Source organism: Microbacterium sp. LWH10-1.2, assembly GCF_038397765.1.
GTDB lineage: Bacteria > Actinomycetota > Actinomycetes > Actinomycetales > Microbacteriaceae > Microbacterium > Microbacterium natoriense.
In genome coordinates, this window is sequence record NZ_CP151638.1 from 1288490 (window position 1) to 1401829 (window position 113340).

105 protein-coding genes, 1 tRNA gene and 1 other RNA gene (2 of these 107 only partly in view) are annotated in these 113340 nt (G+C 69.2%); 54 read left to right on the forward strand and 53 right to left on the reverse strand.

What is annotated here, in order from left to right; all coding sequences use genetic code 11:
• Positions 1–549: the 3' portion of an ABC transporter ATP-binding protein gene (locus MRBLWH10_RS06120; RefSeq protein WP_341942011.1), read on the forward strand. It extends 144 nt beyond the left edge of the window; only the last 549 of its 693 coding nucleotides appear in the window; its start codon lies beyond the left edge, outside the window; it ends in the stop codon at positions 547–549.
• On the forward strand, positions 546–1139 hold the full coding sequence (locus tag MRBLWH10_RS06125) for an energy-coupling factor transporter transmembrane protein EcfT (protein ID WP_341942012.1): 594 nt from the start codon (positions 546–548) through the stop codon (positions 1137–1139). The genes MRBLWH10_RS06120 and MRBLWH10_RS06125 overlap by 4 nt, the downstream gene beginning before the upstream one ends.
• On the opposite strand, the gene MRBLWH10_RS06130 is transcribed toward MRBLWH10_RS06125, so the two are convergent.
• The 4 genes from MRBLWH10_RS06130 to MRBLWH10_RS06145 all read right to left on the reverse strand — a co-directional run bounded on the left by MRBLWH10_RS06130 (position 1025) and on the right by MRBLWH10_RS06145 (position 5013).
• Complete coding sequence (locus tag MRBLWH10_RS06130; RefSeq protein WP_341942013.1) at positions 1025–2404, reverse strand: acyltransferase; 1380 nt, start codon at positions 2402–2404, stop codon at positions 1025–1027. The genes MRBLWH10_RS06125 and MRBLWH10_RS06130 overlap by 115 nt on opposite strands.
• A 116-nt stretch (positions 2405–2520) precedes the next feature.
• Complete coding sequence (locus MRBLWH10_RS06135; protein ID WP_105672997.1) at positions 2521–3192, reverse strand: response regulator transcription factor; 672 nt, start codon at positions 3190–3192, stop codon at positions 2521–2523.
• Positions 3189–4388, reverse strand: coding sequence for a histidine kinase (locus tag MRBLWH10_RS06140; protein WP_341942014.1), 1200 nt, complete (start codon positions 4386–4388; stop codon positions 3189–3191). Before MRBLWH10_RS06140 ends, MRBLWH10_RS06135 begins: the two co-directional genes overlap by 4 nt.
• A gap of 4 nt (positions 4389–4392) precedes the next feature.
• Entirely contained in the window at positions 4393–5013 is a 621-nt protein-coding gene (locus MRBLWH10_RS06145) for a DedA family protein (RefSeq protein WP_341942015.1), read from the reverse strand.
• A 164-nt stretch (positions 5014–5177) separates the two neighbouring features.
• Between MRBLWH10_RS06145 and MRBLWH10_RS06150 the strand changes: the two genes are divergently transcribed.
• The 5 genes from MRBLWH10_RS06150 to MRBLWH10_RS06170 all read left to right on the forward strand — a co-directional run bounded on the left by MRBLWH10_RS06150 (position 5178) and on the right by MRBLWH10_RS06170 (position 9285).
• A complete protein-coding gene (locus MRBLWH10_RS06150) occupies positions 5178–6776 on the forward strand; it encodes an ABC-F family ATP-binding cassette domain-containing protein (RefSeq protein ID WP_105673000.1) in 1599 nt (532 codons plus the stop codon).
• Positions 6777–6835: 59 nt separating this feature from the next.
• Positions 6836–7420, forward strand: a complete 585-nt coding sequence (locus MRBLWH10_RS06155; RefSeq protein WP_341942017.1) for a pyridoxamine 5'-phosphate oxidase family protein — start codon at positions 6836–6838, stop codon at positions 7418–7420.
• Entirely contained in the window at positions 7417–7851 is a 435-nt protein-coding gene (locus MRBLWH10_RS06160; RefSeq protein WP_341942018.1) for a cupin domain-containing protein, read from the forward strand. The genes MRBLWH10_RS06155 and MRBLWH10_RS06160 overlap by 4 nt, the downstream gene beginning before the upstream one ends.
• Positions 7839–8477, forward strand: coding sequence for an HAD hydrolase-like protein (locus MRBLWH10_RS06165; RefSeq protein ID WP_341942019.1), 639 nt, complete (start codon positions 7839–7841; stop codon positions 8475–8477). The genes MRBLWH10_RS06160 and MRBLWH10_RS06165 overlap by 13 nt, the downstream gene beginning before the upstream one ends.
• Before the next feature lie 76 nt (positions 8478–8553).
• Positions 8554–9285 (forward strand): hypothetical protein, encoded by a 732-nt coding sequence (locus MRBLWH10_RS06170; RefSeq protein ID WP_341942020.1) that lies wholly within the window; start codon positions 8554–8556, stop codon positions 9283–9285.
• 4 nt (positions 9286–9289) lie between these two features.
• Here the strand turns inward: MRBLWH10_RS06170 and MRBLWH10_RS06175 are convergent, their stop codons facing one another.
• From MRBLWH10_RS06175 to MRBLWH10_RS06190, 4 genes are read right to left on the reverse strand one after another with little or no spacing between them, the layout of a single operon-like run.
• Positions 9290–10102, reverse strand: coding sequence for an SURF1 family protein (locus tag MRBLWH10_RS06175; RefSeq protein WP_341942021.1), 813 nt, complete (start codon positions 10100–10102; stop codon positions 9290–9292).
• Positions 10099–10293 (reverse strand): hypothetical protein, encoded by a 195-nt coding sequence (locus MRBLWH10_RS06180; RefSeq protein WP_105673006.1) that lies wholly within the window; start codon positions 10291–10293, stop codon positions 10099–10101. The genes MRBLWH10_RS06175 and MRBLWH10_RS06180 overlap by 4 nt, the downstream gene beginning before the upstream one ends.
• Positions 10290–10640 carry a DUF3099 domain-containing protein gene (locus MRBLWH10_RS06185; protein WP_341942022.1) on the reverse strand — a complete coding sequence of 117 codons (351 nt, stop codon included), beginning with the start codon at positions 10638–10640 and terminating at the stop codon, positions 10290–10292. The genes MRBLWH10_RS06180 and MRBLWH10_RS06185 overlap by 4 nt, the downstream gene beginning before the upstream one ends.
• A 51-nt stretch (positions 10641–10691) precedes the next feature.
• Positions 10692–11288: a DUF4190 domain-containing protein gene (locus tag MRBLWH10_RS06190; protein WP_341942023.1), complete on the reverse strand. Its 597-nt coding sequence runs from the start codon at positions 11286–11288 to the stop codon at positions 10692–10694.
• A gap of 135 nt (positions 11289–11423) precedes the next feature.
• Between MRBLWH10_RS06190 and MRBLWH10_RS06195 the strand changes: the two genes are divergently transcribed.
• A complete protein-coding gene (locus MRBLWH10_RS06195; RefSeq protein ID WP_341942024.1) occupies positions 11424–12134 on the forward strand; it encodes a beta-ketoacyl-ACP reductase in 711 nt (236 codons plus the stop codon).
• A 3-nt stretch (positions 12135–12137) separates the two neighbouring features.
• Here the strand turns inward: MRBLWH10_RS06195 and MRBLWH10_RS06200 are convergent, their stop codons facing one another.
• The 4 genes from MRBLWH10_RS06200 to glgC all read right to left on the reverse strand — a co-directional run bounded on the left by MRBLWH10_RS06200 (position 12138) and on the right by glgC (position 20473).
• A complete protein-coding gene (locus tag MRBLWH10_RS06200) occupies positions 12138–12833 on the reverse strand; it encodes an alpha/beta fold hydrolase (protein WP_341942025.1) in 696 nt (231 codons plus the stop codon).
• Between the two features lie 9 nt (positions 12834–12842).
• Entirely contained in the window at positions 12843–18350 is a 5508-nt protein-coding gene (locus MRBLWH10_RS06205; RefSeq protein WP_341942026.1) for a glycosyl hydrolase family 8, read from the reverse strand.
• Positions 18351–18549: 199 nt separating this feature from the next.
• Positions 18550–19185, reverse strand: coding sequence for a phosphoserine phosphatase SerB (gene serB / locus MRBLWH10_RS06210; protein ID WP_341942027.1), 636 nt, complete (start codon positions 19183–19185; stop codon positions 18550–18552).
• A gap of 46 nt (positions 19186–19231) precedes the next feature.
• Positions 19232–20473: a glucose-1-phosphate adenylyltransferase gene (glgC, locus tag MRBLWH10_RS06215; protein WP_105673013.1), complete on the reverse strand. Its 1242-nt coding sequence runs from the start codon at positions 20471–20473 to the stop codon at positions 19232–19234.
• Between the two features lie 47 nt (positions 20474–20520).
• On the opposite strand from glgC, the gene glgA reads away from it, so the two are divergent.
• From glgA to MRBLWH10_RS06230, 3 genes are all read left to right on the forward strand, one after another.
• Positions 20521–21705, forward strand: coding sequence for a glycogen synthase (gene glgA / locus MRBLWH10_RS06220; RefSeq protein WP_341942028.1), 1185 nt, complete (start codon positions 20521–20523; stop codon positions 21703–21705).
• A 17-nt stretch (positions 21706–21722) separates the two neighbouring features.
• The gene (locus tag MRBLWH10_RS06225) at positions 21723–22508 is read left to right on the forward strand and encodes an ABC transporter ATP-binding protein (protein WP_341942029.1); all 786 of its coding nucleotides are present in this window, start codon (positions 21723–21725) and stop codon (positions 22506–22508) included.
• Positions 22509–22599: 91 nt separating this feature from the next.
• Positions 22600–22857: a type B 50S ribosomal protein L31 gene (locus MRBLWH10_RS06230; RefSeq protein ID WP_017202258.1), complete on the forward strand. Its 258-nt coding sequence runs from the start codon at positions 22600–22602 to the stop codon at positions 22855–22857.
• 64 nt (positions 22858–22921) lie between these two features.
• Here the strand turns inward: MRBLWH10_RS06230 and MRBLWH10_RS06235 are convergent, their stop codons facing one another.
• Genes MRBLWH10_RS06235 through MRBLWH10_RS06245 form a run of 3 tightly spaced genes read right to left on the reverse strand, consistent with a single transcriptional unit; the run spans position 22922 to position 26554 of the window.
• Positions 22922–23206 carry a hypothetical protein gene (locus tag MRBLWH10_RS06235; RefSeq protein WP_341942030.1) on the reverse strand — a complete coding sequence of 95 codons (285 nt, stop codon included), beginning with the start codon at positions 23204–23206 and terminating at the stop codon, positions 22922–22924.
• A gap of 53 nt (positions 23207–23259) precedes the next feature.
• A complete protein-coding gene (locus tag MRBLWH10_RS06240) occupies positions 23260–24507 on the reverse strand; it encodes an alpha/beta fold hydrolase (protein WP_341942031.1) in 1248 nt (415 codons plus the stop codon).
• Positions 24508–24553: 46 nt separating this feature from the next.
• Positions 24554–26554 carry a DUF262 domain-containing HNH endonuclease family protein gene (locus MRBLWH10_RS06245; protein WP_341942032.1) on the reverse strand — a complete coding sequence of 667 codons (2001 nt, stop codon included), beginning with the start codon at positions 26552–26554 and terminating at the stop codon, positions 24554–24556.
• Between the two features lie 125 nt (positions 26555–26679).
• Here MRBLWH10_RS06245 and MRBLWH10_RS06250 point away from each other — a divergent pair, with 125 nt between their 5' ends.
• Entirely contained in the window at positions 26680–27453 is a 774-nt protein-coding gene (locus tag MRBLWH10_RS06250; RefSeq protein ID WP_105673018.1) for a hypothetical protein, read from the forward strand.
• A 176-nt stretch (positions 27454–27629) separates the two neighbouring features.
• Positions 27630–28133 (forward strand): DUF3145 domain-containing protein, encoded by a 504-nt coding sequence (locus tag MRBLWH10_RS06255; protein WP_341942033.1) that lies wholly within the window; start codon positions 27630–27632, stop codon positions 28131–28133.
• A 135-nt stretch (positions 28134–28268) separates the two neighbouring features.
• Here the strand turns inward: MRBLWH10_RS06255 and MRBLWH10_RS06260 are convergent, their stop codons facing one another.
• A complete protein-coding gene (locus tag MRBLWH10_RS06260; RefSeq protein ID WP_341942034.1) occupies positions 28269–29669 on the reverse strand; it encodes a PLP-dependent aminotransferase family protein in 1401 nt (466 codons plus the stop codon).
• A 95-nt stretch (positions 29670–29764) separates the two neighbouring features.
• On the opposite strand from MRBLWH10_RS06260, the gene MRBLWH10_RS06265 reads away from it, so the two are divergent.
• A complete protein-coding gene (locus tag MRBLWH10_RS06265; RefSeq protein WP_341942035.1) occupies positions 29765–30430 on the forward strand; it encodes a hypothetical protein in 666 nt (221 codons plus the stop codon).
• 63 nt (positions 30431–30493) lie between these two features.
• Here MRBLWH10_RS06265 and MRBLWH10_RS06270 read toward each other — a convergent pair whose 3' ends face one another.
• The 6 genes from MRBLWH10_RS06270 to aceE all read right to left on the reverse strand — a co-directional run bounded on the left by MRBLWH10_RS06270 (position 30494) and on the right by aceE (position 38103).
• Complete coding sequence (locus MRBLWH10_RS06270) at positions 30494–31732, reverse strand: beta-ketoacyl-ACP synthase II (protein ID WP_223586347.1); 1239 nt, start codon at positions 31730–31732, stop codon at positions 30494–30496.
• Positions 31733–31817: 85 nt separating this feature from the next.
• Positions 31818–32066 (reverse strand): acyl carrier protein, encoded by a 249-nt coding sequence (locus MRBLWH10_RS06275; protein ID WP_017830435.1) that lies wholly within the window; start codon positions 32064–32066, stop codon positions 31818–31820.
• A 68-nt stretch (positions 32067–32134) separates the two neighbouring features.
• A complete protein-coding gene (locus tag MRBLWH10_RS06280; protein ID WP_341942037.1) occupies positions 32135–33136 on the reverse strand; it encodes a beta-ketoacyl-ACP synthase III in 1002 nt (333 codons plus the stop codon).
• Positions 33133–34053 carry an ACP S-malonyltransferase gene (locus MRBLWH10_RS06285; RefSeq protein WP_223586349.1) on the reverse strand — a complete coding sequence of 307 codons (921 nt, stop codon included), beginning with the start codon at positions 34051–34053 and terminating at the stop codon, positions 33133–33135. Before MRBLWH10_RS06285 ends, MRBLWH10_RS06280 begins: the two co-directional genes overlap by 4 nt.
• Before the next feature lie 94 nt (positions 34054–34147).
• The gene (locus MRBLWH10_RS06290; RefSeq protein WP_105673024.1) at positions 34148–35344 is read right to left on the reverse strand and encodes a helix-turn-helix domain-containing protein; all 1197 of its coding nucleotides are present in this window, start codon (positions 35342–35344) and stop codon (positions 34148–34150) included.
• A gap of 32 nt (positions 35345–35376) precedes the next feature.
• On the reverse strand, positions 35377–38103 hold the full coding sequence (gene aceE / locus MRBLWH10_RS06295) for a pyruvate dehydrogenase (acetyl-transferring), homodimeric type (protein ID WP_223586350.1): 2727 nt from the start codon (positions 38101–38103) through the stop codon (positions 35377–35379).
• A 153-nt stretch (positions 38104–38256) separates the two neighbouring features.
• Here aceE and MRBLWH10_RS06300 point away from each other — a divergent pair.
• Positions 38257–38329, forward strand: a tRNA-Val gene (locus MRBLWH10_RS06300).
• A 60-nt stretch (positions 38330–38389) separates the two neighbouring features.
• On the opposite strand, the gene MRBLWH10_RS06305 is transcribed toward MRBLWH10_RS06300, so the two are convergent.
• Positions 38390–39226, reverse strand: a complete 837-nt coding sequence (locus tag MRBLWH10_RS06305) for a LysR family transcriptional regulator (RefSeq protein WP_341942038.1) — start codon at positions 39224–39226, stop codon at positions 38390–38392.
• 92 nt (positions 39227–39318) lie between these two features.
• On the opposite strand from MRBLWH10_RS06305, the gene MRBLWH10_RS06310 reads away from it, so the two are divergent.
• From MRBLWH10_RS06310 to MRBLWH10_RS06320, 3 genes are all read left to right on the forward strand, one after another.
• Positions 39319–40227 carry a DMT family transporter gene (locus tag MRBLWH10_RS06310; protein WP_341942039.1) on the forward strand — a complete coding sequence of 303 codons (909 nt, stop codon included), beginning with the start codon at positions 39319–39321 and terminating at the stop codon, positions 40225–40227.
• 73 nt (positions 40228–40300) lie between these two features.
• The gene (locus tag MRBLWH10_RS06315; RefSeq protein WP_341942040.1) at positions 40301–41254 is read left to right on the forward strand and encodes an L-lactate dehydrogenase; all 954 of its coding nucleotides are present in this window, start codon (positions 40301–40303) and stop codon (positions 41252–41254) included.
• A 106-nt stretch (positions 41255–41360) separates the two neighbouring features.
• Positions 41361–42248 carry a TIGR01777 family oxidoreductase gene (locus tag MRBLWH10_RS06320; RefSeq protein WP_341942041.1) on the forward strand — a complete coding sequence of 296 codons (888 nt, stop codon included), beginning with the start codon at positions 41361–41363 and terminating at the stop codon, positions 42246–42248.
• Between the two features lie 3 nt (positions 42249–42251).
• On the opposite strand, the gene MRBLWH10_RS06325 is transcribed toward MRBLWH10_RS06320, so the two are convergent.
• Positions 42252–43016, reverse strand: a complete 765-nt coding sequence (locus tag MRBLWH10_RS06325) for an SDR family NAD(P)-dependent oxidoreductase (RefSeq protein ID WP_341942042.1) — start codon at positions 43014–43016, stop codon at positions 42252–42254.
• Between the two features lie 102 nt (positions 43017–43118).
• Between MRBLWH10_RS06325 and MRBLWH10_RS06330 the strand changes: the two genes are divergently transcribed.
• On the forward strand, positions 43119–43964 hold the full coding sequence (locus MRBLWH10_RS06330; protein ID WP_341942043.1) for a helix-turn-helix transcriptional regulator: 846 nt from the start codon (positions 43119–43121) through the stop codon (positions 43962–43964).
• On the opposite strand, the gene MRBLWH10_RS06335 is transcribed toward MRBLWH10_RS06330, so the two are convergent.
• From MRBLWH10_RS06335 to MRBLWH10_RS06345, 3 genes are all read right to left on the reverse strand, one after another.
• On the reverse strand, positions 43927–44451 hold the full coding sequence (locus tag MRBLWH10_RS06335) for an isoprenylcysteine carboxylmethyltransferase family protein (protein ID WP_341942044.1): 525 nt from the start codon (positions 44449–44451) through the stop codon (positions 43927–43929). The genes MRBLWH10_RS06330 and MRBLWH10_RS06335 overlap by 38 nt on opposite strands.
• 19 nt (positions 44452–44470) lie before the next feature.
• Complete coding sequence (locus tag MRBLWH10_RS06340) at positions 44471–44746, reverse strand: hypothetical protein (RefSeq protein ID WP_341942045.1); 276 nt, start codon at positions 44744–44746, stop codon at positions 44471–44473.
• 154 nt (positions 44747–44900) lie between these two features.
• Positions 44901–45731 carry an aldo/keto reductase gene (locus MRBLWH10_RS06345; protein ID WP_341942046.1) on the reverse strand — a complete coding sequence of 277 codons (831 nt, stop codon included), beginning with the start codon at positions 45729–45731 and terminating at the stop codon, positions 44901–44903.
• A 22-nt stretch (positions 45732–45753) separates the two neighbouring features.
• Between MRBLWH10_RS06345 and MRBLWH10_RS06350 the strand changes: the two genes are divergently transcribed.
• The 5 genes from MRBLWH10_RS06350 to MRBLWH10_RS06370 all read left to right on the forward strand — a co-directional run bounded on the left by MRBLWH10_RS06350 (position 45754) and on the right by MRBLWH10_RS06370 (position 49745).
• Entirely contained in the window at positions 45754–46134 is a 381-nt protein-coding gene (locus MRBLWH10_RS06350; protein WP_341942047.1) for a YchJ family metal-binding protein, read from the forward strand.
• A gap of 33 nt (positions 46135–46167) precedes the next feature.
• Positions 46168–46899, forward strand: coding sequence for a C4-type zinc ribbon domain-containing protein (locus tag MRBLWH10_RS06355; protein ID WP_105673035.1), 732 nt, complete (start codon positions 46168–46170; stop codon positions 46897–46899).
• A 25-nt stretch (positions 46900–46924) separates the two neighbouring features.
• Positions 46925–48622: a bifunctional 3'-5' exonuclease/DNA polymerase gene (locus MRBLWH10_RS06360; protein ID WP_341942048.1), complete on the forward strand. Its 1698-nt coding sequence runs from the start codon at positions 46925–46927 to the stop codon at positions 48620–48622.
• Positions 48623–48645: 23 nt separating this feature from the next.
• An RNA gene (gene rnpB / locus MRBLWH10_RS06365) (RNase P RNA component class A) lies at positions 48646–49002 on the forward strand.
• Between the two features lie 179 nt (positions 49003–49181).
• Positions 49182–49745, forward strand: coding sequence for a LysM peptidoglycan-binding domain-containing protein (locus MRBLWH10_RS06370; RefSeq protein WP_341942049.1), 564 nt, complete (start codon positions 49182–49184; stop codon positions 49743–49745).
• 67 nt (positions 49746–49812) lie between these two features.
• Here MRBLWH10_RS06370 and MRBLWH10_RS06375 read toward each other — a convergent pair whose 3' ends face one another.
• Positions 49813–50559: an ROK family protein gene (locus MRBLWH10_RS06375; RefSeq protein WP_105673037.1), complete on the reverse strand. Its 747-nt coding sequence runs from the start codon at positions 50557–50559 to the stop codon at positions 49813–49815.
• 70 nt (positions 50560–50629) lie between these two features.
• Between MRBLWH10_RS06375 and MRBLWH10_RS06380 the strand changes: the two genes are divergently transcribed.
• From MRBLWH10_RS06380 to MRBLWH10_RS06395, 4 genes are read left to right on the forward strand one after another with little or no spacing between them, the layout of a single operon-like run.
• The gene (locus MRBLWH10_RS06380; protein WP_341942050.1) at positions 50630–50845 is read left to right on the forward strand and encodes an SPOR domain-containing protein; all 216 of its coding nucleotides are present in this window, start codon (positions 50630–50632) and stop codon (positions 50843–50845) included.
• A gap of 2 nt (positions 50846–50847) precedes the next feature.
• A complete protein-coding gene (gene glnA / locus MRBLWH10_RS06385) occupies positions 50848–52185 on the forward strand; it encodes a type I glutamate--ammonia ligase (RefSeq protein WP_341942051.1) in 1338 nt (445 codons plus the stop codon).
• A gap of 7 nt (positions 52186–52192) precedes the next feature.
• Positions 52193–55168, forward strand: coding sequence for a bifunctional [glutamine synthetase] adenylyltransferase/[glutamine synthetase]-adenylyl-L-tyrosine phosphorylase (locus MRBLWH10_RS06390; RefSeq protein WP_341942052.1), 2976 nt, complete (start codon positions 52193–52195; stop codon positions 55166–55168).
• A gap of 42 nt (positions 55169–55210) precedes the next feature.
• Positions 55211–56125, forward strand: coding sequence for a diacylglycerol kinase family protein (locus tag MRBLWH10_RS06395; RefSeq protein ID WP_341942053.1), 915 nt, complete (start codon positions 55211–55213; stop codon positions 56123–56125).
• Here the strand turns inward: MRBLWH10_RS06395 and MRBLWH10_RS06400 are convergent.
• Complete coding sequence (locus MRBLWH10_RS06400; RefSeq protein WP_341942054.1) at positions 56112–57284, reverse strand: AI-2E family transporter; 1173 nt, start codon at positions 57282–57284, stop codon at positions 56112–56114. The genes MRBLWH10_RS06395 and MRBLWH10_RS06400 overlap by 14 nt on opposite strands.
• 115 nt (positions 57285–57399) lie before the next feature.
• Between MRBLWH10_RS06400 and MRBLWH10_RS06405 the strand changes: the two genes are divergently transcribed.
• On the forward strand, positions 57400–57906 hold the full coding sequence (locus MRBLWH10_RS06405; protein ID WP_341942055.1) for a GNAT family N-acetyltransferase: 507 nt from the start codon (positions 57400–57402) through the stop codon (positions 57904–57906).
• Between the two features lie 34 nt (positions 57907–57940).
• Here the strand turns inward: MRBLWH10_RS06405 and MRBLWH10_RS06410 are convergent, their stop codons facing one another.
• Complete coding sequence (locus MRBLWH10_RS06410) at positions 57941–58783, reverse strand: transposase (RefSeq protein WP_341942056.1); 843 nt, start codon at positions 58781–58783, stop codon at positions 57941–57943.
• Positions 58784–58950: 167 nt separating this feature from the next.
• Positions 58951–60375, reverse strand: a complete 1425-nt coding sequence (gene glnA / locus MRBLWH10_RS06415; RefSeq protein WP_105673045.1) for a type I glutamate--ammonia ligase — start codon at positions 60373–60375, stop codon at positions 58951–58953.
• A gap of 136 nt (positions 60376–60511) precedes the next feature.
• Here glnA (MRBLWH10_RS06415) and MRBLWH10_RS06420 point away from each other — a divergent pair, with 136 nt between their 5' ends.
• A complete protein-coding gene (locus MRBLWH10_RS06420; RefSeq protein ID WP_223586358.1) occupies positions 60512–60943 on the forward strand; it encodes an RDD family protein in 432 nt (143 codons plus the stop codon).
• Between the two features lie 6 nt (positions 60944–60949).
• On the opposite strand, the gene MRBLWH10_RS06425 is transcribed toward MRBLWH10_RS06420, so the two are convergent.
• On the reverse strand, positions 60950–61438 hold the full coding sequence (locus MRBLWH10_RS06425) for an ATP-dependent zinc protease (RefSeq protein ID WP_105673047.1): 489 nt from the start codon (positions 61436–61438) through the stop codon (positions 60950–60952).
• A 17-nt stretch (positions 61439–61455) separates the two neighbouring features.
• On the opposite strand from MRBLWH10_RS06425, the gene MRBLWH10_RS06430 reads away from it, so the two are divergent.
• Positions 61456–62643, forward strand: a complete 1188-nt coding sequence (locus MRBLWH10_RS06430; protein WP_105673048.1) for a RimK family alpha-L-glutamate ligase — start codon at positions 61456–61458, stop codon at positions 62641–62643.
• Positions 62644–62708: 65 nt separating this feature from the next.
• On the opposite strand, the gene MRBLWH10_RS06435 is transcribed toward MRBLWH10_RS06430, so the two are convergent.
• A complete protein-coding gene (locus MRBLWH10_RS06435; protein WP_105673049.1) occupies positions 62709–63419 on the reverse strand; it encodes a DUF4191 family protein in 711 nt (236 codons plus the stop codon).
• A gap of 164 nt (positions 63420–63583) precedes the next feature.
• On the opposite strand from MRBLWH10_RS06435, the gene MRBLWH10_RS06440 reads away from it, so the two are divergent.
• Positions 63584–65059, forward strand: a complete 1476-nt coding sequence (locus MRBLWH10_RS06440; protein ID WP_341942057.1) for a hypothetical protein — start codon at positions 63584–63586, stop codon at positions 65057–65059.
• A gap of 8 nt (positions 65060–65067) precedes the next feature.
• On the opposite strand, the gene sucB is transcribed toward MRBLWH10_RS06440, so the two are convergent.
• From sucB to MRBLWH10_RS06455, 3 genes are all read right to left on the reverse strand, one after another.
• Positions 65068–66789, reverse strand: a complete 1722-nt coding sequence (gene sucB / locus MRBLWH10_RS06445; RefSeq protein WP_341942058.1) for a 2-oxoglutarate dehydrogenase, E2 component, dihydrolipoamide succinyltransferase — start codon at positions 66787–66789, stop codon at positions 65068–65070.
• 67 nt (positions 66790–66856) lie between these two features.
• On the reverse strand, positions 66857–68230 hold the full coding sequence (gene lpdA, locus MRBLWH10_RS06450) for a dihydrolipoyl dehydrogenase (RefSeq protein WP_341942059.1): 1374 nt from the start codon (positions 68228–68230) through the stop codon (positions 66857–66859).
• Entirely contained in the window at positions 68227–69705 is a 1479-nt protein-coding gene (locus MRBLWH10_RS06455) for a leucyl aminopeptidase (RefSeq protein ID WP_341942060.1), read from the reverse strand. The genes lpdA and MRBLWH10_RS06455 overlap by 4 nt, the downstream gene beginning before the upstream one ends.
• A gap of 113 nt (positions 69706–69818) precedes the next feature.
• Between MRBLWH10_RS06455 and MRBLWH10_RS06460 the strand changes: the two genes are divergently transcribed.
• From MRBLWH10_RS06460 to MRBLWH10_RS06485, 6 genes are all read left to right on the forward strand, one after another.
• A complete protein-coding gene (locus MRBLWH10_RS06460) occupies positions 69819–70760 on the forward strand; it encodes a PAC2 family protein (RefSeq protein ID WP_105673054.1) in 942 nt (313 codons plus the stop codon).
• 223 nt (positions 70761–70983) lie between these two features.
• Positions 70984–72168: an RNA polymerase sigma factor gene (locus tag MRBLWH10_RS06465; protein WP_258132477.1), complete on the forward strand. Its 1185-nt coding sequence runs from the start codon at positions 70984–70986 to the stop codon at positions 72166–72168.
• On the forward strand, positions 72168–73484 hold the full coding sequence (locus MRBLWH10_RS06470; protein WP_341942061.1) for a MurT ligase domain-containing protein: 1317 nt from the start codon (positions 72168–72170) through the stop codon (positions 73482–73484). The genes MRBLWH10_RS06465 and MRBLWH10_RS06470 overlap by 1 nt, the downstream gene beginning before the upstream one ends.
• Positions 73481–74239: a glutamine amidotransferase gene (locus tag MRBLWH10_RS06475; protein WP_341942062.1), complete on the forward strand. Its 759-nt coding sequence runs from the start codon at positions 73481–73483 to the stop codon at positions 74237–74239. Before MRBLWH10_RS06470 ends, MRBLWH10_RS06475 begins: the two co-directional genes overlap by 4 nt.
• A complete protein-coding gene (locus tag MRBLWH10_RS06480) occupies positions 74239–74934 on the forward strand; it encodes an alanine racemase C-terminal domain-containing protein (RefSeq protein WP_105673058.1) in 696 nt (231 codons plus the stop codon). The genes MRBLWH10_RS06475 and MRBLWH10_RS06480 overlap by 1 nt, the downstream gene beginning before the upstream one ends.
• Positions 74931–75971, forward strand: a complete 1041-nt coding sequence (locus MRBLWH10_RS06485; protein WP_341942063.1) for an alanine racemase — start codon at positions 74931–74933, stop codon at positions 75969–75971. Before MRBLWH10_RS06480 ends, MRBLWH10_RS06485 begins: the two co-directional genes overlap by 4 nt.
• Positions 75972–76000: 29 nt before the next feature.
• Here the strand turns inward: MRBLWH10_RS06485 and MRBLWH10_RS06490 are convergent, their stop codons facing one another.
• Positions 76001–76216, reverse strand: a complete 216-nt coding sequence (locus tag MRBLWH10_RS06490) for a hypothetical protein (protein WP_105673060.1) — start codon at positions 76214–76216, stop codon at positions 76001–76003.
• Between the two features lie 182 nt (positions 76217–76398).
• On the opposite strand from MRBLWH10_RS06490, the gene MRBLWH10_RS06495 reads away from it, so the two are divergent.
• The gene (locus MRBLWH10_RS06495) at positions 76399–78477 is read left to right on the forward strand and encodes a DNA topoisomerase IV subunit B (RefSeq protein ID WP_341942065.1); all 2079 of its coding nucleotides are present in this window, start codon (positions 76399–76401) and stop codon (positions 78475–78477) included.
• Between the two features lie 19 nt (positions 78478–78496).
• Complete coding sequence (locus MRBLWH10_RS06500) at positions 78497–79312, forward strand: alpha/beta hydrolase (protein ID WP_341942066.1); 816 nt, start codon at positions 78497–78499, stop codon at positions 79310–79312.
• A 111-nt stretch (positions 79313–79423) separates the two neighbouring features.
• On the opposite strand, the gene MRBLWH10_RS06505 is transcribed toward MRBLWH10_RS06500, so the two are convergent.
• Positions 79424–81865: a DNA topoisomerase IV subunit A gene (locus tag MRBLWH10_RS06505; RefSeq protein ID WP_341942067.1), complete on the reverse strand. Its 2442-nt coding sequence runs from the start codon at positions 81863–81865 to the stop codon at positions 79424–79426.
• Positions 81866–81910: 45 nt separating this feature from the next.
• Here MRBLWH10_RS06505 and MRBLWH10_RS06510 point away from each other — a divergent pair, with 45 nt between their 5' ends.
• Positions 81911–83032 (forward strand): nucleotide pyrophosphatase/phosphodiesterase family protein, encoded by a 1122-nt coding sequence (locus tag MRBLWH10_RS06510; RefSeq protein WP_341942068.1) that lies wholly within the window; start codon positions 81911–81913, stop codon positions 83030–83032.
• A 15-nt stretch (positions 83033–83047) separates the two neighbouring features.
• Here MRBLWH10_RS06510 and sepH read toward each other — a convergent pair whose 3' ends face one another.
• Entirely contained in the window at positions 83048–84085 is a 1038-nt protein-coding gene (gene sepH / locus MRBLWH10_RS06515) for a septation protein SepH (protein ID WP_341942069.1), read from the reverse strand.
• A 200-nt stretch (positions 84086–84285) separates the two neighbouring features.
• Between sepH and MRBLWH10_RS06520 the strand changes: the two genes are divergently transcribed.
• Positions 84286–84579, forward strand: a complete 294-nt coding sequence (locus tag MRBLWH10_RS06520) for a DUF4193 domain-containing protein (protein WP_105673065.1) — start codon at positions 84286–84288, stop codon at positions 84577–84579.
• A gap of 136 nt (positions 84580–84715) precedes the next feature.
• Here the strand turns inward: MRBLWH10_RS06520 and MRBLWH10_RS06525 are convergent, their stop codons facing one another.
• Positions 84716–85189 carry a DUF3093 family protein gene (locus tag MRBLWH10_RS06525; RefSeq protein WP_341942070.1) on the reverse strand — a complete coding sequence of 158 codons (474 nt, stop codon included), beginning with the start codon at positions 85187–85189 and terminating at the stop codon, positions 84716–84718.
• 12 nt (positions 85190–85201) lie between these two features.
• Between MRBLWH10_RS06525 and dut the strand changes: the two genes are divergently transcribed.
• The 4 genes from dut to acnA all read left to right on the forward strand — a co-directional run bounded on the left by dut (position 85202) and on the right by acnA (position 89994).
• On the forward strand, positions 85202–85687 hold the full coding sequence (gene dut, locus MRBLWH10_RS06530) for a dUTP diphosphatase (RefSeq protein WP_181155829.1): 486 nt from the start codon (positions 85202–85204) through the stop codon (positions 85685–85687).
• Positions 85687–86274, forward strand: coding sequence for a DUF3710 domain-containing protein (locus MRBLWH10_RS06535; protein WP_105673068.1), 588 nt, complete (start codon positions 85687–85689; stop codon positions 86272–86274). Before dut ends, MRBLWH10_RS06535 begins: the two co-directional genes overlap by 1 nt.
• Positions 86271–87005 (forward strand): DUF3159 domain-containing protein, encoded by a 735-nt coding sequence (locus MRBLWH10_RS06540; protein ID WP_341942072.1) that lies wholly within the window; start codon positions 86271–86273, stop codon positions 87003–87005. The genes MRBLWH10_RS06535 and MRBLWH10_RS06540 overlap by 4 nt, the downstream gene beginning before the upstream one ends.
• Positions 87006–87159: 154 nt before the next feature.
• The gene (gene acnA, locus MRBLWH10_RS06545) at positions 87160–89994 is read left to right on the forward strand and encodes an aconitate hydratase AcnA (RefSeq protein WP_105673070.1); all 2835 of its coding nucleotides are present in this window, start codon (positions 87160–87162) and stop codon (positions 89992–89994) included.
• Here the strand turns inward: acnA and MRBLWH10_RS06550 are convergent, their stop codons facing one another.
• Positions 89995–90696: a hypothetical protein gene (locus MRBLWH10_RS06550; protein WP_341942074.1), complete on the reverse strand. Its 702-nt coding sequence runs from the start codon at positions 90694–90696 to the stop codon at positions 89995–89997.
• A gap of 161 nt (positions 90697–90857) precedes the next feature.
• Here MRBLWH10_RS06550 and dxs point away from each other — a divergent pair, with 161 nt between their 5' ends.
• Positions 90858–92798 carry a 1-deoxy-D-xylulose-5-phosphate synthase gene (dxs, locus tag MRBLWH10_RS06555; protein ID WP_341942075.1) on the forward strand — a complete coding sequence of 647 codons (1941 nt, stop codon included), beginning with the start codon at positions 90858–90860 and terminating at the stop codon, positions 92796–92798.
• Positions 92799–93380: 582 nt separating this feature from the next.
• On the opposite strand, the gene MRBLWH10_RS06560 is transcribed toward dxs, so the two are convergent.
• The 5 genes from MRBLWH10_RS06560 to MRBLWH10_RS06580 all read right to left on the reverse strand — a co-directional run bounded on the left by MRBLWH10_RS06560 (position 93381) and on the right by MRBLWH10_RS06580 (position 97532).
• Positions 93381–93851, reverse strand: coding sequence for a hypothetical protein (locus MRBLWH10_RS06560; RefSeq protein ID WP_341942076.1), 471 nt, complete (start codon positions 93849–93851; stop codon positions 93381–93383).
• 101 nt (positions 93852–93952) lie between these two features.
• Entirely contained in the window at positions 93953–94627 is a 675-nt protein-coding gene (locus tag MRBLWH10_RS06565) for a TetR family transcriptional regulator (protein WP_341942077.1), read from the reverse strand.
• A gap of 45 nt (positions 94628–94672) precedes the next feature.
• Positions 94673–95368 carry an SPFH domain-containing protein gene (locus tag MRBLWH10_RS06570; protein WP_105673076.1) on the reverse strand — a complete coding sequence of 232 codons (696 nt, stop codon included), beginning with the start codon at positions 95366–95368 and terminating at the stop codon, positions 94673–94675.
• Between the two features lie 140 nt (positions 95369–95508).
• Entirely contained in the window at positions 95509–96957 is a 1449-nt protein-coding gene (locus tag MRBLWH10_RS06575; protein WP_341942078.1) for a glycerol-3-phosphate dehydrogenase/oxidase, read from the reverse strand.
• A complete protein-coding gene (locus tag MRBLWH10_RS06580) occupies positions 96954–97532 on the reverse strand; it encodes a helix-turn-helix domain-containing protein (protein ID WP_341942079.1) in 579 nt (192 codons plus the stop codon). The genes MRBLWH10_RS06575 and MRBLWH10_RS06580 overlap by 4 nt, the downstream gene beginning before the upstream one ends.
• A gap of 20 nt (positions 97533–97552) precedes the next feature.
• Between MRBLWH10_RS06580 and MRBLWH10_RS06585 the strand changes: the two genes are divergently transcribed.
• The 3 genes from MRBLWH10_RS06585 to MRBLWH10_RS06595 are packed head-to-tail and all read left to right on the forward strand — an operon-like array spanning position 97553 to position 101697.
• The gene (locus MRBLWH10_RS06585; RefSeq protein ID WP_341942080.1) at positions 97553–99175 is read left to right on the forward strand and encodes an FAD-binding oxidoreductase; all 1623 of its coding nucleotides are present in this window, start codon (positions 97553–97555) and stop codon (positions 99173–99175) included.
• A 1-nt stretch (position 99176) separates the two neighbouring features.
• Positions 99177–100082: a diacylglycerol kinase gene (locus tag MRBLWH10_RS06590; RefSeq protein WP_341942081.1), complete on the forward strand. Its 906-nt coding sequence runs from the start codon at positions 99177–99179 to the stop codon at positions 100080–100082.
• A complete protein-coding gene (locus MRBLWH10_RS06595) occupies positions 100075–101697 on the forward strand; it encodes a GMC family oxidoreductase (RefSeq protein ID WP_341942082.1) in 1623 nt (540 codons plus the stop codon). Before MRBLWH10_RS06590 ends, MRBLWH10_RS06595 begins: the two co-directional genes overlap by 8 nt.
• 142 nt (positions 101698–101839) lie before the next feature.
• Here MRBLWH10_RS06595 and MRBLWH10_RS06600 read toward each other — a convergent pair whose 3' ends face one another.
• From MRBLWH10_RS06600 to MRBLWH10_RS06615, 4 genes are all read right to left on the reverse strand, one after another.
• Positions 101840–103984, reverse strand: a complete 2145-nt coding sequence (locus MRBLWH10_RS06600; protein ID WP_341942083.1) for a 3-hydroxyacyl-CoA dehydrogenase NAD-binding domain-containing protein — start codon at positions 103982–103984, stop codon at positions 101840–101842.
• A gap of 6 nt (positions 103985–103990) precedes the next feature.
• Entirely contained in the window at positions 103991–105196 is a 1206-nt protein-coding gene (locus MRBLWH10_RS06605; protein WP_341942084.1) for a thiolase family protein, read from the reverse strand.
• Between the two features lie 73 nt (positions 105197–105269).
• Positions 105270–106463: a ribonuclease D gene (locus MRBLWH10_RS06610; protein ID WP_341942085.1), complete on the reverse strand. Its 1194-nt coding sequence runs from the start codon at positions 106461–106463 to the stop codon at positions 105270–105272.
• Positions 106456–107037 carry a DUF3000 domain-containing protein gene (locus MRBLWH10_RS06615; protein WP_223586378.1) on the reverse strand — a complete coding sequence of 194 codons (582 nt, stop codon included), beginning with the start codon at positions 107035–107037 and terminating at the stop codon, positions 106456–106458. Before MRBLWH10_RS06615 ends, MRBLWH10_RS06610 begins: the two co-directional genes overlap by 8 nt.
• A 25-nt stretch (positions 107038–107062) precedes the next feature.
• On the opposite strand from MRBLWH10_RS06615, the gene MRBLWH10_RS06620 reads away from it, so the two are divergent.
• A complete protein-coding gene (locus MRBLWH10_RS06620; RefSeq protein WP_341942086.1) occupies positions 107063–108217 on the forward strand; it encodes an alpha/beta fold hydrolase in 1155 nt (384 codons plus the stop codon).
• Here MRBLWH10_RS06620 and MRBLWH10_RS06625 read toward each other — a convergent pair.
• Positions 108201–108632, reverse strand: a complete 432-nt coding sequence (locus MRBLWH10_RS06625) for a SufE family protein (protein ID WP_341942087.1) — start codon at positions 108630–108632, stop codon at positions 108201–108203. The genes MRBLWH10_RS06620 and MRBLWH10_RS06625 overlap by 17 nt on opposite strands.
• A gap of 19 nt (positions 108633–108651) precedes the next feature.
• Complete coding sequence (locus tag MRBLWH10_RS06630) at positions 108652–109545, reverse strand: sulfurtransferase (protein WP_341942088.1); 894 nt, start codon at positions 109543–109545, stop codon at positions 108652–108654.
• Positions 109546–109675: 130 nt separating this feature from the next.
• Here MRBLWH10_RS06630 and zapE point away from each other — a divergent pair, with 130 nt between their 5' ends.
• The 3 genes from zapE to MRBLWH10_RS06645 all read left to right on the forward strand — a co-directional run bounded on the left by zapE (position 109676) and on the right by MRBLWH10_RS06645 (position 112781).
• On the forward strand, positions 109676–110716 hold the full coding sequence (zapE, locus tag MRBLWH10_RS06635) for a cell division protein ZapE (RefSeq protein WP_105673088.1): 1041 nt from the start codon (positions 109676–109678) through the stop codon (positions 110714–110716).
• Between the two features lie 124 nt (positions 110717–110840).
• Entirely contained in the window at positions 110841–112079 is a 1239-nt protein-coding gene (locus MRBLWH10_RS06640; RefSeq protein WP_341942089.1) for an ammonium transporter, read from the forward strand.
• Between the two features lie 108 nt (positions 112080–112187).
• A complete protein-coding gene (locus MRBLWH10_RS06645) occupies positions 112188–112781 on the forward strand; it encodes a type II toxin-antitoxin system PemK/MazF family toxin (protein ID WP_341942090.1) in 594 nt (197 codons plus the stop codon).
• On the opposite strand, the gene MRBLWH10_RS06650 is transcribed toward MRBLWH10_RS06645, so the two are convergent.
• On the reverse strand, positions 112747–113340 hold the 3' portion of the coding sequence (locus tag MRBLWH10_RS06650; RefSeq protein WP_105673091.1) for a DUF1611 domain-containing protein. 567 nt of this gene lie beyond the right edge of the window; 594 of the gene's 1161 nt are visible here — the last part of the coding sequence; the start codon falls outside the window, past its right edge; it ends in the stop codon at positions 112747–112749. The two genes, MRBLWH10_RS06645 and MRBLWH10_RS06650, sit on opposite strands and share 35 nt — an antisense overlap.

Consider the following 113340-nt stretch of genomic DNA (forward strand, 5'->3'; position numbering starts at 1 on the left):
ACCTTCGCCCGGCTGCTGAACGGACTCGTCTCCCCGTCGACGGGGCGGGTGTCGGTGCACGGCCTCGACTCCTCGCGCGACCGCGCGGCGCTCCGCCGCCGAGTCGGCTTCGTGTTCACCGATCCGCAGGCGCAGATCCTGATGCCGACACCCGCCGAGGATGTGGCGCTGTCGCTCCGCGGCCTTCCTCGGGCCGAGATCGACCGTCGGGTGGCGGAGGCGCTGGCCGAGCACGGGCTCGCCGGTCACGCCGACGTTCCCGCATCGGCGCTGTCGGGAGGGCAGAAGCAGCTGCTGGCCCTCGCTTCGGTGCTGATCACCGAGCCGTCGCTCGTGGTGGCCGATGAGCCGACGACCTTGCTCGATCTGCGCAACGCGCGCCGTGTCGGCGATCTGCTGCTGTCCCTGGAGGCTCAGGTGGTCGTCGTCACCCACGACCTCGAGCTCGCGGGGCGATGCGATGCGGCGGTGCTCTTCGCCGACGGCCGCCTGGTGGACGTGGGCGATCCTGACGAGCTCATCCCGACGTATCGGCGGATGTGCGGATGATCCAGCTCTATCGCCCTGGCACGAGTGCCGTGCACCGGCTCCCCGCAGCGGTGAAGCTCGCCGTGCTCGCTGTGACCGCCGTCGCGCTGTCCCTCGCCCCTCCGGACCCGTGGATCATCGGGGTCGCTCTGGCGGCGGTGTTCTCCCTGTACGGACTCGCGCGGTTCCCGCCGATCGTGCCTGCCGCCGAGCTCTGGCGCCTCCGGTGGATCGTGCTCGTGCTGGGCGCCGCGCTGTGGATCTTCGTCGGTCCGCTCACCGCCTGGATCAACACCGGACGTGTCGTCGCGCTGGTGCTGCTGGCCGGGCTGCTCACCCTGACGACGAGGATGGGGGAGCTGCTGGCGGTGCTCCATGCGGTGCTCCGGCCGCTCCGTCGCTGCGGAGTGGACGTCGAGGCCGTGGCGATGACGGTGTCGCTGGCGATCACCTTGGTCCCCGTCGTCGCGGGTTTCGCCGATCAGGTGCGCGAGGCTCAGCGCGCGCGGGGGGCGAGACTCGGCATCCGCTGGATCGTTCCGCTCATGGTGCGGACGCTGCGCCATGCCGACGATGTGGGCGATGCGCTGGCGGCGCGCGGGCTCGGCTGAGCAGCGCGGGCGAGACGCAGCGCGATCAGCAGCGCGCCCACCGCGATGGCCGCGGTCAGGACGGAGGTCCCCGCGACGAGCAGGAGCACGACCCCGCACAGACCGATCAGCGTCGCGGCGGCGACTCCGCGCCTCGAGATCGAGGGAGAGGGCGCCGCTGCGGTCTCGAACCGCGTGAGGGCGAGCGCGACCAGCGCCGTGAGCGCCAGAGCGGTGGCGAGCCAGAGCGGCCGTCCGAGCCACCAGAGGGTGCTGCTCGGTTCGGGGAGCGCCATTCCGGTGCCCAGGGCGACCATCGCCGAGGCCCCGGCCATCACGAGCAGCACGGGCATGTGCCACAGGTAGATCGTCATGGTGCGTCCGTTCACGAAGGAGCTGAACGCGGCCGCGCGCGCCCCACGGCTGAACGCCGAGATGCGATCGCGGAACAGGGAGACGAGGCTGAGGTGCACCGCGCCGACGAGCAGGAGGGCGCCCGTGGGCGGGTTGATGTTCGCGATGAGGTCGGGGGAATACACCCCGGTCGCGAAGGAGAGGACCAGGAGCGCGGCGGCGCCGACGGCGACGCCCTTCCGGACGCGACGGCTCAGGGCATCGATCGAGCCGTCGGCGAAGAAGAGCCCGAGCTGCTGCAGAGCCATCCACACGAAGGCGAGGTTCACGAATCCGATGCCGTCGATGCCGGTCGCCGCGCGGATGCCGTCCACGACGAGGGCCGCGGCGACGAGCGCGCCGAGGGTGCGCAGCGGAGCCCGGTCATGGGCGGCCGACAGCGCGGGCAGCAGCGCCTGGCAGAGCAGGAAGACGCCGAGGAACCACAGCGGCTGCCCGTAGCGGAATCCGGCGATCGCGATGAGATCGGCGGGCACGCCCGAGAGAGCGAGCACCGCGAGAGCCGCACCGACCAGGCCGATCGCGAACACGGCGGGGCGCAGGAGGCGGTGCACCCTGGCGGCGACGAAGGCCGTGGCGGTTCCTCCGCGCTCGCGCTGCCTGCGGTAGGCGATGACGCCGGCGAATCCGCCGATGATGAAGAAGAGCGGCATCACCTGCAGCATCCAGCTCACCGGGACGATCCACCAGGAGCCTTCCGCGGCGTTCGCGAATACGGGGTCCGTTCCGGAGACCGTCACACCCACCATGATCGAGTGGAGCAGCACGACCCCGGTCACGCACAGCGCGCGGAGCAGATCGATCCCCGTGTCGCGGGTGCTCCGCGATACGGCCGACGATGCGACGGCGGGCGGTGTCTGAACGGTGCTCATGGGTCCTCCTCGGGAGCGGTGTCCCAGGAGACTATGGAGCCGGCGAGTGGCGAGGCATCACCCCGCGGTGCCGTTCTCGCCCCCTACCGTGGGGTGAGACAGCGGAGTGACGGACGTCAGGACGCGGGCTCGACGAGGCCCGCGTCGTACGCGAGGATGACGGCGTGCACGCGGTCACGCAGCCCGAGCTTGGCGAGCACCTTGCCGACGTGGGTCTTGACGGTCTGCTCCGCGATGAAGAGGTCGGCCGCGATCTCGCTGTTGGAGCGCCCTCGACCGATCAGCACGAGCACCTCGCGCTCGCGGTCGGTCAGGTCGGAGAGAGCCGTGGCGGCGCGGGGAGCGCGCGGCCTGCGGCTGGAGAACTGCTCGATCAGCCGCCGGGTCACGCTCGGGGCCAGCAGCGCGTCGCCCCCTGCCACGACGCGTACGGCGTGCACGAGCTCCTCGGGCAGAGCGTCCTTCAACAGGAACCCGCTCGCCCCGGCCTCGAGGGCGTCGTACACGTAGTCGTCGATGTCGAACGTGGTCAGCATCAGGATGCGCGGAACGTGAGCTGCGGGATAGCCGGGACCGAGGATGCGACGGGTCGCCTCGATGCCGTCGAGCTCCGGCATCCGCACGTCCATCAGGATGACGTCGGGGTCGAGCCGGGCCGACATCGCGACCGCCTCCGCGCCGTTGGCGGCCTGCCCGGCGACCCGGATGCCATCGTGGGCGTCGAGGAGCGCGGCGAACCCCGCCCGGACCATGGCCTGGTCGTCGGCGATGAGGACGTTGATCGTCATGGGGTCTCCTGTGCGAGGTCGAGGGGCAGCTCGGCGATGACGGACCAGCTGCCGTCGTCCTGATGACCTGCGGTGAGGGAACCGCCGAGGAGCTCCGCGCGCTCGCGCATGCCGCGCAGACCGTGTCCGGTGCCGGCAGGGCCCTCGGCGCGTGCCGCCGGGTTGGAGACGCGGATGCGGAGCGCGCCGTGGTCTGTCTGCAACCGCACCGCGATGGGGGCGCCCGGGCTGTGCCTGACGGCGTTGCTCAGTCCCTCCTGCACGATGCGGTAGGCGGCGATCTGCACCGCCACCGGGGCCGTGGACGTCGCCCCGGTGATCTCCAGTCCCACGGTGACCCCGGCCCGACGGATGCTGTCGACCAGCCCGGGGATGTCCTCGATGTCGTGCTGCGGAGCGAGCTCGGCGCTCTGATCCTCGGTGCGCAGCACGCCGAGCATCCTTCTCATCTCCATCAGCGAGGTGCGGGCCGTCGCTGCGATGCTCTCGAACTCCGTGGTCGCCTCCGCGCCGATGCCCGGCAGGCGGTAGCGGGCCGTCGAGGCCTGCACCTGGATCACCGACATGCTGTGCGCGATGACGTCGTGCAGCTCCCTGGCGATGCGCGTGCGCTCCTCCATGAGCGCCCGGCGCGACTGCTCGAGGGCCGAGTGCTCCCTCTCGCGCGACAGCTCCTGAGCGACGTGCAGCCTGCCGGCCGCGAGCATCGCGATCAGGTAGCCGCCGCAGGCGACGGATGCCGTCACGATCAGATTCGCGGTCGCGGCATTGCCCGCGTGGACGTCGGGGCGGAGCAGGGGAACCGCGAGGGAACCGATCATGCCGATCACGAGCGGGTAGGCGCCGATGCGGGCGCCGTGACGGAAGGTCACGACGCCGACGAACAGCACGAAGGCGAGCATGGCGGGCACCGACCACGGCCAGGGAGCCGCGGGTCCGCCCGACGCGGAGACCAGCAGGGGGAGTGCGAACGCGCCGCCGCAGAACATCGCGATCGCGGTCAGGGGGCGGGTCAGCGAGAGAAGAGGGGCGGCGCAGATCGCGGCCCCGAGGATGAACACCAGCGGCAGCAGGGTGCCGTAGATCGTCGCGTGCAGGGAGACCAGGACGGCGAACAGCGCGACCGACGCCGCGGACACGCCGATCAGCGCGCCGGTGCGCGCACTGATGCGGGGGAGACGGAGGCGGCGGGCCATGCTGTCATCCTGCCAGCTGCAGAGCGCTTTCGCGGCGACGCCGTGACGAGGCGATCCTGTCGATCACGATCCCGATCGACAGCGCCACGGCGACTCCGATGACCGCGCTGAGGAGCGGCTGGTCCTTGATCCAGGCCCCCGCCAACAGCCCGATCGCGATGCTCAGGGCGCTCCAGCTGATGCCGGCGACGATGCTGAGCGGCACGAAGCGACGCCACGGGAACCCGAGCGCCCCCGCCGACATGTTGACCGCGACCCGGCCGACCGGGATGTAGCGCGCCCCGAGGATGAGCGCGGCGCTGCGTCGGTCCAGCGCGCGCTGGGCGTGGGTGAAGGCGGCCTGGATGCGCGGTCGTCTCATCCAGGCGAAGCGGGTGGTGCCGACGCGACGCCCGATCGCGAAGGCGATGTTGTCGCCGATCGCCGCTCCGACGGCCGCGATGACGCCGAGGGCGCACAGGGTCACGACCTGGCCGGAGGAGGCGGCGATCGCCGCCGCGGCGACGAGCACGGTCTCGCTGGGCACCGGTGGGAAGAAGCCGTCGATGATCGTCACGGCGAAGAGCACGACGTAGAGCCAGGGAGAGGCGACGGTCTGCATGATGATCTCGTTGATGACGTCCACCCCTCCACGCTAGGAAGCGGGCGCATCGGACGGCATCCACCCGCGGTATCGTCCTCGTCACCCTGTGGGGTGATCTTCCTGGGAATGCTCGATGAGCGTGCCGGTTTATACTGGGAGGCTGGCCCATCGGCCGCCTCCCACCCCGAACGAACGGACATCCCGCTGTGCTTGCCGTGCACGAACTCGAAATCCGCGTTGGCGCACGCCTGCTCATGGAGAATGTCTCGTTCCGCGTCTCCGATGGAGACAAGATCGGTCTGGTCGGGCGCAACGGCGCCGGCAAGACCACTCTGACGAAGGTGCTCGCCGGAGACGTGCTCCCGTCCGGCGGCAGCGTCACGCGCTCGGGCGAGCTCGGCTATCTGCCGCAGGACCCCCGCTCGGGCGACCCGGAGATGCTCGCCCGCACGCGCATCCTCGACGCTCGCGGCCTCGGGACGCTGGCGCTCGGCATGGCCGAGGCCACGGTCGCGATGGGCTCGGACGACCCGGCCGTCGCCGAGAAGGCGATGAAGCGCTACGCCAGGCTCACCGAGGAGTTCGAGGGGCAGGGCGGCTACGCGGCCGAGGCCGAGGCGGCGTCCATCGCGAACAACCTCTCGCTCCCCGACCGGATCCTCGATCAGCCCCTCAAGACCCTGTCCGGCGGTCAGCGCCGCCGCATCGAGCTCGCGCGGATCCTCTTCTCGGATGCTGAGACGATGATCCTCGACGAGCCCACCAACCACCTCGACGCCGACAGTGTCGTGTGGCTCCGCGAGTTCCTGAAGAACTACAAGGGCGGCCTGATCGTCATCAGCCACGACGTCGAGCTCGTCGGCGAGACCGTGAACCGCGTGTTCTACCTCGATGCCAACCGTCAGGTCATCGACGCGTACAACATGAACTGGAAGAACTACCTCCGTCAGCGCGCCGCCGACGAGGAGCGTCGCAAGAAGGAGCGCGCGAACGCGGAGAAGAAGGCGACGACCCTGCAGCAGCAGGCCGCGCGCTTCGGCGCCAAGGCCTCCAAGGCCGCCGCCGCTCACCAGATGATCGCACGCGCCGAGAAGCTGCTCGCCGGTCTGGACGAGGTGCGCCAGGAGGACCGCGTCGCCAAGCTCCGGTTCCCGAAGCCGGCGCCCTGCGGCAAGACGCCGATGATGGCGAGCGGTCTGTCGAAGTCGTACGGCTCGCTGGAGATCTTCACCGACGTCGACCTCGCGATCGACCGCGGATCCAAGGTCGTCGTCCTCGGCCTGAACGGCGCGGGCAAGACCACGCTGCTGCGGATGCTCGCGGGCGTGGACCAGCCCGACACCGGGCAGCTCGAACCAGGCCACGGGCTGAAGGTCGGCTACTACGCCCAGGAGCACGAGAACCTCGATGTGAGCCGTTCGGTGCTCGAGAACATGGTCTCGGCCGCTCCGCACATCACCGAGACCGAGGCGCGCAAGGTCCTCGGCTCGTTCCTCTTCACGGGCGATGACGTGCTGAAGCCGGCCGGCGTGCTCTCCGGTGGCGAGAAGACGCGACTGTCGCTCGCGACCCTGGTCGTGTCGTCGGCGAACCTGCTGCTGCTCGACGAGCCGACGAACAACCTCGACCCGGCCTCCCGCGAGGAGATCCTCGGTGCGCTCGCGCACTACGAGGGCGCCGTGGTGCTCGTCTCGCACGACCCCGGCGCCGTGCAGTCGCTGAACCCCGAGCGCGTGCTGATCCTGCCCGACGGCGTCGAGGACATCTGGAGCCAGGAGTACCAGGACCTCATCGAGCTCGCGTGACCTGACCCGTCGTCGACCGCGCGGGGTGCTCTGTCGGCGCTCGGTCGTAGTCTGGGGGCGTGCCGAAGGAATCTCCCGCCCCCGTCGTCGACCGTTTGCGTGCGCTGGCCTCGCTGACCGGACGTGCTCCGGTCCTCGCGCCGGATGCTCTCCCGACCGACCCGGTCGCGCTGTTCCTCGAGTGGCTCGAGCGCGCCGTGGCGGCAGGGGTTCCGGAGCCGCACGCGATGACGCTCGCGACCGTGGACGCCGAGGGGATGCCCGATGCGCGCACCCTCATCCTGAAGGACGTGTCCCCGCAGGGCTGGGCCTTCGCGGGTCCGCGCTCCTCGGCGAAGGGCGAGCAGCTGGCGGCGCGTCCGGTCGCGGCGTTGAACTTCTGGTGGCAGCCGCAGGTCCGTGCCGTCCGCGTCCGCGGACGCGTCGAGGAGGCGAGTCCCGAAGAGAGCGCCGCTGACCTCGCTGCGCGCTCCGCCGCCGCACGCGATGGGGTGGCCGCAGGCGACTGGGTGCTGTGGCGTCTCATCCCCGACCGTATCGAGTTCTGGCAGGGGTCAGGCGATCGGCGTCACGCGAGAATCGTGTACACGAGGGATGCCGCGGGCTGGAGCCGCAGCGGCGCAGGAACGGAGGACGGACGATGACCGGATATCAGGTGACGGAGATCGGCGCGCTCGACGAGTGGCGGGGGCACTTCGGCGGGTTCGACGAGGCGCGGTCCCGTGACGGTCGTCGCGTCGTCGATCACGAGCTCACGATGCAATTCATCGGGATGACGGCCAATGCGCTCCTGCCGGGCGAGGAGGCCGGGTACTGGCACGTGCACCGGAAGGTCGAGGAGGTCTACGTCTTCCTCGGCGGGCGAGGTCAGATGGGCCTGGACGACGAGGTCGTCGAGGTCGGACCAGGCACCGTCATCCGCGTCGGGCAGGGTGTCGCCCGCACCTGGCGTGCACGTCCAGACAGCCCAGTCGAACTGCGCTGGCTCTGTGTGCGTGCCGGAGGTGAGGAGCTGCCGCACCTTCCGGACGACAGCTCCCGTCTTCCCGAGCGTCCGATGCCGTGGACGGACTGACGCGCGTCCGCGCGGTCTGCTGGGACTGGAACGGCACGCTGCTCGACGACGCGGCCCTGTGCCGACAGGTGATGAACCGCGTGCTGTCGGAACACGGACTCGACGAGCTGGGGGATGCTTCGGCCTACCGCTCCGCGTTCCGCTTCCCGATCCGCGATTTCTACGCCGACCTGGGCATCCGCGGCGCGCAGTTCGAACCGGCTGCCCGGAGATACCTCGAGCTCCTCGCGCGGCGCACGGGGGAGGCCTCGCTGCACGCCGGTGCGCACCGCACGATCGCGGCCGTCGCCGGACTCGGACACCGGCAGGTTCTCGCCTCGGCGACCCTGACCGACGTCCTGAGCGCGCAGATGGCGCCGCACGGCATCGCCGATGAGTTCGAGGCCGTGCTGTCCATTGACGATCCGTTCCGCGCATCCAAGCACGATGCGATCCAGGTCTGGCTCGCCTCGTCGGGACTCGACGCCGACGAGGTGCTGATGGTCGGCGACACCAACCATGACCGGGAGATCGCCGACGCCCTCGGCGCATCCTTCGTCCATTTCGACGGCGGACACCAGGTCGCACCGGGAGAGCGGACGCGCATCGCCGCCTTGGAGGAGCTGATCCCGCTGCTCGCCGGCTGAATGTCTGCGGTCGATGAGACCATGTGCCGTGCGCACAACAGACGTCCGGTTGCCGGATCAGCCATCCTCGCCCCCGGTGTTCGATGACGATTTCTCCACGGGCGTCGATCCCGCCCGCTGGGTCGCGCACTATCTCCCGCAGTGGACCGTTCCTGAGCGGTCGGAGGCGAGGTACGCGAACAGCCGCGACGGTCTGGAGCTGCGCATCGAGGCGGATCAACTCGACTGGCGTGCTGAGGACGCGCCTCTTCGGGTATCGAATCTCCAGACGGGCGTGTTCTCGGGCCCTCCGGGGTCGGCGCGGGGGACCCACCGTCACCGCCCCGATGGTCTCGTCGTGCGCACCGAGACGCCGATGAAGCTGCTGTTCGCACCGGATCACGGCCGCATCGACATCACCGTGAGCGCCAGCAACGATCCCGGCTGCATGCTCGCGGCCTGGCTCGTGGGAACGGAGCATCTGTCCGCCGATGACTCGGGAGAGATCTGCGTCTTCGAGATCGATGCGGACGCGATCGGCGCGTCCACGGTCGCTCGCTCCGGCGTGAAGGCGCATCACGACCCGCGGATGACCACCGACATGGCCGAGGTGACGCTGCCCTTCGACGCGAGTCTTCCGCATACGTGGACCGTCATCTGGGGAGCGGGGGAGACGATCATCGGATGCGAGGGGGTCGTCCTCCGCAGAATCCACCAGGCGCCGGAGTACCCGCTGTTCCTGCTGATCGATCTGTTCGAGACGGCGTCGCCCTCCGGCGAGTACCCGAAGACGGCGATCGTCCGTCGGGTCCGTGCGTGGGACGGCTGACGGGTCAGCGGGCGTCGAGCAGTTCGTCCTCGATGTCGGCGTCACGGTCGCGGCTGCGCCTGCGCTTCTCCTTCGCCGGGATGCCCTCGACCTCTTCGCGGTGCTTCACGATCTCGGTGCGGATGATGTATCCGATGAAGATGAAGCCCATGATCGCGAACAGGATCCACTGGATCGCATAGGACAGGTGAGGGCCGGGGTCGTCGGTGGGGGAGTCGAAGGTGCCGAGGGGTGCGGCCGCCGGCTTCTCGCTGACGAGCTGGCCGTAAGCGCTGGTCACGACATCGTCGCCTCCGACGAGCGCGGCCACCGTCGGCAGGTGGATGGTCGCCACCTGGCCTTCGGCGGCTCCACGGCCGGACGCGGGGAGCCTCTCGCCCGGTCGAAGCCGCACGACGACCTCGACCTCTCCCTGCGGCGGTGCGGGAACGGCGTCCGGGGTGTCGCCCTCGCCGGGCGCGACCCACCCGCGATCGACGATGAAGACTCGGCCGTCGTCGGTCTGGAACGGCACCAGGATCTCGAAGGCGACCGTCCCTCCGTGCGGGCGGTTGCGGACGAGCAGCTGCTGGTCGGCGAGATACGAGCCGTTCAGCGTCACCGGATGCCATTCGTCGCCGGCGTGGAAGCGTCCGTCGGATCCGATCAGATCGTCCAGGGGCACGGGATCGGCCTCGTAGTTCTGCTCGACGAGGGCGATCTGCTCGGTGCGGGAGGCATTGCGATCGAACTGCCAGTGCGACAGGAAGACGCACGCGATCGCGAATCCGATCGCGATGAGCACGTACACCATCCAGCGCAGCATCCGCTGGCTCATGCGGGGACTCCGTCTCTGATCGTCACGGGGAAGTCCCTTGCCGCGAGATAGTCGTGCAGGAATCCCGCGTGGTCGTCGCAGGCGAGCCAGATCTTCTCGCGATCGGCCGCATGGATGCGCGGGTTCCGCCACACGACCTGCTTCGTCGCCGCGCTCCGGCAGCCGGCGCGCGAGCACTCCAGTGCCGTCACTCCTCGTCCTGCCGACGTTCGTGGATCGTGATGATGTGCGTCTCGGACGGCGTCTCGACGGTCTCCGATAGGCGAGTCGCCTCGATCTCCTGCACCGGCGATTCGGCGGTCGTCTCCGTGCTGTCGCTGCCCGCGTTCGCGAACACGACCGCGATGTAGGGGAGGACGGCAGCCGCGATCCCGAACACCCAGGTGTACCACCCGTAGGGCTGGACCAGCGCCATCAGTCCGAAGCACACCACGCGGATCGTCATCGTGAGCGCGTAGCGGCGCACGCGATGGTCGGCCTCGTCCCGCGGCGACTGCGGCAGGGAGGTGACGGCGGGCACCAGACGCTTGTTCTTCACGATGCATCCAGCCTACGCCGCCGGGGAGGCTGTGGAGCTCGCCGCAGCGGATCAGCTGTTGACGAGGAACGGCAGGGAGAAGGCGCCGAAGAACAAGAACGCGAACAGGACGATCGCGATCTGCGCGACGAGGAGCCCGATGCCGGCGTAACCCGTGATGAGTCCCGCGATGGCCATGCCTCGGCCGCCGAGGGCGGGGTTGCCCTTGATCTGCTTCAGAGCCATGTGGCCGGTGATGACGGCGATGATGGAGGCGACGACGGGGGCCCACAGCCAGAACAGCACGAGTCCGCCGATGCCGCAGATCAGCGACGTGAGCGCGAGTCCGCTGTTAGGACGGGGAGCCGCGTACCCCTGGGCGCCGTACGGATACCCGGGGGCCGGCTGGGTCGGGGGCACCGACGCGTAATACTGCTGCTGGGGTGCGGGTGCGCCGTACGCGGGCGGAGCTGCCGGAGCCGCGTACGGCTGCGGAGCGGCGGGGGCGCCGTACGGGGGCTGAGCCGGGGGATAGGCGGGAGCCGCGCCGGGGTATGCCTGGCCGGGAGCGCCCGCCGGGTAGGCCTGGGGCGGAGAAGCGGGCGGAGCTGCCGGAGGCTGGATCGGCTGCGGCTCGCCTGCAGGGCCGGGGATGCTGTTGTCGCTCACGTCGAAGCCTTTCGTCGCCTTCAGCGTTTCAGTCGCGTGTTGTTCTGTCAAACGTCATCCCGGTCGCACACGGCATCATCGATAGGATCGATGTCGACCAGGCCACGGACCCAGCCGGCCGGATCAGGAGTGGAAATGAGTTCTCAGCGCGTCGTCCTCGTCACCGGAGGCAACCGCGGCATCGGACGAGCGATCGCCGAGCGATTCGTCCGCGACGGCTACCGCGTCGCGGTCACCGTCCGCAGCGGCGAGGGGCCTGAGGGCACACTCACCGTCCGAGCCGACGTGACGGATGCCGCTGCGATCGACGCCGCCTTCACCGAGGTCGAGGAGAAGCTCGGTCCTGTCGAGGTCGTCGTCGCGAATGCCGGGATCACCAAGGACACGCTGCTGCTCCGCATGAGCGAGGACGACTTCGACAGCGTGGTCGCCACCAATCTCGGCGGCTCCTTCCGCGTCGTCAAGCGGGCTTCGAAGGGAATGCTGCGCGCCCGCTTCGGTCGCGTCATCCTCATCTCCAGCGTCGTCGGTCTCTACGGTTCGGCCGGCCAGATCAACTACTCGGCGTCCAAGAGCGCCCTGGTCGGGTTCGCCCGTTCACTCACCCGCGAGCTGGGCGGCCGCGGCATCACGGCGAACGTCGTCGCACCGGGCTTCATCGAGACCGACATGACGGCGGAGCTGCCCGAAGAGACGCAGAAGCAGTACAAGGCGAGCATCCCCGCCGGGCGCTTCGCGACGCCCGACGAGGTCGCCGGCGTCGTCACCTGGCTGGCGAGCGACGAGTCCGGCTACATCTCCGGCGCCGTCATCCCCGTCGATGGCGGTCTCGGGATGGGGCACTGACCCTCATCTCGACGCCGCGGCGTCGATAAGCGCCGCGAGACGTTCCGGCGCGGAGAACTGCGGCCAGTGCCCTGATCCGATGCGCACGACCTCGGCGTCTTCGATGGCGCGGTACTCCTCGGCGTACGGACCCCACTGCTCGAGCAGAGACTCCAGGGTCTCCTGGTCGAGCCCTCCCATGAGGAGCGTGGCGGGAACGCGGTAACGGGCGTCTGCGGAGAGCGCGATCGGATCGGTCGGAACCCGCGCCGGAACGCTCAGCGCCAGGGGAGCCGTGCGCGCCCTCGTCGCCTCGTCGAGATCGTCGACGTCTTCGGGAGGGAAGAAGTCCCACCCGGGGAAGGGGACGACGCCGTCGATCGTCTCGAACTCACTGATCCCCTGGCCAGGCGGCGGCGGTACCGTGTCGACGAAGACGACGCGAGACACCGCATCGGGCCGCGCATCGACGACGCCCCACGCGACGTTGCCGCCTCCGCTGTGTCCGACCACCACGACGGGGCCGTCCACGGCATCGACCGCTGCGACGCCCGCTGCCACCCAGTCCGCGATGCCGATGTCGGCGGACTCGGAGGCCGGTGCGCCGACACCGGGCATGGTGAGAGGATGCACGCGGTGCCCCGCCCTTTCCAGGGCGGGGACCACCTCGTTCCAACTGGACGCGTCGAGCCAGAGACCGGGGATGAGGATGATGTCCATGCGCAGACCCTACGCGTCGCCTCCGACATCCGTCGAGCGTCCGGATCGTCCACCGCGTCCGCGACGGATCAGCGCGATCCCTCCGACTGCGATGAGCGCCAGGCCACCGAGGAGCAGCCAGATCGGCACGCTCCCGCCCGTCGTCGCGAGTCCTCCGCCGTGCGGGGACCCGGGGGTTCCCGGGTCGACGGGCATTCCGCCGCCGGACTTCGGGGTCGTCACCGCGGCGACATCGCTGGGCGACGACTCCTGTCCGAGTGCGTCCACCGCGGTCACGTGATAGCGGTAGGTGGTGCCGCCGACGAGGCCGGAGTCGACGAAGGACGTGCCCTCCGCGACGCTCGCGACCGCCACGCCGTCGCGGAAGACGCGGTAGCCGATCACCTCGGCGCGGCCGGTGGCCGCGGTCTTGAGCATTCCCGCCGTGCTCTGCCACTCGAGTCGCACGGAGGTAGGCGCTGTCGCGGTGGCCGTCAGGCCCGTCGGTGCGACGGGCGCGACGGCCGTCTCCGGCAGACCGACCCCGGTGGGTGACCACCAGTTGCCCGACACGACGATCAGGGACAGCATCCGGATGCTGTCGCCGAAGTACGTCGTGACCGGCTCGGCGGTGTTCGCCTCCCAGAGCGCGTCGAGCCACTCCTGGTTCCCGCCCTCGACCATCGCGCTCACCGTGAACGGCGCCGAGAACGCCAGGTCGGTCCACTCGTCCAGCGGCTGCCCGTCGAGGGAGTACCCCTGGGCGATGGCCGAGGGATCGCCGTGGGTCGCGGTCTGCAGCCACGAGTTCATCGTCGACAGCTGCTCCTGAGCGCGATCGTCGCCGGTGAGGAGATAGTCGGTGCCGAGGCGCCACGGCACGCGGCTGGCGTTCCAGTTGTACGCGCCGTCGTTGTCGTCTTCCAGGAATCCGGGATCCACCGGTCGGTACCCGGCCCCGTCGCGGATCGCGAAGTCGGGCAGCAGACCCGTCGTCGGGCTGAAGCGCGAGAAGAGGTCGTGAGACGCCGACTGCGTCGCGTCCACCACGTCGGTCCAGCGCGGGTTCCCCGTCGCCTTCGCGAAGTCCTTGAAGTGCTGGAGCATGAAGTCGGAGGTGCGCGTCGACCTGCCGAAGACGATCTCGTCCCTGGTCCAGTCGCCGAGGAGGATCACGTCATCCGTCGGATGGACCTCGCTCCTCAGGATCGCCGCCATGAGACGACGCGCCTCGGAGAGGTAGTCGAACGCCCCTCCGCTGCCCCACTGCGCGTCGGCCATGAGCAGCGCGTAGGCCATGTCGAGGTCGCCGTCCGATGCCGCGTCGTCACCGTACTCCTCGCCCTCGTCGTCGACCTCCGTCGTGTTGACGATCGCCGTGCCGTCATCCCGCTGCTGCCAGGCCATCAGGTCGGGATCGACGCTGCTCGGGTGGGCCTTCGCGAAGCGCAGCAGCGCATCGAACAGGGTCTGCGCCTGCGGATCGTGCCCGGCCATGATCGCGGTGATGAGCATTCCGTAGCCGTTGGACTCCGACGTGGTCACCGCATCGGGGGCGTCTTCCCCCGCCTCGCCGTTGCCGTTGTAGTAGACGTAGTACTGGTCCGACTCGTAGGGGTTCTGCGTCAGATACGCGTCCTTCCACGCGTCGTAGAGGGAGGCGACCGTCGCATCCATCCGCTCCTGGCCCACGCCGGGACGCAGCGTCCCCGGTGCGTAGACCGTGTGCTGACCGAACGGGCGCTGCGGATCCGTCGTCGTGGGGTTCCGCGGGGTCGACACCGTCGCCGGGGTGCTCTTCGCCGACTCGTTGCCCGCGGCATCGTAGGCGCTGATCCGGTACTCGTGGGTCGTGCCCGGCTCGCGCCCCGCGTCCTGGAAGGTCGTCGTCGTGGTCCGCGCGACCAGTTCGCCGTCGCGGAAGACCTTGTACCCGGCCACCGCGACGTCGTCCACCGACGGCAGCCAGCTCACGTTCACCTGGAACGGCGACGCCGCTCTGAGGGTCACGCCGACCGGGGCCGACGGAGCCTTCTCGTCATCAGAGACCCGAGGCGGAGCGACGGCCACGGGCGCGGAGTTGTCCTTCGCGCCCACGGCGCGCACGACGAACTCGTAGCGCACCGTGGGGTCGTCGGAGATGGGCTGGACGAACGTGTACTGCTCCTTGCCGGTCTCGGCGGGGATGTACGCGCTCCAGTTCACGCCCACGCGGTCGTTCTTCTCGTAGATGCGATACCCGCGCACGGGCTCGACCGAAGCGGTCGGCGCCTTCCAGGAGAAGGACGCCGCGCCGTCGGCGATGCGCACGCTCGCGTCGCGTACCGGATCGGGGGTGCCGTCCGTGCGGGTGATCGAGTAGTGGTCGAACTCGCGCAGTCCGTCGGAGCCGGCGATCTCGTCCTCCTTGGCCGCCGTGTACGCGGTGAAGGACAGGGTGTCGCGCGACACGGAGAAGTCCACGAACATCTTCTTCTCCGGCTGGGCATTGATCGCCGCGAAAGAGGTGTCGCACCCTTCCGGCGTCTCGTAGAACTTGTTGCCGAGCGCGTTGGGCATCAGGTAGAGCACGCCGTTCGGATCCGTCACGTCGTACTGCACGACGATCTGACCGTTCTCATCCGTGATGGTGTCGACCGGGTGGCCGTCGCGCATCTGGTGGGAGCGCATGTACATGTGGTCGTGCGCCTCGAGCACCACGTCGACCGCCGTCTCCTGGAAGATCGGAACGAGCGTCTTCTCGTAGAACGCGACGCGGTCGGCCTCCCAGTTGCAGACGTTCTCTCCTGCGGAGTAGACGCCCTTGTGCAGGGACACGAACTTCCACCGCTTGTCGGTCTCGGCGACGGTGCGACGAAGCCAGTCGAGCTGCTTGCTGAACTGCGGATCGACCCAGGCGGTGTCACCGTTCTCGTCGAGTCCTCCGCCGTACTGAGAGTTGAACTGCATGAACAGGGCGTCGCCGTACTCGAACGAGTAGACCGAGCCCTCGTGGGCGCCGGTGCCCGCGGCATCCCGGGGCTCGTTGAAGTGGTTGAAGAAGTTGTTGTTCGGAAGGGTTCCCGAGTCCTCCACCTCGTGCCCACCGAGGACCGGTACGTAGGGCACGGTGGCGAACTGGTCGGCGGCGCTGTTGAGCATCCACTGCCACTGCTCCTCGAGGTCCCCGTTGTCGACGAGGTCGCCCGTGACGAGGAGGAACTTCGGGTCGTCCACCTTCGCCGACGCCTTCTCGAAGGTGTCCTGCCACTCCAGGAAGCTCCCGAGATCGGAGGCCTGGGAATCGGATCCGAAGAGGAAGTGGAACGGCTCCGCGATCGCCGAGTCCGTGGTGAAGCTGCCGATCCCGCCCCAGCCGTTCGGTGTGCCGTCGCCGACGCGGTACACGTAGGAGGTTCCGGGGGCGAGCCCGTCCGCCGTCGCCTTGTGGCTCGCGTACTTCGTGGTGCGGCGCGCCTCACGGTCGCTCTCCGTCACGAACGTGTCGATGATCTCGCTCTTCCCGTCGAACTCGATCACGCCGTCGTCGGGGAACTCCTCGCCGTCGCGGGCGCCTGCGGGAGCGATCTGGACGTGCGTCGCCGTGACCTCCGGTGGGGTGTACCAGGCGAAGCTCATCGAGGTGCGGGTGTCGCCGTTGAAGTTCATCGAGAACGCGGTGGGTGTCTTTGCCAAGGTGCTGAAGCTCCAGACGATGTCGCGGACGGGGGAGACGCCGTCGGCACCCGCGATCGACGCGGCCGGAACCGTGACCGTGTAGCGGTGTCCGAATCCGAAGTCCCGGTGGGCGATCGACACGAGGTCGTCCTTCGCGGTCGGGACGACTCCGGATGCCGCGGCTCCGGTCTCGTCGACGATCGAGATGGAGGAGGCGTCGACGATCGAGACGTCCTTGTTGACGCGAAGGGTCACGGGCGCGGCGAGGTCGACGGTCGCCGCGGCATCGACCGGGGCCGTCTGCACGTCGACGGTCGGGATCACGAGCGGGGCGCCGTCGATCCGGTCGCCCGTGATGCGGATGTTGCGGAGGAAGCTGTCGCCGTAGCCGCCGACGGTGGTGTTGTCGTCGGTGTTGGAGGGCGTGTCCGTGGCCTGCAGCCAGCGCAGGAACAGCGTCGAGGCCCCGGATGCGGCCGCGGGCAGCGGGACGTCCGTGAGGCGGCACGTGTCGTCAGGGCAGGTGAAGGTGTGCGTCGCGGTCTTGATCGTGGAGTCGGGGACATCGGTCCAGGTGACCCGGTCGGTGCTCATCTGGACGACGAAATCGCGGGGACCCGAGCCCGAGGCGCTGTGCTCCGACGAGAGGGCGAGGTTCTCGAAACCGACGGAGGACAGCGAGGCCAGCCAGTACTTGGTGCCGGCGCCTCCGCCCCAGCCCTGCACGGAGATCGCGTTGCCGCGGTCGGCGTGGAAGCCGTACTCGCCGCGGGTGCCGACGCTGGTGAGGGCGGAGTGGTCGGCATAGGCGCCGTCGGTGGCCCAGAAGACGCCGTCGTCGCCGTCGTCGGTGAACGCCCACTCCGCCACGGAGTCGCGAGGGGCGGCGGGGGTGCGGAAAGACCACACGATGTCGGATGCCGGGGCGATGCCGTCCGCCGCTCCGGCCACCGCGGCGCGGGGCACGGTGACGGTGTATCCGCGTCCGGGCTGGAGCGGAGCGTGGGTCAGCGAGAGCTGGGTGCCGTTCGCGGTCGCGGCGACGCCGGCGACGGGGGAGCCACCGTCATCGATGACCGATGCCGTGGCGCCCGATGCGAGCGCGATCGGCTTGTTGAACGTCACGGTGAGCGCAGCGTCCAGCGGCGCGTCGACGGCGCCGTTCAGTGGGGAGAGCGCGGTCGCGACGGTGGGCCGCTCGACCGGTGTGCCGGTGGATGTGCCGGAGACCGAGATGTCGCGGATGCGGCTGGAGCCGGTCGCGCCGACGGTCGATCCGCTCGCGCTGGTGGTGGAGGTCACCACCCAGCGGATCGCGACGTCGGCGCGGTCGGCGGCGGATGCCGGCAGCGGGAGCGACGCGACGGAACCGCCGCTCGCGAAATCGGTGCCCACGGTGACGGCGCCACCCGGCACGTCCTGCCAGGTGCTCTGGCCGTCGGTGCTGACCTGCACGGCGAAGTCGCGCGGCCCCGAACCGGACGAGCGCTGCTGCGAGGTGAGAGTGAGGTCGGCATAGCCACGGGTGTCCAGGGCGACCACCCACCCCTTGATGCCCACGCCGTCGTTCCAGCCCTGGTATCGCACCGAGCGCTCGGCCTCGTCATACGTGTAGGAGAGCAGCGGGTCGGTCGTGACGGGACGCAGGCTCGCGGCGGTGTCCGCGCCGCCCGTGGCAGTGAAGACGTTCGCGGCCGGACTGGCGTCGACGACGGAGGGCGCCGTCGCGAAACGCCATTCCGCCACCGATTCGGGTCCGGCGGCCTGCGCGGCCGGAGCGATGAGCGCCGAGAGCGTGAGAGCCGCGGTGATCGCGGCCAGGGTGCGCACGACTCCGGAGCGGGAGAGCCGGTGCGGGTGCGTGGTGTCCGAGGAGGTCATCGAGTGTCCTTCGTGGGGCGGTCGGCGGCAGCGACCTGTGAGGCGAGGGTGGATTTCGATAGTAAAGATCATTTACGATCTGTTACGGGAATGCTATCCACACGCGAAGGCACGGGTCAATGACGAGAGACCGAACGGGAGGAGAGTTCATCCGCCGGCACGAAAGGCGCATCGGCCGTTCATCGGCCGGTACGGGACGCTACGGAAGCAGAGCGATGACCTCGCCGAGGTCCTGTGGGCCGATGACCAGGCTGGCGGCGGCGCGGACGGCCGGCTTCGCATTGAACGCGAGTCCGAGGCCCGCGGCCGCCATCATCCTCAGGTCGTTGGCGCCGTCGCCGATCGCGATCGTCGCAGACGACGGCACGCCGAGATCCGCGGCCCATTCCCGCAGCGATGATGCCTTCGCTTCGGCGTCGACGATCTCGCCGTCCACGCGACCCGTCAGCGCTCCGTCGGAGACCTCGAGCCGATTGGCGCGCCAGCGGTCCACACCGAGACCCGGAGCCACGTGGTCCAGGATCTCGTGGAATCCGCCGGACACGACGCCCACGACCCCGCCGCGTTCGTGCACCGCCGCCGTGAGCTCTCGGACTCCGGTCGTGGGCTCGATGCGGGCCAGAACCCGTTCGAACGACGACACCTCGACGCCCTGGAGTGCCGCGACGCGTGAGCGCAGGCTCGTGGCGAAATCGACCTCGCCGCGCATGGCCGCCTCGGTCGCCGCCTGCACCTCCTCGCGCCGTCCGGCTTCGTCGGCGAGCAGCTCGATCACCTCATTGCGGATGAGGGTGGAATCGGCATCGAGGACGACGAGGAAGCGCGCGGAGGTCACGGATTCGAGCCTAGCGACAGCCGCCGAGCTCGAACGCCGCATGACGTCAGCGGTCGACGAAGACGCCCTTGCCGACCACGGTGATCCCCGAATCCGTGACGGTGAAGCCACGAGCCAGGTCGCGTTCGCGGTCGACGCCGACCGTCGCGCCGTCGGCCAGCACGACGTTCTTGTCGAGGATCGCCCTGTGCACGCGGGCGCCGGCGCCCACGCGGACGTGATCGAACAGGACAGAGTCGGTGATGGTCGAGCCGCCTCCCGCGAGGGTCCACGGGCCGACCACGCTGCGTTCGACGTGCGTTCCGGAGAGCACGCAGCCGAGGGACACGATCGAGTCGATCGCGTTGCCGATGCGTCCGACCGAGTCGCGCACGAACTTCGCCGGCGGGGAGTTCACCGCCTGCGAGTGGATCGGCCACTCCATGTTGTAGAGGTTGAACACGGGCAGCGTGGAGATCAGATCCATGTGCGCGTCGAAGAAGGAGTCGATCGTACCCACGTCCCGCCAGTACGAGCGGTCGCGCGGTGAGGAGCCCGGCACGTCGTTCTGCTTCATGTCGTAGTAGCCGGCCTCGCCCCGTTCGACGAAGTAGGGGACGATGTCGCCGCCCATGTCGTGGCCGGAGGTCGGGGACTCCCCGTCTGCCTCGACGGCGGCGATCAGCGCGTCGGCGTCGAAGATGTAGTTGCCCATCGACGCGAGGACCTCGTGCGGCGAATCGTCGAGCCCCTCGGCGTCCGTGGGCTTCTCCAGGAACTGCTTGATGCGTCCGGACTCGATGTCGGCGTCGATGACCCCGAACTGCGAGGCGAGGGCCAGGGGCTGTCGGATGCCGGCGACCGTGGCCTTCGCGCCCGACGCGATGTGCGCGTCGAGCATCTGCTGGAAGTCCATCCGGTAGACGTGGTCGGCGCCGATGACGATCACGATGTCGGGCTTCTCGTCGTTGATCAGGTTGAGGCTCTGCAGGATCGCGTCGGCGGAGCCGGAGAACCAGCGCTTGCCGAGCCGCTGCTGGGCGGGCACCGAGGTGACGTACGAGTCGAGGAGGGCGGACATCCGCCAGGTCTGCGAGATGTGACGGTCGAGGCTGTGGGACTTGTACTGGGTGAGGACGACGATCTGTCTCAAGCCTGAGTTTATGAGGTTCGAGATGGCGAAATCGATCAATCGGTACTGTCCGCCGAAGGGCACTGCAGGTTTTGCGCGGTCAGCCGTGAGGGGCATGAGACGCTTGCCCTCGCCGCCGGCGAGGATGATGCCGAAGATCTTCTTTGGAGCGGACATGGCTCCACCCTAGAGTGCCAATCCCTGCGTGTACTAGCGTTTCGCACATGCGAGTTGAAATGATCACGAAGGAGTATCCGCCGGAGATCTACGGCGGTGCTGGCGTGCACGTCGCGGAGCTCGTCACGGCTCTGCGAGAGAGCATCGAGGTGCGTGTCCGCGCCTTCGGCGCGCCCCGTGACGAACCGGGGACGTTCGCGTATCGGACCCCCTCGGAGCTCGCCGACGCGAACGCCGCGCTGCAGACGCTCGGCACCGATCTCGAGATCGTCTCGGCGATCGCCGACGCCGACCTCGTGCACAGTCACACCTGGTACGCGAACTTCGCCGGTCACATCGCCTCGCAGCTGCACGGCATCCCGCACGTGCTCACCGCGCACAGCCTCGAACCCCTCCGACCATGGAAGGCCGAGCAGCTCGGCGGTGGCTACGCGGTGTCGAGCGGGATCGAGAAGCTCGCGTACGAGAACGCCGCCGCGGTGATCGCGGTGAGCGCCGGCATGCGCAACGACATCCTGCGGAGCTACCCGAACGTCGACCCCGCGAAGGTCCGCGTCATCCACAACGGCATCGACGTCGAGCGCTGGCGTCCGGTCCAGAACCCGGAGTTCCTGGCGTCGATCGGCATGGACCCGTCGAGGCCGTCGGTGGTCTTCGTCGGACGCATCACGCGCCAGAAGGGGCTGCCGTACCTGCTGCAGGCTGCAGGGCGGCTGCCCGCCGATGTTCAGCTGATCCTGTGCGCCGGCGCTCCGGACACTCCCGAGATCATGGCGGAGGTGCAGGAGGGCGTGCGCCTGCTGCAGCAGACCAGAGAGGGCGTCATCTGGATCGAGCGGATGCTGCCGCGCGACGAGCTCTCCGCGATCCTCACGGCGGCGACCACGTTCGTCTGCCCCTCGGTCTACGAGCCCCTCGGCATCGTGAACCTCGAGGCGATGGCGTGCGGCGCCGCTGTGGTCGGCACTGCGACCGGCGGCATCCCCGAGGTCGTCGCCGATGGTCGCACCGGACGCCTGGTTCCGATCGAGCAGGTGCAGGACGGCACCGGCACCCCCGTCGATCCGGAGAAGTACGTCGCAGACCTCGCCGCGGTGCTCACCGAGGTGGCGTCGGATCCGGCGAAGGCGAGGGAGTACGGCGAGGCCGGTCGCGCTCGTGCACGCGACGAGTTCAGTTGGGGTGCGATCGCCGACACCACGCGCGCGCTCTACGCGGAGCTGACGGACTGAGCAGATAGGCTGGCAGCATGCCAAGCGCTCTGGAATTCACCGACGTCGTCGTGCGCCGCGAGGGGCGCAACATCATCGATCACGTGACCTGGCAGGTCCAGGACGATCAGCGCTGGGTCGTCCTCGGGCCCAACGGTGCGGGCAAGACCACGCTCCTCCAGCTGGCCGACACGCTCATGCACCCGACCTCGGGAACGGTGACGGTGCTGGGGGAGACCCTGGGTCGCACGGACGTCTTCGAGGTGCGCCCGCGCATCGGCTTCGCGTCGTCGGCGATGGCCAAGAGGGTGCCGAGGGACGAGACGGTGCTGAACACGGTCCTCACGGCCGCGTACTCGGTTCTCGGCCGCTGGAACGAGCTCTACGAGAGCATCGACGAGCGCCGTGCGCTGCGCGTCCTCGCCGAGTGGAAGCTGGACCACCTCGCCGACCGCACCTTCGGCACGTTGAGCGACGGCGAGCAGAAGCGCGTGCAGATCGCGCGCGCCGTGATGACCGATCCGGAGCTCCTGCTGCTGGACGAGCCGACCGCCTCTCTCGATCTCGGATCCCGCGAGGAGCTGCTGAGCCTGCTCAGCGGCTACGCCTCGTCGCCCACGACCCCGGCCATGCTCATGGTCACGCATCACGTCGAGGAGATCCCCGTCGGCTTCACCCACGTGATGCTGATCCGCGAGGGCAGGGTCGTCGCGGCAGGGCCGATCGCGGAGACCCTCACGGCCGAGTCCCTCACCGAGGCGTTCGGCATGCCGATCGTGCTCACCGAGGATGGCGGACGCTACGCCGCGCGCGCGGCATCCTGACCGCCCATCTGCTAAACTCGATCCTTGGTGCTCACCGCACCGCAGACTTCCCCGACTCTGGCACAATCCAGGGCATCAACTAAGGAATCCCATGAAGACTGACATCCACCCCGACTACAAGGCCGTCGTGTTCCGCGACCTCGGCTCGGGCGAGACCTTCCTCACCCGTTCGACCGTCACGAGCGACAAGACCATCGAGCTGGACGGCGTGGAGTACCCCGTCATCGACGTCGAGATCTCCTCGGCCTCGCACCCGTTCTACACGGGCAAGCAGCGCATCATGGACTCGGCCGGTCGCGTCGAGAAGTTCAACCAGCGCTTCAAGGGCTTCGGCGGCTCCTCCAAGTAAGGACCGCCGCGAAAGGCCCCGCTCTCCTCGGAGAGCGGGGCCTTCGTCATTTGCGCGCACACAGTCAGATATCGACCGTGATGCGTCCCTCGTCGATCGTCCAGGGCGGATCCCCCGGAGCCGGCGCTGGGGCGGTTCTCTTGGTCTGGCGATCCCGTTCGATGCCCGCCTCATGCGCGGTGGGAGACCAGACGCTGTCGAACACGCCGACCAGGCCCCCGTTCGCCATCTTCTCGTACTTCTTCTCGATCGGCCTGCGCGAGAAGGAGTGCACCATGCCCGACACGAGCATCACGGGACCGATGCCCAGCACGATGACGATCGTCGCCCATCCCAGCACGTCCTCCATGCGCCCAGGCTACGCGGGGCGCGCGACGTCGGCATCCGTCGTGCGGGGGATTCTCAGCGGAGGCGGCGGCCCTGCGCGAGATCGACGAGGTGCGACAGCACGGGGCCCGACCGCAGGCCGTTGTGCTCGTGCTCGCTGGTGACCCAGAGCTGCACGCCCGGCAGCAGCGCGGCCGTCTCGAGCGAGAACTCCAGGGGCACGTAGACGTCGTTCACATACACCGCGGCCGCTCCGGTGGCGCCGGACGACGCGATCGTGTCGGCGTCGTAGATCGACGGCCACTCGAACTCGGCGAGCTCCAGGACGACCTCACGCCACGGCTGGAACGCGGGGACGGTCTCCGTCCACTCGCGGCGGATGTGCTCGCCGGTGAACAGCGTGACGTCGTCGACGAAGTCGGCGGGCTCGACGCGCTCCGCCGACCACCGCGTCGCCTCACCGCTGGCGTAGCTCGACTCGTGGAATGCGAAGTAGAGCGGGTTGCGGCCGTCGAACGGCATGGCGTGCATCAGGTCGTAGCGGAAGGCGTTCGACGAGGGCTCCCGCTCCAGGAGCGACCAGAGGGTCTGCCAGCCGTCGTTCGTTCCCAGGGCGGAGCCCACGGAGCGCAGACGGGACGCGGAGACGACCTCGCCGTCCGGCAGGGTGATGCCACCCGCGCTCGCGAGGTCGACGAGGCGGCGCATCGCGTCGCGGTGCTCCGGGAAGCGGCGGTAGTACTTCTCGGATGCGGTCCGCATCTTGTCGTAGCAGAGGGCGTACACCTCGTCGGCGGAGCGCGTGACGGTGCTGAGGCCGCCGGTGATGAAGACGTTCTCGAGGGATGCGGCATCCGTCGTCAGGTATGCGAGGGTGGTGAACCCGCCGAAGGACTGCCCGAGCACGCTCCAGGTCGCAGCGCCCAGGTGCTCGCGCATCGCCTCGCAGTCGCGCACGATGGAGTCTGCACGCAGATGGGTGAGGTGCTCGGCGACGGCCGTCGAGCCCCGCTGCAGATCGGCGTCTCCCACCGGGGTCGACAGGCCCGTTCCGCGCTGGTCGATCATGACGACGCGGTGGTGGGCGAGTGCCTCGTCGAGCCACGCGGGGGCGGTCGACGAGTGGAACGGCCGCGGAGCCTCGTGGCCGGGGCCGCCCTGCAGGAAGACCAGGTAGGGGAGCGCCTCGCCGCCCTCGCGCGACACCACACGGGCGAACACGTCGATGGTGCGGGGATCGGACGGATCCGACCACACCAGGGGAACGGTGAGCGTGTGCTCTTCGACGGTCAGATCCAACAGGCGACGGACAATGGTGCTCACCCGTCGAGCCTATCGTCCGCGACGACGGGAATGCCGTCGAGAGCGACTACATCACGTTGCCGATGTAGGAGTACTTCACGAACACCTCGGAGGCGAGGCCCGATTCGTCGAGCACGCCCTGCACCGCGGTCATCATGTAGTTGCTGTCCCAGCCCATGTAGAGGAAGTGCGATTCGTCGAGCTGGTCCCAGTGGCCCTTCCACGCCATCTCCGCGTAGATCGGCCCGCCGTGCGTCGCGCAGTAGGAGAGGGCGGCCTCGCGCGTGTCGGTCCAGGCGCGTCGCATGACCCGGTTGAAGAGGTACTTGACGTCGGGCACCTCCCAGCGCTCTCCGCGGTACTCGACGTAGTCGAACTCCCGCTCCCAGCCGGCCGGCCAGCCACGTCGCCGCACGGCGTCGAGGATCGGGGTGAGGCCGTCGTCGTCGATCTCCGGCAGCGCAGGACGCGCCCAGATCCGCAGCAGATCGGAGGTGAGGAGGATCGTGCGCCGAGTGATGGCCGCGGTGCTCCAGGCCTCCGTGTGCTCGAGGTCGCGGGTCGCCGGCACGGAGCTGCGAGCGTAGGCCTCGGCTCGCTTCACCGGATAGGCCGCGCCGAAGACGCGCTCGGCGAGACGCGGCTCCAGGAGGGTGAGGTTGCCGAGCGTCGGGGCGAGCGCGCGGAGGCTGTTCTGCTCGTCGTCGCTGTAGTCGTTCCAGCTGCGGACGCCGTCGCCGGACCAGGTGTCGTGGGGGACCGCGGGCACGATCCGTTCGACGTCGTAGTCCTGGGGATTCTCGACGCCCTCCAGCCTGCCCAGCACGTACGCGGCGTGGGGGAGCTCGCTGTACTTGAGGACCGCGCTCACACGCTCGTCGGAGGGGGTGATGCGGGCGAACGCCCGGGCCAGCGCGTCGCGACCCTCCGCACGCGCGCGGCAGAGTCGGGCGACCAGACGCTCGTTCGGCAGGTTGACCAGGGTGCGGCGCAGATAGAGGGTCTGGATCCACTCCAGCGTCTCGATGAGCTCGTCGCGGTCGATGACCCCTCGGGAGTGATCGCTGTAGACGCTCAGGACCAGCGGATACGCGGCGCGCCCGAACGTGTTCACGTATCCGAGCTGCCGGGAGATCTCCGCATCGGGCTCCCGAGAGGGATCGAGCAGGATGCCGTAGATCTCCGCGTAGTGGCGCCAGACCTCGGCATCCGACTGGAGATGCTCGACGTCCACCCGCGGGAAGGACTGACGGAAGGCGCTGTACACGCCGTGCTCGCCGTTGGCCGCCACCTCGCGCCCCGTCGTCATCACGAGGTAGTGGCGCCAGAACGCGCCGATCGTCTCGCCGGTGTGCTGCTCGATCGGCAGCCAGAAGCGCGCCTCGACGTCGAGCTGCTCGGCGTGCGTGAGTCCCATCAGGATGTAGTTGTGGATGAGCTCGTGGTCGCGCAGCGGCTCCCCGGTGGAGTTCAGGCTCTCGAAGATCTGCTGCGCGTTCGCGTCGGCGCCGAGCGTGATCGAGACGTGCTCGAGGCGCTGCAGCCCGCGCCAGATGCGGGGCGCTTCGTCGACGTGCACCTGGCTGCGGAAGAAGGCGTAGTTGTCGTCGAACCGCGACTCCCGGTCGACGTCGTCGCGACGGTCGAGCACCACCGACTCGTACAGGTCGGCCCAGGCCTCGTGCGGGCGGAGCCGGGTGCGGGAGGAGTCCTCGTCGCGGACGAGGACCGCGCTGAGCTCCGCGGCCAGCTCAGGGTCGGTGTCTCCGACCGCGTGGTGCAGTGCGGCGACGAGCAGCATCAGCGTGGTGAGACGCTGCTGTCCGTCGATGAGGATGAGATCGCCGTCGGCAGCCGTGTCGTGCGCCGAGAGGATGGACCCGATGAAGTGCCGGTGGCCGTGCTCCTGATCGGCGACCGCGCGGATGTCGCTGAGGAGGCGTTCGCATCCGCCGATGTCCCAGCGGTACTGGCGCTGGTATACGGGAACGACGATCGTGGTGGATCCGGCGGAGAGCCACTCGATCGTGTTGACAGCTGTCGCCTCGACGTTGGTGGCAGAGCTCATGGGAAAAAGTCTATTCGGTTATGCACGGCGACCCTCCGGTGCGCGATCAGGGCGCCCTGTTAGGCTTGCCTTATCAGGGCCTGTTAAAACGTGCTGGCCCCCGATGAAAGGATCTGGTTCAGATCATGGGATACATCAAGTCCGCAGCACTCGAGGACAAGGGCTTCGTCGTCCTCGACAGCTACAACCAGGAGCTCGATCCCCAGGAGTGGCTCGACATCGAGTACAACGACTGGAAGTCCTCGGGCGACACCCGTTTCGCGCCTCTCGCGAGCGCCAAGGGCGAGATCGAGTGCAACGGCTTCTGGAACCACAAGCCGCCGCGCACCGACAAGGACGGCGTGTGGATCGACTCGCAGACCGCCAAGGCGCCGAACCTCACGCGCCGCGCGCAGGAGCCGGGAGCCAACGTCGGCCGCTGCCGCGTGATCGAGCTGCAGCCGACCCCGTACGGCGAGTGCCTCTACAACCTCCACCAGGACGACAACAACCGTCTGAACCCCGACGGCACCGGCTGGGTCGTGCGCGGCTTCTTCAACCTCACCGATGACAAGGACAGCTTCTTCGTCCTCCGTGAGAACCGGACCGACCCGAGCATCGAGTACCGCATCGCCCTTCCGGCCGGCGCGCAGCTGATCGTCGACACCCAGCGCCTGTGGCACGCCGCCACGCACGTGGGCACCGACCCCCGCTACTGCCTGATCACCTCGTGGACCTCCGGTCCCGAGCTCGACGCCTACATCGAGAAGTACAACGGCACGCAGGACGTCCCGAACGTCGAGGTCCCGCAGGATGTGCTCGAGGCGGGCTACGCCGAGCAGGCTCAGCGTGACGCCGCTCGCGCCGCCTACTACGCGGCCAAGGGCCAGCAGGTCAAGATGGCGATGAGCGAGGCCTGAGCCTCCGTCTCATCGAAAGGGCCCCGGTCGACATCGACCGGGGCCCTTTCTCTCTGTGAATCACATGCTTGTGATTTCTCCTGATCTGGGCGACAATAGGCGCACAACCGCATATTCTCGCCAGTTCTCGTGGTTCAGGTCGTTGGGGAAGACGCACCTGATGAAACGGAGAGATCATGGCGACGGCTTACGCACGCGGAGTGGTGTTCATCCACTCTGCGCCTCGCGCGCTCTGCCCGCACCTTGAGTGGGCAGTTGGACGCGCTATCGGGCGTGCGGTGAACTTCGACTGGACCGAGCAGCCGGTGCTCGACGGCGCCCGTCGCGCCGAGTTCTACTGGGACGGTCCGGTCGGAACGGGTGCAGCTCTGGCGACCGCGATCCGCGGGTGGGAGCACCTCCGTTTCGAGGTGAGCGAGGATCCGACTCCTCGCAGCGACGGCGGCCGGTGGATGCACACGCCCGATCTCGGCATCCACTATGCGCAGACGGACGCCGCGGGCAACGTGGTGATCGGCGAGGACCGCATCCGCTACGCGATGGAGATCGCGGCGGGAAACGTGGCCGAGCTGGAGCGTGAACTCGACATCGCGCTCGGCTCGGCCTGGGACGAGGAGCTGGAGCCCTTCCGGCACGCGAGCGATGACGCCCGCGTGGTCTGGCTCCACAAGGTGGGCTAGCCCCATGCTCCGGAGACCTGGGATGGGAAGGCGTGAGTATCGGATGCCGGTGATTCGCCCCGGACGCTGAGAAGACGTATCCCCATCCTGAATGACGAGGACCCCGCCCCCATCAAGGGACGGGGTCCTCGTCTGTCACACCACGGCCTCGTGCCGCAGCTCGCCGCGCTGAGGCGAGCCGTGCCGCACCTCGTCCCAGGCGAGGCGCAGCCGGTTCATCGCCTCCGCCATGCGCTCAGGCGGGAGGGTGATGGGGATCCTCAGGCGCCTCTCGAGGACGCCCCCGGTCGTGAAGCGAGGGCCGGGCGGCAGGACGAGTCCGTGGGAGCGCGCCGCCAGGGACAGCGACGTCGAGATCGGTGCGCCGAGGTCGACCCAGGCGGAGAGGCCGCCGGGAGTAGGTGGCATCGTGATGCCCTCGAGCCCGATCAATCCCTCGGCCACCGCCGCTCGTCCGGCGCGCAGCCGGGTGCGGACGTGATCGGTGAGCGAAGACATATCGGAGAGCAGCTCGACCGCGATGCACTGCTCGAGCAGCGCGGTTCCCAGCTCGAACGATGGACGGGTGGCGAGAAGCCTCGTGATCACCGCCCGATCGGCGCGGATCCACCCGACGCGCATGCCGCCCCAGGCGATCTTCGACATCGAGCCGACCGTGATCACCTCGGGGCTGAACGCCGCCATCGGGAGCGGGGACGAGCCGCGGTCGATGTCGAGCTCGGTCGTGGTCTCATCGACGATGAGCCGCGTGCCGGAGCTGCGCGCCGTGGTCGCGATGCGCGCCCGCTCCGGTTCCGGCAGCGTCGCACCGGTGGGGTTGTGGAAATCGGGGATCAGGTACGCGACGTGCGGACGGCTGCGCAGCAGCGTGTCGGTGAAGTGCCGGTGGTCCCAGCCGTCGGCATCGACCGGGGTCGGTACCAGCCGGTACCCGTGACGGTGCAGCGCCTCCAGGGCGTGCGGGAAGGTGGGCTGCTCGACGAGCGCCCGCTCTCCGCGTCGGCCCATCGCCGCGAGGATGAGGTTCACGGCGTTCAGCGCGCCGGAGGTGATGATGATCTCGTCGGCATCGGTGTCGACGCCGCGTCGGGTGAACCGCTGCGCGACGGCGTCCCTGAGTTCGGGGAGGCCCTGCAGCGAGTACCCGCTGGTGCCGCGCATGGCCGCGAGACGGGGGAGCGAGCGGACGGTCGCGTCGTACAGTCCGGGAGTCGAGTCCATCGACGCGATGGAGAGGTCGATGGCCGACTCGTCGTCGCCGCTCCTCGCCGACGGCGCGACGTTCGGAAGAGCCACCCTCGTGCTTCCGCCGTGCAGGCGTGTCACGAAGCCGTCGGTCTCCAGCAGCCCGTACACGCGGGTCGTGGTGGAACGCGAACGCCGCAGCTCGAGGGCGAGCGCGCGTTCGCTCGGCAGACGTTCGCCGATGGTCAGACGCCCGTCGAGGATCAGGGCGCGGATCCGCTCGGCGAGGGCCGCGGCGGTGGCGCCGGCGACGTGCTGCGCGCCGAGCTGATCGACCAGACGAGATCCCATGCACCCAGCATGCCGCAAAGTGGCCTCGTCTCGTCAGGCCACTTCTCGTCGAGTGGCCTCCCTTTCGGCCCTCAGGGGCAGGCCACCATGGAGGGATGCTCCTCCGATCCGTCTTCCTCCCGATCACCGCCACGAGCCGGCGCGACCTCGTCGAGCGCATCGTGCAGCTCGTCCTCGGCCTCTTCCTCTACGGTGTGGCGCTGGGACTGATGGTGCGCGGCGGCATCGGTGTCTCGCCCTGGGATGTTCTCGCGCTCGGAGTCTCCGGCCGCACCGGGATCGGATACGGCGTCGTCACGAACCTCGTCGCGCTCGTCGTGCTGCTCCTGTGGATCCCGCTGCGACAGCGGGTCGGGCTGGGAACGGTCCTCAACGCCCTGCTGATCGGCCCCAGCGCCGACCTGACCCTCGCGCTCGTGCCCGCGCCATCGTCGATCTGGGTGGGAGCGCCGATGTTCGTCGCCGGCCTCCTCCTGCTCGCGTTCGCCACAGGGCTGTACATCTCAGCCGACTTCGGTCCAGGACCGCGCGACGGCCTGATGACCGGGCTGGTGCGCAGGACCGGGTGGCGCGTGTGGATCGTCCGCACGCTCATCGAGGGCACCGTGCTCGTCGTCGGGTTCCTGCTCGGCGGACCGGTCGGAGTCGGCACCGTCCTCTTCGCCTTCGGAGTAGGGCCGCTCATCGGCTGGTTCCTGCCCTGGATGACGAGGGTGCGCACGGCGCGTTCTCGCCGGCTGTCCCCGGCTTCGAGCCGCTAGCCGCGGCGCCAACGACGAAGGCCCCCGGGAGATTCCCGAGGGCCTTCGTCGTTCGTCCTGTCGTCAGTCGGCGCTGGCGAAGACGGCGACGGCGTTGTGGCCGCCGAAGCCGAACGAGTTGCTGATGGCGATCTGAGGACCGTCGCCCAGCGGCTGCGGCTCGCCGGACAGCCGGAAGGGCACGGCCGGGTCGGGCTCGGTCATGTTGATCGTCGGAGGAGCGACGCGGTCGCGGAGCGCGAGCAGGGCGAAGATCGCCTCCAGCGCCCCGGTGCCGCCGAGCAGGTGCCCGGTCGAGGCCTTGGTCGCGGACACCGGGATCTCGTCGATCCGGTCGCCGAAGACCTTCTTGAGTGCCACGTACTCGTTGGGGTCGCCCACGGGGGTGGACGTGGCGTGCGCGTTGATGTGCGTCACCTGGTCGGCGGTGATGCCCGCCTCGCCGAGGGCGTGGGTGACAGCGCGGGCGGCGCCGTTGCCCTCGGGGTCGTTGCCGGTGATGTGGTACGCATCAGCCGTCACGCCGCCTCCGAGGACGTAGCCGTAGATCTTGGCGCCGCGGGCCTTCGCGTGCTCCTCGGTCTCGAGGATGAGCACAGCAGCGCCCTCTCCCATGACGAAGCCGTCACGGTCGATGGCGCCAGGGCGCGATGCGGTCGCGGGGTCGTCGTTGCGACGCGAGAGCGCCTGCGCGGACGCGAACGACGCCATCGTGATCGGGTGGATGGCCGACTCGGCACCGCCGGCGATCACGACGTCGGCGAGCCCCTCCTGCAGGTGATGGAAGGCGTGGATGATCGACTCGGTGCTGGAGGCGCAGGCGCTGACGACGGTCTGCGCGTAGGCGCGCGCCGAGAACTGCAGAGACAGGTTGCCCGCGGCCGCGTTCGGCATGAGCATCGGGACCGTGAGCGGCATGACGCGACGGGGCCCCTTCTCGCGCAGCGTGTCCCACGCGTCGAGGAGGGTCCAGAGGCCGCCGATACCGGTGGCGAAGTCGACGCCGAGGCGCTCGGGGGCGACCTCGGGCGATCCGGCATCCTCCCACGCCTCGCGTGCGGCGATCAGGGCGAACTGGGAGGAGGGGTCGAGACGCTTCGCCTCGTGGCGGGGGAGCACTTCCTCGGGGCGGACGATCGCCTCTGCGGCGAAGGTCACGGGCAGTTCGTACTGCGCGACCCAGTCGTGCTCGAGGGTCCGGGTGCCGGAGACGCCTGCGAGGAGGTTGCTCCAGTTCTCGGGGGCGGTCCCGCCGATGGCGGAAGTGGCGCCGATGCCGGTGACGACGATGCGCTTGGTCATGGTGTGGTTCCTTGTCGTACGGGTTGCGTGCGAGGTGAGGATGCCACGCCCCGCGGGTGGCGGGGGTGGCATCCGTGCCCCGGGATTACTCCTGGCCTGCGACGATGAAGCTGACGGCGTCGCCGACGGTCTTCAGGTTCTTGACCTCGTCGTCGGGGATGGTGACGCCGAACTTCTCCTCGGCGTTGACGACGATCGTCATCATCGAGATCGAGTCGATGTCGAGGTCGTCGGTGAACGACTTCTCGAGGGCGACCTCGGAAGCGTTGATGCCGGTCTCGTCGGTGATCAGCTCTGCGAGGCCGGCGAGGACCTCATCGTTGGTGAAAGCCATGTGGTCTTCCTCTTTCTTGCGGGTTGTATTCGGAACCGTGGAACAGTCTAGGGAAGGTCAGGACGTTCTCAGGGGAGGACGACGACCTGCGCGGCGAAGACGAGGCCCGCGCCGAAGCCGATCTGCAGGGCGAGACCGCCGGACAGCTCGGGGTGCTCGGCCATCAGCCGGTGGCTGGCGAGCGGGATGGATGCCGCGGACGTGTTGCCCGTGGTCTCGATGTCGCGGGCGATCACCGTGGTCTCCGGCAGCTTGAGCTGCTTGGCGAACTCGTCGATGATGCGCATGTTCGCCTGGTGAGGGATGAACGCGGCGATGTCGGACGGCTCGACGCCCGCCTTGTCCAGAGCCTCGCGGGCGACCTTGGCCATCTCCCACACGGCCCAGCGGAACACCGTCTGGCCCTCCTGGCGCAGCGTGGGCCAGGGGGACTCTCCGTCGCGGAACTCGGTGAGGGTGAAGTTCATGCCGACGGCATCCGCCTTCGAGCCGTCGGAGCCCCACACGGCGGGCGCGATCCCCGGGGTGTCGCTCGGGCCGATGAGCGCGGCGCCGGCGCCGTCGCCGAGGAGGAAGGAGATGCTCCGGTCGGTCGGGTCGACGATGTCGGAGAGCTTCTCGGTGCCGATCACCAGCGCGTAGCGTGCGGCGCCGGCGCGGATCAGCGCGTCGGCCTGTGCCACGGCGTAGGCGTATCCGGCGCATGCGGCGTTGATGTCGTACGCGGCAGCGGGGTTGGCCCCGACGCGGTCGGCGACGATGGCCGACACCGACGGCGTCTGCTTCGGGTTGCTGATGGTCGCGACGATCACGAGGTCGACCTGATCAGCGGGGACGCCGGCCTTCTCGATCGCCTCGATGCCCGCAGCCGTCGCCAGATCGATCGCGTCGGTGCCCTTGTCGGCGCGCACGCGCGTGACGATGCCCGTGCGCTGACGGATCCACTCGTCGCTGGAGTCGATCGGCCCGACCAGGTCGTCGTTGGGCACGGCGTTCTCGCCGCGCGCCGCTCCATAGGAGTAGATGCGGGTGTAGGCCGGCCCGGTGAGCTGGTTCAGGGTGACGCTCATGCGGCTTCTCCGTTCAGCAGCGCGACGGCTGCATCGAGGTCTTCGGGGGTCTTCACGGCGACGGTCGGCACGCCGCGCAGTCCGCGCTTGGCGAGGCCGGTGAGCGCTCCGGCGGGCGTGAGCTCGATGAGACCGGTGATCCCCGCGTCGGCGAAGGATGCCATGCACAGATCCCACCGCACGGGAGAGGACACCTGGTCGACGAGGTAGTCCAGCGCGGTCGCACCGTCGGTGACGACGGATCCGTCGCGGTTGGTCCACAGCGTGATGTTCGGGTCGGCGGCGTCGACGCCCTGGACGGCGTCGCGCAGCGCGGCCACGGCCGAGGCCATGTAGCTCGTGTGGAACGCGCCGGCGACCTGCAGGGCGATGACGCGGGTGCCGCGCAGAGGCTCCGCCGCGAGCGCGGCGAGGCTGTCGAGCGCACCCGCGGCCACGATCTGCCCTCCGCCGTTGTAGTTGGCCGGGGTGAGGCCGAGCTCCGCGAGACGGGCGAGGACCGCATCCTCGTCGCCGCCGAGCACGGCGCTCATGCCGGTGGCCTCCTGGGCCGCGGCATCCGCCATCGCCCGGCCGCGGATGCCGACGAGCCGCATCGCGTCCGCAGCGGAGATCACGCCGGAGCCGACGAGTGCGGCGAGCTCTCCGACCGAGTGGCCGGCGATGCCGTCGGGCTGACGTCCGGAGCGCTCGAGCAGGGCGCGACCCGCGACGAGGGAGGCCGCGACGATCAGCGGCTGCGCGATGCGCGTGTCGCGGATGGTGTCTGCATCCGATTCCGTGCCGTGGGCGATGAGGTCGACCTGTGCCGCCTCGGAGTAGGCGGCGAGCTGCTCGGCGACGCCGTCGAGCTCGAGCCAGGGGGAGAGGAAGCCGGGAGTCTGAGAACCCTGTCCAGGGCAGGCGTAGACGATCACCTCCCCAGTCTGCCAACGATCACGCAGGAACGGTGGATGATCCATCACAAGATTCCGAAGATCCCTTGTGTGTGGCGTACAGCCTTGGGGCGGGTCAGCGGGTCGGTCGACGCAGCGGCGCGCGACGGCGCACCTGCTCGGCCGCGCCGATCGAGCCGAGGATCAGCGCCGTCTGCAGGATCAGCGCCTCGCGCGGACCCGTCGCGTCCCAGCCGATGACCTCGCTGACCCGCTTGAGCCGGTAGCGCACGGTGTTCGGGTGCACGAAGAGCTCACGCGCCGTGGCCTCGAGAGAGCGACCGTTGTCGAGGTAGCTCCACAGGGTCGTGACGAGATCGGTCGAGTGCGCCTGCAGTGGTCGGTAGATCCGCTCGATCAGCGTCTGCTTCGCGAGCGGGTCGCCGGCGAGGGCGCGCTCCGGCAGCAGGTCGTCCGCCTCGACCGGACGGGGGGCGTTGCGCCATGCCCGCGCGACGGCGAAGCCGGCGAGGGCTGCCCGAGCGCTCTGGCTGGCGTCGACGAGAGCCGCGACGGCCGGACCGAGCACGACGTATCCGGGGCCGAACGACGGCTCCAGCCTGGTGGCGATCTCCTGGAAGCCGAGCTCCTCGTCCTCGCCCTCTTGACCCGCGATGCGGGCACGGCCGAGCACCAGCACGAGGCGGGAGCCCTGCACGCCGATGAGCACGTCGACCGCGAGCTTGCGGGCGGTGCGCCGGACGAGATCGACGTCGAACTGCGGGGGAGTCGTGCCGACCAGGACGGCGACCTCGCCGTGACCGTGCCACCCGAGAGCCGCGATGCGGCTCGGAAGCTCCTCGTCGGCCTCGCCGGTGAGGATCGAGTCGACGACGAGCGCCTCCAGACGCGCGTCCCATAGGCCGCGCGCCTCCGCGGCGCGCGCGTAGACGTCGGCGGCGGCGAACGCGACGTCGCGCGAGTACAGCAGGATCGCCTCGCGCAGCAGGTCGCCCTTGCCCGCGACGCGCTCCTCCGTGACCTCGACGGTGACGCGGATCAGCTGCAGCGTCTGCTGCAGGCTGACGCTGCGCAGCAGCTCACGAGGAGCCGCGGCGAAGATGTCGGCCGCGATCCACGGCGTCGAGGTCGGATCGTCGTACCACTGGATGAACGAGGTGATGCCGGCCTGAGCCACCAGCCCGACCGCAGAGCGGCGGGCCGGTGGCATGTCGGCGTACCAGGGGAGGGTGTCCTCCAGGCGCTTGATCGTCACCGAGGCGATGTCACCGGAGATCCGGCGCAGCCAGGTGAGCGTCGCGGCCTTGTCCATGCCGGTGGGAGACGAGTCTGTCACCGAAGGGCTCAGCTTTCGCCGCCCGCGTTGCCGCTGGTTCCGGCGTTCACGTTGTGCAGGTCGTACTTCTGGATCGCCTGCGCTGCGAGCGACCGGTCGACCTTGCCCTCCTCGGCCAGCGACTGCAGCGTGCGGACCACGATCGACGGACCGTCGATCTTGAAGTACCGGCGTGCGGCGGCGCGGGTGTCGGAGAAGCCGAAGTCGTCGGCGCCGAGCGTGGCGTAGCGGTTCGGGACCCACGGACGGATCTGGTCCTGCACGGCGTGCATGAAGTCGCTCACCGCGACGACCGGACCCTCGGCGCCCTGCAGCTTCTGGGTGAGGTAGGCCGTGCGGGGCTCCTCCTCCGGGTGCAGGAAGTTGTGCTCGTCGGCGGCGAGGCCGTCGCGGCGCAGCTCGGTCCACGAGGTGACCGACCACACGTCGGCGATCACGCCCCAGTCGTTCTTGAGCAGCTCCTGCGCCTCCAGCGCCCACGGCAGGCCGACGCCCGAGGCGAACAGCTGCGCGCGGGGGCCTTCGCCCTCGCCGGCGGACACGCGGTGGATGCCGCGCACGATGCCGTCGACGTCCACGTTCTCCGGCTCGGCCGGCTGCACGTAGGGCTCGTTGTACAGCGTGATGTAGTACATGACGTTCGGGTCGGGGTGCTTCCCGCCGTACATGCGCTCCAGGCCGTCGCGCACGATGTGGGCGATCTCGTAGCCGTACGCGGGGTCGTAGGACACCGTCGCCGGGTTGGTCGAGGCGAGCAGGTGCGAGTGGCCGTCCGCGTGCTGCAGGCCCTCGCCGGTCAGCGTGGTGCGGCCGGCCGTTGCGCCCATGATGAACCCGCGGGCCATCTGGTCGCCGGCTGCCCACTGGGCGTCGCCGGTGCGCTGGAAGCCGAACATCGAGTAGAAGATGTAGATCGGGATCAGCGGTTCGCCGTGCGTCGCGTAGGACGTGCCGATGCCGGTGAAGGCGGCCAGCGCTCCGGCCTCGTTGATGCCGACGTGCACGATCTGCCCCTGCGGGCTCTCCTTGTAGGCGAGGAGGAGCTCACGGTCGACCGATGTGTAGTGCTGGCCGTTCGGGTTGTAGATCTTCGCGGTCGGGAAGTATGCGTCCATGCCGAAGGTGCGCGCCTCGTCGGGGATGATCGGCACGATGCGGTTGCCGAAGTCCTTCGAGCGGAGCAGGTCCTTCAGCAGGCGGACGAAGGCCATGGTGGTGGCGATCTCCTGCGTGCCGGAGCCCTTCTTGGGCAGGGCGTACGCGGTGTCGTCGGGCAGGGACAGACCGACGTGCGTCGAACGGCGCTCCGGGAGGAAGCCTCCAAGGTTGCGACGGCGCTCCAGCATGTACTGGATCGTCTCGTCCTGCGCCCCGGGGTTGTAGTACGGGGGAAGGTACGGGTTCTCCTCGAGCTGCGCGTCCGTGATCGGGATGTGCATCGTGTCGCGGAACGTCTTGAGGTTGTCCAGCGTCATCTTCTTCATCTGGTGGGTCGCGTTGCGGCCCTCGAAGTGGGGGCCGAGGCCGTAGCCCTTGACCGTCTTCGCCAGGATGACCGTGGGCTGGCCCTTGTGCTCGGCCGCCGCCTTGAAGGCCGCGTAGACCTTGCGGTAGTCGTGACCGCCGCGCTTGAGGTGCCAGATCTGGTCGTCGGTGTAGTCCGAGACCAGGGCGGCCGCACGCTCGTCCTTGCCGAAGAAGTGCTCGCGGATGTACGCGCCGGACTCGGCCTTGTACGTCTGGTAGTCGCCGTCGGGCGTGGCGTTCATGATGTTCAGCAGGGCGCCCTCGGTGTCGCGGGCGAGCAGGTCGTCCCACTCGCGGCCCCAGACCACCTTGATGACGTTCCAGCCGGCGCCGCGGAAGTACGACTCCAGCTCCTGGATGATCTTGCCGTTGCCGCGGACGGGTCCGTCGAGGCGCTGCAGGTTGCAGTTGATCACGAAGTTGAGGTTGTCCAGGCCCTCGTTGGCTGCGACCTGGAGCTGACCGCGGCTCTCGATCTCGTCCATCTCGCCGTCGCCGAGGAACGCCCACACCTGCGAGGACGAGGTGTCCTTGATGCCGCGGTTCTCCAGGTAACGGTTCGACATGGCCTGGTAGATCGCGTTGATCGGGCCCAGACCCATCGACACCGTCGGGAACTGCCAGTAGTCCTGCATCTGGCGGGGGTGCGGGTACGAGGGGATGCCGAACGGCGCACGCGACTGCTCCTGGCGGAACCCGTCGAGGTGCTCCTCCGTGAGGCGGCCTTCGAGGAAGGAACGCGCGTAGATGCCGGGGGAGGCGTGACCCTGGATGAAGATCTGGTCGGCACCGCCGGGGTTGTCCGCACCGCGGAAGAAGTGGTTGAAGCCGACCTCGTACAGGGCGGCGGACGACGCGTAGGTCGAGATGTGACCGCCGACGCCGATGCCGGGGCGCTGCGCGCGGTGCACGGTCACGGCGGCGTTCCAGCGGATCCAGGCGCGGTAGCGGCGCTCGATCTCCTCGTCGCCGGGGAACTCGGGCTCGTTCTCCGAGGCGATGGTGTTGATGTAGTCCGTCGTCGGGACCATCGGCACGCCCAGGTGCAGCTCCTTGGAGCGCTTGAGCAGGCTGAGCATGATCTCGCGGCCGCGGCCGTGGCCCTTCGCGTCGACGAGCTCGTCGAGCGACTGCTGCCACTCGCCGGTCTCCTCCGGATCGCTGTCGAGGGGGCCCTGGGAGTACGGATCCTGGTCGTGCACGGTCACGGGGGAGCCTTTCGTCAAGCTGGCAGGTCATGCCAATGAAACGGGAAGCGACGCGGGCAGCCTTGTCGGCTGTGCACAACGCGCGCCTCCCTCACCTTATCCCTCTTCCACGACACGGGCGCGCACCCGCCACCGGATAGACTGGCAGCACCAGGGCCTTTAGCTCAGCTGGTAGAGCGCCACGTTTACACCGTGGATGTCGTCGGTTCGATCCCGGCAGGGCCCACCTTTCTCCTCGGCTCGTCGGGTCCTGCACTCCCGCGGAGCCCGCCGTGGGACGGCATCCTCAGGCGAAGGCGGCATCGACCGCGTTCTGCACGGAGCGGACGATCCGTGCTGGGATGCCGTGGCGTCCGCGCACGACCATGCGCAGCGGCGGAGGGACGGGGAGGCGCGGGACCGGGCGGAGTCCTTCCAGACCCCTGTCCACGACGGGGAGCAGGATCGCTCCGAGGCCGGAACGTGCTGCGGACAGGCCGCCGGCGAGGTCGCCGACCTCGACGGCAGTGCGGAAGGCCCTCCCGCTCGCCGCCATGAGATCGAGGACGGCGGGGCGCATCACGCAGGGGGGATCGAACTGGATGAGCGGCACGGGTTCGTTCAGCGGCGCGGTCCACTCCGGGGCGGCGAACCACCCGAGTCGGAGCCGTCTCTGCGCCGAGCTGGGCTCTCCGATCTCGAGCACCACCGCGAGATCGAGGCGACCGGCCTCGAGCGCCTCGCTGACGCGTGCGGTGCGGTCCAGGCGGATCCTCACCTCCGTGTCGGGCGCGTCGCGTTCGAGCGTCGAGATGATCTCGGGGAGCATCTGCTCGGCCCCGTGCTCGGTGGAGCCGAGCACGAGAGTGCCGGTCTCATCGGGAACCCGCACGGTTCGGAGCACCTCATCGTGGAGGTCGACGATCCGGCGCGCTTCGGCGAGCAGGGACTCTCCGCGAGGGGTGAAGGCCATGAGGCGTCCGCTGCGTTCGACGAGCGGCGCTCCGACGACCTGCTCCAGGCGCCGCACGTGCTGGCTCACGGCCGACTGGCTGAGGTGAAGGGCCGCCGCCGCTCTGTGGAACCCGCCGCATGATGCGATCGCCAGGAAGGAGCGCAGCGGGATGACGTCGAGGGTCTCCATGATCACACCCTAGTCCGATTGCCAAAGCTTATCGATCGCGATCAATAATCATTGTTGGACGGACGGGCCTCGCTGCGGAGAGCATCGGAACCATGAAGCTCCGAGCGACTCACATCATCCTCATCGTCGTGCTGTACGGACTCGGCTACCCCCTCGGCGCGATGGCGCTCGGCGAGCTGTCGGCGCCGTGGGTGCTGTCGATCCGATTCGTGCTGGCCGCCGCGCTCCTCGCCGGGGCGGCTGCATTCGGGCGTCGCCGGTGGCCACGCGGTCGGCAGTGGGGGCATGCGATCGTGGTCGGGCTGCTCACACAGGCCGTGCAGTTCGGATGCGCGTACGAGGGGATGCGCGAGGGGGTCTCGCCGACATTGACGGCGCTCGTCATCGCGATGAACCCGCTGGTGACGGCGGTGCTCACGGCGTCGTGGCTCGGGGAGCGGCCGACCAGACGGGGCGTCGTCGGGCTCGCTCTCGGACTCGTCGCCATCGGGGTCGCGTTCGCGGGGCGGGTCACGGCCACAGGGGTGGATGCGGCGCTGGTCCTGACGCTTCTGGCGCTCCTCGGCATGTCCGCAGGAGGGGTCCACCAGCAGCGTTTCCTCGCGGCCGCCGATCCGCTGCCTGCGAGCGCCATCGGCCAGTTCGTCTCCGCGATGCCCATGCTGATCTGGGCGGCGGTGACGCCGCCCGATCTGGGCGACCCCGGGCTCGCGCTGGCGAGCATGGGCGCGATGATCGTGCTCAGCGCCGCCGTGGGCACCACGGTCTACATGGCGGCGGTGCGGCGGAGCGGCGCCGCCCGGGTGTCGCTGCTCTTCGCGGTGATCCCGTCGGTCGCTGCGCTCTTCGGCTGGCTCCTCCTCGGTCAGGTTCCGGGCCAGGGAGTGATCCTGGGTCTCGCGATCGGCGCGATCGCCTGCGCGGTGGGCGGGTCAGGCGACTCACGACGACGGCCGACCGCGATGGAGCACCCCATCTCAGCGGAGTCGCGGGCGCAGTGACATCCGACCTGCTTCGCGATTCTCCGGTCCGATCCGCTGGAGTCCACGGCCCCGGCACTGCGAGACTGACCGCATGGCAATCATCGAGAACTCGAAGCTCACGGTCGTCGGCGCGGGCAGCGTCGGTTCGAGCGTCGCGTACGCGGCGCTGATCCGCGGTTCCGCGCGACACGTCGCTCTGTACGACATCGCGACCGAGAAGGTCGAGGCCGAGGTGCTCGATCTCGCTCACGGCACCCAGTTCACCGGGTCGAGCGACATCGTCGGCGGCAGCGACATCTCGGTGGCCGCCGGATCGCACGTCGTGGTGATCACGGCAGGGGCCAAGCAGAAGCCGGGGCAGACGCGGATGGAGCTCGCCGACGTGAACGCCGGCATCATCCGCGACATGCTTCCGAAGCTCATCGAGGTGGCGCCGAACGCCGTCTACGTCATCGTGACGAACCCCTGCGACGTGCTGACCGTGATCGCCCAGGAGGCGACGGGGCTTCCGCCGGAGCGGATCTTCTCGTCCGGCACCGTGCTGGACACCTCGCGTCTGCGGTGGAAGCTCGCCGAGCGCGCCGGCGTCTCCACCGGCAGCGTCCACGCGTACATCGTGGGCGAGCACGGCGACACGGAGTTCCCGCTCTGGTCGCACGCGACGATCGGCACCGTGCCCATCCTCGACTGGGAGACTCCGGAGCACCCGCGGCTCACTCTCGACGAGCTGCGCGGGATCGCGGTCGACGTCAGGGATGCCGCCTACAAGGTGATCCTGGGAAAGGGCGCCACGAACTACGCGATCGGGCTCTCCAGCGCGCGGATCGTCGAGGCGATCCTCCGCGACGAGCACGCCGTGATGCCGGTGAGCACGGTGCTCCGCGACTTCCACGGGATCGACGGCGTCGCTCTCTCCGTGCCGTCCATCGTGAGCGCGGCCGGAGCGGTTCCCGTCCGCAACACGACGTTCTCCCCGGAGGAGCTGGAGCTGCTGAGGCTCTCGGCTGGTGCTCTGGCCTCGGCCGTGGACGACCTCCGCGGTTAGGAGTCGCGAGCAGGGCGGACGCGGCGGGGTACGATCGGCGCGGGGCCGCGTCGTCCGACACGAGATCGTCGTCCCGCCCGTCGCCCGCAGCGACCATCGGAGGATCATGACCCGTCGCATCGTCATCAGCGGAGCATCCGGCCTGATCGGATCGGCGCTGGCAGCGTCGCTGCGCGCGGACGGGATCGAGCTGACGACCCTCGTGCGTCGTCCGCCGCGCGCCTCGCACGAGGTGCAGTGGAGCCCGGGAGAGGCGCCCCTCGACCCCGACGTGCTCTCCGGAGCGGAGGCCGTGGTGGCGCTCGGTGGAGCCAGCGTCGGCCGGCTGCCCTGGACGCCACGCTACCGCCGCGAGCTCCTTTCGTCGCGTCTGCGCCCGACGGAGACGATCGCCGCAGCGCTCCGTGCGCAGGGACCGGACGCTCCCGCCCTCGTGTCGGCCTCCGCGGTGGGATACTACGGCTCGGCTCCGGGCGCCGTACTCGACGAGTCCTCACGAGCGGGGAGCACCTTCCTCGCGGAACTGTGCGTGGCGTGGGAGGACGCCGCCCGTCGCGCAGGAGAGGGCGCGCGAGTGGCGCTGCTCCGCACGGCGCCGGTGATCCACCCGCGGGGCGTGCTCAAGCCGCTGATCGCGCTCACGAGACTCGGCGTCTCCGGGCCGCTGGGCACGGGCACGCAGATCTGGCCCTGGATCTCCCTCGACGACGAGGTGCGGGCCATCCGGCACGTCATCGACGAGGGGCTGACGGGGCCGGTGAACCTGACCGGACCGACCCCGGCCTCCGCGAACGACATCGGACGCGCTCTCGCCCGCAGGATGCACCGCCCGTTCTGGCTGCCCGCTCCCGCCTGGGCGCTTCGCCTCGCGCTGGGCCCTGCGGCCGATTCCCTGCTCCTCGGCGATGCGGACGTGCGTCCGCTCGCACTCGAGCGCTCGGGCTTCTCGTTCTCCCACGCGACGGCGGAGGATGCCGTGGAGCACGCGGTCTGAGCGTCAGTTCCCGTGCGGGTCGAGGCTGTTGAGGGTCGCGACCACCTGGTCGTAGTCACCCCGCGCCTCGCCGTAGCGAAGGAACTTCACGTTCTCGACCTGGATCTCGGTCGCGTCCGGCTGCGTCTCGATGAGCCCGACGACCTCGGAGACGAAGTCGTCGAGAGGCATCGCGAAGGCGCTGCTCTCCTGGCCGGGCATCAGCGCCGTGCGCACGGACGGCGGCTCGAGCTCGACGATCCGCACTCCGGTGCCGGCGAGCTGCAGGCGCACCGACTCGCTGAGCATGTGGATCGCCGCCTTCGTCGCGTTGTACGTCGGAGTGACGCGCAGGGGCGCGAACGCGAGTCCCGACGACACCGTCATGATCGTGGCGTCCGGCACCGCCCGCAGCTGCTCGATGAAGGCGGCGATGAGGCGGATCGGGCCGAGCAGGTTCGTCGTGACGGTCGCCTCGGCGGTTTCGAGGAAGCCCTCCGGCGTCGTCCAGTCCTCGACCCGCATGATGCCGGCCATCGTGACGAGCACGTTGAGGTCGGGGTGTGCGGCGATGACCTCCTGGGCGGCGGAGCGGATGCTGTCGGCATCCGTCGTGTCGATCTCGACCGTGTGCAGCTCGGGGGTTTCGGCGGCGATCGTCCGGAGGAGGTCGGCCCTGCGACCGCCGATGATCACGGTGTTGCCGCGTGCGCTGAGCGCCCTGGCGAGGGCGAGGCCGATCCCGCTGGTCGCCCCGGGGATGAAGATGGTGTTTCCGCTGATGTTCATGTTCCCAGCCTGCGGAGGTTCCCGCGGGCGTGGCAGAGAGCGCTCATCCATGGATCGGCGCTCCCTGGATGCGCACGGCGCAGACGGGGGGATACTTCGGGAATGGATCGTGATGCCCTCGCCGACTTCCTGCTGCGACGCAGACAGGAGCTGAAGCCCTCGGACGTCGGCCTGAGCGAGGGGCCCCGGCGCCGCACCAGCGGGCTGCGCCGCGAGGAGGTCGCGATGCTCGCCGCGATGTCCGCCGACTACTACGCGCGGCTCGAACAGCGGCGCGGCCCTCAGCCCAGCGTGCAGATGCTGTCCTCCCTCTCGCGGGCGCTCCGGCTCACGCCCGACGAACGCGACTACCTCTACCGGGTCAGCGGGCACAGTGCGCCGGATCGCGCCGTGTTCAGCGACTACGTCGCCCCGAGCCTGTTGCGCGTCATCGACCGCCTGAGCGACACCCCCGCCTTCGTCGTGTCCGTCCTCGACGAGGTGCTCGTGCAGAACGACGCCGCGCGTGCCCTGTTCGGCGACGCGAGCGCGCGGAAGGGCATGGAGCGCAGCGGGATCTACCGCTGGTTCGCCAGGCCCGAGGAGGAACGCCGCATCTATCCGGTGCGGGATCACGAGCGTCACGGCCGCACTCTCGCGGCGTCGCTGCGCGCGGCGCACGGCACCTGGGGGCCGACGTCACGCGCGGGGGAGATCGAACAGGCTCTGCGTGCCGTGAGCCCCGAGTTCGTCGACTACTGGGAGGACCACGAGGTCCGCCGGAGGTTCGAGGATCGGAAGACCGTCGTGCACCCGGATCTCGGCGAGATCGAGGTCGACTGCCAGGCCCTCCTCACGCCCGATGAGTCTCAGGCGCTCATCGTGCTGACCGCGGCGCCGGGCAGCGAGGCGGCGAGCAGACTCGATCTGCTCAGGGTGCTGGGGACGCAGACGATCCGCTCGTCGTGACGGCTGCGCGGCGCTTCGGCAGACGCGGGATCCAGCAGGACACGGCGCTCCGGTACTCGTCGAACTCGGCGCCGAAGCGCGCGGAGAGGTCGGCCTCCTCCTGCGGTCTGACGAGGGTGTTCCAGATCAGTGAGCCGCACAGGGCGTAGGCGACGACCATCCAGGAACCGAGGGCGAGGCCGACGGCGACGCCCTGGGCGATGCCCGCCACCGCCATCGGATTGCGCACGTAGCGGTAGGGGCCGGAGATCACGAGATGCCGGGCCATATGCGCGGGCAGCGGTGTGCCCTCGCCCTTGACGAGCATCGAGACCGCCGACCAGATGCCGAGCGCTCCCGTCGCGACGAACAGCAGGCCGCCGCCGATCCGCACGGCGACGGGGAGGTCGACGGCGAGCATCCACCGGGATTCCAGAGCGGAGATGCCCAGGGGCAGCACGCCGAGGAAGAGCACCCAGAACAGCAGCATCTGACGGAAGACCCGCACGGCGAGTCTGGTGCGGCCCTCATCGTCTGCCGTGCGGAAGGCGAACGGCCCGCTGACGATCCATTCGACGGGAGCTCGGCCAGACGATGACGATGCCCGCCGCGATCGACCCCATCGCGGCGAGCGCCATGAGCAGTGCGCCCCATCCCGCCAGCGTCGTCGCCGTCGCGTAGACGGCCATGCCCGCGGCCACCAACGCGGTCCAGGGGACGACGATCCACACCGCCCAGCGGATGCCGCATGCGACGAGCGCCGAGGCGAGGACGAAGAGGGGGATGTCGGCGACGGCGATCACGGCAGCGGGGAGGTCGCCGAGCGTCGCGTGTCGCAGGGAGTCCGTCGTGAAGACCCCTACCCACCAGAGCGCGCCCAGGACCGCCTGAAGACCGAAGTACGCTCGCGCGCTCCCCGGGGCGACGCCGATGCCGGCGATCGTGATGCTGCTGATCTCAGGACTCCTCGTGCGTCCGAGGGTCGGCGCCGAACAGCCGGCCGTCCTGGCGCCCGAGCGCGGTGATCGCCTCGACCTCCGCCGCATCGAGCACCACGGAGCCCGCTGCGAGGTTCGCCGTCTGATGATCGAGAGACGTCGCCTTGGGGATGGCGACGGTCTCGCGGGCGACATGCCAGGCGAGCACGGCCTGTGCGGCGCTGATGCCGTGGGCCGCGGCGACCTCGACCAGGACAGGCTCCGAGAGCAGGGCCGATCCCTTGCCCAACGGACTCCAGGCCTGGGTGAGGATGCCGTGTTCACGGTGATAGGCGAGCTGCTCGGTCTGCGGGAAGTAGGGATGGACCTCGATCTGGTTCACCACGGGGCGCACACCTGTCTCGCGCTCGATGCGCTCCAGATGCTCGGGGAGGAAGTTCGACACGCCGATCTGCCGCACCACGCCGCGCTGCTGTGCGTCGACCAGGGCCTGCCACGCCTCGACGTACTCGTCCTGGCTCGGGTTGGGCCAGTGGATCAGATGGAGGTCGGTGGTCTCCAGCCCGAGGCGGGAACGGCTCTCCTCGATGCTCGTCCGCGCCTTCGCCGTTGCATGATGACGACCCGGCAGCTTGGTCGTCACGATCACCTCGGAGCGATCGGCGCCGGACGCCGCCACTCCGCGCCCGACCGCGCCCTCGTTCTCGTAGTTGAACGCGGAGTCGATGAGGCGGTATCCGGCGCCGATCGCCGCGGCGACGGCATCCGATCCGGCATCTCCTCGCAGACCGTAGGTTCCGAGTCCGATTGCCGGCAGCTGGAATCCGTTGTGGGCGGTGAAGCGGTTCATGCCTTCAGCGTACGCTGGGGCCATGGATGACCAGAGATGCCCGTGCGGATCGGGGGATGTGCTCGGCGGATGCTGCGGCCCCCTGATCGACGGCTCTCCCGCTCCGACGGCCGAACGACTGATGCGGTCCCGCTACACGGCCTTCTCGCTCGGCGACACCGCGTATCTCCGCGCCTCCTGGCACGGCTCGACGCGACCCCCTGTGATGGATCTGGAGCCGGGACTGCGCTGGCGACGGCTCCTGATCATCGACCGCGTCGCCGGCGGCCCCTTCGACCGCGAGGGCATCGTCGAGTTCGAGGCGTTCTGGCAGCAGGGCGATGAGCGCGGATCACTCCGCGAACGCAGCCGTTTCGTGAGGGAGGGGCGGCGATGGCTGTACCTCGACGGAGAAGTGCAGTGAGAGACGTCGCACGCACCGACTAGATTTGAAGACGTGAACGCCAGCCCGGAACACCAGCGCATCCTGCTCGACGTCGCCGATCTCGATCGGCGCATCTCCCAGGCGGATCGTGCGCGCACGAAGCCGGTGCAGGGGCCGCGCATCACCGAACTCGTCGCCATCCGTCAGGAGCAGCTGCGGGAGCTGACCACGCTCACCGGAACCCGCGACGATGTGCGCGTCGAGCTGACTCGTCTCGAGTCCGACGTGAAGCTGGTCGAGCAGAGGCGCGCCCGCGACGCCGAGCGTCTCGCCGCCGCGACGAACTCCAAGGAGGCGCAGGCACTCGAGCACGAGCTCGACAGCCTCGCCAGGCGCCAGAGCAACCTCGAAGACGCCGAGCTCGATGTGATGGGTCGTGTCGAGGAGGCGGATGCCGCGGTCGCCGCCCAGCAGGCGCTGCTGGACGCCACGACGGCAGAGGGCTCGGCTCTCACCGCGCAGGCGAAGGCCGACGTGGCGGCGGCCACCGAACTCGGCGAGCAGCTGGCGCGCGATCGTGCCGCGATCACCGAGCAGATCCCCGCGGCACTGCTGGCCGACTATGCGCGGCGCGCGGCCAACAGCGCGGGCGCCGCCCTCCTGACTCGCGGCACCTGCGAAGGATGCCGCATCCTGCTGCCCGGCACCGACCTCAACGACATCCGTCGTGCGGCGGAGGACGCCGTCGTGTCGTGCCCGGAGTGCGGATGCATCCTGGTGCGCACCGAGGAATCCGGGCTGTGATCTCCGCGCCACGAGCGCCACGGCGGTGACCTCGCGGCGTCCCGCCGAGCGCAGGATCGCCCTGGTGGCGACGGGCTCCGGCCGATACGTCGCGGTCGAGATCGGCGACGATGACGTCGAGATCAGCAGGCACGAGCTCTCCGCGAGCGAGCTGCCCGGCTGGGTGGCCGCGCGCGAGGACGAGGCGACACCGAGATGGATCCTCCGCCACGCCAGGGAGATCTATCCGATGCTCCTCGACGCCGGGGTGTTCCTCACCCGCACGCATGACCTGCTGCTGTGCCACGCGATCCTCCGCGACACGGACACGGTGGCGCGTCCCCTGGCGCCGTCGGCGTCCTGGGTGCGCCGCGAACCCTCGGACGACGCACCTGCGCTGTTCGACGTGATGGAGCAACACCCCGCAGAAGACCCGGTCGCCGACGCGCTGGATCAGTACCGGGCGCAGCGTCGGGTCATCGCCGACGGCCGCGACGGGCGCCTCCTGCTGCTCTGCGCGGCGGAGTCGGCCGGCGGGCTCATCGCGGAGGAGATGCGCGCGGCAGGACTCCCGTGGAACGAGGACGTCCATCGGGGGATCCTTGCGGACACGCTGGGGACGCGACCCGTCGGGGGCGGTGTCCCGTCGCGCATGCTCGAGCTGGCCGACCGCGTCCGCGCGATCCTCGGCGACGCGACGCTGAACCTCGACAGCCAGCCGAAGCTCCTGCGCGCCCTGCACCGCGTGGGGGTGCAGGTCGAGTCGACGAACCGCTGGGAGCTCGCGCAGCACAGCCACGCCGTCGTCGAGCCTCTCCTCGCGTACAAGAAGCTCGCGCGTCTGCTCAGCGCCAACGGGTGGACGTGGCTGTCCGAGTGGGTCCACGACGGGCGCTTCCGACCGATCTACATCCCCGGCGGCGTCGTCACGGGACGGTGGGCGTCGGCCGGAGGGGGAGCGCTGCAGCTGCCGCGCATGCTCCGCACGGCGGTGCGCGCCGACGACGGGTGGATGCTCGTCGTCGCGGACGTCGCTCAGCTGGAGCCGCGGATGCTGGCCGCCATGGCCGGCGATCGGGCGATGGCGCGGGCGGCGCAGGGGAGCGACCTCTACGCGGGTGTCGTCGACTCCGGCGCCGTGGGGACGCGCGAAGAGGCGAAGTACGCCGTGCTCGGTGCGATGTACGGCGCGACGACGGGGGACAGCGGGCGACTGGTGCCGAGGCTCCGCAAGGTGTACCCGCGGGCGATGGCGCACGTCGACAAGGCGGCGAGGAAGGGCGAGGACGGCGGGGTCGTCTCGACCTGGCTCGGTCGCTCGTCGCCCCGCCCGTCGGATGAGTGGTCGCGCATGCAGGCCAGAGCGACGGACGCCGACGTCGATCAGACGGAGGTCGCCCTCGCCCGTCGGCGCGCCCGCGACTGGGGCCGTTTCACCCGCAACTTCGTGGTCCAGGGCACGGCTGCCGAGTGGTCGCTGATCTGGCTCGCGGAGATCAGGCATCGGCTGAGGGACTTTCCGGAGTCGGAGGCGCCGGCGTTCGCCTCGGGACCCTTCGCGCGGCATCCGCATCTGGCGTTCTTCCTGCACGACGAAGTGATCCTGCACGTGCCCGCCGAGCAGGCGGAGGCCGCAGCCCAGGCCGTGCGCGAGGCTGCAGCGGTGGCGACCACGCGACTCTTCGGAGGCTTCCCCATCGACGTGCCGCTCGATCTGCGGATCGCCGAATCCGCGGAGAAGTAGTCCCGGTAGACTGGACGGGCGAATGGGTCGACTGGACGGTCGCGTGGCGGGCAACCGCACCGAGGAACGTCCGGGCTCCTCAGGGCAGGACGGTGGGTAACGCCCACCCGGAGCAATCCGCGAGACAGTGCCACAGAGAGCAGACCGCCCCGCAAGGGGTAAGGGTGAAAGGGTGGTGTAAGAGACCACCGGGGGCCGTGGTGACACGGCCCGCCAGGTAAACCTCGTCCGGAGCAAGGTCAGACAGAGGATGTTGACGCGGCTCGCCGAGTCCTCGGGTAGACCGCTAGAGTGCCACGGCAACGTGTCGCCGAGAGAGATGGCCGTCGAAGGGGCGAAGAACCCCGGAACAGAACCCGGCGTACAGGTCGGCCCATTCGCACCCTGGACGCTGGTCTCTCCGCCGATCCCGCGGTAGCGTGCGTCTAGGTCACGCCGCACAGCCGCCACGTCGGCGCTTCTCGTCGCCTTGGCCGCGGTCGTTCTCGCCGGGTGCACGGTTCCGGTGCCGGAGTCCGCGGAGACGCCGGCCGCGGTCGAACCGTCGCCGGAACCGACGGTGGACCCTGCACTGATCGCCACGTCCGAGCCGGTCGACACCGGGTTCATCGACGGCGCCGAGGGAGAAGTCGTCTTCTACGAGGACGCACTCGTGGGCTACGAGGTCACCTATGGCGATTCGCTGGCCGCGATCGAGAAGCGTTTCGGCGTCGCCGGGCTGGCGTCCCTCAACAACATCACTCCGGAGTCGATCGCGCCGGGAGATCGCCTCCTTCTTCGGAAGGGCGCCACCATGCCCGATATCAGCGGATGCGTCGGGCGGTCGAAGCTGGGATTCCTGGGAGGCGGCGGAGTCGACGGACACTGGGTGTACTGGACCGGTCCCGATCTGATCGACCGCGGTCCGAGCGACACCGCCGACGGAACCGTGGCGAGGGATTCCGCCGGACGCATCGAGTCGTACACGGTCGCGCAAGGCGACGGCGAGTTCGCGATCGGCGACCGGTTCTGTCTCGAACCGTACTCGTTCGTGGAGTACAGCAACCTGGACTGGCCGCTCAAGACCGGCGACGTTCTGCAGCTGGCGGTGAATCCCTCCGACCTGTTCGTGGTGAAGCAGTAGCGGGTTCGGCACGACGAAGGCCCCGCTGGATTCAGCGGGGCCTTCGTGTGTCGTGTGGGTTGCGGGCTCAGTCGCCGGCGAGGGATGCCGCGCCGATGATGCCGGAGTTGTTGCGGTGGATCGCCGGGACGATCGGCGTCTTCAGCTCGAGCAGCGGGAGGAAGTCGCCGGCGTTCTTGGAGACGCCGCCGCCGACCACGAACAGGTCGGGGCTGAACAGGAACTCGATGTGCGAGTAGAAGGCCTGCAGCCGCTCCGCCCACTCGGACCAGCTCAGTCCTTCGCGCTCGCGTGCGGAGGTGGCGGCCCACTTCTCGACGGAGTCGTAGGTGCCGAAGTTCAGGTGTCCGAGTTCGGAGTTGGGGACGAGCACGCCGTCGTACAGGAACGCCGACCCGATGCCCGTGCCGAGGGTCGTGAGGAGCGTGAGGCCCTGGACGTCTCTGGCGGCGCCGTGGCGCGCCTCGGCGACGCCCGCGGCATCCGCGTCGTTCACGAACACGATGTTGCGACCGAGTCCGTCGCGGAAGAAGCGCTCGGCGTCGAAGTCGAGCCACTCCTTGGAGACGTTCGCCGCGGAGAGGGTCTTCCCGCGCTTGACGATGGCGGGGAAGGCCACGCCGAGCGGAAGGGTCGACTCGTGCACGTCGAGCGTCTTCAGGACCGTCTGCACGGCGACGAGGACGTCCTGCGGGGATGCGCCCTCGGGCGTGGGCACACGCACCCGGTCGGAAGCCATGGTTCCGTGTGAGAGGTCGACGAGTCCTGCCTTGATACCCGTGCCGCCGATATCGACGCCGATCGCTTTAGCCATGGTCGATAGCTTAGCGACCGGTGCCGTCGCCAGTAGGATCGATGACACCACGTGAAGAAGGGGATCGGCCATGACCAACGGCGATGAGAAGTACTGGTACAACCTGGAGACCGGTCAGGTCGAGTTCGGCATGATCTCGCCGTCCGCCGACCGCGTCGGACCGTTCGACACCGAGGCCGAGGCTGCGAACGCACCGGAGAAGCTCAAGGAGCGCTCGCGCGCCTGGGCCGAAGAGGAAGCCGCCGAGAACGGCTGGGACGCCGGCTCCGGCAAGGTCGCAGAGTAGCGATGGACAAGCAGCGGGATTTCGTCCTCCGGACGATCGAGGAACGCGGCGTCAAGTTCGTCAGGCTGTGGTTCACCGACGTGATCGGCACCCTGAAGTCCGTCGCGATCGCCCCGGCCGAGGTCGAGGGCGCCTTCGCCGAGGGAATCGGCTTCGACGGCTCGGCGATCGAGGGTCTCACCCGCAGCTATGAGTCGGATCTGCTCGCGCAGCCCGACCCGACGACCTTCCAGACCCTGCCGTGGCGCGGAGAGATCGATCCGACCGCGCGCATGTTCTGCGACATCACCACCCCGGACGGACGACCCGCGGTGTCCGACCCCCGGCACGTGCTCAAGCGCACCCTCGCGAAGGCGGCGGACGCCGGATTCACGTTCTACACGCACCCCGAGATCGAGTTCTACCTTCTGAAGTCCTCGTCCTTCGGCCCGGACGGTCCCGTTCCCGTCGACTCCGCCGGATACTTCGACAACGTGCCGGGCGGCACCGCGCACGACTTCCGTCGCCGTTCGGTGCGGATGCTGGAGGATCTCGGCATCTCGGTCGAGTTCAGCCACCACGAGGGCGGGCCCGGCCAGAACGAGATCGACCTGCGATACGCGGATGCGTTGACGATGGCCGACAACGTCATGACCTTCCGCACGGTCATCAAGGAGGTGGCCATCGAGCAGGGCGTCTATGCGACGTTCATGCCGAAGCCCCTCAGCGGCCAGCCCGGCAGTGGCATGCACACGCACATGTCGCTCTTCGAGGGCGAGCGCAACGCGTTCTACGAGGAGGGTGCGAAGTACCAGCTCTCCAAGACGGGACGCCACTTCATCGCCGGACTCCTCAGGCACGCCAACGAGATCGCTGCCGTCACGAACCAGTTCGTCAACTCGTACAAGCGGCTGTGGGGCGGAGACGAGGCTCCGAGCTTCGTCACCTGGGGCCACAACAACCGCTCCGCGCTCGTGCGCGTGCCGATGTACAAGCCGAACAAGGGCGGTTCCACCCGTGTGGAGTACCGCGCCCTCGACTCGGCGGCCAACCCCTACCTGGCGTACGCGCTCATGCTCGCCGCCGGTCTCAAGGGCATCGAGGAGGAGTACGAGCTGCCCCCAGAGGCCGAGGACAACGTGTGGTCCCTCAGCGACGCCGAGCGCCGTGCGCTGGGCTACTCGGCCCTTCCCGCGAGCCTCGACCATGCACTCGAGTACATGGAGAACTCCGAGCTCGTCGCAGAGACACTGGGGGAGTCCGTCTTCAACTACGTGCTGCTGAACAAGCGCAAGGAGTGGGAGTCCTACCGCGGCCAGGTCACTCCGCTGGAGCTGAAGAACAACCTCGAGCTCCTCTGAGTCGCGCATGGCCCGTTCGGACGATTCCGTCTCGCTCTCCGCGCTGGCCAGGCTGGGCTTCGCCGAGCTCAGTGAGGCCGCGGCATCCCTCGCCGAGCTGTCGACCCTTCTCGGCATCGAGAGGGCGGAGCTGCTCGACGGAGCGGATGCGGCTGACCCCGACGCCGCCGTGCAGGGGATGCTCCATGTGGCCTGGCGCGACACCGTCGAACTGCGGGCGCTGCTGGGCGCACCGGAGACGCGGCGCCGCGCGTGGCAGGTGTTCGGCGCGTCTCAGGGCTTCGCCGACTTCTTCCGACGACACCCCGAGCAGCTCGACGTGCTGCGGACGTCGGTGCACGCACTGCCCTCGGCGTCCGACCTCCGTGGGCTGCTTCTCGACGCCGTCGGCGCCGAGGACGGGTTCGCGGCATCCGGAGACGACGCCGCGCTCGGGACTCTGCGCGTCGCGTACCGCCGCCACCTCGTGGCGATCGCGGCCTACGACCTCGGCCACCCCCGTCCCGTCGAGATCGTCGGAGACGTGGCAGCGGCTCTCGCCGACATCGCGGGGGCCGCTCTCGAGGCGTCACTCGCCATCGCGCGCACCCGGCTCGGAGTGACGCTGCGCACCGAGGACGTGGCGGCGACGCGACTGGCGATCATCGGCATGGGGAAGGCCGGAGCTCGCGAGCTGAACTACGTCAGCGACGTGGATGTGATCTTCGTCGGCGGCACGAAAGACGAGGATCTCGTCCCGGAGGCCAGGGCGATCGACATCGCGACGCGTCTCGCGCGCGAGACCATGCGAGGCCTCAGCGGGATCGAGGTCGAGCCCCCGCTCTGGGAGGTCGACGCGGCGCTCCGTCCCGAGGGCAAGCAGGGCGCGCTCGTGCGCTCCCTCGCCTCGCACCTGGCGTACTACGACCGATGGGCCAAGAGCTGGGAGTTCCAGGCCCTGCTGAAGGCGCGTCCCCTCGCCGGCGACGCCGAGCTGGGCGACGCGTACATCGAGGCCGTGCAGCCCAAGATCTGGTCGAGCGCGGCGCGGGAGAACTTCGTCGACAGCGTTCAGCGCATGCGGGAGCGCGTGATGGAGCACATCGATCCGGAGGATGCGCCGTATCAGCTCAAGCTGGGAGCCGGAGGCCTCCGAGACATCGAGTTCACCGTGCAGCTGCTGCAGCTTGTGCACGGGCTCACCGATCCGCGCATCCGCACGCGCGGCACGCTGGAGAGCATCGACGCACTGGTCGAGGGCGGCTACATCGGTCGAGCGGAGGCGGCGACGTTCGCCGATGACTACCGCGTGCTGCGGCTGATGGAGCACCGCCTGCAGCTGAGGGAGCTCAGCCGAACCCATCTGATGCCCCGCACTCCCGCGGGGCTCCGCGTGCTCGCCCGCAGCACCGGCCTCGCGGAGTCCGGAGACGGCGTGTGGGCGCGATGGGAGAGCGTGCGTCGCGAGGTGCGCGAGATCCACATCCGCCTCTTCTACCGCCCTCTGCTCTCCGCCGTCGCCGCCCTGCCGGAGGAGGAGCGCACGCTCTCGACGGCGCAGGCGCACGACCGCCTCGCCGCCATCGGCTTCCGTGACCCCGCCGGCGCGCTCCGCCACATCGGCGCGCTCACGACCGGCCTCAGCCGCAAGGCGACCATCCAACGGCACCTCATGCCGATCATGGTGCGGTGGTTCGCCGACGGCAGCGACCCCGACTACGCCCTGATCGCCTTCCGCCGGATCAGCGAGCGGCTCGGCGACACCCCGTGGTTCCTGCGGATGCTGCGCGACTCGTCCGGCGCTGCCGAGAGCCTCACGCGTCTGCTCTCCTCGTCGCGGTACGTGGGCGAGCTCATGGAGTGGATCCCCGAATCCGTCGCCTGGCTCGACAGCACGGAGCTGCTGCGACCGCGCAGCGGGGCCGCGCTCGACGAGGAGGCCAGGGCGATCCAGACGCGTCACGAGAGCGTCGTCGATGCGCTGCGCGCCGTGCGGGCTCTGCGCCGCAGAGAACTGCTCCGAACAGCGATGGGCGCCGTTCTCGACGTCCTCACGATCGAGGAGGTCGCGACCTCCCTCACGGAGATCACCGACGCCGCCATCCAGGCCGCCCTCAGGGCGGTGCAGCGCGAGATCGTTCCAGAGGAGGACGCGGCGCTCGACTTCGCCGTGATCGGCATGGGGCGTTTCGGCGGCGCGGAGCTCGGTTTCGGATCGGATGCCGACATCCTCTACGTGTACGACGCGAACGGCATCGACCCCGAACGCGCGCAAAAGCTCTCCACGCAGATCGTCGCCGGTCTCCGTGAGCACCTGACGGATCACCGGGTGCCGCTGGACCTCGACGCGGATCTTCGCCCTGAGGGGCGCAACGGCCCTGTGGTGCGCTCGATCGAGGCCTACGCCGAGTACTACCGGCGATGGTCGCTCTCGTGGGAGGCCCAGGCCCTGCTCCGGGCGCGCGGCGTCGCGGGGAGCGCCAAGCTGATCGCGAAGTTCACGAACCTCGCCGACAGCATCCGGTACCCGGAGGCGATCGACCTGCAGGGCACGCGTGAGATCAAGCGCATCAAGGCGCGGGTGGAGGGGGAGCGGCTGCCGCAGGGCGTCGACCCGCGGCGCCACCTCAAGCTCGGTCCCGGGACGCTCAGCGACGTCGAGTGGCTCGTGCAGCTGCTGCAGCTGCAGCATGCGCACGCCGTGCCCGCTCTGCGCACGACGTCGACCATCGCCGCGCTGGATGCGGCGGTGGATGCGGAGCTCGTGCCTGCGGCGTCAGCCGACCTGCTGCGCGCCGCGTGGCGCCTGTCCAGTCGGCTGCGTTCGGCGATCACCCTGTACACCGGGCAGACGAGCGACGTGCTGCCCGTCGAGCCGCGTCAGCTGGACGCACTGGGGATCCTGCTCGGCTATCCGGAGAGATCGGCCTCCGTGCTCGAAGACGACTATCTCGGCGTCACCCGACGGGCGAGGAAGGCCTTCGAGGCGCTCTTCTACGGGTGAGTCCGGTTTGCTATCCGGGCTCCACTCGCGCAGGCTGGCCCCATGACGATCTCGAAGCTCGGTGTGATCTGGAATCCCTCGAAGATCGATGAGGAGCGGCTACGCGCCGCTGTCTCGGAGAGCATCACCGCGGAGGTTGTGTGGTGGGAGACGAGCGAGGACGACCCGGGGCGCGGTATGGCGTCCTCCGCGATCGACGAGGGCTGCGACGTCGTCGTCGCGGTCGGCGGCGACGGTACGGTCCGAGCGGTCGCAGAGGTGCTCGCAGGCACCGAGGTGGCGCTGGGCATCGTCCCGCAGGGCACGGGGAATCTGCTCGCGCGGAACCTCGGTGTGCCACTCGACGACATCACCGCGGCGCTCGAGCGCGTGCAGGACGGCGAGCCCCGCAGCATCGACATCGGCTGGGTCGAGTTCGAGGGGGAGAAGCGCGCCTTCACCGTCATGGTCGGCTTCGGCGTCGATGCGCAGATGCTCGTGGAGACGAACGACGATCTGAAGGACCGTGCGGGCTGGCTCGCCTACGTCGAGGCGATGGGGCGGGCGCTGGCGGGCACGGAGATGACGGACATCACCCTCACGCTGGACGAGGGCGACGCCCAGGAGGTCCGTGGGCACACCATGATCATCGGCAACTGCGGCATGCTGCAGGGCGGCATCCGTCTGCTCCCGGATGCCGTGCTCGACGACGGGCAGCTGGATCTGCTGCTCGTGAGCGCCGACGGGGCGCTGCAGTGGCTCGACACCGTGAGGTCGGTCGTGTGGGACAACGGCATCCGGCGTCTCCTCGGCGGGGGCACGGAGGCGGTCAGCACGGAGTCGACTCGCCACGTGGCTGCGCAGACGATCTCGGTGACCCTGGATTCCCCTCAGCAGTTCGAGGTGGACGGCGAGGAGGTCGGCGAGGTCGCGTCCTTCGTCGCGACCGTGCAGCCGGGCGCTCTCATCGTGCGCTGACGGCGGGCGGCGTGGTCTTCCCGTCCTGAGCGGGGAAGAGCACCTTCTGGACGATGATGATGATGCTCGCCGCGACCGGGATCGCCACGAGGGCGCCGGCGATCCCGCCGAGGGCGCCACCGGCGACCGCGGCGATCACGACCAGCGAGCCGGGGACGGCGACCGCCTTGCTCATGATGCGCGGGGAGAGGACATATGCCTCGATCTGCATGTAGATGAGGTAGTAGATGAAGGCGATGAGCGCCGTGACCGGGCTCACGACGAGGCAGATCAGCGAGTTGACGATGGACGCCGACAGCGTTCCGACGAGCGGGATCATCGATCCGATGAACGCGATCAGGGCCAGCAGGGCCGGCACCGGGGCGCCGATGATCGAGAGCACGATGAGGCTGAGGACGCCGTTCACCAGGGCGAGGCTCACCTGGCCGATGACGTAGCGGCCGACGGCGCCGGAGACGTCCTCGACGAGGCTGCTGAAGGTGTCGCGCTGGTAGGCGGGCACGAAGCGGGCGGCGACCTTCTTCATGCTGCGCAGGGAGGCCATGAAGTAGAGGGTCAGGATCAGCACGATCGTGACACCGGTGAAGCCGCCGGCGATGCCGGTGCCCACGGCGAGCACGCCGCCGCCGATGTTGAGGAGGTTGCTGGGGTCCTTCACGAACTTGAGGACGGCGTCGGTCGCGTCCTGGAAGTTCGCGCCGAACTGGGCGGTGAGGTCCTTGTACCAGGCGGCGTGCTGGATGTCGCTCACCATTTTCGGACCGTTCTCGATCAGGTTGCTGATCTGGTCGACGAGGATCGGGACGATCGCCAGGATGATCCCCGCGAAGAGCAGCAGCACGATCGCGACGACGATCGCGACGGCGCCGGGGCGCGGAATGGAGAACCGCTTCTCGAGGAAGGTCACGATCGGATCGAGGCCGAGCGCGAGGAACACGGCGAACCCGATGTAGACGAGCACCGTTCCGAGCTGGGTGACGATGCCGCCTAGGGTCAGCGCGACGAGAACGCCGAGAGCCCCGAACAGGCCGAACACGAACGGGTTGATGCGCGAGATCGCGGCGGCGGCCGTCGTCGGTTGCGGCTGAGGGCGGGTGCCCTGGTACGGCTGCGCCGTGTTCGTCGTCTCAGGCGTGGTGATCGGTCGACGGCGTCGCATCGTGCCCCCAGGTGTCGGTTCGGAACTGTCAGTTGAGCAGGCGCGCGCTCCGGAGTCAAGCCGGTTGCGGCGGCGTCCGCCGCGGAGTGTCCGAGCCGCGTGGGAGAGTCTGGGCATGACCGCACTGCTGCTCCGTCCCTGGTCCGCGGAAGACCTCCCCCTCCTGACACAGGCGAACACTCCGACGATGACGGCCCACCTCAACGGACCGGAGAGCGAGCAGGAGCTCGTCGACCGGCACGCCCGCTATCTGCGGCTGGGGGAGTCGGGAGAGGCGCGGATGTATGTCATCGAGGATGACGGTGTGCCGCTCGGGTCGATCGGCTGGTGGAACGTCGACTGGCGGGGCTCAGCGGCCCTGGAGACGGGATGGTTCGTCCTCCCCGAGGCGCAGGGGCGCGGGGCGGCATCGGAGGCTCTCGCGCTGCTCGTGGTCGATGCGCGCGAGCACCGCGCGGGGCGCCGGTTCCTCACCGCGTTCCCCGGCGCCGAGAACGCCGCGTCGAACGGCGTCTGCCGACGCAACGGCTTCGCCCTCGTCGGGACCATCACCGAGACCTTCCGGGGCGGCGAGCTCGTCGTGAACGAATGGATGCTGGACCTGGGCGCCGTCGACGACTAGCCGTTGCTCGTTCGACGGGTTCGAGAGGCCGTCATCACAGCTCGCTCACGCGCTGCCGTGATGCGGACAGCTCCTCCGCTGCGCTCACGACGTCGGACGTCGCCGTATCCAGGAGCGCCTGAGCGGCCGAGGCATCCGCCGTCGCCTTGGCGAGTCGATCGCGCATCCGTGCGAGCTCCGTCTCGAGCTCCTCGATCTGCGCGGGCAGCCGAGCGGTCAGAGCCTCGGCGTCCCTCACCGCCCTCTGCGCTGCGTGCTGCTGCTGTTCGGCGTGAGCAAGAGCCTTCTCCGCGTCGCTGACCGCACGTTCCGCATCCCGCCGCATCCGTCGCGCTCGCACCTCGTCGAGAGGAGGAGCGGAAGCGGGCGCCGCATCCGACACTCCGCCCGCGACGGCCGCCTCCAGATCGACCGGGGCGGAGGGCTCGAGCTCTCTGATCAGCCGACCGGAAGCGACGGCCGCCGCTGCATCCGGATCGAAGAACGCCGCGGTGAGTGTCTGCCGCACCGCTTCGGAGGTGGCCGGCGTGATGCGCTCGCCCTGTGCCGACGCCAGTGAGGTCGCTTCCGCAGCCAGGCGCTGAGTGAGTGCGCGGCGTTCACGGCCGAGTGCCGCAAGCGTCGCAGCGTCGAGGTCGGCCTGCGCGTCGCGGAGCTCCTGCGCCAACTGCAGAGCCTCACCGAGTTGGGAGGGCCGCTCGCGGGCGAACAGGTTCACGACCCACGCCGACACCGACGGCTTCTTGAGCGCGCGTATCCGATCGCCCGTGTCGCGATCGGCGGCCGCTGCCGCGAACGCGTTCCGCGTCGCGACGAACTCGGCGGGTAGACCGGAGTACAGCGCGGCCGCCATCTCTGCGAAGTCGTGTGACGTCATCGAACGACGGGTGCGACGATCGGCGCGGCGCGGCGGATGTGGGCGGGCATCGATCGAGAGTACCGAGGAATCGGGGGTTCCGTCAGCCTGTTCTTCGGGACCCGGGCGCAGACGGATGTGCCCGCCTCGACGCAGGTCGGGACGGGCACATCGTGAACGTCGGACGATCAGACGCCGTAGTACAGCTCGAACTCGAACGGGTGCGGGCGCTGGGCCATCGGCAGGATCTCGTTCTCGTACTTGTAGGAGATCCAGGTCTCGATGAGCTCCTCGGTGAACACGCCGCCCTCGAGGAGGAAGGCGTGGTCCTCGCGCAGGGCCTCCAGCGAGTCGAGCAGCGAGTTCGGCACCTGCGGGATGTTCTTGGCCTCCTCGGGCGGGAGCTCGTAGAGGTCCTTGTCCACGGGCTCGTGCGGCTCGATGCGGTTCTTGATGCCGTCGAGGCCGGCCATGAGCTGCGCGGCGAAGGCGAGGTACGGGTTGCCGGAGGCGTCGGGCGCACGGAACTCGATGCGCTTCGCCTTCGGGTTGGAGCCCGTGATCGGGATGCGGATCGCGGCAGAGCGGTTTCCGGCCGAGTAGACCAGGTTGACCGGAGCCTCGAAGCCCTTGACCAGACGGTGGTAGCTGTTCAGGGTCGGGTTGGTGAAGGCGAGCAGCGCCGGAGCGTGCGCCAGGATGCCGCCGATGTACCAGCGCGCGATGTCGCTGAGCTGGCCGTAGCCGGCCTCGTCGTAGAAGAGCGGCTTTCCGTCGCTCCACAGCGACTGGTGGGTGTGCATGCCCGAGCCGTTGTCGCCGAAGAGCGGCTTCGGCATGAACGTCGCGGTCTTGCCCCACTGGTCCGCGGTGTTCTTGACGATGTACTTGAACTTCAGGATGTCGTCGGCCGCGTGCACCATGGTGTCGAAGCGGTAGTTGATCTCCTGCTGACCGGCGGTGCCCACCTCGTGGTGCGAGCGCTCGAGGATGAACCCGGCCTCGATGAGCTTGAGGGTGATGTCGTCGCGAAGGTCAGCCGTCTTGTCGACGGGGGAGACGGGGAAGTAGCCGCCCTTGTACGGCGTCTTGTTGCCGAGGTTGCCGCCCTCTTCCTCACGGCCGGTGTTCCACGCGGCCTCTTCGGAGTCGACCTTGTAGAAGCTCTCGCCCGCGGTGACGGAGTAGCGGACCTCGTCGAAGATGTAGAACTCGGCCTCGGGCGCGAAGAACGCCGTGTCGGCGATGCCGGTCGACGCGAGGTACTTCTCGGCGTTCTTGGCGACCTGACGCGGGTCCTTCGAGTAGATCTCTCCGGTGCGGGGGTTGTAGATGTCGAAGACCATGACGAGCGTGCTCGCCTCGCGGAACGGGTCGACATAGGCGGTCGTGACGTCAGGGATGAGCTGCATGTCGGACTCGTGGATGCTCGCGAAGCCGCGGATCGAGGAACCGTCGAACAGCTGGCCGTTGACGAAGAAGTCCTCGTCCACCGTGGATGCCGGGATGTTGAAGTGCTGCTGCACACCGGGGAGATCGGTGAAACGGATGTCAAGGAACTTGACGTCGTTCTCCGTGATGTAGCTCAGTACCTCGGACGAATCTTTGAACATGTACGACTCCTGTAATGCGGATCGATGGCTTCACGGCCATTCTGCACAGTACGGCTGGAGGATTTCTCCGGGGTGTCCGCTTTGTTTCGAGCTTGTTACGGCGAAGGCATCCGCGGACGCTGGGTAGGCTGGACAAGTGACGGATGCTGTGAACTCGTACCCCGGTGAACGACTCGGTCTTCCGGAGCAAGGTCCCGGGAGCATCGCCCGCCCCGGCCGGCGGATCGGCGCGCTGCTGATCGACTACGCGGCGGCGAGCATCATCGCGACGGCGTTCTTCGGATTCAACCAGTTCGCGCTGCCCTCGGAGGCCGGTCTCAGCCAGTTCGCGCCCATGGCCGTGTTCGCGGTGATGCAGATCCTCTTCATCCCCACCGCTGGCGGCAGCCCGGGGCACCGCATTCTCGGCATGCGCGTGGTTCCCTTCGCCGGCCCCGGCTGGGTCGGCCTGTGGCGCCCCGTCGTCCGCACGCTCCTGCTGGTCATTGTCATCCCCGCGGTGGTGTGGGACGCCGATCAGCGGGGGCTTCACGACAAGGCGTCGGGGCTGATGCTCATCCGCGCCTGACGCGGCTCACTCCTTGCCGCGGTTGCGGCGGCGCGCCTCTCGAGGCGCGCGTCCGCCCACGAAGGATCGGGCGGGATCGACGACGTACCCCTGACGCAGCGCCTCGCGGCCGATGAGCATCCGGAACCCCATCTCGTCGCGGTTGCTCAGCGTGACCTCGGCGAGGACCTCGCGGTCGTGCAGGCGGATGAGCAGCTCGACGACGAAACGCTCCTGAGCGTGGCCAGAGGAGCTGCGGACGGCACGCCGATCGTGCACGGGGCACTCCACCTCGACGGTGTCCTCCTGGCTGTCCTGCCAGGGCTTGACGCGGAATCGCACCCACTCCTCGCCGTCGCGCTCGAACTCGCGGATCTCGAAAGCGTGCAGCGATGAGGTGCGCGCGCCCGTGTCGATCTTGGCTTTCAACCAGTCGACGCCGAGATCGGGCAGGCTCACCCATTCTCGCCACCCGATAAGAGTGTTTGAATGGGATGTCTTACTCACCCGATACATCCTGGCAGGAAAACTTCGTGAAGATCGCTGTGCTCTCCCGTGCGCCGCAGGCGTACTCAACCCAACGACTCCGTGCAGCGGCACTCCAGCGCGGGCACAACGTCAAGGTGTTGAACACGCTGCGCTTCGCGATAGACCTCACGGCCGATGAACCGGACCTGCACTATCGGGGGCGTCAGCTCAGCGACTACGACGCGATCCTGCCGCGCATCGGCAACTCGATCACGTACTTCGGCACCGCCGTGGTGCGCCAGTTCGAGCAGATGGACGTGTACACGCCGAACACGGCGAACGGCATCTCCAGTGCGCGCGACAAGCTCCGCGCGAACCAGATCCTGTCGCGCCACAACATCGCGATGCCGCCGACCGCTTTCGTCCGCAATCGCGCCGACGTGCGTCCGGCGATCGAACGCGTGGGGGGCGCCCCCGTCGTGATCAAGCTCCTCGAGGGCACGCAGGGCATCGGGGTCATCCTCGCTCCGCAGGTCAAGGTCGCCGAGGCGATCATCGAGACCCTGCACTCGACGAAGCAGAACGTGCTGATCCAGAAGTTCATCTCGGAGAGCCGTGGCAAGGACATCCGCGCCCTCGTCGTGGGCGACCGCGTCGTGGCGGCCATGCGACGCTCGGCGGCCGGCGACGAGTTCCGGTCGAACGTGCACCGGGGCGGCTCAGTGGAGGCCATCGAGCTCGACCCCGTGTACGAGCGCGCCGCGGTGCGCTCGGCGCAGATCATGGGCCTGCGCGTCGCCGGAGTCGACATGCTGGAGGGCGAGGACGGCCCGCTCGTCATGGAGGTGAACTCCTCTCCGGGGCTCCAGGGCATCGAGACCGCCACAAAGCTCGACGTCGCCGGTGCGATCATCGACTACATCGCCGGGCAGGTCGCCTTCCCTGAGATCGACGTGCGGCAGCGGCTCACCGTCTCGACCGGCTACGGAGTGGCGGAGCTCATGGTCCACGGGGCCGTCGATCTCGTCGGGAAGACGCTCGGTGAAGCGGGGCTGTGGGAGCGCGACATCACCGTGCTCACGCTGCACAGGGGCGTCAGCGTCATCCCCAACCCGCGCAAGCACGTGATCCTCGAGGCCGACGATCGGCTCTTCTGCTTCGGCAAGCTCGATGAGATGCGCTCCATGATCCCTGAGCGACGTCGGCGCCGTGCGAAGGTGCGTCGTCTGCCCCGTCAGCCGCTCTCCGAGTGAACGACGAAGCGCGGCCGTCCTCCTGATGAGGTGCGGCCGCGCTTCTTCGTGTGCGGGGCGTTCGATCAGCGCGGACGCTGCGAACGGACCTTGGTGGGGTCGATGCCCTTCGGGATCGGCAGCGAGGAGAGCGACTGGGAGACCGAGTCGATGCGGCGGATGACCGCGCCCATCGTCGCCTTGTCGATGGCCTTCGGAAGCTTCTTGATGGTCTTCGCCAGGTCGGCGATCGTGACGTCGTCGTCGCCATGGCCGACGTAGAGCACCGTGACGGGGACGCCGTGCGCGACGCGCTCCGCCTTGCTGCGCTCATCGTTGACCAGGCGGGTGAGGCGTCCGCGAGAACCCTCACCGACGACCACGACGCCGCCGCGGCCGACCGTGCGGTACACGGCATCCTGCGTCTTCGGGTTGATGCCCACCGGCGTCTCGGAGGCCTGCCAGTTGCGGCCGAGGCTCGTGCTCAGCACATGACCTGTCGCGCCGGGCATGCCGTCGATCTTCTGGTACATGGCGGACGTCGACAGGCGCGTCATGAGGAACATCGCACCGAGGATGCCGAGCATGAGACCGGAGATGCCCCACAGGACCAGCGTCCAGATCTGGAACGGCGGGATGACGTATCCGGCGATCAGTCCGACGAGGACGCCGGCGACGAGGATGGCGATCTGCGCCCACGGAAGCCAGGGATAGATCTCACGGGTGAACTTGAAGAGGGACCTGATCTGGGAGAAGAACCCAGGACGCTTCTCAGGTGCGGACGCGCGGTTTGCCATGGGTATCAGCCTACCGATTCCCCGGTGCGTCCGATGTCCCGTTCGCGCCGGGCGGATTCCACTCTTCGTCCACAGCGGTTGATTCGCGACGGATCCATCCACATCACCCGCTTTCGCCACCACGGCGCAGGCGGATGCGCTGTCATGGTCGCATGGTGAGGGAGATGAACGCGACGACCGGGCTGGTGCCCGGTGCGCACCGCGCGATCAGGGTGCTCGATGCGGACGAGGGGCCGTTCCGGGGCACGCTGGTCGCAGACGGCGAAGGGGTCGCCGTCTGCGCGGATGCGGCCGCGTTCAGCGGGTGGACGGGGTGGATGCTCGCGGGGAGCGATCATGTGGCCGGTCCGCTCGACCTCGTGCGTCGTGCCGACGGGCACGACGTGCTGCTGCCGTGGTGCACGGAGCGGATCTCGGCGTTTCTGGGGCGCCGAGCCGCTGCGGGGTCCACGCTCGCCCCTGGGGAGGTGAGCACCCTCGTGGCGAGTCTGCTGCGGGGCGTGGCGGAGTGCGGGGAGAGGATTGCCGAGGGGAGCGGCACCTGGTGGATCACGGACGGAGGCCGGCCGATGTTCGTGATCGGGGAGGGCGAAGACGTGCGGATCGCGACCGCGCGGATCGTCGAGTTGGTGCAGCGGGAATGCACCGACCGGGCGCTGGGGCGGCTGCTCTCCTCCGTGCAGGGTGGGCTCACGGAGGGGAGCAGCAGGCCGCGGATGCTGCCTCAGCACCTCACGCGATGGGAGGCGGAGCTGTTCGAGCTCGCGGCGCCGAAGGCGCTCGACCGGGAAGTCCTGGCGCCAGAGAGGGTTCGCGACATCGAGATGCTCCGCGACGAGGACCCCCGCGCGCAGGTATGGAGTCGGCGGGAACTGCGACGCGCCTCTGACGAGGGCGATGTGTCCAGGGGAGTAGGACGCGCCGTCCGCTCAGCTCTGGTGGGATGGGGGCGGGCTGCTTCCGGGACGATGGCCGACCTGCTTCTCCGCCTACGACCTGACTCCGGTCGGGGTGTTGCGCGGGTGACAGGCGCTGGCTTGCGGAGCCGCATCGGTCAGAAACCGCGTGACGACGGACGGAGTGACAAACGTCGGGAGGGCGACGGCGGACGGGTGCCGAGGCCCCACCGGCGCCGAGCGCAGATGATCGCCGGTGTCGCCGCTGTGGCAGTCCTGGCCGTGGGGTTGCTGTGGCCCACCGATGGCGCAGAGACGGTCGGTGCTGTGACACCGGAGACGCGGGCGTCCACTCCGCCGGAGTCTCCGGCTGCGACACCTGGTGCACGTCCGCACAGCGCGCCGGAGTCGCCGGGCCCAGATGAGGATCCGCTGGCGTCGGGTCCCGTGCTTCTCGACACGATCTCGCAGTGCCTCGCCGAGGCCGATACCGCGTGCACGGAGGCGGTGGCCGAAGGCTCAGCCGGTGTCGTCGATGCGCTGGCGGACGCGCTGCGGGGTGATGGGCGACCGGAACTCGCGCTGGTGGACGAGTACGGCGACGTCGCAGTGGTGCGGATGTCAGCGGTCGCAGGGGAGGACGGCGGCTCTCCCTCCGAGGGCGAGCGGATGCTCGTGCTCGTGCGCCTTAACGGGCACTGGCTGGTCCGCGACGTGTACGACGTCGCGGACCAGCCAGGGTGACGCTGTGATCAGGCTCCGAGGTCTGCCGCGAAGTTCGCCGCCTCGAGGCGGGCCTTGACCGCACCGAGGAAGCGAGCTGCGTCGGCGCCGTCGATGATCCGGTGGTCGTACGAGAGCGCGAGGTACACGTACGAACGGACGGCGATCGCATCGGCGCCGCCCACCTTCACGAGACCGGGGCGCTTGACGACGGTTCCGGTGCCGAGGATCGCGGACTGCGGCAGGAAGACCACCGGAGTGTCGAACAGCGCGCCGCGCGAACCGGTGTTGGTCAGCGTGAACGTGCCGCCGGCGAGCTCGTCGGGCTTCAGCTTGTTGTCGCGAGTGCGAGCAGCGAGGTCGGCGATCTCATGAGCGATCTGAGCGATGTTCTTCGACGCCGCGTCGCGCAGGACGGGAGTCAGCAGGCCGCGCTCGGTGTCGACCGCGATCGACAGGTTCTCGGTCGCCGGGTAGACGATCTGGTCGCCGTCGACCGTGGAGTTCACGATCGGGAAGGCGCGCAGAGCCTCGGCGGCGGCCAGGGCGAAGAACGGCAGGAAGGACAGCTTGTCGCCGGTCTTCTGCAGGAACGATCCCTTGACGCTGTCCCGGTAGTCGGCGAGGGCCGTGACATCGACCTCGACAACCGTCGTCAGCTGGGCCGTCTGCTGCATCGAAGCGACAGCGCGCTCCGCGAGCACCTTGCGCAGACGCGACATCGGCTGCGTCGTACCGCGCAGCGGCGACACCTCGAGAGGAGCAGGAGCAGGAGCCGGAGCAGCGGGTGCGGCCGCGGCGGGCGCGGTGGCCGCGGCCTCGGCGGCCTTGAGCACGTCCTCCTTGCGGATGCGTCCTCCGACACCGGTGCCGGCGACGGTGGCGAGGTCGACACCCTGCTGCGAAGCGAGACGGCGCACGAGCGGCGTCACGTAGACGTTGTCGTTCTCCGCAGCGGCCGGGGCCGGTGCGGCGGCGGGTGCCGGTGCGGCTGCAGGCGCCGGGGCAGCGGCGGGAGCGGGAGCGGGTGCCGGTGCGGCGGCGGGTGCAGGAGCGGCTGCCGGAGCAGCAGCAGGAGCCGGAGCAACAGCGGGCGCCGGAGCAGCGGGCGCCGCGGCGGCGGGTGCTGCACCGGAGCCGACACGCGCGAGCACGGCGCCGACAGCGACGGTCTCGTCTTCACCGGCGACGATCTCCTGCAGGACGCCGGCGACCGGCGACGGGATCTCGGTGTCGACCTTGTCGGTCGAGATCTCGAGCAGGGCCTCATCGACCGCGACGGTGTCGCCGACCTGCTTCAGCCAGCGGGTGACGGTGCCCTCGGTGACGCTCTCGCCCAGTTCGGGGAGGACGATGTCGGTGGCGTCGCCTGCCGGTGCGGCAGGGGCCGCGGGTGCGGACGCAGCGGGTGCGGCCTCGGCCTGTGCACCGACGCTGGGGTCGGCCGGCTCGGGGGTCGCCTCTGCAGCAGGGGCCGCGGCTGCCGGAGCATCCGCGGTCGGTGCTGCGCCGCTGCCGTCGCCGATGCGCGCGAGAAGCGCGCCGACCTCGACGGTCTCGTCTTCGGCGACGAGGATCTCCTCGATCACGCCGGTGACGGGGGAGGGGATCTCGGTGTCGACCTTGTCGGTCGAGATCTCGAGCAGGCCCTCATCCGCCTGCACCGTGTCACCGACCTGCTTCAGCCAGCGGGTGACCGTACCCTCTGTGACGCTCTCACCGAGAGCGGGGAGGATCACGGATGTGCTCATGACGGAGTCTCCTTCAGGAAGTTGTATGACGCTTGTCTAGCTTAGTGAACTGCGCACCGGTTGGTGCTCAGAGAGCGTGGAGCGGCTTTCCGGCCAGCGCCAGGAAGGCTTCGCCCAGTGCCTCGCTCTGTGTGGGGTGGGCGTGGATCAGGGGGGCGATGTCCTCGGGGTGCGCCTCCCACGCGACGGCCAGCTGGCCCTCGGTGATGAGTTCGCCGACCCGGTCGCCGAGGAGGTGGACGCCGAGGACAGGGCCGTCCTTGAGGCGGACGACCTTGACGAGACCCCCGGTGCCGATGATCTCGCTCTTGCCGTTGCCCGCGAGGTTGTACTCGTAGGCGGCGACGGCATCCGCTCCGTGGGCGGCGATCGCCGCCGCCTCGGTGATGCCCACCGAGGCGACTTCGGGGCTCGAGTACGTGACCTTCGGGATCTGGACGTCCGGGACGTTCGCGGGCGACAGGCCCGCGATGCGCTCGGCGACCGCGATGCCCTGCTGGAAACCGCGGTGTGCGAGCTGCAGACCCGGGACGATGTCGCCGACGGCCCACACCCCGGGGACGCCGGTGCGGAGGTCCTGGTCGACCGTGACGAATCCGCGGTCGAGGACGACGCCCGCTTGCTCGAACCCGAGGTCGGCGGTCACAGGACCGCGGCCGACCGCGACGAGGAGGTAGTCGGCGGTGAACTCCTTGCCGTCTTCGAGCGTGACGGTCACAGAGGTGTCGTCCTGCACGGCGGTCTGGAAGCGGATGCCGAGGGAGTACTGGATTCCGCGACGGCGGAATGCGCGCTCCAGGCCCTTGCTGAGCGCGATGTCCTCGTTGGGGACGAGGTGCGGGAGCGCCTCGATGATCGTGACCTCGGCGCCGAACGAGCGCCACACGCTGGCGAACTCGACGCCGATCACGCCGCCGCCGAGGATCAGCACCTTCTCGGGGATGACGTCGAGGGAGAGCGCCTGCTCGCTCGTCAGGATGCGTCCGCCGATCTCGAGACCGGGGAGGGTCCTGCTGTACGAGCCGGTCGCGAGGATCACGTCCGCACCGACGTACACGTCGTCGCCGACGCTCACCGAGCGATCGGCGTTGAGGCGCCCGGTGCCGGCCACCGTCGTGATGCCGCGGGCCTTGACGAGGCCCTCCAGGCCCTTGTACTTCTTCGCGACGATGCCTTCGCGGTATGCGCGGACTCCCGCCGGGTCGATGCCGTCGAGCGACGCCGAGATGCCGACGTGCGCGGCCCCCTGCACGTGCTCCGCCACCTCGGCGGCGTGCAGCAGCGCCTTGGTGGGGATGCACCCGCGGTGCAGGCAGGTGCCGCCGACCTTGTCCTTCTCGATCAGGGCGACGGACTTGCCGAGCTCGCTGGCGCGCAGGGCTGCGGCGTACCCGCCGCTGCCGCCACCGAGGACGACGATGTCGAAGGTGTGGGTTGTCATGATCTTGCCTCCGGGTGGGATGCGTCGGCGAAGGCGATGATCGATCGGACCATCGCCCCCGTTGGGCCCTTCTCAGTGAAGCCGTAAGGTGCGCCGTTGTGCTCGCTGGAGCCGGCGATGTCGAGGTGGACCCACGGAATGCGCGGGGCGTCCTCGGCGTCGGACACGCGGCCGACGAAACGCTGCAGGAAGAGCCCGGCGAAGGAGGCTCCGCCCATGCGATCGCTCATGTTCGCGTTCTGCAGGTCGGCGATGGGGGAGTCGAGCGAGTCCTCCATGTAGGCGGGGAGGGGCATGTGCCACGCCGGCTCGTCCACGGCATCCGCTGCGGCCAGGAACTCCGCGACGGTGTCGTCGTCTCCGAACACGCCGGTGTGCCGATGGCCGAGCGCGGCGATGATGGCGCCGGTGAGGGTCGCGACGTCGATGATGACATCGGGGTGCTCGCGGCTCGCGGCGACCAGACCGTCGGCCAGCACGAGGCGGCCCTCCGCATCGGTGTTGTTCACCTCGACCGTCGTGCCGTCGAGGATCCGCAGGATGTCGCCGGGGCGGATCGCCCGCCCTGAGGGCATGTTGTCGGTGATGCACAGCCAGGCGGTCACGCGAACGGGAAGGCCGAGCTTCGCGATGGCCCGCAGCGCGGCGAGGCTGGTCGCGGCTCCCGCCATGTCGAACTTCATCCCGACCATGGAGGCGGCGGGCTTGAGGGAGAGGCCTCCGGTGTCGAAGGTGATGCCCTTGCCGACGAGGGCGATGTGGCGCGCCGCGTCGGCGGGGGAGTAGTCGAGGCGTACGAGACGCGGCGGCCGGTCCGATCCCTGGCCCACGCCGAGGATGCCGCCGAAGCCCTGCTCGGCCAGCGCCTTCTCGTCGAGGATCTCCACGGAGACCTCGAGCCCATCGACGCTGTCGGCGGCGCTCTGGGCGAGCTGCGCAGGGCTCTGCCACTCGGCGGGCACCAGCACGAGGTCCTTGACGAGCGCGACGGCCTCGCCGACGGCTGCGGCGCGCGCCACGGCGGCATCGTCGAGCTCAGCGTGTAGCAGAACGGTGCTCGCCCGCGGCTTCGGGGGATCGGCCTTGTACCCGTCGAACCGGTGGCCTCCGAGCACGGCGCCCTCTGCCGCGGCATCCGCGAACTCCTCGAGCCCCGGCGCCAGTGCGACCGAGATGGTCGCGAACCCCGTGAGCGTGCGCAGTGCGGCGCCGACGGCGTTGCGCACGGCGAGCGAGTTCGGGTTCTTCCCGGCGCCCACCACCGCGAACGGCACCGTCGTCACCTGGGGTGCGTGCACCCGCGCGAAGGCGGAGGCGCCACCCGTGAAGCCGATGCCCTGCAGCGAGTCCGCGAGGCCGGGGAAGCCGGCGAGCGACTCTGCGGAGTCGGAGATGTCGGGCACGACGAGCACTGCGGCATCTGCAGCGCTTCCGGGGAACTGATCTGAGGTGCGCGAGAGCGCGGGAAGCGTCATGTCTCCATCCTAGAGAGCACGGAGGCCGGGGGCGTGTGGTGGCGCCGCCGCGTGTTCGCTCTGAGCAATACGCGTGCCGCCCCCTCATCCGACGCGCCTCGTAGCATGGAGATATGCCCTTCTCCGGAGACATCCTCGAACGCGTCGCCAACGCGCCGGCAGTGCCGCGCGGCCTTCCTCTGGTGATGCTCCTGACCGGATTCACCGACGCGGGCAGCGCCGTCTCCGGACTCATCGACCACCTCCGAGAGACGGCCGATCTCCAGCCCGTCGTCGTGTTCGACAACGACGCACTCCTCGACTACCGGGCGCGTCGCCCCGTGATCTCCTTCGATCAGGACCACCTGACCGAGTTCCGGCCTGCTCGGCTCGAGCTCTCTCTCGCCACGGATGCGCTCGGGCAGAAGTTCCTGCTGCTCTCCGGCTACGAGCCCGACTTCGCCTGGAACGAGTTCGCGCGCACCGTCCTCGAGCTCGCGACCGAGTACGAGGTCTCCGGCGTCAGCTGGGTGCACTCGATCGCCATGCCCGTGCCGCACACGCGTCCGATCGGCACGACGGTGAGCGGCAACCGACGCGACCTCACCGTCGCGCACTCGGTGTGGCGCCCCCGCACGCAGGTTCCGGCGACCGCGGGGCATCTGCTCGAGTTCCGGTTCGCCGAGCGCGGTGATCGTGTGGTCGGCTTCGTCCTGCTGGTTCCGCACTACCTCGCAGAGACCGAGAACCCGGATGCCGTGATCACGGCGGCCGAGCGTCTGATGGCCGCGACGGGTCTGGTGCTGATGCTCGATGAGGTGCGCGCGCGCCGGGAGGACTACATCACCCGGGTGGACGAGCAGGTGCTCGGCAACGACGAGCTGCAGCAGATGGTGCACAACCTGGAGCGCCGCTACGACGCCTACATGGCGGGGCGCGACCCGGAGGACGACTCCTACGACGAGGGTGGATTCAGCGAACGCGACCTGCCCAGCGCCGATGAGCTCGCCGCGGAGCTGGAGAGATATCTGGCCTCGCGCCCGTCGGGCGATGACGACAAGCAGGGTCGAGGCTGACGATACGCGGTATGTTCCGCACCGAATGCAGCCGCACACCTGTACGTGTGCGATACTAGGACTCTGACCCGTTGTCAATCAGTCTTTTCGGAGGCTGGACTTGACAAGGGTCTTACTAGTGTCCGAAAGTTCCGGGGCGTTTCAGCGGCCCCGTGAAAGGCGAAACGTGACTCCTGCCACGACAAACAAATCCCGGACGAAGAAGACCGCCGTCGAACCGGAGATCGACGCCCAGGTCGACGAGACGCCCGAGAAGCCCGCGCCCAAGACCGCTGCGCAGCGGGCCGCGGCGAAGCGCGCTCCTGCCAAGAAGAAGAAGTCGGATGACATCGTCGAAGACGACGATGCCCCCGTCGCCGGTGCGGCCGAGGAGGCCGACGAGGACGACGACGACGCGAAGCCGAAGTTCACCGAGCCGCTGCCGACAGGCGCGATCGTCATCTCCTCGAACGACGACGAGGACGTCCCGGTCTACTCCACGCAGATCACCGGCGCGACGGCCGACCCCGTCAAGGACTACCTGAAGCAGATCGGAAAGGTCGCGCTGCTGAACGCGGCCGAAGAGGTCGAGCTCGCGATGCGCATCGAGGCCGGTCTGTTCGCCGAGGAGAAGCTCGCCGCGATGACCGCGGCGGAGAAGACCAGCCAGCTCGGACTCGACCTGCAGTGGGTCGCCCGTGACGGTCAGCGCGCGAAGAGCCACCTGCTCGGCGCCAACCTCCGCCTCGTCGTCTCGCTCGCCAAGCGCTACACCGGTCGCGGCATGCAGTTCCTGGATCTGATCCAGGAGGGCAACCTCGGCCTGATCCGCGCGGTCGAGAAGTTCGACTACACCAAGGGCTTCAAGTTCTCGACGTACGCCACCTGGTGGATCCGTCAGGCGATCACCCGCGCGATGGCCGACCAGGCCCGCACCATCCGCATTCCGGTGCACATGGTCGAGGTCATCAACAAGCTCGCCCGTGTCCAGCGTCAGATGCTGCAGGACCTCGGCAGGGAGCCCACCCCCGAGGAGCTCAGCCGCGAGCTCGACATGACGCCCGAGAAGGTCGTCGAGGTGCAGAAGTACGGCCGAGAGCCGATCTCCCTGCACACGCCGCTCGGTGAGGACGGCGACAGCGAGTTCGGCGACCTGATCGAGGACACCGAGGCCGTGGTCCCCGCTGACGCGGTCGGCTTCACCATGCTGCAGCGTCAGCTCGAGCAGCTGCTCGACTCTCTCTCCGAGCGCGAGGCCGGCGTGATCCGGATGCGCTTCGGCCTCGGCGACGGACAGCCGAAGACCCTCGACCAGATCGGCGACACCTTCGGCGTGACGCGTGAGCGCATCCGCCAGATCGAGTCGAAGACCATGGCCAAGCTGCGGCACCCGAGCCGGTCGCAGTCGCTGCGGGACTACCTCGAATGATGACGGGCGCACCTCAGGCGCGCTCGGCAGGCATCCGCTACGTCTTCCCCGTTCTGGCGGGCAAGCTCGCCCGGTTCGCCACGCGTCTGCGCGGCGGCGGATCGGCGTTTCCGGGATACCTGACGAACAGACTCGCGCCGACGCTGCTTCCCACGCTCGCCGGACAGTTCCGGTACGGCGTCGTGTTCGTGCTCGGTTCCAACGGCAAGACCACGACGACGCATATGATCAGCGAGGTGCTGCGTGCACACGGTCTGACCGTGTTCACGAACCCGACGGGCGCGAATCTGCCGCAGGGCGTCACCAGCGCGCTGCTCGCTGATGCGACGCTCACCGGCCGCATCCGTGCCGACGTCGCCGTGCTCGAGATCGATGAGGGGTACGCGGCGGATCTCGCGGATCGGCTCTCGCCGTCGGTGATCCTCTCGCTGAACGTGCAGGTCGACCAGCTGTACCGCTTCTACGAGACCGAGCGCGTGGCCGATATGATGCTCGAGGCGTCGAAGCGCGCCACCGGTCATGTCATCGTGAACCGCGACGACCCGTACCTGAGCAAGATCGACACGAGCGCGATGCGCGGTGAGGTGTCGTTCTTCGGCGTCTCGCCTGAGCTCGTCGCGGCCTCAGCACACGGCCTCGCGAATGCCGCGGACACCCGGAGCGGCAACGCCGGAATCCTCGACCACGACGCCTTCGCCGAGGTCGTCAGCGCCCGTGGGCGTGATGTGGTCGTCCGCGTCGACGGTGTGGACGCCGAGATCACCCTCCCCGCCCGCGGCCTGCACTACGCGGCCGACGCGGCCGCTGCGCTGACCGTGGCGTCGCGTGTCCTCGGATCCGACTTCACGGTGGAGAGCGCCGCGAAGGGCTTCGCGCAGATGGCGCCCGCGTACGGACGCGGCGAGGTCATCCCGCTCCGCCGCGACCCGGCGGGCGAGCAGGTCGAGTTCGTCATGTTCAAGAACGCGCCCAGCCTGCAGATGAACCTGGATGCGCTGGAGGGGGCCCCCGAGCGCGCCCTCATCGCGATCGACGAGGGCACGCCCGACGTCTCCTGGCTGTACGACGTCGACTTCGACGTGGTGAAGCGCATCGACGTCGTGACCGGGGAGAAGGCGTACCAGCTCGCTCTCAGCCTCGAGCACGCCGGCGTCGAGATCGGCGTCGTCGAGCCCGACATGGAGAAGGCGGTGGCGCTCATGCGGGCGCTCGAGCCTGCGGCCTCTGGCCGCCAGACCTGGTTCGTCAACTACGAGCTGATGATGATCGGGCGCAGGCTGCTCGGTCACGGAGATCAGGAGATTGCGCGCCGATGACCGAGACCGTGCGAATCGTCCAGCTCTATCCGGTGGAGCTCGGCATCACCGGCGACCGCGGCAACGTGCGCGCCCTGCAGGTGCGTCTGGAGCGCGCCAGAGTGCCCGTCGATGTCGTCCGCGTCGGCATCGGGGAGGCACTCCCCGCGGATGCCGACATCATCGTGCTCGGCAACGGCCCCCTCTCCGCCATGCGCATCGTCGCAGACGACCTCCGGGCGCGCGCCGCGGAGCTCGAGAGGTTCGTCGAGGCCGGCCGTTCGCTCTTCGCGATCGGCGCGTCCGCCGAGCTCCTCAGCGAGGGCGTCGATCTGCTCGACGGTGAGATCTTGGACGGCCTCGGCCTGTTCCCGTTCCGTGTGGCGCGCACGCGCGACCGCAACGTCGGATACATCATCGCCGAGACCCCGTTCGGTCGAGTCATCGGATTCGAGGACCACGCCTCCCGCTGGACCCTCGGCCCGCAGGCCGAGGCCGCAGGCACCGTGGTGGCGGGCAAGGGCAGCTTCTCTCTTGACGGCGCGGCCGGCGAGATCGTCCGCAGGGGAGAGTCCTACGCGTCCAACGTGCAGGGTCCGGCTCTTCCGCTGAATCCGCAGTGGTCCGACGCGATCCTCACCGCGGTGACCGCACGGCGCGGCATCGCGTGGTCCGCCGGCGATGCGCACACGCATCTGAACGAGTACGCAGACGGAGCCCGCGCGGCGATCGAGCACCTCGTTCACAGCAAGGACTTCAGCACGATCGGTCTGTGATGATCAGCAGCGCGCTTCCCCGGGCGGTGATCTCGCGATCGGCGCTCACCGCATCTGCGGCGGCCGCTGTCGCCGCAGGAGGCCGAGTGGCCGATCTGCGCTCCGATGCCTGGGGGCACGGCATCCTCTCCGTCGCCCACGCGGTGACGATGGCGGGAGCCGAAGCGGTGCTCGTCGACTCGGCGAGTCAGGCCGAAGCCCTGTCCTTGGAGGGCATCGGCGCGGTCGTCGGCATCGAGCCCGACATCGACTCCGCGCGGCTCTACGGGCTGCCGGACGATGACGGCGTGCTGCTCACCGATCCCGTGATGCGGCTGGCAGGCCGCGTGATGTCGACCAAGAGGCTCAGACCCGGTGATGCCGTGTCCTACGGGTACACCCACCGCGCGACCGCGCACACCGTGGTCGCGCTGGTGACCGGCGGATACGCGCAGGGGATCGTGCGAGCGCTCGGCAACAGAGCCCACGTCGAGGTCGACGGCAGAGAACGGCCCATCGTCGGCCGGGTGGCGATGGATGTCTGCGTCGTCGACCTGCAGGGTGAGGACGTTCCCGTGGGTACAGAGGTGACGTACTTCGGCGGACGAGGTCCTGCCGGACCCGCCCTCGCCGGGTGGAGGTCTGTGACGGGGCTCTCCGTCGCGGAGCTCGTGACGGTCGCAGGGTCCCACGCCGAGAGGGAGTGGGAGTCATGACCCGTCCGCAGCTGCGACTGAGCAGCGCTCGCTTCATCGCGAACATCGACGCGGTGCGAGAGCGCATCTCGCCGTCCGAGCTGATGCTCGTGATGAAGGACGACGCCTACGGGCACGGGATCACCTGGGCCGTGGAGACCGCGGCGCGTACGAGCGTGGAGTGGTTCGGCAGCTACGACGTCCGCGGAGGTCTCGAGATCCGTCGCATCCTCGAGCGCCCGGCGCGCGTGTTCGCCTGGGCGACGGCGACGGATGACGAGATCGACGACGCGCTCCTGCAGCGGATCGACCTCGGGGTGGGCACCGATGAGTACCTCGACCGGATCATCGCCAGGGCCGTCGCCCTCGGACTCTGCGCGCGCATCCACCTGAAGATCGACACCGGGCTGCACCGCAACGGCGTGCTGCCCGAGGACTGGGCCGCGGTCGTGGAGCGCGCCCGTGCGGCCGACGCATCCGGTGCCATCGAGCTTGTCGGTGTCTGGAGTCACCTCGCGGAGGCGAGCGATGCCGAGGACGACGACGCCCAGAGAGTCTTCCTCGACGCTGTGCAGGTCGTGAACGCGTCCGGCGCTGCTCCGGAAGCCCTCCACCTCACCGCCTCAGCGGCGTCGTGGTGGCGTCCTGAGCTGCGCGGATCCGTCTCCCGGATCGGGGCGTTCTGCTACGGCGTCCGTTCGGCTGACGGCCCTGATCTCGACGGGATCCTGCCGGTGGCGGAGCTCACCGCGACGGTCGTCGAGATCGCAGACGGCGCCGCGGTGATCGGCATCGGCAGCTTCGACGGCCTGCTCTCGACCCTCGCGGGCATGCCCGTCGGGACGGAGTCCGGAACTCGGCTGCTCACGAGCATCGGCCACACCACATCCGTGATGTCCGATGCGGCCGACCTCGCGGTCGGCGACACCGTCTGGATCTTCGGTGCCGGCGCTCACGGAGAGGTGAGCGCGACCTCGGTCGCGGAGCGGGTCGACACGGTGGGCGAGGAGATCCTCACCCGTCTCACCTCACGCGTGCGACGCGTGGTCATCGACTGACAGACGCGGCGCCGGTCGAGAGCAGCGAGTCAGGCCTCGATGAGGCGAGCGGTCTCGTCGTGCCAGCTCGTCGCGATGCTGCGGAGCTTCTCTTCGTACTTGCGTCCGTGGTGAGCGCAGAAGAGCAGCTCGGAGCCGTTGACGACCGCCGCGATGTAGGCCTGAGCGCCACACGAATCACAGCGATCCATGGCGGTCAGGCGGAACTCGACGGCGGAGGTCTCACGTTCGGTCGTTGCATTCATCTCGGTGCCTCCTTGGGTGTCGGGTTCACTGTCGGGGTGTGCTCAATACAACCACGCGCAACCTGTACGCATGCCCGGCTTACGGCGTGTTTCGCTCAGCGCGTACGCCGCGGTGGGCGTCTGACGCAGATCGGGGAGTGTCTGCGGCTCTGGAGGGGGTCGCGAGAATAGAATCAGAGATTGTGACCGCCGAGTATTCCGCCCATCATCTCCAGGTGCTTGAAGGGCTCGAGGCCGTCCGGAAGCGCCCCGGCATGTACATCGGCTCCAACGGCTCGCCCGGCCTCATGCACTGCCTCTGGGAGATCATCGACAACGCCGTCGACGAGGCCGTCGCGGGCAACGGCTCGAAGATCGACATCATCCTGCACGCCGATGGCAGCGTCGAGGTGCACGACAAGGGCCGCGGCATCCCCGTCGACGTCGAACCGCGCACGGGTCTGACCGGTGTCGAGGTGGTCTTCACCAAACTGCACGCCGGCGGCAAGTTCGGCGGCGGCTCGTACGCGGCATCCGGCGGCCTGCACGGTGTCGGCGCCTCCGTCGTGAATGCGCTCTCCGAGCGGCTCGACGTCGAGGTCGACCGCGGCGGCAAGACCTACGCGATGTCCTTCCACCGTGGTGAGCCGGGGAACTTCGCCGACACAGGGGAGAAACGCCCCGACGCGCCGTTCACGCCGTTCCAGGACAAGAGCGAGCTGCGCGTGATCGGGAAGGCCCCCCGCGGTGTCACGGGCACTCGCATCCGGTACTGGGCCGATCGGCAGATCTTCACCAAGGACGCAGCGTTCCAGCTCCCCGATCTGGAGACCCGCGCACGGCAGACCGCGTTCCTCGTCCCCGGCCTCGAACTCGTCGTCCGCGATGAGCGCGCCGAGGAGAGGAACGAGACCTCGTATCACTACGAGGGCGGCATCTCCGAGTTCGTCGAGTACCTCGCCTCCGATGCGCCGGTGACCGACACGTGGCGCATCCAGGGTGAGGGCACCTTCAAGGAGACCGTGCCGGTGCTGCAGGCCGACGGTCACATGGTCGCCACCGAGGTCGAGCGCGTGTGCGCGGTCGACATCGCGATGCGCTGGGGAACCGGCTACGACACGACGACACGCTCATTCGTGAACATCATCGCGACTCCGAAGGGCGGAACGCATCAGCAGGGCTTCGAGCAGGAGCTCCTCAAGGTGCTGCGCACCCAGGTCGAGCAGAACGCCCGCCGGCTGAAGGTCGGCAACGACAAGCTCGAGAAGGACGACGTGCTGGCCGGACTCACCGCCGTGCTCACCGTCAACGTGCCGGAGCCGCAGTTCGAGGGCCAGACGAAGGAGGTGCTCGGCACCCCCGCTGTGCGCCAGATCGTCGCCCAGGTGCTCCGGAAGGACCTCGGCGACCGCTTCAGCTCGACGAAGCGCGACGACAAGAGCCAGGCCGTGCAGCTGCTCGACAAGATCGTCGCCGAGATGAAGGCGCGTGTCTCCGCACGCGCGCACAAGGAGACGCAGCGCCGCAAGAACGCGCTGGAGTCGTCCACACTGCCGACCAAGCTCGTCGACTGCCGCACGAACGACGTGGAGCGCAGTGAGCTCTTCATCGTCGAGGGCGACTCGGCTCTCGGTACGGCGAAGAACGCGCGCAACAGCGAGTTCCAGGCGCTGCTGCCTATCCGCGGCAAGATCCTCAACGTGCAGAAGGCCTCGGTCGGAGACATGCTCTCCAACGCCGAGTGCGCCTCGATCATCCAGGTGATCGGAGCCGGATCTGGACGCAGCTTCGACATCGACGCCGCGCGCTACGGCAAGGTCATCCTGATGAGCGACGCCGACGTCGACGGTGCCCACATCCGCACGCTGCTGCTCACCCTCTTCTTCCGCTACATGCGGCCGCTGATCGAGCAGGGGCGCGTGTTCGCCGCCGTGCCGCCGCTGCACCGGGTCATCGTGATGAACCCGGGGTCCAAGCCGAACGAGACGATCTACACCTACAACGAGCAGGAGATGCACGCGCTGCTGACGAAGCTGAAGAAGTCGGGCAAGCGCTGGCACGAGCCGATCCAGCGGTACAAGGGTCTCGGCGAGATGGACGCCGAACAGCTCGCGACCACCACGATGGATCGGGGCGGACGTCTGCTCCGGCGGGTGCGCATGGAGGATGCGGAGGCCGCTGGTCGCGTCTTCGAACTACTCATGGGCAACGAGGTCGCCCCTCGTCGCGAGTTCATCATCGAGTCGTCCGACCGTCTGTCGCGCGAGGCGATCGACGCCTGAGTCGTCGCGGAGGTCGGTCATGGGTCAGTTGGACGGATTCCTCGATCGGCCGGGCTCCCGCATCGCGTTCGCGGACCACGGCGGACCAGGCCGTCCGATCGTGCTCACCCACGGCGCGGGCATGGACCACCGTATGTACGACGATCAGGTGAGAGCGCTGGCCGCCGCCGGCTACCGGCCGATCGTCTGGGATCTGCGCGGTCATGGCGAGTCGACCCTGGTCGGGCGACGGTTCACCGCGGAGGATGCCGTCGGCGACCTGAAGGCGCTGCTCGCATCGATCGGAACCGAAGGCGCCGTTCTCGTCGGGCATTCCCTGGGCGGCAACCTCTCCCAGGCAGTGATCCGCGAAGCCCCTCTGGCCGCACACGGACTGGTCGTGATCGACGCGAGCTGGAACGCCGGACCGCTGTCCGCGATCGAGCGCTTCGCTCTGCGCATCGCGGCGCCGTCGTTGGCCATGATCCCCGCGCGGGTGCTCCCCGGAGTCATGGCGAGAGCGTCGGCGACCACCCCGGCGGCCGTCGCCCGCACGGAGGAGGTCTTCGCGCGGATGCCCAAGCGCGTCTTCCTCGACGTCTGGCGCGCCACCGCCTCCCTGATCACGCCGGAGCCCGGCTATCGCACGCCGGTTCCCCTCGGTCTGATGCGGGGTGCAGAAGACAGGACGGGCAACATCTCGATCGCGATGCGGGCCTGGGCCGATGCCGAGGGCGTCGTCGAGCATGTCATCGCGGGTGCAGGGCACATCGTCACCTGGGATGCACCGGACGCCGCCTCGACGGCGCTTCTCCGCATCCTGGACGGTGCCGCCTTCAGGGGCCGAGCGTCCTGAGAAGCGGGGAGCGGCAGCCCCCGCACAAACTCTCGGCTCGCGCGGTCTCCGCGACGCGAGGGCGATCGGCGTTCACTGTCGCGCTCATCCCGGCCCCTCGGGGGCGCCGGTTCAGACGATCGTGCGACCGATGGAGCCGATCACGCCGTCGATGGGCTGGCCGGACGCGTCGCGGCGAGAGCCGCTCTCGGGGAGTTTGCGGACCGCGCCGGTCGGGTCGACGGCGAGTGCGGGGTCCGGACCCACCCACGCCACGGTGAGCCGGTCCTCGCCCTTCAGGAAGGCGTGCGCACGGACACCGCCTGTGGCACGACCCTTGGCGGGGTACTCCGCGAAGGAGGAGACCTTGGCGCGGCCGGGATCGGTGCCGGGCAGAGCGCTGTCGGCGCCCGACACGGTGGCGACGACGGCCTCGGCCTCTGGGGACACCGCGCCGAAGAACAGCACCGAGGCGCCGGCTCCGAGCTTGACGCCCGCCATGCCGCCGGCCGGTGCCCCCTGCGGACGCACCGCGGATGCTCCGAACCGCAGCAGCTGCGCATCCGTCGTGATGAACACGAGCTCGGCGTCGTCCGGAGCTTCGGCGGCTCCGACCACGGTGTCGCCGGGCTTCATCCCGATGACCTCGAGATCCGGGCGCACGGGGAGGGTCGAGGGGACGATGCGCTTGACCGTGCCCTGTGCGGTGCCGAGTGCGATCGGCGTCTCGCTGTCGAAGCGCACGAAGCCGATGACGCGCTCTCCGCGCGTCGTGACGCCCAGGTAGTCCCGCAGCGGGGTTCCCGCGGCGAGCTGCACCGACGTCGACGGCACCGACGGCAGATCGACGGGGGAGAAGCGCAGGACGCGCCCCTCGCTGGTCAGCGCACCGAGATCCGCACGCACGGTCGTCTGGACCGTGGTGAGGATCGCGTCGTGCTTGCTGCGGCGCGCCGGGGCCGTCAGCTCCTGCCCCTCGGCGAGGTCGACGCGCACGGCACGACCGGTCGTGGAGAGCACGAGCACGGTCGGGGCATCGGCGATCTGAAGATCGGGGGCGCCCTTCGCGGCCCGCGGCTTCGGAGGTGCGGCGTTCATGAGCAGCGTGCGCCGGGGGGTGCCGTAGGCGTCGGCCACGGCATCCAGCTCCCTTGCCACGGCAGCCCGCAGCAGCACCGGGCTCGCGAGGAGCTCCTGCAGCGCGGCGATCTCCGCGCGCAGGGCATCGCGCTCGGCCTCCAGCTCGATCCGGGAGAACTTCGTGAGACGACGCAGCCGCAGCTCGAGGATGTACTCGGCCTGCGCCTCGCTGAGGTCGAACACCGACCGCAAGCGGGTGCGCGCCTGCTCGGAGTCGTCGGACGAGCGGATGACCTGGATGACCTCGTCGATGTCGAGGATCGCGATGAGCAGACCTTCGACGAGGTGCAGGCGCTCCTCACGGCGGGCGAGGCGGTAGCGGCTGCGGCGCGTGATGACCTCGAGGCGGTGCGCCACGTAGACGCTGAGCATCTCCTTGAGGCCGAGCGTCCGCGGCTGTCCGTCGACCAGGGCGACGTTGTTGATGCTGAAGGAGTCCTCCAGCGGGGTCAGCCGGTAGAGCTGATCGAGCACGGCGTTCGGGTCGAAACCCGTCTTGATGCCGATCGCTACGCGAAGGCCGTGGTTGCGGTCGGTGAGGTCGGTGACGTCGCTGATGCCCTGCAGCTTCTTCGACTGCACCGCGTCGCGGATCTTCTCGATGAGGCGCTCGGGGCCGACCATGTACGGCAGCTCCGAGACGATGATGCCGGTGCGGCGCGGGCCGAGCGGCTCGACGGAGACCTTGCCGCGCACCTTGAGCGCACCGCGTCCGGTCGTGTAGGCGTCCTTGACGCCGTCGAGGCCCATGAGGATGCCGCCGGAGGGGAAGTCCGGCCCCGGCACGAACTCCATGAGCTCCTCGGTGGAGGCGTCGGGGTTCTCCAGCAGATGCGTCGCCGCGGCGACGACCTCGATGAGGTTGTGCGGCGCCATGTTCGTCGCCATGCCGACCGCGATGCCGCTGGCGCCGTTCACGAGCAGATTGGGGAAGGCCGCGGGGAGGACAGACGGCTGCTGGAACTGCCCGTCGTAGTTCGGGATGAAGTCGACGACGTCCTCGTCGAGGTTCTCCGTGAGGGCCATGGCGGGCGACGCGAGGCGGGCCTCGGTGTACCGCGCGGCCGCGGGGCCGTCGTCGAGCGAGCCGAAGTTGCCGTGCCCGTCGACGAGGGGCACGCGCAGAGCCCACTCCTGCGCCAGGCGGACGAGGGCGTCGTAGATGGCCGAGTCGCCGTGTGGGTGCAGCTTTCCCATCACCTCGCCGACGACGCGGGCGCTCTTGACGTGTCCGCGGTCGGGACGAAGACCCATCTCTGCCATCTGGTACAGGATGCGCCGCTGCACGGGCTTGAGACCGTCGCGGGCGTCGGGCAGAGCGCGCGAGTAGATGACCGAGTAGGCGTACTCGAGGAACGAGCCCTGCATCTCGCTTTCGAGGTCGATGTCCTGGATTCGTTCCGGGGCGAGCTCGGGCGGCGGGGTTTTCGGCATGGAGTTCCTGAGGGCGTAGATGGAGCCTGTGTCAGACTGGCTCGGATGTCCCTCATGCTACCGTCCGAGTCCCCGACAGCCCGGAGCGTCGTCGGGGTGGCGGACGACCTGTTCGCGTCCCTGCGCGGTGAGTCCTCGGTGCTGCCGCGGGCGGACTCCGTCGTGCTCGTCCTCATCGACGGCCTCGGGGCCATCAGCCTGCGAGCTCACGCCGGACACGCGCGGAGTCTGACGGCGGGGATGGCGAAGAAGGACGTCGCCCACTCGGTGTTCCCCTCGACGACGGCTGCCGCCCTGACGAGCATCCTCACCGGGGTGTGGCCCGGCGAGCACGGCCTCGTGGGATACCGCGTGCTCGACCGCGAGCGCGATGTGCTGGTCAATCAGCTGTCCGGGTGGGAGTCCGAGGGCATCGACCCCGCCGTGTGGCAGTCGGCGCCCACGGTGTTCGAACGCGGACGCGCCGAGGGCAGACCGGTCTTCGCCGTGGGCGTCGCCGCCTACGCGGGCAGCGGGTTCACGCGGGCCACGCTGCGCGGTGCGGACTTCGTCGCGGCGCAGTCGCCCGCGGATCGCGTCGAGGCCGCCTACGAGCTCGCGGAGCGCCATCCCGGTGCCCTCGTCTACTGCTACCTTCCCGAGGTCGACAAGGCGGGGCACAAGCACGGCATCGCCTCGCGCCAATGGGTGTCGGCGCTCGAGGACGTGGACGCCGCGCTCGCGCGCAGGATCCCTCCGGGGGTCGGTGTCATCGTGACCTCCGACCACGGCATGGTGGACGTGCCGAGCCATCGGCAGATGGTGCTGGAGGCCGAGCACCTCGACGGAGTACGGCACGTCGGGGGAGAGCCGCGGATGCTCCACGTGTACCTGCAGCCCGAGAGCGACGTCGATGCCGTCCTCTCGCGGTGGCGGTCGGACCTCGACGGCGTCGCCGACATCGGGTCGAAGGCCGAGGCCATCGCTTCGGGACTCTTCGGGCAGACGGTGACGGATGCCGCGGCGTCCCGGATCGGCGACCTGCTCGTCGTCGCGCGGGGGAGCGGTGCCGTGTACGACGGGACCGCCGCCGATCAGCGCAGCCGGGGGATGGTCGGGCAGCACGGCGGGCTCACTCCCGAGGAGCGTCAGGTGCCTCTGCTGCGATTCGGCGCGTTCGCTCGCTGAGCGGTCGCGCGCGGATCACTCGTCGGTGCGCGCTCCGAAGACGATCTCGTCCCACGACGGCATCGCGTTGCGGCGACGGCGGCGTCCGTTGTCCTGCGCGGGTTCGGGGGTGGGCTCCGGCTCGTCCTCCGGCTCGTCCTGAGACGATTCGAGAGCGTCGAACAGGGCGATGGGACTCGGCTCCGGCGAACGATCCTCGTCGTCAGCATCGATGAGGGGCGCGCTCTCACGCTGGCCGCGACGACGGCGCAGAGCCTCGAGCAGGTCGGCCGTCTCCGGGCTGGTCGTCTGGGACTCCGGTGCGCGCTTGATCGCGGCATCCTGAGCGGCGGACGGGGAGCGCTCCGGGAGGCTCGGGTCTTCGGCGTCGGCCTCCGGCGTCGGGACGAGACGGGGTCCGAAAGCGCCGGAGTCGAAGCGGCTCTCGTCCTTGTAGGGCGACGCGGGGCGCTCCGCGTCCACGGCGCGCAGCCGGGGGATGAGGCCTTCGGGCAGGGATCCCTGGCGGGAGAGCTGGGTGGCGTCGGCGTTCAGCGGTGCGAGAGCGCTGCGGCGCGGGTCGAAGCTCCAGCGCGCATCGTGCTCGACCTCGTTCGCCGTGAACTCGAGCTTGACGATCCAGCCGCTCTCGTCCTTCCAGCTCGCCCAGCGCTCGGCGGACGCCTCGAGCTCTGCGAGCTTGGCGCGGATGGCGGTGCCGAACGTCGGCTGGGCATCGGGTTCGACTTCGCTGCCGATGAGGACCGGCACGGCGAGCGCCTGCCCGATGACGTGCTCGCGCTCGGCGAGCACTGGCCCTTCGAATCGCGCGACGTCGTCGACGCCGATGCCGAGCAGCTCGGCGACCTCCGGTGCCGTGAGTCCGGCGCGGATCTGCGCCTGGATGTCGCGGGGGCTGGCGGCGAGGCGCTGCACGACGGGCTCGCTCTGTCGCGTCGCGCGGCGGATCTCCCGGTGCAGCACGTCGTCGATGGGCAACGCGAACCGCGCGCCCGATTCGGTCGCGAGTACCAGCACTCCTGCTTCAGTGCCGACGATGGTGACGTTTTCCATGCGAATGCCCCTCTGGTGGGTGTGCTTTCATGGTGTCACGCATGATCCGGCAGGGCCGGGAATACCCTGGGCGTGCCGTGAGTTTGCTCTGTCGCATGCGAGGGCATTTGCGAAATCTCTCGCGGTCATGCAAACTATGGCCGCCGATTACCCGACGGCGCATCCCGACCACTCGCACCATGAAAGTGGAGATTTACCACATGGCAACCGATTACGACGCTCCCCGCAAGAGCGAAGACGACTCCGAGTCGATCGAAGCCCTCAAGGAGCGTGTGCCGGACAAGCTCTCCGGCTCGACCGGGGACGAGGACTCGGACAACCCGTCCAGCTTCGACCTCCCGGGTGCCGATCTGTCCGACCTGGAGCTCGACGTCGTCGTGCTCCCCGCTCAGGAGGACGAGTTCACCTGCATGAGCTGCTTCCTCGTGAAGCACCGCTCGCAGCTCGACCACGAAGACGCTTCCGGTCCGATCTGCAAGGAGTGCGCTGCCTGACGCAGCGACACGCGATCGTCACGCGCTCTGAACCTCACGGTTCAGGGCGCGTCGTCGTATCCGGGCTCTGGTCGCCGCTGTGCCGGAGGGATCGGCCGGTGGCGACGGATCAGCTGGCGAGCGGACGGACGACGGATCAGTCGGTGGCGGACCGGGCGGCGCGGATCGCCGCGGCGAGGCGGTCGGGGGTCCGCGTGGAGATCGTCCAGGTGTCGACAGGGTCGTCCGGATCGATGTTGGGGACGGTCACGACGCCGTCGATGCCGCCGCGGATGAGGTGCCAGCCCCGTGCGGGGAGCCGCGGACCGCGAGCCTGTCGCGCCTCGTCGCCGGTGAAGGCCTCGGGATCGCCGAGGAAACGCGCGTCGATGTGCGCGCTGCCGGCGCGCAGCACGGTGCCCTCGACGGACAGCACTGGAGTGAAGCCGATGAACGCCGCGACGAGCGCAGCCGAGACGGCGGCGCCGGCGAGGAGAGCCACGGTCGAGCCGACCGGGACGAAGATCAGAGACACCATGGGGCCCGCCAGGGCGACGGTCACGAGCAGCCAGAGGCTCGGCGACAGCCGCTCGCGGTAGAGCGGACGTGTCTGTGGGGCGCGGTTCTGCATTAGCCTCGTGGGGTGACTGAATCGGTGGACATCCCCATTATCGCCCCTGTGCTGAACGACGCCGCCGTCGTTCCCGGTTACGCGCACCCCGGAGACGCCGGAGCCGACCTCGTCGCTGCGGAGGCCGTGCACCTCGGACCGGGCGAGCGCGCGCTCGTCGCGACCGGCGTCCGCATCGCTCTGCCCGAGGGGTACGCCGCGTTCGTGGTGCCGCGCAGCGGCCTCGCAGCCAAGCACGGGATCTCGATCGTGAACTCCCCTGGGACGGTGGATGCCGGCTACCGCGGGGAGATCAAGGTGAGCCTGATCAACACCGACATCCGCAGCGCGTACGATGTGGCCGTCGGCGATCGCATCGCCCAGCTGATCATCATGCCGGTGACCCGAGCGACCTTCATCCCCGTCGAGGAGCTGCCAGACAGCGTCCGCGGCGAGGGGGGATTCGGATCCACCGGATACCAGGCAGCATCCCACCAGAACGAAGCAGGACAAGGCTGATGACTGACAACAACGCCACCCCGTCGAAGTCGGCGCCCGACAACCGGGCCACCGAGGGCCCCCTGGACGACTCCGAGGCGAATCCCGTCCGCCCGTACATCGACCTCGGCGGCATCAAGATCCTCCCGCGGGAGGGCCTCAACCTGCGCCTCGAGGTCGAGGAGCAGACCAAGCGCATCGTCGCCGTCGGGCTCGACTACGCGGACTCCTCCCTGCAGGTGCAGCCCTTCGCCGCACCGCGCTCCGGGGGCCTGTGGGACGAGACCCGCGTGCAGCTGCGCGACCAGGTCAAGGCCCAGGGCGGCCGGGTCGAGGAGCGCGACGGCCCCCTCGGCAAGGAACTGCTCGCCGAGGTGCCCGCACCCGCCAACGAGGGCTCCGAACTGCGCCTCGCGCGCTTCATCGGCATCGACGGCCCCCGCTGGTTCCTGCGCGGCGTGATCGGCGGTGCCGCGGCATCCGACCTGGAGGCCGCCGCCAAGGTCGAGGACCTGTTCCGCTCGATCGTGGTCGTCCGCGGAGGTGCTCCCATGCCGCCGCGCGACCTGATCCCGCTGAAGATGCCGGCGACGCCGGGCTCCGCGTGAGCGCAGCAGAGCCCGACGACCAGCGCGAGCCCTCCGCATCCGAGATCCTCGGGGCGGCGCTCGGCGGCGCTGCGCGGCGTGCAGGGCTCGATCCCGCCGACAGCGCGAGCACGCAGAAGGTCGTCTGGTCCGCCATGGGCGGCTGGCGCGGCATCCTGGAGTCGGTGCTGCCGAGCCTCGCGTTCGTGATCCTGTTCACCATCCGCCCCGAGCCGCTCGTCCTCGCGCTGGGGGTGTCCGTCGGTCTCGCCGCCGTGTTCACGATCATCCGGCTGCTGCAGAAGTCGCCGCCGTCGGCCGCGATCGGCGGTCTCGTCGCCGCTGCGGCCGCCGCCGGTCTCGCGCTCTGGACGGGGCGAGGGCAGGACAACTTCGTCCCCGGTCTCATCACGAACGCCGCCTACGGGACGGTGCTGCTGATCTCGGCGCTGATCGGATGGTCGCTCATCGGCCTGGCGGTCGGGTTCCTCATGGGCGACGGCACCGCGTGGCGCCGGGATCGCCGGAAGAAGCGCGCGTTCCTGTGGCTCGGGATCGCCTGGTCCGCGCTGTTCTTCGCGCGGCTGGCCGTGCAGTTCCCGCTCTACCTCGCGGGGGAGGTCACCGCGCTCGGCACTCTGAAGCTGATCATGGGGCTTCCGCTGTTCGCTCCCATGATCGCCGTCACGTGGCTCGTGGTCCGAGCGCTCTACCCCCGCGAGTCGGTTGCCGAGTCCTCTTCCGAGGCATGATAGATTTATCTTGACATCAAGATAAATTGCAGGCTTTCGCCCGAGGCCCGCGGGGAGCAGACTGGGTTAGGTCCACCTTGCTAGCCGGACGGCGTCGGAGGCGAGCAAGATGGAGGCGCCTGTCGCTCCCATCCGAATAGAAGGAGACGGATTCGTGTCCACGGTGAACAGCTTCGGTGCCAAGAGCACCCTGACGGTCGGCAGCACCGACTACGAGATCTTCCGCATCGACACGGTGCCCGGTTTCGACAAGCTCCCCTTCAGCCTCAAGGTGCTCCTTGAGAACCTGCTTCGCACCGAGGACGGCGCGAACGTGACGAAGGCGCAGATCGAGGCGCTCGGGTCGTGGGATGCCGCGGCGGAGCCGAACACCGAGATCCAGTTCACGCCGGCGCGCGTGGTCATGCAGGACTTCACGGGTGTTCCCTGCATCGTCGACCTCGCCACGATGCGCGAGGCCGTGACGGCGCTGGGCGGCGACGCGAACAAGATCAACCCGCTCTCGCCGGCCGAGATGGTCATCGACCACTCCGTGATCGCCGACCTCTTCGGCTCGGAGAACGCTCTCGAGCGCAACGTCGAGATCGAGTACGAGCGCAACGGCGAGCGCTACCAGTTCCTGCGCTGGGGCCAGACCGCGTTCCAGGACTTCAAGGTCGTTCCTCCTGGCACCGGCATCGTGCACCAGGTGAACATCGAGCACCTCGCCAAGGTCATCTACGACCGGAACGTGAACGGCGTCCTGCGCGCCTACCCCGACACCTGCGTCGGCACCGACTCGCACACCACGATGGTCAACGGCCTCGGCGTGCTCGGCTGGGGCGTCGGCGGCATCGAGGCAGAGGCGGCCATGCTCGGCCAGCCCGTGTCGATGCTCATCCCGCGCGTCGTCGGCTTCAAGCTCTCCGGTGAGATCCCGGCCGGCGTCACCGCGACCGACGTCGTGCTGACCATCACCGACCTGCTGCGCAAGCACGGCGTGGTCGGCAAGTTCGTCGAGTTCTACGGCGAGGGCGTCGCATCCGTCCCGCTCGCGAACCGCGCCACCATCGGCAACATGTCTCCGGAGTTCGGCTCCACGGCGGCGATCTTCCCGATCGACGACGTCACCCTCGACTACCTGCGCCTCACCGGCCGCAGCGAAGAGGCCGTCGCGCTCGTCGAGGCGTACGCCAAGGAGCAGAAGCTCTGGCACGACGCGTCGCACGAGCCCGTGTTCAGCGAGTACCTCGAGCTCGACCTCGGCACCGTCGTGCCGTCGATCGCCGGCCCGAAGCGCCCGCAGGACCGCATCCTCCTCTCGGAGGCGAAGTCGCAGTTCGAGCACGACATCCTCAGCTACGCGACCCCGTCGACCTCCGACGACCTCGTCGACCTCGAGGGCAAGCACTCGTTCCCGGCATCCGACCCCGGTCAGGTCCCCGGAGAGGAAGCCCCGACGACCCGTCCGGTGCACATCAACAGCGGTGCACCCGCCAACGCGTCGAAGCCGGTTCCGGTGACCACGCCGTCGGGGGAGAAGTACATCCTCGACAACGGCGCGGTGACCCTCGCGGCCATCACCTCGTGCACCAACACGTCGAACCCGTCGGTCATGATCGCCGCCGGTCTCGTGGCCCGCAAGGCGCTCGAGAAGGGGCTCAAGCAGAAGCCGTGGGTCAAGACGACGCTCGGCCCCGGCTCCAAGGTCGTCACCGACTACTACGAGAAGTCGGGTCTCGACAAGGACCTCGAGGGTCTCGGCTTCTACACCGTCGGCTACGGCTGCACGATCTGCATCGGCAACTCGGGTCCGCTGATCGAGGAGGTCTCCGAGGCGATCAACTCGCACGACCTCGCCGTGACCGCGGTGCTCTCCGGAAACCGCAACTTCGAGGGTCGTATCAGCCCCGACGTCAAGATGAACTACCTGGCGAGCCCGCCGCTGGTCATCGCCTACGCCCTCGCCGGTTCGATGCACTTCGACTTCGACAACGACGCCCTCGGCAAGGGTTCCGACGGCAACGACGTGTTCCTCAAGGACATCTGGCCGACGCCAGAAGAGGTGCAGGAGATCGTCGACTCGTCGATCTCTCGGGACCAGTTCATCAAGCAGTACGCGACGGTGTTCGACGGCGACGAGCGCTGGCGCAGCCTCCCCACTCCGGATGACGCGATCTTCCAGTGGGACGAGGACTCGACGTACGTCCGCAAGGCTCCGTACTTCGACGGCATGACGATGGAGCTCACCCCGGTGCGCGACATCCAGGGCGCCCGCGTCATGGCGACGCTCGGCGACTCGGTCACCACCGACCACATCTCGCCGGCCGGAAACATCAAGCCGGGCACGCCCGCCGCGAAGTACCTCGAGGCGCACGGCGTCGACCGCAAGGACTTCAACTCCTTCGGTTCGCGCCGAGGCAACCACGAGGTCATGATCCGCGGCACGTTCGCGAACATCCGCCTGAAGAACCTCCTGGTCTCCGCCGTCAACGACGGTCAGGTCATCGAGGGCGGCTTCACGCGCGACTTCACCCAGCCTGACGGCCCGCAGTCGTACATCTACGACGCGAGCATGAACTACCAGGAGCAGGGCACACCGCTCGTCATCTTCGGCGGCAAGGAGTACGGCTCCGGCTCGTCGCGCGACTGGGCGGCCAAGGGCACCAGCCTCCTGGGCGTGAAGGCGGTCATCACCGAGAGCTTCGAGCGCATCCACCGCTCCAACCTCATCGGCATGGGCGTCGTCCCGCTGCAGTTCCCCGCGGGGGAGAGCTGGGAGTCGCTGGGCCTCGACGGCACCGAGATCGTCTCGATCACGGGTCTCGAAGAGCTCAACAACGGCGTGACCCCGAAGACCGTCCGCGTGACCGCCACCCCGAGCGAGCACTCGCCCGAGGGCAAGCAGGTCGTGGAGTTCGACGCGGTCGTCCGCATCGACACCCCCGGTGAGGCGGACTACTACCGCAACGGCGGCATCCTGCAGTACGTGCTGCGCTCGCTGGTCTGATCAACTGAGCGCGGAAGCGGGCGGAGCGTCTACAGACGTTCCGCCCGCTTCTGCATTCCCCAGCGCACGCAGCCACACGGCGCCGAGGATCACAGGGGGGATGAAAGCGGCGACGAGGTCGAGCATACGCACGGACGGAATCAGCAGGAGCGGAGAGGTCAGAGCGAGCAGAGGCAGGCTGGGGAAGCGCCATGTCGCGAGCCCGCACATTCTCAACAAGCTCAGCAGCACCGCTATCGCCAGTGCGACCAGCGCCGGACCCACCCAGCGGAGAACGTCGTGCAGCGTTCCGGTCCCTGAGGCGACCACCAGCTCCGGCGTGATCCTCCCTGCGCAGTCGAGCGCCGTCGAGACGACAGCGGCCAGCGAGAGTGCGATCACGATCGGACCGAGTGCGTGTCCACGACGAAACGGTCGCAGACGCGACGCGATGATGGCGACAGCGACGGCAATCGCGATCTGAGCCGCAGCGAGGACGATCTGCGCGACCGCGAACCCGGCCATCATGCCTTCGAAGATCCCGGTCATCTCGTCCCAACCCGACTGCGGGCTCGCCGGCTTCGGGGTGAAGGCGCTGACGATGCCGAGCGCGAAAACCGAGAGGACGAAGGATGCGACGATCGAGAGCGGAGACAGAGCGAGCATCCGGCCGAGCACGAGATCGGAACGGCGCCACACGTACTGCGGTGCGGCTGCGGGCATGGAGACTCCTTCGGATCTGTGACGATGCTAGGGCAGACATCCGCCGCGACGGGCGGGGCGAACGCCTTCTCACCGAGGATTCCCGGCCTTGCGCGATAGGATCGTAGCGGCCTTCGAACCGGAACTCGGATGCCGCGTACAGAGCCTGTGAGGAGGCGCAGATGCCCATTCTTCCGAGCATCTCAGGACCCCGAGATCTGGACGCCCTGTCCACCGAGCAGCTGATCGAACTCGCTGCGGAGGTCCGCGACTTCCTCGTGGAGAACGTGTCCCGCACGGGCGGTCACCTGGGTCCGAACCTGGGTGTCGTCGAGCTCACGATCGCACTGCACCGGGTCTTCTCCTCGCCCGACGATCCGTTCATCTTCGACACGGGTCACCAGTCGTACGTCCACAAACTGCTCACTGGGCGGCAGGACTTCTCCGATCTGCGGGTCCGCGGCGGTCTCGCAGGGTACCCGCAGCGCAGCGAGAGCCCGCACGATGTCGTCGAGTCGTCTCATGCGTCGAGCTCGCTGAGCTGGGCCGACGGCGTCTCTCGTGCTCTCACCGCGACCGGTCGCGCCGACCGCCACGTGGTCGCCGTGGTCGGCGACGGCGCCCTCACGGGCGGCATGACGTGGGAGGCGCTGAACAACATCTCCGACGACAACGACCGCAACCTCGTGATCGTCGTGAACGACAACGGGCGCTCCTACGCGCCGACCATCGGCGGAATGTCCCGCTACCTCAACCGCGTGCGCACCGCGGCGGCGTACAAGGACCTGCACCGCAAGTCCGACCGCCTGTTCCGCGCCTTCGGGCCGGTCGGTCGCGCGGTGTTCCGCGGCGTGCGCGGCGGAACGCACGGGTTCCTCTCCCGCTTCACGAACAACGAAGCGCTCTACTCGAACCTCGACATCAAGTACCTCGGCCCGGTCGACGGACACGATCTGCCGGCGCTGCTGGAGACGCTCGAGCTCGCGAAGTCGTACGGGGCCCCGGTCATCGTGCACGCGATCACCGAGAAGGGCAGGGGCTACCAGCCGGCGCGTGATGACGAGGCCGACCAGTTCCATGCCGTCGGCAGGATCGATCCGGCGACGGGGGAGACGCTCTCCTCCGGCGGGTTGGGGTGGACCGATGTGTTCTCGAAGGCTCTCGTCGATGTGGGCGAGCGCCGAAGCGACGTCATCGCCATGACCGCCGCGATGCTGCGCCCCACGGGCCTCGCGCCGTTCGCCGAGCGCTTCCCCGATCGCGTGTACGACGTCGGCATCGCCGAACAGCACGCGGTGGCATCCGCCGCGGGTCTCGCCTACGGCGGCCTGCACCCGGTGGTCGCCGTGTACGCGACCTTCATGGGGCGCGCATTCGATCAGGTCCTGATGGACGTCGCTCTCCACCGCGCGGGCGTCACGTTCGTACTGGACCGCGCAGGCGTCACCGGACCCGATGGGCCCAGCCACCACGGCATGTGGGATCTCGCGATGCTGCAGATCGTCCCGCACATCCGCATCGCTGCTCCCCGCGATGCCGCGCGCCTCACAGAGGCGCTGGAGGAGGCGGTCCTCGTCGACGACGCCCCCACGGTCATCCGTTTCCCGAAGGGTGAGGTCGCCCCCGACCTCCCCGCGCTCGAGCGTCTCGACGACGGCGTCGACGTGCTCGCGAGGGGCGAATCGGAAGACGTCCTCATCGTCGGCATCGGCCCGTTCGCCGCGCTCGCGATGGACGTCGCCGCACGCCTCAGGGCGCAGGGCATCGGGGCCACCGTCATCGATCCGCGCTGGGCGATCCCCGTGCAGCCCTCCGTCATCGAGCTGGCCGCGCATCACCGTCTCGTGATCACGCTGGAGGACGGCATCCGCGTGGGCGGGATCGGCACCCGCGTGCGTCAGGTGCTGCGCGAGGCCGGGATCGACACGGCCGTCGACGAGCTGGGGCTTCCCGACGAGTTCATCGATCACGCCTCGCGCGAGCAGGTCCTGGCGGATGCCGGCCTCACCGCGCCGAAGATCGCCCAGGACGTCGTCGCACAGGTGCTCGGCACGCGTATCCCCGTCGCCCGCAACGCCGGTGAGACCGGAGCGATCGACCTTCCGCTGCACGAACGGCACTGATCCCCGGCGAGGAAGCGCTCCCGGGCGCACCGCCCTCGGTGTGGGGTCGCCCTGTGCGGTGCTCCGTTCGACGTCGATCCGCGAGCAGGAGCCGGTGAGCGGTGCACCACCAGCCGAGCGGAACCGCGAGTGACGCAGAGACGGCGGGGACGAAGAGTACGTAGTCCCATACTGAGCGAATCGGGGCGAACACCTCACCGCCCCGCAGCAGCGCGATGTATACGAGGCCGATGGCGATGCCGAGCGCGGTGTAGACGACGACGTGCACCCAGAGCCGTCGGCTACGCGACAGAGCGCGCCCGAGAAGTATCGCCAGCATGACCCCCACGGGCATGACGATGAGGGAGATCGTCCCTCCGATCACGAGTGCGCAGAAGGCGGCGAACAGGAACACGTTGATGTTCGAGGGAGACGTCTCGACGCCATCCGTGAGATCGAGGGCTGTACACCAGACGCCGATGCCTATGACGAGGAAGACGAGGAAGATCCACCACACGTCGATGCCACCGCGCAGCGCTTCACGGTCCGTGAACGCCATCGGTCTCGCCTGAGTGCGCGGAGGGATCGCGTCCTTCTTCGCGATCATGGGCGCACCTCGGCGACTGCATCCTGAATGCTCTGCACTCGCGCAGCTTGAGAGCGAGCTCTGCTGTCTTCGAGCAGGGCGCGCCACGCCGTGTACCACCACCCCAGTGGTACCGCGAGCGCCACAAGCACGGCCGGGAACGCGAGCGGTGCGCCGAGTACGCCCACGCTCTGAGGAATCTGCATCAGCAGGAGAACGAGGACGTAGGTCTTGCCGACTCCGACGCCGAGAGCCGTGAAGATCGCCACGTGAACGCGCAGAGATGCCTCGTGGCGCAGCAAGGATCCGAGCCTATGCGCGAGGAGTGTCCCAAGGACCGTCACGAGAGCGGAGACGACGCCGCCGATGATGAGTGCTGCGGCGTCGACGATGAGGACGCTGGGAAGAAGGGTGCCCGGCGAACCCCAGCCGGGGAAGGACGAGTACGCGGCTGCGGTGATCGTCGTGGACAGAAGCAGCATGGTCATGAATATCGCCCATGCGGAGACGGCGCCTCGTACGAGCTCGGCACCAGTGAACGCCATGGGTTCCGCCGGTGTGCGAGGCGAGCGCCGCACCGATTGCGGGGTCATGATCGGACTTCCGCGATCAGTGTCAGAAGCTGCATGGTCGCTCGGTGCAGTCCTGGGACCCGCACGAAGGGCAGCGCGACGCTCAACAGCCGCAGGCCGGCGTCGAGCAGCCGTGTCGTCTGCTCGTGTGACGGAGAGGTGTCGTACGTCCAGCGGAGCACAAGCGCGAGATAGCCCACGAACAGAGCTTCCGGCAGGAGCGCCGCCACGTCAGCTGGAAGGCGGTGCTGTGCGCCGTCGATCGCCTCGCGGAACAGCCCGATCGTGATGGCCCGCGCCTCCGCCGATTCGGCAGAGAGCGGGTTGATCGGCGAGTCCGGGGGGATCATCGCCGTCAGGAATCCTGCAGCGCTGCGCTGGTACGGAGTCAACGTGGACAGCCCGGATTCGAGCACCAGCCGTAGACGATCCACGAGGCCGCGCTCTCCTGAAAGTGCCGCGCGCGCCGCCGTTGCGTGCTCTTCCTGCACGCGCCGGTACAGCTCCTGGACGAGATGATCCTTGGAGGGGAAGTAGTAGTAGGCGTTTCCCGCCGAGACTCCGGCCTTCTCGGCGATCAGCCGCATCGTGGTCTCGGCGTATCCGCGCTCTGTGAACGACTCGACCGCCGCCGCGCTGATCCGCGCCTTCGTACGCGCGCTCTTCGTCATCGGCGCTTCAGTTTCGAACATGTTCAAAACTGTACGCCGCCGTGGCGGAATCCACCAGTGGGCGGTTCAGTTCAAGGCGTGCAGAGCGGCGACAGCCTGGGCGCCGCGGTCTCCGTCGCGCATGGCGGTGGACAGAAGATAGCCGTCGGTGAGCGCGTCGCCTGTGACCATCACGCGGACGAGCTCCACGCCGCAGGCTCGACGGATCTCCTCCGCGCTGGCGGCGATCACCCTCGTGTTGATCTCGTCGTTGTGGGGCAGCTCCGCACCGTCGAGGCCGCGGATCACGTCACGCAGCGCGGCGCCGACGATGTTGGACGCACGTTCCTTGACGTTGACGACGTCGAGCTCGAAGACCCGCATATCTCGTCCGGTCGGTATGGGGCGCCACTCGAACGACGCGTGCACGCGGTGCTGGTGTCCGCCTGCCCCGGTCATCTCGCGCGCGGGGAGATCGGTCGCACGGCAGCGCACGTCGATGAGCTTGTACCAGTAGAACAGCGGGAAGGCGCCGTGCGAACCGGGATCGAGCACGACCACTTCGCCGACGGCTCCACGCCGGTTGGCCGGTCGGCGCTGCGGACGATTGCGGATGATCGGCTTGCCGTTGCGCGTGCGGATGGCGGCCCAGCCCTCGTCGACGGTGACCACGAAGAGCTTGAGGAGAGCCGGGAGGACCAGGAGTGTCGTGAGGATCGCCGTGCCGGTCTTCAGCAGCCCCGACATCCCCTTGCCGCCCAGCATCGTGAAGAGCATGTCCATGACACCACTGTGCCGCGTCGTGTCGCAGCAGATCGCCTCCGGAGCGCGTGCGGCGGGGGAGTTCATGCGCTGTTCGTCGGCCGTTCGCCGGAGTGCCCCGCAGCGGTTACGCCCCGGCCCTGATCGGCCGCCGCGTGGCCTCAACCGAGGTCGGCGAGAGTACGCGCGACCAGCTCCTCGACGGCCGGGAGGCAGCGTTCCCGGTCGGCGTCGACGAGTCCGATCCTGGTCCGCCGATCGAGCACATCGTCGGCCGTCATCGCGCCCTCGCTGCGCACGGCGAACTCGACGTCGGCTCGTGTGAGACCGGTGAGCTCGTCGAGGGGTTCCGCACCGGCGACGGTGCGCTCCACCAGACGCAGCGATGCGGTGCGACTCGACGGGGCGCTCAGCTTTCGTGACGAGACGGCGAGGTCGACGGCATCCTCGGCCATCCGACGGTAGGTGGTCAGCTTGCCGCCCAGAACCGTCACGAACCCGGCATCCGACGCCACGACGAGATGCCGCCGGGAGACGTCGGAGGTGGCGTCCGCACCGCTGTCGACCAGGGGCCTGAGGCCCGCGAATGCTCCGCGCACCTGATCGCGCCGGACGGGCACGGCGAGGACCCGATTGAGAGTGCTCAGGAGGAAGGCGATCTCGGGCTCGGTGGGCTGTGCGACGGTCGGCACCGGCCCTGGCGCATCCTCATCCGTGAGGCCCACGATCACCCGTCCGTGCTGCTGCGGCAGGGCGAACACGTATCGACTGATCGACCCCTCGTGCGGGATCGTGAGCGCCGCCGTGGGGGAGCCGAGGTCAGAGGCATCGAGGACGATGTGCGTGCCACGGCTGGGGCGAACGCTGATCGCGCCGTCGAGGGACCCCGCCCAGACGCCGGTCGCGTTGATGACGGCGTGCGCCTTGATCTCGAGCCGTTCGCCTGACATGGCGTCCTCGGCCGTCGCGCCGTCCCCTCGCAGCTCGATCGCGCGCACGCGGGTCAGGATGCGCGCTCCGAGGCATGCCGCGGTGCGCGCGACCGTGGCGACCAGGCGGGCGTCGTCGACGAGCTGCCCGTCGTACGACAGCATCCCGCCGCGCAGCCCTCGGGGGTCGAGGACGGGAGCCAGGCGATGCGCCGTGCGCGCGGAGACGAGCCTCGGGGTGGGGAGCACGGTGCGCGGTGTGCGGGCGCGCATCCGCAGCAGATCGCCGAGACCCATGCCGACCGCCCCGGCCGCGCGCTGGCGGAGAGTGACCCCCGGACTGAACGGCAGGAGCTGTGCCAAGGGGTGGATCAGATGCGGAGCGATCGTCGTCATCAGCAGGTGCCGTTCGAGAGCGCTCTCCCGGGCCGTCGCCACATCTCCGGTCGCGAGATAGCGCAGTCCGCCGTGCACGAGCTTGGAACTGAACCTGCTCGTGCCGAAGGCGAGATCCTCGGCCTCGATCAGCACGACTCTGAGGCCGCGGGAGGCCGCGTCGAGGGCGGCGCCGACGCCGGTGATGCCGCCGCCGACGACGAGCACGTCCGCGGTGCCGTCGGCCGACCTGGCGAGATCGGTCCTGCGCCGAGCGACGTTGAGAACCCTGGGGTCCGGAGTCATGGCCGGAGCAGTCCGTCGAGCGCCGAGCGCAGTTCGCGCTCCCAGGCGGCGTCGGAGATGAGCTCGGACACGGTGCCGTGCGAGAGAACCGCCGACTGGGCGATGAGGAGCAGCATCACGGCGATCTCCAGAGGCTCACCGTGCCGTACCGTCCCTCCGACCTGTGCGGTGCCGATCGCCGTGGCGAGCCACTGCAGGATCATCCTCTGGCTCGACCCCACGCGCTGCAGCGTGTAGCGCGTGAACGCCTCCGGCTCGTCGGCGAGGAGACGGCCGTAGACGGCGTCGGAACGGAACAGCGCGGTGAATCGCAGGACGTCATTCACCAGATCGGCGCGTGTGCGCGCATGCTCGGGAAACGCGTCCAGGATGCCGCCCACGCGGCGCAGCAGGGCTGCGCGGACGACATCGTCGGCGTCGCTCCAGCTGCGATAGATGGTCGGTCGGCTGAGATCGGCGCGGCGGGCGAGCTCGGCGATCGTCACGCCGTGCACGCCTCTGCGCTCGATCAGCGCATCGGCGGCATCGAGAATACGCACCTGCGTGGCGTCCCACATCACTTGACGTTCTTCCATGATGTGTCACACTGTAACGCATGAGCCCAGAAGATGGCAGGGTCGAGGACGACCCGTCGATGAGATGGAACGGCTGGGGCGACCCGGCGAAGGCGAAGGACCTCCCGCTCGCGGTGCGCACGCTGCTGCCCCTTCTGCTCGGACGCATCCGCAAGCCCGAGCAGGCCGCCGCCCTCGGGGAGGTCGTGCTCGGCTCCTCCGCACTCGACGACGACGATCTCGCCGCCTTTCAGGCAGCGGTGGGGGAGCAGCACGTCGACCGTTCCGACGAGGCGCGCATCCGTCACGCGGGAGGACGCTCCACGCCCGATCTGCTGCGGAGGCGGCGGATCGGTCAGGACGCGCCGGACGCGGTCATCCGACCCGCCGATCACGACGAGGTCAGCGCGTGCCTGCGCGTGGCTGCCGATCGCGGCGTCGCGGTGATCCCGTTCGGCGGAGGCACCAGCGTGGTCGGCGCCCTGGAGCCCGAGCGCGGACGACACCACGCCGTCGTCAGCCTGGACCTGCGCAGGCTCAGCGGGCTCGTCCGGCTCGACGAGGTCAGCGGCGAAGCGGTCCTTGCGGCAGGCACCACCGGTCCCGAGGCGGAGGCGCTGCTCTCCGCTCACGGCCTCGAGCTGGGCCACTTTCCGCAGAGCTTCCGCTACGCCACCATCGGCGGCTTCGCCGCTGCGCGGTCATCCGGTCAGAACTCCGCGGGCAACGGCCGCTTCGACACCATGGTGACCGGCATTCGCGTCGCGACGCCGACCGGAGACATCGCCCTCGGCCGCTCACCTGGTTCTGCCGCCGGGCCCGATCTGATCAGGGTCTTCCTCGGATCGGAGGGCATCTTCGGCGTGATCACCGAGGTGGCCGTGCGCGTGCATCCGATTCCGCGTGATCGCGTCTTCGAGTCGTGGTCCTTCCCCGACTTCCTGAGCGGCGCCGAGGGGCTCCGCCACGTCGCCCAGCACGGGAACGGGCCGACCGTCATCCGCCTCTCCGACGAGGCCGAGACCGCGGTGAGCCTCGCTCAGGTCGGGAAGATCGGGAAGGCGCTCGCGAAGGGCGCCAGCGTCGTCACCGTCTACGAGGGCGACGACATCGCGGAGCGCCGGTCCAGGGTCAGCGCTCTGCTCGCGGCAGCAGGAGGCGTCTCCGCGGGCGAGGGAGCAGCGGAGGAGTGGCTGAAGGGGAGATTCGACGGACCCTACCTGCGCGATTCACTCCTGGACGCCGGCGTCTTCTGCGAGACGCTCGAGACGGCGACGACCTGGTCGAACCTCTCGACGCTGCGATCGGCGGTGGAGGCCGCCCTGAAGGACGGCTTCGCGCAGGCCGGGGCCAAGTCCTACGTCATGTGCCACGTCTCGCACGTCTACCCGACGGGGGCATCGCTGTACTTCACCGTGCTGGCCGGCATCCGCTCCGACCCGCTCGCCGTGTGGGAGCCGGTCAAGGCGAGTGTCAACGACGCCATCCTCGCCGCGGGGGGCACCATCAGCCATCATCATGCGATCGGGCGGGACCACGCCGCGTGGCTGGAGCGCGAGATCGGGTCGACCGGCATCCGCATCCTGTCCGCGATCAAGCGGGAGCTGGATCCCTCGGAGATCATGAACCCGGGCGCTGTGATCCCGATCGAGCGGACGCGCTGACGTGGCCGAGCACATCGCCGTGCTCGCGAACCCGTTCTCGGGCAAGGGCCGAGGCAGGCGGGCGGCGGAAGCGGCGGTCGCGCATCTGCGCGATCGTGGCGCCGACGTGCGGGCGTACGCGGGCGGATCAGCCGCCGACACCCATCGGCTCGCCGCAGCCGCCCTCGCCGACGCCCCGCGGGCGCTCGTCATCGTCGGAGGCGACGGCACGCTGTCGGGGGTGCTCGACGAACTGTGCGCGGCATCCGTTCCCCTCGTGCTCGTCCCGGCGGGGACGGGGAACGACCTCGCACGGGCGCTGGGGCTGCCGCGCGGAGACGCCTCGGCCGCGGCGGAGCTCGCGCTGACCGGGGTACCGCGTCCCATCGACGTGGGCGTCGTCGCCACCAGGGACTCGACGCGTCGGTTCCTGACGATCGCCGCACTCGGGTTCGACGCGAAGGTGAGCGATCGCACGAACCGCCTGCGATGGCCGCACGGCGCCCTGCGCTACTACCTCGCGCTCCTCATCGAGCTCGCGCGTCTGCGTCCGATGGACTTCCGCCTGTCCGTCGACGGCGCCGACCCCGAGCACGCTCCGGGAACGCTGATCGCGGTGGGGAGCACGTCGAGCTACGGCGGGGGGATGCCGGTGTGCGCGGGCGCCATCCCCGATGACGGGCTCCTGGACGTGGTGCAGGTCGCGCCGATCGGTCGGATGAGGTTGCTGCGCCTGTTCCCGCTGTTGCTCCAGGGGCGCCATCTGGATCGTCGAGAGGTGAGGCACCGTCGCGCGAAGACCGTATCGGTGTCCGCTCCTGGACTCGTGGTCTATGCCGACGGTGAGCGGATCGGCGAGGATGAATGCACCATCTCGCTGATTCCGGGCGCGCTCACGATGCTGGTGCCGAGGGAGAGCAATGACTGAGTTCGACGAAGACGTCGTCATCGTGGGGTCCGGGTTCGGAGGCTCCGTCGCCGCACTGCGGCTGGCGGAGAAGGGCTACCGCGTTCGCGTGTACGAGGCCGGCCGCAGGTTCGAGGATGAGGACTTCGCGAAGACCAACTGGAACGTGCGGCGGTACCTGTGGGCGCCGGCGTTCGGATGCTTCGGCGTGCAGCGCATCCATCGGCTGCCGCACGTGATGATCCTGGCCGGCGCCGGGGTCGGCGGCGGGTCGCTCAACTACGCGAACACGCTGTATCAGCCGGGCGCGAGCTTCTTCCAGGATCCGCAGTGGCGCGGCATCGCCGACTGGGAGCGGGAGCTCTCCGCGCACTACGCGACGGCGAAGCGGATGCTCGGCGTCGTCGAGCACTATCCACACACCGGTCCCGTCGAGCGGATCATGGCAGGGGCCGCGGAAGACCTCGGCGTGGGAGACACATTCCGGCGCGCACCCGTCGGCGTCTGGTTCGGGAAGCCGGGGGAGCGCACCCCCGATCCGTTCTTCGACGGGGAGGGGCCAGAGCGCACCGGATGCACGCTCTGCGGGAACTGCATGGTCGGATGCCGGGTCGGCGCGAAGAACACGCTCATGAAGAACTATCTCGCTCTGGCCGAGCGCCGAGGCGTCGCGATCGAGTCGCTGCGGACGGTCATCGACGTGGCTGAGCTGCCCGGCGGAGGGTTCGCCGTCACGACCCAGCGCAGCGGCGCGTGGCTCCGGCGAGGACGGCGGACCGTGACCGCCAGGCAGGTGGTGCTCGCCGCGGGCACGTGGGGGACGCAGCAGCTGCTGCACCGCATGAAGGAGTCGGGCTCGCTGCCGCGGATCTCGGATGCCGTCGGGCGCCTCACCCGGACGAACTCGGAGGCTCTCGACGGAGCGATAGCGACGAAGGTCCCCGAATCGCTGGAACTGGCGCGAGGGGTCGCGATCACCACGTCGTTCCACGTGGACGACCGCACCCACGTCGAGAACGTGCGCTACGGCCCCGGCTCGAACCTCATGGGCGCTCTCGCCACAGCTCTGGTCCCCGGCGATCGACGGCTCGGTGCTCGGCTGACGAACCTCGCGGCACAGGTGCTCCGTTCGCCGGTGCGGCAGTTCCGACTCGGCAACCTTCGGCGCTGGAGCGAGCGCGGCATCATCGCTCTCGTCATGCAGACGGCGGACAACTCGCTCACGCTGTCTCTGCGCCGCCGCTTCGGCCGACTGGTGATGACCAGCGAGCAGGGACACGGCGAACCGAACCCGAGCTACCTTCCGCAGGCCCACGCGGCGGCCGCGGCCATCGCCGCACGTGTCGAGCGCGACGGCGGTGAGCCGGCCGAGGCTCGCGGCTCGTGGCCCGAGGTCTTCGGCATCCCGCTCACCGCGCACTTCCTCGGCGGAGCGGTGATCTCGTCGTCGCCGGAGGAGGGCGTCATCGACGCCTACCACCGTGTCTGGGGTCACCCTGGTCTGCACGTCGTCGACGGCTCCGCGGTTCCGGCGAATCCCGGGGTGAATCCTTCGCTCACCATCACCGCCCTCGCCGAGCGGGCTCTGTCGTACTGGCCGCGTGCGGGCGACGACGATGTGAGGCCGGTCCAGTAGGGGAAGGCCACCGCGCGCGTCTCGCGAGGAGCGCGGGATACGCGAAACGCCTCATCCGACGTATGACGTCGGATGAGGCGTTTCGTCTCGCTTCGCTCGCTCAACGACCGGGGATGATCGTCGCTCGCTCGCCGACCGGGAGTCAGCGGGCTTCGACACCCCTGATCTGCGGAGTGTGGAACGACCCGCCGAAGGCGCGCTCCGAGGCCCCTTCGCGGTCGAGGTACGGCGATGCGCCGCCGTCGATGAAGGGCCAGCCCGCACCGAGGATCAGGCACAGATCGATGTCCTCGACCTCGGGCACCACGCCCTCGTCGAGCATGAGCTTGATCTCGGTCGCCAGACCATCCTGAACACGCTGCAGGATCGTCGCTGCGGATGCGGGCGAGTTGCCCACCGCCGGCTTGAGGAGCTTCTCCGCCTGCTTGGTCCAGCCGGTCACGCGACCGCCCTTGTCCTTCTCCACGACGGCATCCAGAGCAGCCAGCTCGTGGAAGTTCTCGTTCGCGTAGAAGCGGTCGGGGAACGCGCGGACCATCGTGTCCTGCACGTGGGCGGCGACCTTCCAACCGACCAGGTCGATCAGCTGGAACGGGCCCATCGGCAGGCCGAGCGGACCGAAGGCCTTCTCGACATCCGCCACGGGGGTGCCCTCGTACACGGCACGAGCTGCCTCGCCCATGACCTTCGCGAGAAGACGGTTCACGACGAATCCGGGGGCGTCGGCGGTGAGCACCGCGTTCTTTCCCAGTCCCTTCGCGACCACGAACGCGGTCGACAGCGCGGCGTCAGACGTCGAGGGCGTCTTCACGATCTCGATCAGCGGCATCACCGCGACCGGGTTGAAGAAGTGGAAGCCCACGAGCCGCTCGGGGTGCGCGAGCTTCGAGCCGATCTCCTCGACGGACAGCGACGACGTGTTGGTCGCGAGGATCGCGTCCCCGGCGATGATCTTCTCGATCTCGCCGAACACCTGCTGCTTGACGCCGACCTCCTCGAACACGGCTTCGATCACGAAGTCGCAGTCCGCGTAGAGGCTCTTGTCGGTGGTGCCGGTGACGAGGCCGCGCAGCTTGTTCGCGGAGTCGGAGTCCAGACGGCCCTTGGCCTCGAGCTTGCCGATCTCCTCGTGGATGTAGGCCACGCCCTTGTCGACGCGGGCCTGGTCGAGGTCGGTGATGAGCACGGGCACCTGGAGCTTGCGCACGAACAGGAGCGCGAACTGGCTGGCCATGAGGCCGGCGCCGATGATGCCGACCTTGGTGACCTTCTTGGCGAGAGCCTTGTCGGGTGCGCCGACGGGGCGCTTGGCGCGCTTCTGCACCAGGTCGAACGCGTACATCGACGCGGCGAACTGGTCGCCGGTCACGAGCTCTGCGAGCGCCTCGTCCTCGCGGGCGAAGCCTTCGGCCTTGGTACCGCTCTTCGCCTTGTCGAGCAGGTCGAGAGCCGCATAGGGCGACTTCGGCACCGTGCCGATCTTCGACTCGAGCATGCCGCGGGCCATCTTGATCGCGATCGGCCACTTGGTGAGCCGCTCGATCTTGCCCGGCTCGTTCTTGCGCTCGACCTTCCTCCCGCCGAGGACCGCATCGGCCCAGGCCAGCGAGTTCTCGAGGTAGTTCGCCGCCGGGAAGATGGCGTCGACCACTCCCAGATCGAAGGCCTGCTGAGGCTTGAGCATCCGGTTCTGCTTGAGCGGGTTCGAGATGACGACCTCGAGGGCGTTCTCGATGCCGATCAGGTTCGGCAGCAGATAGGCGCCGCCCCAGCCGGGGATGATGCCGAGGAACACCTCGGGCAGGGCGATCGCCGCCGCGGAGGCGTCGACGGTCCGGTACGTCGAGTTCAGAGCGATCTCGAGGCCGCCGCCGAGCGCGAGGCCGTTGACGAAGGCGAACGACGGGACGCCGAGCTCGGAGAGCTTGCCGAGCACCTTGTGGCCCAGCTGAGCGATCAGGCGCGCGTTGTCTCGCGACCCGACCTTGCTGATGTCCGACAGATCGGCGCCGGCAGCCAGGATGTACTGCTTGCCGGTGATGCCGACGGCCTGGATCTCACCGGCCGCGGCGCGTGCCTTGAGTCCGTCGAGGGTGGCGCCGAGCTCGGTGAGCGTCGCCGGACCGAGGGTGTTCGGACGTGTGTGGTCGCGCCCGTTGTCGAGGGTGACGAGAGCGAGCACCTTGCCGGAGGCGAGGCGGATGTCGCGCACGGGGGAGTGCGTGATCACCTCGCCCTCGGTGAGAGCCTGGATGGGGGAGAAGTCGATGTCGTCGTAGTTGGTCATCGTGACTTACTTCCTCTTCTTGCCGTTGTAGTGCGGGTTCTCCCAGATGACGGAGCCGCCCTGACCGAGGCCGACGCACATCGCGGTGAGGCCGTAGCGCACGTCAGGACGCTCAGCGAACTGCGCGGCGAGCTGGATCATCAGGCGCACGCCGGATGCAGCGAGCGGGTGACCGAGCGCGATCGCACCGCCCCACTGGTTGACCCGGGGGTCGTCGTCGGCGATCCCGAAGTGGTCGAGCAGGGAGATCACCTGGATGGCGAAGGCCTCGTTGAGCTCGAACAGACCGATGTCGTCGATGGTGAGACCGGCCTTCTTGAGGGCCTTCTCGGTCGACGGGATCGGGCCGATGCCCATGATCTCCGGCTGCACGCCGGCGAAGGCGAACGACACCATGCGCATCTTGGGCGTGAGACCGAACTCCTTGACCGCTCCGCCTCCGGCGAGCAGCGACATCGTCGCGCCGTCGGTGAGGGGAGAGGAGGTGCCGGCGGTGACGCGTCCGTGGGGACGGAACGGGGTCTTGAGGGCGGCGAGGTCCTCCATGGTCGTCTGCGGGCGGCGGCCCTCGTCCTCGGTCGCGAGGCCCCAGGCGCCGTCGGCGTCCTTCGTCGCGACGGACACGAGGTCGGGCTGGATCTTGCCCGCGTCGTAGGCGGCCTGCACCTTGTGCTGGCTGAGCATGCCGAACCGGTCGGAGCGCTCCTTGGTGAGGTGCGGGAAGCGGTCGAAGATGCGCTCCGCCGTCACTCCCATGTTCAGCGCGCCGGGGTCGACCATGCGCTCCGCGACGAATCGGGGGTTCGGGTCGGCGTTGCCGCCGATGGGGTGGTGTCCCATGTGCTCGACGCCGCCGGCGAGGGCGAAGTCGTACATGCCGATGCCGATCGACGCCGCCATCGTGGTGACGCTCGTCATGGCGCCGGCGCACATGCGCTCGACGGCGAGGCCGGGGACCGTCTGCGGAAGGCCGGCGAGGATCGCCACCGAGCGGCCGAGAGTGAGGCCCTGGTCTCCGGTCTGCGAGGTCGCGGCGATCGCGACGTCGTCGATGCGGTCGGCCGGGACGGCCGAGTTCCGCTCCATCAGGCCGATGGTCGCCTTCACGGCGAGGTCATCTGCGCGGGTGTTCCAGTACATGCCCTTTTCGCCGGCGCGCCCGAAGGGGGTGCGCACTCCATCGACGAAGAAGACGTCCGAGATCTCGGCCACTCTGCCTCCAAGTTTGTGCGGTGTCCTCAGTCTAGGAAGGCCGCGGAGGCGGGAGGAATCGGTTGGATCGAACCTACGAAGCGGGTGTGGGGGTCTCGTCGGGCGATTGACCAGCCTCTACAAAGGCGTCGGCGATCTTCTGTGCAGTCTGTGCAATCTGCCACGGGCGCGCTCCCAGCGCGGCGAGCGCTGTGCCGATCTCTTCGACGGTCGTCCCCGGCAGATCCCACGCGACGCGACGGAGGAACTCCGGGGTGAGCAGATTCTCCGTGGGCATGCCGAGCTCCTCGGCGACGGCCTCCACCACGGGGCGTGCGGCCTTGAGCCGGGCGTCCGCCTCGGGATTGCGGTCGGCCCACGCGCGGGGCGGGGGCAGCGTGTCGCTGGGAACGCGCTCGCGCGGCAGCACCTCGGCGGCGCGGCCGTCGACGATCGCCTGCCACCACCTATCGATCTGGGTGCGGCTGGCCCTGCCCTGGAAGTCCTTGGTGCCGGCGAGCGCCGACTTGCTCTGCGGGTTGGCGAGCACGGCGGCCACCAGCGAACGATCGGGCACCAGCCTTCCGGGGGAGACGTCCTGCTCCTGCGCGAAGGCCTCACGCGCCCGCCACAGCTCACGGGCCACCGCGAGGTTGCGCGCACCGCGCACCTGGTGGAGACCGCTCAGCCGACGCCACGGGTCCTCGCGAGGAGGCTTCGGCAGCCGGGTGATCGTGGCGGCGAACTCCTCCGCGGCGAACTCGGTCTTGCCCTGCTCCTCGAGCTCGGCGACCAGCACCTCCTGCACGTCGATGAGGTGGAGGACATCGAGCGCGGCGTACTCCAGCCATGCCGGCGGCAGCGGCCGGGTCGACCAGTCGGATGCCGAGTGCTCCTTCTTCAGGACGATGCCGAGGGTCTCCTCGACGACGGCGGCGAGGCCGACGCGTTCGTGTCCGAGGAGTCGGGACGCCAGCTCGGTGTCGAAGATCGTCGCAGGGACCAGCTCGAGCTCCCGCAGCGACGGCAGATCCTGACTCGCCGCGTGGAACACCCACTCGACGTCGCCGATCGCGGCCTGCAGCGGCGCGAAGTCCCCGATGGCCGGAGGGTCGAAGAGGAAGACCCCCGCGCCCCGGCGGAACACCTGCACGAGGTACGCCCGCTGGGAGTAGCGGAACCCGGATGCCCGCTCCACGTCCACGGCGACGGGACCTGTGCCCTCGGCGAGTGCGGCGCATGCCGCCAGGAACTCCTCGGAATCCGAGATCACGGAGTATTCAGTCACGTGCAGCCTTTCGCGCGCCGATCACGGCGATGCCCTCGGATCCGGGCGGAAGACCCGCCAGCATTCCGACCAGTTCGGCCCATGCCTCGACGTGCGGTCTGAACGGGCCCTCTGGAGTCCAGGACGCCCGCAATTCTATCTGTGCGCCGTCGCCCTCGACGGCGAGCCCGCCGAAACCCTTCGACAGCGTCTTGGTCGAGGTGCCGGATGCAGAGTGGTAGATCGCATCCCTCGAGTCGAGAGCATCCACCAGCCAGGACCAGGCGACGTCCGCGAGCAGCGGGTCCGTGCCGATCTCCGGCTCCAGGGGAGCCTGGGCGAACAGCACGATGCGCCACGGGCCGTCCCACGGCGCCGGAGCATCGGGATCGTGGAGGAGGACGAAGCGCCCGGTGCCGTACACCGAGTCTCCTGTGTCGTCGGGGCGGACGTCCGCGGCGAGCGCGATCGCGAAGGGGGCGAGGCCCTGGGGCGTGGTGATCTCCCGAACGGCGATGTCCGCACGGAAGGCGGTCTCACGCAGTTCGGCCACGGCGGCGTCGAAGAGGGTCCCGTCATCGGGCTGTGCGGTCACGGCAACAGGCTAGAGTCAGGAGGCGATGAAGAGTCTCAGGCACGCCGTTGCGCTCCTTGTCCCCGCACTGCTCGCGCTCGGGGCCGCGGTCGCCCTGCTCGTGTTCGGCACCGCCCGTCGCGTGGTCACCCCGGGCAGGAGGCCGCTGGACACGGTCATCCGCGCTGTCGACACGGGCGCGCAGACGATCGAGCTGCAGCGGACCCTCGACACGGAGCTCCCGGGGCGCTACGGCCTGTTCACGACCGGAACCTACGGCTACGTGAAGCTGGGCGCGGTGCTCAGCGCCGATGCCACGACGGTGCGGCGCAAGCTGCTCACGCAGATCGAGCCGGGCGCCAGGGTCGACCGGGACGCGACGTTCAGCGGCTACTACTACTCGACCCCGAGCGAACTGCACCTGCGCTGGGAGAACGTCCTGATCGGATCCCCCGCCGGTCCGTGCCCTGCGTGGTACTTCCCCGGGGAGTCGTCGACATGGGTGATCCAGGTCCACGGGCGCGGAGCGGTGCGGGCGGAGTGCCTCAGGGCCGTGCCGGTGCTGCACGCCGCAGGGCTCCCGAACCTCGTGGTGTCGTATCGCAACGACGGCGAGGCGCCACGGAGCAGAGCCGGCGCGTATGCGCTGGGTGCTGCGGAGTGGCGCGACGTGGACACGGCGATCTCCTACGCGCTGCGCCACGGCGCCGAGCGCGTCATCCTGATGGGGTGGTCGATGGGCGGAGCGATCTCGCTGCAGACCGCGGTCAACTCGGCGAATCGCAGCAGGATCGCCGGACTCATCCTCGAGTCGCCGGTGGTCGACTGGCGCACCGTCCTGCGGTTCCAGGCGAGGGAGTCCGGGCTCAGGGGTCCGCTGCCGGACATGGCCATGGGTGCCCTCCAGTTCCCGCTCACCGCGCGCTTGAGCGGAGCGGACGACGCCATCTCCTTCGACCGGCTCGACATGGTGGCCAGGGCCGAGGAGCTCGACGTGCCGATCCTCATCCTGCACAGCGACGACGACGGCTTCGTCCCGTCAGACGCTTCCCACGCGCTCCAGCAGGCCCGTCCGGACATCGTGACGATGCCGCGCTTCACGGTGGCGCGGCACACCAAGCTGTGGAACTACGACCAGACGGCGTGGACGGCATCCATCACCGACTGGGTGAGCGGGAACGGCTTCAGCTCTTCTGCCTGACCTGGTTCTTGGCGCGCATCAGCATGCCCGTCATGCCGCCGATGCGCAGCGGGGAGACGAGCTTGGTCAGGCCGATCGACTGCGGATAGTCCTCGGGGATCGAGAGGACCTCGTCGACGGTGAGTCCGGAGATCCCCTGCACCAGGATGCTGGCGAAGCCCCTGGTCGTCGGGGCCTCCGGGGGAGCGGTCGCGTGCATCGTCACGACGCCGTCGTGCACCTCGACGTAGATGTAGACGGGGGACTGGCACTCGGCGACCCGCTCGCACATCTCCGGGTGAGCGGCGACCTCGTCCGACACGGCGGGCAGCTCGTCCGCGAACTCGAGCAGGAGCAGGAGCCGATCGGGCTCCGGGGTCTCCAGAAAGGAATCGCGGATCTCGGCGAGGACGTCGGGGACGGTGCTGGTGGTCATCCCTGACATTCTCGCACCGTCAGAGGGTGCCGGGCTCTGCCCCGGTGACGATCGGCACGCGCACCGCGCTGCCCCATTCGGTCCAGGAGCCGTCGTAGTTGCGGACGTTCTCGAACCCGAGCAGGTGCGTCAGCACGAACCAGGTGTGGCTGGAGCGCTCCCCGATGCGGCAGTACGCGACGACCTGGTCGCCGTCGGCGAGACCCGCGCCCTCGCGGTAGATGGCGTCCAGCTCGGCACGCGGCTTGAAGCCGCCGTCCTCGGCGACCGCCTTGCCCCACGGCACGCTCTGCGCTGTCGGGATGTGGCCGGCGCGAAGGGCGCCCTCCTCGGGATAGGCCGGGGCGGTGGTGCGCTCACCGCTGTACTCCTCGGGGGAGCGCACGTCGATCAGCGGGTTGCCGATGTGGGCGAGCACGTCCTCCTTGTAGGCGCGGATGACGGAGTCGTCGCGCTCGATCACGGGGTACTCGGTCGCGGGGCGGACGGTGGCTTCGCGGGTGATCTCGCGTCCCTCCGCGATCCAGCGGTCGCGGCCGCCGTCGAGGAGGCGCACGTCCTCGTGGCCGAAGAGCGAGAAGACCCACAGCGCGTAGGCCGCCCACCAGTTGTTCTTGTCGCCGTAGATCACGACGGTGTCGTCGCGGGAGATGCCCTTGCTGCTCAGGAGCGTCGCGAAGCCCTCGCCGTCGACGTAGTCGCGGACGACAGGGTCGTTGAGCTCGGTGTGCCAGTCCACCTTCACGGACCCCGGGATGTGGCCCGTCTCGTAGAGCAGCACGTCTTCATCGGACTCGACCACGACGAGTCCCGGCTCGCCGAGGTGCGCGGCGAGCCAGTCGGTGGTGACCAGACGGCCGGGTTCCGCGTACTCGGCGAACTTGGACGAAGACGAATCGAACTCGATGGCCACAGGGATCTCCTCAGACGTTGAGCGGGCGATGACGCAGGTGCGGACGGCGTAGTGTTGAGCCGTCCCTTCGACGATAGATCCCCGCTGCGCCCCCGGCACCGGATTCGTAAGACTTCGACACAGGAAAACGATGACTGACACCACCACCGCCACGGGCGTCGTGCACCTGACCGAGCGCCAGCCGACCGTCACCGGTCCTGAGATGCTCGCGAGCCTGGTGCCCCCGCCCCAGTTCGATGGAGCGACGTTCGACAGCTATCGCGCGGACGCCGCGTACCCCTCTCAGGAGGAGGCGAAGGAGACCCTGATCCGGTTCGCAGGGCGTGGTGCGCCGGTGAAGCGCGGAGGTCTGTTCAGCCGGGCGAAGAAGGAGCCCGAGATCAAGCCGGGCGTGTACCTCGACGGAGGCTTCGGCGTCGGCAAGACGCACCTCCTCGCCTCGATCTATCACGCGATGCCCGCGCGCAGGAAGTACTTCGGCTCGTTCATCGAGTACACCGCCCTGGTGGGAGCCCTCGGGTACAAGAACACGGTCGATCTGCTGAAGGGCGCCGATCTGCTCTGCATCGACGAGTTCGAACTCGACGACCCCGGCGACACCATGGTGATGACGCGTCTCCTCGGAGAGCTCGTCCCCACCGGTACCAAGCTCGCCGCGACCTCCAACACCCCGCCGAACGCGCTCGGCGAGGGGCGCTTCGCCGCCCAGGATTTCCTGAGGGAGATCCACGCCATGTCCGACAGCTTCGAGACGCTGCGGATCGACGGCGTCGACTTCCGCCAGCGTGCGCTCGACGGCCATGCCGTCGTGTCGTCCGATGCGGAGTACGCCGACGCCATCGCGAAGGGTGCGACCGGGGGCGCGGCATCCGATGACGCGTTCGGCGACGTGATCTCCCACCTCGCCCGCGTGCACCCCTCGCGGTACATCCGTCTGATCACGGGCCTCGGGCTCGTGGGCCTTCGCGATGTGCGCGTGCTGACCGATCAGTCGGAGGCGCTGCGCTTCGTCGCCTTCGTCGACCGGGTCTACGACGCGCAGATCCCGATCGTGGCCACCGGCGTCAGCCTGGATCAGGTCTTCGCCGAGGAGATGCTCGGCGGCGGCTACCGCAAGAAGTACCTGCGGGCGATCTCGCGTCTGAACGCCCTCACCCACGCCGAACGCTGACCTGCGTAACGCGATGTTCACACGGGCGCTCAGCCTGTAACGTGCGCGCAACAAACTTCACGCATCCCGGAAATCGGGTGTCGCCACACTGAACCTCACAGTTTCCCGAATGTGAGGTTTACACATGGATGCACCCGGCAACATCTCCTGGGCGATCACAGCGACGGCTCTCGTGCTGCTGATGACGCCCGGAGTCGCCTTCTTCTACGGAGGCCTCGTCAAGGCGAAGAGCGTCGTGAGCATGATGATGATGAGCTTCGGCTCGATCGGTCTCGTCGCGGTGCTCTGGATCCTCTTCGGATTCTCGATGAGCGCCGTCGACAGCCCGACCGCCTTCGCCGGCAACCCCTTCGCGGACTTCGGCCTGAGCTCGCTGGCCAGCGGCGAAGGATCCAACGTCGCCCTGCTCGGGGTCGCGTACGGTGCGACCTTCGCGATCATCACGGTCGCACTGATCTCCGGCGCGATCGCCGACCGCGCGAAGTTCGGATCCTGGCTGATCTTCGCCGGCGTGTTCGCGACGGTCGGCTACTTCCCGGTGGCCGCGTGGGTCTGGGGCGGCGGCTGGATCATGAATCTCGGCACCACCCTGTTCGGCGAGGACAGCGGCATCGCCGTCATCGACTACGCCGGTGGAACCGCCGTGCACATCAACGCGGGTGCGGCGGCCCTCGCGCTGGCGATCGTCCTCGGCAAGCGCATCGGCTTCCAGAAGGGCATCCTGAAGCCCCACAACGTCCCGCTGACGCTCCTGGGGGCCGCCCTGCTGTGGTTCGGGTGGTTCGGCTTCAACGCGGGTGCGGAATGGCTCGCTGAGGACATGGGCGGCGTCGGTCTGATCGGCCTCAACACCCTGGGCGCCACCGCGGCGGCGATCCTCGGCTGGATCCTCGTCGAGCGCATCAAGGACGGCAAGGCGACCTCTGTCGGGGCGGCGTCCGGTGCGGTTGCCGGTCTCGTGGCCATCACTCCGGCCTGCGCGAACCTGACGCCGGGGTGGTCGCTGCTGCTCGGCGCCCTGGCCGGCATCCTGTGCGCGCTGGCGGTCGAGCTGAAGTTCCGCCTGGGGTTCGACGACTCGCTCGACGTGGTGGGCATCCACCTCGTCGGCGGCCTGTTCGGCACGCTCTACCTCGGACTCTTCGCGACCGGCACCGGCCTCTTCGTCGGTGGCGACCTCCGTCAGCTGGCGGTGCAGGCGATCGCCGCGGTGGGCGTGCTGCTCTACTCGTTCATCATCTCCTTCGTGATCGGCTTCGCGATCGAGAAGACGATCGGGTTCCGCATCACGAACGAGGACGAGATCGCAGGAGTAGACCTGGTCGTGCACGGCGAGGAGGGGTACGCGCTCGCGGACGCGTGAGCGCCTACAGCATCGTCGTGCGAACGCGGAAGGGCGTCTCGGTTCCCCTGAACCGAGACGCCCTTCCGGCGTGCGCTGACGTGGTGCGGCAGCGGATAGGGTGACCCTGTGGGCAATGGCAACGGCATCCTGACCTCGATCCTCGAGATCCTCCTCAAGGCGGTGGGATCCGGGCGCAGAACGCCCTCCCAGGGCTCTCCGACACGCCCGAGGGCGCGCCTGAAGACGGATTCTGAGCGCACCGGCTCCGCGGATTCCGGGCATGACGTCGAGCCGGGGCAGGCCGCGGGCACCGACACCGTGCGCATCGATCCGGAGCGCATCCGTGACCTGCGGATCTCCTACGCGCCGGCGCGTGACGGCGCTCCGGACGCCGGAGAGGTCATCTGGACGTGGGTGCCCTATGAGGAGAACGACGGCAGGGGCAAGGACCGGCCGGTGCTCGTGATCGGCCGCCAGTCGTCGGACCGCGTGTACGCGGTGCGGATGACCAGCAAGGCGCACGAACGGGACAGGGACTTCCTGTCGATCGGCTCCGGCTCCTGGGACTCGCAGGGCAGGGAATCGTGGGTCGACATCGAGCAGCTGTACAGCGTCCACGAGCGCGGGCTGAGGCGCGAAGCCGCCGTCCTCGACAAGGTCCGTTTCGGCCGGGTCTCCGGCGCCCTCAGCCGGCGTTACGGCTGGCGAGCTGAGGGCTGAGCGCGGGGAAGGCCTGAAGCACCATCTCCACGAGCTCGCTCGCCGGCCTCGTGAGCGGATCGGTGGCGGGGATGCCGAGCTCCCCTTCGATCTCGTCGATCGCTGCGGCGAGCTGGGGAGCGGTGAGATCCTCATGGTTGACCGTGACGCCGATCACGCGGGTGTCGGCGAAAGACTCGATGAGCGCCACCTCGCTCGCGACGGACGGCATCGCGACCATCGGGAAGTCGCCGAGCGTCTTGCGGGCCGGTGCGTGCTGCACGATGACGGCTTCGGGGCGGCTTCCCCGGAGGATGTGCGCCGAGGTCAGGTACGCGGGGTGGCTGAGTGCGCCCTGTCCTTCGACGATGATCACGTCGGGATCCTCGCCTTCGAAGGCCGCGACGACCTGGTTCTCGACCTCGCCCGAGCAGAACTGGGGCACGAGCGCGTCGAGGGCGACTCCATAGCGTCCCCCCTGGATGATCGTGGTCTGGCCGGTGCCGACGAGGACCGCCCGGATGCCGGCATCGGTGAGGGCACGGACGAGGAGCGTCGCGGTGGTCCGCTTGCCGATGGC

Coding starts and splice junctions, on each gene's coding strand:
- MRBLWH10_RS06380 (WP_341942050.1), top strand. CDS start 50,630: ATGACCAACGGCGATGAGAAGTACTGGTACAACCTGGAGACCGGTCAG.
- MRBLWH10_RS06200 (WP_341942025.1), bottom strand. CDS start 12,833: ATGGACATCATCCTCATCCCCGGTCTCTGGCTCGACGCGTCCAGTTGG.
- MRBLWH10_RS06320 (WP_341942041.1), top strand. CDS start 41,361: ATGACCCGTCGCATCGTCATCAGCGGAGCATCCGGCCTGATCGGATCG.
- MRBLWH10_RS06255 (WP_341942033.1), top strand. CDS start 27,630: ATGGCGACGGCTTACGCACGCGGAGTGGTGTTCATCCACTCTGCGCCT.
- sucB (WP_341942058.1), bottom strand. CDS start 66,789: ATGAGCACATCCGTGATCCTCCCCGCTCTCGGTGAGAGCGTCACAGAG.
- sepH (WP_341942069.1), bottom strand. CDS start 84,085: ATGGAAAACGTCACCATCGTCGGCACTGAAGCAGGAGTGCTGGTACTC.
- MRBLWH10_RS06470 (WP_341942061.1), top strand. CDS start 72,168: ATGACGGGCGCACCTCAGGCGCGCTCGGCAGGCATCCGCTACGTCTTC.
- MRBLWH10_RS06160 (WP_341942018.1), top strand. CDS start 7,417: ATGACCGGATATCAGGTGACGGAGATCGGCGCGCTCGACGAGTGGCGG.
- MRBLWH10_RS06620 (WP_341942086.1), top strand. CDS start 107,063: ATGAAGAGTCTCAGGCACGCCGTTGCGCTCCTTGTCCCCGCACTGCTC.
- MRBLWH10_RS06510 (WP_341942068.1), top strand. CDS start 81,911: ATGTCCCTCATGCTACCGTCCGAGTCCCCGACAGCCCGGAGCGTCGTC.
- MRBLWH10_RS06225 (WP_341942029.1), top strand. CDS start 21,723: ATGCCAAGCGCTCTGGAATTCACCGACGTCGTCGTGCGCCGCGAGGGG.
- MRBLWH10_RS06600 (WP_341942083.1), bottom strand. CDS start 103,984: ATGACCAACTACGACGACATCGACTTCTCCCCCATCCAGGCTCTCACC.
- MRBLWH10_RS06275 (WP_017830435.1), bottom strand. CDS start 32,066: ATGGCTTTCACCAACGATGAGGTCCTCGCCGGCCTCGCAGAGCTGATC.
- MRBLWH10_RS06525 (WP_341942070.1), bottom strand. CDS start 85,189: ATGCAGAACCGCGCCCCACAGACACGTCCGCTCTACCGCGAGCGGCTG.
- MRBLWH10_RS06580 (WP_341942079.1), bottom strand. CDS start 97,532: ATGGAAGAACGTCAAGTGATGTGGGACGCCACGCAGGTGCGTATTCTC.
- MRBLWH10_RS06455 (WP_341942060.1), bottom strand. CDS start 69,705: ATGACGCTTCCCGCGCTCTCGCGCACCTCAGATCAGTTCCCCGGAAGC.
- MRBLWH10_RS06480 (WP_105673058.1), top strand. CDS start 74,239: ATGATCAGCAGCGCGCTTCCCCGGGCGGTGATCTCGCGATCGGCGCTC.
- MRBLWH10_RS06175 (WP_341942021.1), bottom strand. CDS start 10,102: ATGAGCCAGCGGATGCTGCGCTGGATGGTGTACGTGCTCATCGCGATC.
- MRBLWH10_RS06625 (WP_341942087.1), bottom strand. CDS start 108,632: ATGACCACCAGCACCGTCCCCGACGTCCTCGCCGAGATCCGCGATTCC.
- MRBLWH10_RS06250 (WP_105673018.1), top strand. CDS start 26,680: ATGGGATACATCAAGTCCGCAGCACTCGAGGACAAGGGCTTCGTCGTC.
- MRBLWH10_RS06270 (WP_223586347.1), bottom strand. CDS start 31,732: ATGACCAAGCGCATCGTCGTCACCGGCATCGGCGCCACTTCCGCCATC.
- glgA (WP_341942028.1), top strand. CDS start 20,521: ATGCGAGTTGAAATGATCACGAAGGAGTATCCGCCGGAGATCTACGGC.
- MRBLWH10_RS06565 (WP_341942077.1), bottom strand. CDS start 94,627: ATGTTCGAAACTGAAGCGCCGATGACGAAGAGCGCGCGTACGAAGGCG.
- glgC (WP_105673013.1), bottom strand. CDS start 20,473: ATGTCCGCTCCAAAGAAGATCTTCGGCATCATCCTCGCCGGCGGCGAG.
- glnA (WP_105673045.1), bottom strand. CDS start 60,375: ATGTTCAAAGATTCGTCCGAGGTACTGAGCTACATCACGGAGAACGAC.
- MRBLWH10_RS06135 (WP_105672997.1), bottom strand. CDS start 3,192: ATGACGATCAACGTCCTCATCGCCGACGACCAGGCCATGGTCCGGGCG.
- MRBLWH10_RS06490 (WP_105673060.1), bottom strand. CDS start 76,216: ATGAATGCAACGACCGAACGTGAGACCTCCGCCGTCGAGTTCCGCCTG.
- MRBLWH10_RS06315 (WP_341942040.1), top strand. CDS start 40,301: ATGGCAATCATCGAGAACTCGAAGCTCACGGTCGTCGGCGCGGGCAGC.
- MRBLWH10_RS06290 (WP_105673024.1), bottom strand. CDS start 35,344: ATGGACAAGGCCGCGACGCTCACCTGGCTGCGCCGGATCTCCGGTGAC.
- MRBLWH10_RS06485 (WP_341942063.1), top strand. CDS start 74,931: ATGACCCGTCCGCAGCTGCGACTGAGCAGCGCTCGCTTCATCGCGAAC.
- MRBLWH10_RS06195 (WP_341942024.1), top strand. CDS start 11,424: ATGAGTTCTCAGCGCGTCGTCCTCGTCACCGGAGGCAACCGCGGCATC.
- MRBLWH10_RS06280 (WP_341942037.1), bottom strand. CDS start 33,136: ATGAGCGTCACCCTGAACCAGCTCACCGGGCCGGCCTACACCCGCATC.
- MRBLWH10_RS06260 (WP_341942034.1), bottom strand. CDS start 29,669: ATGGGATCTCGTCTGGTCGATCAGCTCGGCGCGCAGCACGTCGCCGGC.
- MRBLWH10_RS06330 (WP_341942043.1), top strand. CDS start 43,119: ATGGATCGTGATGCCCTCGCCGACTTCCTGCTGCGACGCAGACAGGAG.
- MRBLWH10_RS06245 (WP_341942032.1), bottom strand. CDS start 26,554: ATGAGCTCTGCCACCAACGTCGAGGCGACAGCTGTCAACACGATCGAG.
- lpdA (WP_341942059.1), bottom strand. CDS start 68,230: ATGACAACCCACACCTTCGACATCGTCGTCCTCGGTGGCGGCAGCGGC.
- MRBLWH10_RS06410 (WP_341942056.1), bottom strand. CDS start 58,783: ATGACGTCACACGACTTCGCAGAGATGGCGGCCGCGCTGTACTCCGGT.
- MRBLWH10_RS06575 (WP_341942078.1), bottom strand. CDS start 96,957: ATGACTCCGGACCCCAGGGTTCTCAACGTCGCTCGGCGCAGGACCGAT.
- dxs (WP_341942075.1), top strand. CDS start 90,858: ATGCCCATTCTTCCGAGCATCTCAGGACCCCGAGATCTGGACGCCCTG.
- MRBLWH10_RS06390 (WP_341942052.1), top strand. CDS start 52,193: ATGGCCCGTTCGGACGATTCCGTCTCGCTCTCCGCGCTGGCCAGGCTG.
- MRBLWH10_RS06405 (WP_341942055.1), top strand. CDS start 57,400: ATGACCGCACTGCTGCTCCGTCCCTGGTCCGCGGAAGACCTCCCCCTC.
- glnA (WP_341942051.1), top strand. CDS start 50,848: ATGGACAAGCAGCGGGATTTCGTCCTCCGGACGATCGAGGAACGCGGC.
- MRBLWH10_RS06585 (WP_341942080.1), top strand. CDS start 97,553: ATGAGCCCAGAAGATGGCAGGGTCGAGGACGACCCGTCGATGAGATGG.
- MRBLWH10_RS06640 (WP_341942089.1), top strand. CDS start 110,841: ATGGATGCACCCGGCAACATCTCCTGGGCGATCACAGCGACGGCTCTC.
- MRBLWH10_RS06400 (WP_341942054.1), bottom strand. CDS start 57,284: ATGCGACGCCGTCGACCGATCACCACGCCTGAGACGACGAACACGGCG.
- MRBLWH10_RS06230 (WP_017202258.1), top strand. CDS start 22,600: ATGAAGACTGACATCCACCCCGACTACAAGGCCGTCGTGTTCCGCGAC.
- MRBLWH10_RS06395 (WP_341942053.1), top strand. CDS start 55,211: ATGACGATCTCGAAGCTCGGTGTGATCTGGAATCCCTCGAAGATCGAT.
- MRBLWH10_RS06460 (WP_105673054.1), top strand. CDS start 69,819: ATGCCCTTCTCCGGAGACATCCTCGAACGCGTCGCCAACGCGCCGGCA.
- MRBLWH10_RS06350 (WP_341942047.1), top strand. CDS start 45,754: ATGGATGACCAGAGATGCCCGTGCGGATCGGGGGATGTGCTCGGCGGA.
- MRBLWH10_RS06345 (WP_341942046.1), bottom strand. CDS start 45,731: ATGAACCGCTTCACCGCCCACAACGGATTCCAGCTGCCGGCAATCGGA.
- MRBLWH10_RS06440 (WP_341942057.1), top strand. CDS start 63,584: ATGAACGCGACGACCGGGCTGGTGCCCGGTGCGCACCGCGCGATCAGG.
- MRBLWH10_RS06550 (WP_341942074.1), bottom strand. CDS start 90,696: ATGCCCGCAGCCGCACCGCAGTACGTGTGGCGCCGTTCCGATCTCGTG.
- MRBLWH10_RS06125 (WP_341942012.1), top strand. CDS start 546: ATGATCCAGCTCTATCGCCCTGGCACGAGTGCCGTGCACCGGCTCCCC.
- MRBLWH10_RS06205 (WP_341942026.1), bottom strand. CDS start 18,350: ATGACCTCCTCGGACACCACGCACCCGCACCGGCTCTCCCGCTCCGGA.
- MRBLWH10_RS06310 (WP_341942039.1), top strand. CDS start 39,319: ATGAAGCTCCGAGCGACTCACATCATCCTCATCGTCGTGCTGTACGGA.
- MRBLWH10_RS06235 (WP_341942030.1), bottom strand. CDS start 23,206: ATGGAGGACGTGCTGGGATGGGCGACGATCGTCATCGTGCTGGGCATC.
- MRBLWH10_RS06505 (WP_341942067.1), bottom strand. CDS start 81,865: ATGCCGAAAACCCCGCCGCCCGAGCTCGCCCCGGAACGAATCCAGGAC.
- MRBLWH10_RS06130 (WP_341942013.1), bottom strand. CDS start 2,404: ATGAGCACCGTTCAGACACCGCCCGCCGTCGCATCGTCGGCCGTATCG.
- MRBLWH10_RS06595 (WP_341942082.1), top strand. CDS start 100,075: ATGACTGAGTTCGACGAAGACGTCGTCATCGTGGGGTCCGGGTTCGGA.
- MRBLWH10_RS06375 (WP_105673037.1), bottom strand. CDS start 50,559: ATGGCTAAAGCGATCGGCGTCGATATCGGCGGCACGGGTATCAAGGCA.
- MRBLWH10_RS06475 (WP_341942062.1), top strand. CDS start 73,481: ATGACCGAGACCGTGCGAATCGTCCAGCTCTATCCGGTGGAGCTCGGC.
- MRBLWH10_RS06500 (WP_341942066.1), top strand. CDS start 78,497: ATGGGTCAGTTGGACGGATTCCTCGATCGGCCGGGCTCCCGCATCGCG.
- MRBLWH10_RS06325 (WP_341942042.1), bottom strand. CDS start 43,016: ATGAACATCAGCGGAAACACCATCTTCATCCCCGGGGCGACCAGCGGG.
- MRBLWH10_RS06305 (WP_341942038.1), bottom strand. CDS start 39,226: ATGGAGACCCTCGACGTCATCCCGCTGCGCTCCTTCCTGGCGATCGCA.
- MRBLWH10_RS06265 (WP_341942035.1), top strand. CDS start 29,765: ATGCTCCTCCGATCCGTCTTCCTCCCGATCACCGCCACGAGCCGGCGC.
- MRBLWH10_RS06535 (WP_105673068.1), top strand. CDS start 85,687: ATGACTGACAACAACGCCACCCCGTCGAAGTCGGCGCCCGACAACCGG.
- MRBLWH10_RS06140 (WP_341942014.1), bottom strand. CDS start 4,388: ATGGCCCGCCGCCTCCGTCTCCCCCGCATCAGTGCGCGCACCGGCGCG.
- zapE (WP_105673088.1), top strand. CDS start 109,676: ATGACTGACACCACCACCGCCACGGGCGTCGTGCACCTGACCGAGCGC.
- MRBLWH10_RS06560 (WP_341942076.1), bottom strand. CDS start 93,851: ATGACCATGCTGCTTCTGTCCACGACGATCACCGCAGCCGCGTACTCG.
- MRBLWH10_RS06425 (WP_105673047.1), bottom strand. CDS start 61,438: ATGTATCGGGTGAGTAAGACATCCCATTCAAACACTCTTATCGGGTGG.
- MRBLWH10_RS06570 (WP_105673076.1), bottom strand. CDS start 95,368: ATGGACATGCTCTTCACGATGCTGGGCGGCAAGGGGATGTCGGGGCTG.
- MRBLWH10_RS06520 (WP_105673065.1), top strand. CDS start 84,286: ATGGCAACCGATTACGACGCTCCCCGCAAGAGCGAAGACGACTCCGAG.
- MRBLWH10_RS06435 (WP_105673049.1), bottom strand. CDS start 63,419: ATGGCAAACCGCGCGTCCGCACCTGAGAAGCGTCCTGGGTTCTTCTCC.